A 115,343-nucleotide genomic window follows, 5' to 3' on the forward strand; every position below is an offset into this window, starting at 1 on the left:
CAACTTGTCTGGTGACTATAGCAAGGAGGTCACACCTGTTCCCATGCCGAACACAGAAGTTAAGCTCCTTAGCGCCGATGGTAGTCGGACTTACGTTCCGCAAGAGTAGGACGTTGCCAGGCAATTATTTAATGGAGGATTAGCTCAGCTGGGAGAGCATCTGCCTTACAAGCAGGGGGTCGGCGGTTCGAACCCGTCATCCTCCACCATTTCAAATAAGCCGGCCTAGCTCAACTGGTAGAGCAACTGACTTGTAATCAGTAGGTTGGGGGTTCAAGTCCTCTGGCCGGCACCATCTTTAGAGCCATTAGCTCAGTTGGTAGAGCATCTGACTTTTAATCAGAGGGTCAGTGGTTCGAGACCACTATGGCTCACCATTCAAGAATAACGCGGGTGTGGCGGAATTGGCAGACGCACTAGACTTAGGATCTAGCGCCTTACGGCGTGGGGGTTCGACTCCCTTCACCCGCATATGCAGAAGTAGTTCAGCGGTAGAATACGACCTTGCCAAGGTCGGGGTCGCGGGTTCGAATCCCGTCTTCTGCTCCATTATATTGCCGGGGTGGCGGAACTGGCAGACGCACAGGACTTAAAATCCTGCGATGAGAGATCATCGTACCGGTTCGATTCCGGTCCTCGGCACCATGTTTTAATTAAGCGCCCGTAGCTCAACTGGATAGAGTGCTTGACTACGGATCAAGAGGTTATGGGTTCGACTCCTATCGGGCGCGTAATTTGGAATACTTCATCCTATGAAAACGGGAAGTAGCTCAGCTTGGTAGAGCACTTGGTTTGGGACCAAGGGGTCGTAGGTTCGAATCCTGTCTTCCCGATACTTACTAAATTTAACATGGGGGCTTAGCTCAGATGGGAGAGCGCCTGCTTTGCACGCAGGAGGTCAGCGGTTCGATCCCGCTAGTCTCCACCATATATTAATACAAACTAAATTACAACGGCGGTGTAGCTCAGCTGGCTAGAGCGTACGGTTCATACCCGTGAGGTCGTGGGTTCGATTCCCTCCACCGCCACTATTATTAGTTGTAAATTATACTTAGGACCTTTAGCTCAGTTGGTCAGAGCTAACGGCTCATAACCGTTCGGTCGCAGGTTCGAATCCTGCAAGGTCCATATAATTTTGGAGGAATACCCAAGTCCGGCTGAAGGGATCGGTCTTGAAAACCGACAGGGGCTTAACGGCCCGCGGGGGTTCGAATCCCTCTTCCTCCGCCATTTTTATAACAATTTAATAAGTTTAATTTACGCATATTTTTGGAGGAATACCCAAGTCCGGCTGAAGGGATCGGTCTTGAAAACCGACAGGAGCTTAACGGCTCGCGGGGGTTCGAATCCCTCTTCCTCCGCTATTAATATCATTACCGCGGGATGGAGCAGTTCGGTAGCTCGTCGGGCTCATAACCCGAAGGTCGGTGGTTCGAATCCGCCTCCCGCAATTTACATTTAAAATGGTCTCGTAGTGTAGCGGTTAACACGCCTGCCTGTCACGCAGGAGATCGCGGGTTCGATTCCCGTCGAGACCGCCATTAATATTTATTATGGTTCAGTAGCTCAGTTGGTAGAGCAATGGATTGAAGCTCCATGTGTCGGCAGTTCGATTCTGTCCTGAACCATTTTATACAAGCCGGCCTAGCTCAACTGGTAGAGCAACTGACTTGTAATCAGTAGGTTGGGGGTTCAAGTCCTCTGGCCGGCACCATCTTTATGGAGGGGTAGCGAAGTGGCTAAACGCGGCGGACTGTAAATCCGCTCCTTCGGGTTCGGCAGTTCGAATCTGCCCCCCTCCACCATGTAATTTAATAGGGGTATAGTTCAACGGTAGAATAAAGGTCTCCAAAACCTTCGATGTGGGTTCGATTCCTACTACCCCTGCCATGGCGGTTGTGGCGAAGTGGTTAACGCATCGGATTGTGGTTCCGACACGCGTGGGTTCGATTCCCATCAACCGCCCTTATTATTAATGGGCTATAGCCAAGCGGTAAGGCAACGGACTTTGACTCCGTCATTCGTTGGTTCGAATCCAGCTAGCCCAGTTTCTATTGGCGGCATAGCCAAGTGGTAAGGCAGAGGTCTGCAAAACCTTTATCACCGGTTCAAATCCGGTTGCCGCCTCCATGAATATGCGGGAGTAGTTCAACTCTTAGAACACATTCCTTCCCGGAATGAGATATAGGTGCAAGTCCTATCTTCCGCTCCATTTAATTTAATATTCTTGCGGGAGTAGTTCAACTCTTAGAATACATTCCTTCCCGGAATGAGATATAGGTGCAAGTCCTATCTTCCGCTCCATTTAATTTAATTTTTTGCGGGAGTAGTTCAACTCTTAGAATACATTCCTTCCCGGAATGAGATATAGGTGCAAGTCCTATCTTCCGCTCCATTTTCACTTCCGTGTTTGGAAGTTTTTTGTCTATAATATTGAGCCAGCGTGGCGGAATTGGCAGACGCGCGGGACTCAAAATCCCGTTCCTTTTTTGGAGTGTCGGTTCGATCCCGACCGCTGGTATACTGATATTTAAATAAATATTTTGAACCCTAGTTATACTAGGGTTCTTTTTTACTTCAAATTGTTTAAATTTAACATGAACTGGTTTCTCTTAATAATTATGCTTTTGGTGAAGGTTAAAGTTTTTAACGTGGTTTTTATACTTCGTAATACTCATTTATTCCAACATTTTATTATACTTATAGCTAATTAAATATTTATATTGAAAGCTTATTAAACTATAATTTATTATTTTTTGTTATTTAACTACTCACCGTAAGTATATTATAAAAACGAGGTATTTCTTCGTATTATATATAGCTTCAAGATTGTGATGATGTAACATTTGCTATTGTTAGCTATATATTTTATAAAGTGGCATCCCGGTATTTCTTTTAGCTAATTTGATTCATGTTTAAGTTATTTTAATTTCTGATGTGGGTGTTAGTGGATATTATTTGTAGTTTATATTGTAGTTTTGTCTGAAATATAATATTATTAGTCTAATGTTATATATGGAGGATACATAAATGGTACAATCAAAGACAATTAAGCCTACAGGAAAAGCTTTTATTGGTAATATTTTGCAAGCTGTTGGTGCTGGGGTAGTCATAGCGTTAATACCTAATGCACTTTTAGGTGAATTATTAAAGTTTTTTAAGGAAGAAAATCAACTATTAGAAATGATATATCAATTGGTTGTTTTAATACAATCATTTATGGCATTTATTATAGGTGTTTTAGCAGCGCATCAATTTAAATTTAATGGCGCTGGTGCGACTATGATTGGTGTTTCTGCAATGTTGGGCAGTGGAGCAGTGAAAATGACAACGGAGGGGTTCACACTCAACGGGATAGGAGATATTATAAATACTATTTTAGTTGTTATTATTGCCTGCTCATTGTATTTATTGTTACAAAATAAATTGGGTTCTCTTGAAATGATTTTACTTCCTGTTATTATACCAGTTATAAGTGGCGTTATAGGGTTATTTACGTTAGACTATGTTTCCAATGTTACTAAGGGGATTGGTCATATTGTCAGTGCTTTTACAGAATTTAATCCATTAATAATGTCAATTTTAATATGTGTTACATATGCTTTATTGATGGTTACACCAATATCTGTCGTTGCCATAGCAACAGCAATAAGCTTATCAGGTTTAGGTAGCGGAGCAGCAAATATGGGTATCGTAGCAGCATGTGTGACATTCTTATTTGGTTCAATTAGAGTGAATGGCGCAGGTGTGAACTTAGTATTAATTATTGGAGCAGCTAAAATGATGATTCCTGTATATTTCAAACATCTAATTATTGCAATACCATTAGCCATTAATGGTGTCATCGGAGGATTCATTGCTTATTTTATTGGAATTAAAGGTACGCCAATGTCTGCTGGTTTTGGTTATACTGGTTTAGTTGGACCAATCAATGCTTTTAACCGTATGGATGGAGATCCAACGATGAATATTATATTATTAGTGTTTGGTTATTTTATAATTCCATTTGTTGCTGCATTTTTTGTACATGAAATATGCAAAAAAATGATTCGTAAATATACAGATGAAATATATAAGTTTGAAATACCTAAACAATAAGTTAAGAGTGAAAATCATAAAGCGTGAAAGTTAATATATGAGTGTTTTGATTAGTATTTATAAATAGTAGTGTGAGTCATCGAATTGATATATTCGGTGACTCACATTTTTAATATGCAATATTTATGCATATATTAGAGGTTAATCATTTGGATTATAACTTTATATGGAAGGAATGAAATAATGTATTGAATATTTTTACGTGATTATGTATAATAATTAATGTTAGGGAAAGGAGATCACTAGATGAAACAACTACTGAAAGTGCTTATTATATTTTCTTTACTTATAAGTACATTAATTATTTACATAAATCCTGAAATAAATGCTGAAGCAAACGACCAATGGGAAAAGATTAAAGAACGCGGTGAATTACGTGTCGGGTTATCAGCTGATTATGCACCGTATGAATTTGAGCATAATGTAAACGGCAAAACAAAATACGCTGGTATTGATATTGATATTGCCAAAAAAATTGCGAAAGATAATAACTTAAAATTGAAAATTGTAAATATGCAATTTGATAGTTTGTTAGGTGCTATTAAGACAGGAAAAATTGACATTATTATATCAGGTATGACACCTACACCAGAGCGGTTAAAAGAAGTTGATTTTTCTAATGCTTATATGACGGTAGATCAAAAAATGATTATTAAAAAATCAGAAGCTGATCGTTTTAAAACGATAAGTGATTTTGCTAATAAAAAAATTGGTGTCCAAAAACAAACACAACAAGAAAAAATAGCACAAAACGAAATTGAAAATGCACAAATTCAATCATTAACTAGAGTTCCTGAAGTTATCATGTCATTAAAAAGCGGTAAAGTAAATGGAATGGTTATTGAAGGACCTGTAGCAGAAGCTTATTTAAAACAAAATAAAGATTTAACATTTGCAGATGATGTTAAATTTGAAGAAGGGAGAAAAAATACAGCAATTGCGCTACCCAAAAATTCTCCAGTCTTAATGGATAAATTAAATAGTTCTATCAAAGATGTAAAAGATAAAAATTTATTAGACGATTATAAAGATTCAGCTGCTGAAGCTATGCAAAAAAATGAAGGTAACTTCTTTACGAAATATGGTAATTTTTTCTTGAAAGGTATTAAAAATACAATCCTAATTTCGATAGTAGGTGTAGTTCTAGGTGCTGTATTTGGAGCGTTTATCGCATTATTGAAATTAAGTAAAATTAAAATATTAAGATGGATTTCATCGGCGTACATTGAATTTTTAAGAGGTACACCATTATTAGTACAAGTCTTCCTAGTTTATTTTGGTACTACAGCAGTACTCGGGTTAGATATATCTGCTTTAATATGTGGTATGATAGCGCTCGTTATAAACTGTTCAGCTTATATTGCTGAAATAATAAGAGCAGGGATCAATGCAGTTGATAAAGGGCAAACTGAAGCAGCTAGAAGCTTAGGACTAACTTATGGTCAAACGATGAAATCAGTTATTTTACCACAAGCTGTGAAAAATATATTACCAGCTTTAGGTAATGAATTTGTGACTGTAATTAAAGAATCTTCAATTGTATCTGTAATAGGCGTTAGTGAAATTATGTTTAATGCACAAGTTGTGCAAGGTGCTTCATTTGATCCATTCACTCCACTTATTGTAGCTGCAGTATTATACTTTATACTTACATTTACTTTATCAAGAGTGATGAATTTCTTCGAAGGGAGATTGAAAGTTAGTGATTAATATTAAAAATTTATATAAAGCATTTGGGAAGAATGAAGTATTAAAAGGCATAGATTTGAAAGTGGAAAAGGGAGAAGTTGTTGCAATTATTGGCCCGTCTGGAAGTGGTAAAAGTACACTTTTGCGTTGTATGAATTTATTAGAAACACCTTCAAGTGGTGAAGTAATATTTAAAGATAATCATTTAACAAATGAAAAAACAAAATTAGAAACCTTAAGACAACAAATGGGAATGGTTTTTCAGAACTTTAATTTGTTTCCTCATAAAAAAGTAATTGATAACATTATGCTAGCACCTAGTTTATTGAAAAAAGGTAGTCAAAGTAAATTAAGAAAAGAAGCGAATATTTTATTAAAAAAAGTAGGCTTAGAAGATAAAGCTGATGCTTATCCGTCACAACTATCTGGAGGACAAAAGCAAAGAGTGGCAATTGCAAGGGCGCTTGCGATGAATCCAGAAGTTTTACTATTTGATGAACCTACGTCAGCACTTGACCCAGAAGTGGTCGGTGATGTATTAAAAGTAATGAAAGATTTAGCAAAAGAAGGCATGACTATGGCGGTAGTAACACATGAAATGAATTTTGCTAAAGATGTAAGTGATAAAGTCGTTTTCATGGCTGATGGTGTAATCGTAGAAGCTGGTAAGCCACAAGATATTTTTGAACAACCCAAGCACGATAGAACCAAAAATTTCTTAGCACGTGTCTTGTAAATATATTGTATTTAAGCAAGTTGATTATGAACGTAGTACACTACAATTCATTTAAATCAGCTTGTTTTTTTAATAAAAATTTGAAATTTGTTTCAGTGAATTCTCTTAATAACACTGAATGTGTTAAACTATAGAATGTATGTTTTTAAGGTGGGGTGTATTAAATGAATATAGATCAATTGAAACAAGATGTCATAGACTATGCCCATTCAATTGGAATTGATAGTATAGGCTTTACAACTGCTGATCCATTTGATGAATTAAAGCAAAAATTAGTGGATTATCATGCAAAGGGTTACGCATCAGGCTTTGAAGAATCAGATATTGGTTTACGAACTGAACCCAAATTATCGTTACCAACGGCAAGATCAATTATTGCTATTGCTGTTGGTTATCCTAATAAATTGAAAGGTGCACCTAGGAGTGTACGTGGAGATAGAAGAGGCATGTTTGCGAGGGCTTCATGGGGTCAAGATTATCATACAATCATGAGAAAACGTTTGGACCAATTGGCTGAATATTTAGAAGCTAGAGTACCTAATGTAGAAATAAAATCTATGGTTGATACAGGAGTATTGTCTGACCGCGCTGTTGCTGAACGCGCAGGATTAGGTTACGTAGGGAGAAACGGTTTTGTTATAAATCCAGATCTTGGTACATGGACATATTTAGGTGAAATGTTAGTAAGTGTTCCTTTCCCGCCAGATGACCCACTTATCGATAGTTGTGGTGATTGTACTATATGTGTGGACCGTTGTCCTACTGGAGCACTTGTTGGTGATGGACAGTTAAATAGTCAAAAGTGTATTAGTTTTTTAACTCAAACAAAAGGTTACTTAGCCGATGAATACCGATATAAAATTGGTAATCGTCTTTATGGGTGCGATACCTGTCAACAAGTTTGTCCAAGAAACCGTGGAATTAATACCCAACATGATGATATTGTTTTAGAACCTGAGGTTTTAAAACCAAGATTAGTGCCATTATTACAAATGAGTAATAAAGAATTTAAAAATACTTATGGCCATTTGGCTGGTGCTTGGAGAGGTAAAAAACCAATTCAAAGAAATGCAATATTGGCGTTAGCGCACTTTAAAGAAGAAACAGCTATACCTGAATTACAGGAAGTGGCTTTGAATGATCCTAGGCCGATGATTAGAGGAACAGCTTATTGGGCTATTGGACAAATTCAAGGAGAAGTTGCAAGACCTTTTATAGATGCACACTATGATAATGAATTAGAAGAAGTCCAACACGAGATGTTAAAAGGGCTAGATATGAGGAGAGAATAAAAGAATGACGAACCACATCGTATTATTTCAACCACAAATCCCTGGCAATACAGGAAGTATTGCCAGAACATGCGCTGGCACATATACACATTTACATCTAATAAAACCATTAGGATTTAGTACAGATGATAAAATGTTGAAGAGAGCAGGCCTAGATTATTGGAATTCTGTAAATATCAATTATTATGAAAATATAGAAGAATTTTTTGCAACAACAAATGGTAATTATTATCTATTGACGAAGTTTGGTAAAAAAACATATTCTGATTTTGACTTTACTGATGAAGCACAAGATCACTATTTTATCTTCGGTAGAGAAACAACGGGGTTACCAGATTGGGTGAAAGATAAATATCAAGACACAGCGCTAAGAATCCCGATGAACGATAATATTAGGTCATTAAATCTCTCTAATACAGCTTCTTTGCTTATATACGAAGCTTTGAGACAACAAAATTTTCCTAGCTTATATTAAATTACATATTAATCAATGAAAATCTAGCTAAACATTTGTATAATAATGGTAAGACTTATAGTCAAGCTTTGAAATTTTGGTTGGTTTTTTAAAAGTTATATAGTTTATGAGAATTGCTTCAGGGGTATTATTATAAATAATGCTAGAACGCGTGTTAAAAGAAAAAGAGGAGTGTAATTACTATGGCAATGAACTTTAAAGTTTTAGAAAATGAAAGAATCGTAGCAGAATATGCTGCTGATATTTTAAGAAAACAATTTAACAATAATCCAACAACTATTGCTGGTGTGCACCTTTCTAATGATAATGCACCAGTATTAGATGAACTAAAGAAAAATATAGATAATAATGCTGTAGATTTTAGTCAAATTAATATATTAGACTATGACAGTAATAAGTCATATTTTGAAGCATTAGGTGTACCAGAAGGCCAAATTTACGGTATTTCTTATGGCGAAGACACAGAATCATTTATAAGTGACAAGATTAAAACTAAAGAAAATAAAGGTAAATTGATTACGCAAATACTTTCTATTGATACAAATAGTCGACTTAATGTAAGTATTAATCATGGTCTGTTTTCTGCAAGAGAAGTTATATTGGTCATTACTGGTAGTGAGAAAAAAGATATTGTTCATAAATTATACGAAGAAAATGGTAAGACTTCATTTGAACCCGCTGATTTAAAAGCGCATCGCATGGTTAATGTTATTTTGGATGAAGCAGCTGCAGAAGGTCTGCCAGAAGATGTTCGTCACTATTTCACTGCACGTTTTGCATAAAATAAAAATGTGAGGTGTGTATAATGAGAAATGATAGTACTAAAAACCAATTAAATCATGATACTGAAGTAGAAAATGAAATGGTTGATGGTTTTGAAGATGTTGTAGAGTTAGGTAAAGAAATGGAACAAATTTCTGAAGAAAACGACGAAGATAAGCTAGATAAAGCACATGATGTAAGCGTGCGTTCAGATTTAGATGATTAATGATTAATCTGAAAATTGGGTTATTGAAGCGAGCATACAAAATCAAAGTTTAGTTTTTGATTTTTATCTCGTTTCTTTTTTATTATATACTCGTTTGAGTTCTATTTAAGCATAATTAAAAGAAAACTGTTAAAAACAATGCCACGTGAAAAATGATTATGTTATTATTAAGTCATTATTTGATTTAAGGAGCAATTATACATATGTTAAGTAACTATTGGAAATATCTTATGATTAGTGCAATCATTGTAAATTTAATTTCTATTAAAGGTTTTCCGATGGCTATAGGAGCCATTTATCTACCTATATTATTTAAGATTATTCAATTACAGATAAATTTATCGCGTGGTCTTGTGGATAAAGTGAATGCCTCAACTTTTGTAAAAAGCAACCAGACAGGAATCATTATTAGTGTATTATGTTGTGTTGTTGTAACGGTGTTACTATTCAAACCTTTAGGTGACTTTTATAATAGTTTAACTGGCTTTTTAGGTTTTCTTATAACTATAAGTCCAGTCACAATGGTTATTGGAACAATTCTGTTGATCCTGACTGCTATAGGTATTATACAAGCAGCAAAAATTAAATTTAAAAATATAAATATTACAAAAGAATAATAATATAATACGTGAAATGCGACCAGAAATTATTTTTGAATTTCTGGTTTTTTATATCGATTAAAATGATAATTCATTCTTTTTTAATTTTTAAATCAATAACTACACGCTTATTTTACAGTAATGAAAACGCTATATTAAAGAGATTGCCCAGTTAAATTGATTAATGCTATACTAAAGTCAAATACACATTGAAGGGGAGAATTTTAAATGTCAGTTAGAATTGAACATGATACATTTGGTGAAATTGAAGTACCTGCAGATAAATACTGGGGCGCCCAAACAGAAAGAAGTAAACGAAACTTCCCAGTTGGCAAAGAACGTATGCCAATTGAAGTTGTTTATGGTTTTGCGCAATTAAAAAGAGGTGCAGCTTTAGCCAATCACGAATTAGGAAAGCTAAGTGACGCAAAAAAAGATGCCATTACATATGCATGTGACCGTATTTTAAATAAAGAATTAGATGAGCATTTTCCATTAGTTGTTTGGCAAACAGGAAGCGGCACTCAAAGTAATATGAATGTTAATGAAGTTGTTAGCTATGTAGCTAACGAATATCTAAAAGAACAAGGAAGCGATGAATCAATCCATCCTAATGATGATGTGAATAAATCACAAAGTTCAAATGATACATTCCCGACTGCTATGCATGTTGCTTTATATAATGAAATTGAGAAGAAACTTGAACCTGCTTTAAAAATATTACGTAATACATTCAAAGAAAAAGAAGAAAAATTTAATGACGTTATTAAAATAGGCCGTACGCATTTACAAGATGCTACACCGATACGTTTAGGACAAGAAATAAGCGGTTGGCGCTATATGTTAGATAAATGTGAAACATTGTTGAATGAATCCAAAGCACATATTTTAAATTTAGCTATTGGTGGCACTGCGGTAGGTACAGGCATCAACGCTCATCCAGATTTTGGCGATAAAGTTGCTAAATTCATTTCAAAAAATACAGGATATCCATTTGTATCGTCTGAAAATAAATTTCACGCATTAACTGCTCATGATGAAGTAGTTCAATTACATGGTTCTCTTAAAGCGCTTGCAACTGACTTAATGAAAATTGCCAACGATGTTAGATGGTTAGCGTCAGGCCCACGTGCAGGACTTGCAGAAATTTCAATACCTGAAAATGAACCAGGCTCTTCTATCATGCCAGGTAAAGTAAACCCGACACAATGTGAAATGCTAACTATGGTAGCTGTACAAGTCATGGGCAATGACACTGCAGTAGGCATAGGTAGTTCGCAAGGGAACTTTGAGTTGAATGTGTATAAACCTGTCATCTTGCATAACACATTACAGTCTATTTATTTATTAGCTGATGGTATGCAAACATTTAATGATAATTGCGCAATAGGTATTGAACCAATTGAAGCCAATATCGATAACTATTTAAATCAATCATTAATGCTAGTAACAGCGTTAAACCCTCATATTGGATATGAAAAAGCTGCAAGTATTGCAAAAAAGGCACATCGTGAGGGCTTAACCTTAAAAGAATCTGCAATTCAATCAGGTTATCTAACAGAAGCACAATTTGATGAGTGGATTAAACCTGAAGATATGGTTGAACCTAAATAATATCGAGTAATAAAAGAGTGAATAAAAAATCAACTTTTAAAGGTCGCTGTTTTTAGAAGGGGCTGGAAGACTAGGAAAATGAATCTAGTTAAGTGCATGACATGGGCTAAAGTTTATATACACATATTACTAAATTGATCAATTGAAAAATAATACTTTTATAGCTTGTTATTATTTTATTTTATGTCTAATCATTTATTGTGAATATTATGTACGAGGCTGAAACGTATTTACGTTTCAGCCTCGCTTTAAATACTATTTAAATGTCGTCATCTAAGCTGACGGAAATCATTTTTTGTGTTAATGGATGAATAAATTCAATTTTATAACTGTTTAACTGAAGTTGTCTTAAAGTTGAATCACCATATAGTGGGTCACCGATAACAGGGTGGCCCATTTCTGCTAAATGGACACGAATTTGATGTGTTCTTCCAGTGTCTAATTTTAAATCTACTTCACAGACATTTTCTTTTATCATCTTCGACGATAAAATATGCGTAATAGCTGTTTGACCTGTAGAAGAGACCCGACGTTTATTTGAATGAAATTTATCTTTGCCTATAGGCATGTCGATGGTTTGAGACTTAATAGGTAATAAACTATGTACGTGTGCTTTATAAATTCGATCAATTTGATTTTCTTCTAGCATACGGTCTAGTATCTTTTTCATCAATGGGTTTTTTGCAACAATTAACAAGCCAACTGTCTCTTGGTCTAAGCGATGTATTGGTTCAACATAATCGCTTTTTATTGTATATATGACATGATTCATTAATGTATTGCTTTCTTTTAAATCGTTAGGATGTGTTTTGACACCCTTAGGCTTCATAACAATTGCTAAATCATTATCCTCATAATAAATTTGTGCGAATCGATAACTTGGTAAATAATTGCTTTTTTCATCAGGCGTAGGGATATAAATATCGTCACCTGTTTTTACTTGTGACGTGAGTTTGGCTTCTAAGCCATTAATTGTGATGTCTTTTGACATATTTAAATTGTGTAAGTCTTTTTTAGGTAATTGTAATTGCTGGAATATTTCTTTTAATGTTAATTGATTATATTTTTCTGGGATTTGAAATTTCATAATATCCTCCTCTATGATCAATTATTATCATACCATAAACATTACACTAAACATATGAGTCGTTGAGATTGATTTAATCATTTTTATTGTTAATTATCTAAAATGAAACACAATTGTTTACCTATTTTTAAATTTCTTAACAAGATTGTATAATGTATGTAAACAGGGTTGTTAAAGTTAAAGAATGGACTGGTTAAATGGAAAAACCGACTAGATTAGCATTATTGAAAGAAATTGCTGAGTTTTTAAATGAAGAAACAGAAACATATAGTATGTTACAAGGTGCTTTAAAATCATTAATTGATGGCAGTGAATTTACGACAGGATGGATTTTCTTCATTGATGAAGTAGGTCAACATGAGCTTGTATCATATATCAATTTGCCTGGTGCGTTAGAAAAAAATAATTGTCAGTATATGCGTGAAGGTACTTGTTGGTGCGTACAGGCTTATCAGAATAAAAAGTTAACAAAGGCTTCAAATATTATTAATTGCTCCCGTATTAATTTAGCAAATCGCGCTTATCATGAAGAAACAGATGGAGTTACACATCATGCTACAGTGCCATTGAGATCAGGTGAAGAACAATTTGGTTTACTCAATGTAGCAACACCACATACCAAAAGATATAGTGAAGAAAATTTGGAATTACTAGAGTCTGTTGCGTTACAAATTGGTTCTGCTATAAAAAGAATCCTTTTAACGAATCAAGAAAAGGAAGCTGCACGCATAAGCGAACGTAATAGGTTAGCTAGAGACTTACATGATTCAGTTAATCAGATGCTTTTTTCTGTGAAATTGACAGCCCATGCTGCTCTAGGAATGACGCAAGAAGAAGTGTCGCGTAAAGCTTTTCAAGTTATTGAAGATACGAGTCAACAAGCTGTCAACGAAATGCGAGCGTTAATTTGGCAATTAAAACCTGTTGGGTTAGAACAAGGTTTAGTTAATGCACTAAAACAATATAGTGAATTGTTACAATTAGAGCTATTGGTTAAAGTAGAGGGTTTAATTAAATTGCCTAATTTAATTGAAGAAAATGTTTACAGGATTGTCCAAGAAGCAATCAATAACACTAAAAAACATGGTGACACTACTCAAGTTAAATTAAACTTAATTCAAAAATTAGATTATCTGTACGTTACCATTGTTGATTTTGGGAAAGGTTTTGACGCTACTCATCCAAATTCATATCATTCTCATGGCATAAATAATATGAAGCAACGCTCAAAGCAGATAAATGGTAAATTAATGATTGAATCCCAACCCAGCAAAGGTACGCAAATTTATATAACAATACCATTATAAAGTTTCGAAAGGAAGGTCAAGATGCATCGAATCATTTTAGTAGACGATCACCATATAGTAAGACAAGGCTTAGAATTTCTACTATCTACAGTAGAAGATATAGAAGTTGTGAAAGGCTTCTCAGATGGTAAGTCTTTTTTAAGATATATTGAAGCGCATGATTTGCCTGATATTGTCTTGTTAGATTTAGTCATGCCAGTTATGAATGGTATTGAAATTACAGAAATAATGAAAGAAAAATATCCTGATGTGAAAATACTAGTATTAACGAGCTATGTAGATGACGAACACGTCATTTCTGCTATTGATAAGGGCGCTGATGGTTATGAAATGAAAGATGTTGAGCCAGAACAATTGATCAAAACAATTAAAAGCGTATTAGCAGGCGAAAAAATTATTCATCCCCAAGCACAAAGTGTCATTGAATCTATGAGCGATAAACCACATTACACCAATAAGCTATCAAAACGAGAGTCTGAAGTCCTTACTGAAATGGCAAAGGGAAAAACAAATAAAGAAATTGCTGAAACATTATTTGTGTCTGAAAAAACAGTTAAAACACATGTTAGTCATATTTTTGCTAAATTACAAGTGAGTGATCGGACGCAAGCTGCGATTTATGCAATGCAAAACAACCTTATATGAACTCATTGAGTAAGGAAGCCAGAACGCTATGCTTTTAAATGTTGTTATCCACTAGATAGAGGGGTTAGGCTTGAAAACGAATGATATAATCCTATTGTTATATCTTATTAAATCGCAATAGGATTATATTTAGGGCTAATACATAAGTTGGGCGTAAATTTCTAAAGTAGTAGTCTAATCAAAACACAAGGCGCTCTAATCTTTTTCAACATTCCTATTTACTTTTGTTTTAAAATGTATAATTTTACTATATAATATAGCTAATAAACAATAAGGGGATGTTGTTATGAAAACCAAAAACTTGTCGTTAAAAATCGTAATAGCGCTTATTTTAGGCATAACCATTGGCTCAATTTTTAATATGTTTGCGCAATCAGGATTTGTTGTCAATGTTGATAAGTATGTCTTTAATGTCATTGGTCAAATATTTTTAAATTTAATATTCATGCTAGTCGTACCTGTTGTATTTGTTTCGATCGTATTAGGTGTAGTCGGTGTAGGGGACCCAAAATTACTTGGTGGTATAGGGTTAAAGACAATTACTTTCTTTTTAACTACGACAGCTATCGCTATTATTATTGGTATTGTTTTAGCTTCAGTTTTACAACCCGGTGAAGGGAAATCAGATCTATTAAATAGTGATGATGTATCAAGTTATCAAAAAACATTAGATAAAGAAGATAATGCTCAAAGCTCTGCAGCTAATCAAACATTTGATCAAACATTGATTAACCTTTTTCCTAAAAATCCATTACAAGCCATGAGTGAAGAAAATATGTTGCAAATTATAACATTTGCAATATTTATAGGGATTGGTTTAATTATGGTCGGTTCCAAAGCTCAAGCGGTGCACCGGCTATTTGAACAAACTAATGAAGTTTTAATGTATATTGTGACTATGATTATGAGTGTATTTGCGCCAATCGGTACATTTGGGCTTGTTGCACATGCATTTACGGGAGCTGGGTTTGGTGCGATTCAACAACTTGGCATGTATTTCTTTATTGTGCTCCTGGCACTATTTATACATTTCTTCGTTGTATATGGATCAGCAGTTAAGTTTATCGCCAAAACTAGTCCACTGAGATTCTTTAAAGGGTTTTTACCAGCTATTACATTAGGTTTTAGTGCATCTAGCTCTACCGCCACTTTACCAGTATCACTAAAATGTACTAAAAACATGGGTGTTCGACCAGAAGTAGCTTCTTTTGTTCAACCGTTAGGAGCAACAATCAATATGGACGGTACGGCCATTATGCAAGGTGTAGCAACCATATTCATTGCACAAATTTCAGGTGTAGATTTGTCGTTGATGCAAATTATAACAGTTGTTGTTATTGCAGTGGTTGCGTCCATTGGTACTGCAGGTGTGCCAGGCGTTGGATTGATTATGTTAGCTATGGTATTAAATGCAGTGGGCTTAAATCCAGCAGCAATTGGTATTATCTTAGGTATTGATAGATTATTAGATATGACAAGAACTTCAGTCAATATTACGGGTGATGCAGCTTGCGCCCTTATCATTTCAAAATCAGAAGATAAGAAATTAGCTGCAAAACGTGACAATTAATATAGGACCTTTAATAGGGATAGAAAGAGCAATTACGTTTTATGTTATTTAAATTTAATATGTCAACAACCAATGATTCAATTTGTATTTTTACTATAATTATTTTGTTTGTGAATATCACATCATGTATATATAATTTTAAAGAGATTAATCGTAATGTCTGAAATACCCCTCTTATCGATTCCAATTAGTCGATGAGAGGGGTATTTATGGTTATTATAGTTATTCGATAGTAGTGTCGTTATAATTAATAGTAAGATGTCATTTGGCATGCGAACTAATTGGCTACCATCTATACATACGAATAATTGAAAATATAGAAAATCATAAATGATAATATGGAAATTTAAAAATTTTCATAAGAATTCTTTTACAAGAAAGATGTCATAAACAGATTTTTAGTTAATGAGAAGTAAGTACGTTATACAATTCTGCAAACTTTTTACCATCTTTTCTTGGGACTTGATCAAATATCCACGGCTCGCCATCTGACTCCACAATCGTTAGCCTAAACGGTGTTAAAGATAAACCAAATTTAACATTTTGGATTTCTTCAAAGGAAAACAAGCTTTTGATTTCATGATTTTCTAGAATACCGTTAGCTTTAAAAGTGATCTTATCATTATATAATGTCAAAATTCCTGGAATTATTTGAGCTTGAATAAATTTCATTGACGCATATGTAGAAATCAGTTTTGTTGAAGATGGATTGTTCAAAATGATGCCTCCTCAAATCCTTTTTAAACAATATATCATTATACATAACAAGAGACAATTCTATTTAGATTTGTATGTTTTAGACGTTATAAAAAGAGCAGAGAACGAAATCAAAGTAATTAAGATGATTTTGTTCTCTACTGTTCAAATAGTATGTTTTTATATCATTATCATTTTGAGTAACTTTATATAGGTGTGTTAGTTTTGCAGTTAAATTTATATGTTTAGCATTATCCATGTGTTTGATATCTAATAAAACTAAATCAGTATACGCTAATAAATACGTCAAGATGTTTATTAAAAGCCACTGTATCATTTGCTGTACCAGCTGATGTATCGATACATGTATGAATATCTTGTTCTTTTAATAACTAGAATAGGGTGGTTAAGAATTTTTATTTGCAATAATGGTTCGCCACCACTAACTGTAACGCCGCCTCCATATGCATCAAAGTATGGTTTGAATGGCGTTATTTCATTAACCATTTCATCTACGGTGACTTCTCTAGTGAAATTTTTTTATGTCCAAGTATCTGGATTATGACTGTATAAACATCTAAGTAAACACCCTTGCGTGAATAAAATATATCGCAGTCCCAGGCCATCAACCGTGCCTAGACTTTCAATTGAACGTAAATGTGCTTTAACCATACGAATGCAACCCTTTGGTGGCATTCGTATAGTTTCTCAGTTTGGACACCGACAATAGTCTCTAAACCTTTATTTAGATAGCCGGCATCATGAACGATAATTGTTGATGGTACTTTTGTATCTATACCCCACATTCCACCGCGTTCACGCACTTCTCTTGATAATTGCATGACTTGATCCCAGAGTTTCATTGTTGCTTCAGTAGGACCTTCTAAAAATTGGTCACCACCTGTATATAATGTCTAATTTAGTTAGATATATTCTGTAACATTCACTTGGCACTTGCAGCGACCTTGTTTATAATTATCTCATGCAGTTGATTTTGTGTAGTTTTTTTTAACATGCGACTATCTCCATATTATATGTTAAATACTTCACAATAATTATATCATTTAGTTTGTTGAAAAAATTACAATATTTTTGAATAATTTTAATCTGAAATTGAAAGCTTTAGGAATCTGTATTGAAAAATAACGCACATATGGTGTAATTTAACCCTGTTATATAACAGAGGCAAAGCAAATAATAAAAAGAGATACTGAATTTTGGGGATCCATCAATTCAGCATCTCTTTCTTGATTATGAAAGGCATTGATTTATATTGAAGCTAACAGCGTTAAATGATTAAGTGAAAACAACCGTCTTATGATTTGCTGTTACGATGACCTTGTGTAATACATGATATTCTACAGCTTGTGCTAATACGCTAGATTCAACATGACGGCCAATTTTTCTTAAATCTTGTACGTTATAGCGATGATTAATACGTATTACATCTTGGTCAATAATAGGGCCTTCATCTAAATCAGAAGTGACATAATGACTTGTTGCGCCTACAAGTTTAACACCGCGATGCCATGCTTGTTTATAAGGATTTGCGCCTATAAATGAAGGCAAGAAAGAATGGTGTATATTAATAATCTGATTTGGATAATGATTGACAAAATGATCGGATAGAATCTGCATATATTTTGCTAATACAATAAGTTCTACATGATTTTCAGAACAAATTTTTAATATCTTATTTTCTACAACCTCTTTGTCTTCAGTGTTTGGTACGTAATAAAAAGGTATATTTAATGTCTCTGCAAATTGTCTGTTATTTTCGTGATTACTAACCACACAAACAATTTCTGCTGGTAGCTCATTTCTATTGACCCTCAATAGTATTTCATTAAAGGCATGATCTTCCTTTGAAACGAAAAGGCCAATTTTTGTTTTATGTTGGTTATCAAATAAATTATAATTTATTTGATGTTTATTTAAAGTGTTTTCTAAATCATCTTTTAATGATTCTATTTTTTCAAATTCTAATCTCAAATATAATTGACCTTCAGCATTCTGTGAATCATCATATTCTGTAAAGTGGTCTAAATGCAAAATATTAGATTGGTGTTGAGCAATTACATCTGTAATTAATGCAGTAATGCCCACTTTATCTGAACAGGTTGCGAGTAGTATATATTTATCTGTCATCTTTAAGCACCTCGATTTTTTAAGTAACCCAGATTATAATGAAAATTCTGAATAATGTAAATGAATTTTGTTAAAGAAAATTTTTAAGACGAAGTATATGCTAAAAAGAGAAAAATAAGATATAATTGTAAATAGTGTTTTTATATCAAAAGGGTAATAAGTAAAAAATATAATCACATTTCCTACTTATTATGCGCTTACAACTAAAGTGATATAAGTGTTTAAATTTATTATAGGATATAAGATTGATTATTTTGATAATTGCGCAAATAACAAAAAACAATGAAAATATCATTTCACTCTTTTATTTTTTTGAGAATTGTATTAAGATGTAATTTGTGTTTCAAGAAGCGTGTATTATTGCAATTTCTTGTGTCCGGATAAAATATTCTTTTATGAAAGGTAGATTAAAGTAATGGATAGACAAAGTTTTACAGATTTAATTCAAACAAAATTTAAAATGGTGCGTATTGAAGCGGGTTACACGCAAGATACAATGGCACAGACAATCGGTCTTTCAAAAAAGACATTAGTACAAATTGAAAAAGAGAGAGTATTGCCAAACTGGACAACATGCGTGTCAATTTGTGCATTGTTTAGAGATTCAGATGTACTAAATAGTACTTTTGGATGCGATCCATTAGAAATGGTTCAAACAATTTCCCGTAATCATTGTGCATACCCTAACCATTCTACAACGAGTGATATTTACTGGAGTACAGTTGATACTCGTAACGGATATATTTTACAAAGTAATAAAGTAAGTGATATCTACCGCGTGCTAAACCAAGAAACTCAACCTATATTTGGAACTTCTAAATTAAGAGAAGCGGAGACATATTTCGGTAGAGTATCTAAAGAAGAATTAATGCACGTATAAGTGAATCTATTTTGTGATAGGAGAATCATTATTTATATAATTATGTAACATGGTTTAATTGTATATGAATGGTTTAGTCACTAAAATTGATAAAAACTGGTACATCAATTGATTTTAGAATTATTTATTATATTTACAGTAGGGAACTAGAGATATTACCCACTTATTTTAAGTTTTTATAAACGATGTCTTCGTTTATAAAGGCTGATATAGTGCTTATACAAGCGTTTTAACGTTTATATCCTTTTTATAGTCATTCATAATGAGATGAAATAAAAAATTTTCAAAGTGGTGCTTTGTCCCACTCGGGAAATCAACAACTGTTCACTAAATTGCTTCGTACCAAGTTTAAAAAATATACAGCAACGCCAGAGCGATAAATTGGGATCAATAAAATTTTTGATTTCTAAATCGCTCTTTTTTATTTTTAAATTTAATATAAACAAAATGGAACTATAACTTAGTGTTTTAATGAAATAAATGGTTATGGACAATAAAATTTCATTTGAGAAATTAACGCATATGCTACACATATGTACTATTTATGTTATACAATATAAAAATGACTGATATATAATTACCTTCAGTTTTTAAACTAATTGTATATGAAGGAGAATGAACTATGCACGCTTTTTTAATAATTATATTTATGATGATTATTGGCGCATTGATAGGTGGAGTTACCAATATGATTGCGGTAAGGATGCTATTCCATCCATTTAAAACGTATTATATATTTAATAAACGTGTACCTTTTACGCCTGGGTTAATACCCAAGAGAAGGGGAGAAATAGCTGATAAAATAGGTCAAGTTATTGAAGAACATTTATTAACTGAAACATTAATTAAGTCAAAATTAAACGCACCGAAATCAAGAGAAGCTATCGAAGAATTATTTTTAAAACAAATACACAAATTAAAATATGATGGCGTAACAATCCAATCATTAGCTAAGCATTTTGATATTGATGCAGCTCAATTAACGAATAGCCAGATGGACACAGTTATATCTAATCAATTAAATCAATACTATAATGACCATAAGGAAACACCAATTAAACAAATAATTCCCGATGATATCGAATTAAACATGGACCAAAAAATAGAACTTGTACCCGATTTACTATTTGAACGTGCACGCATTTACTTAAAATCTGAAAAAGGTGCTTCAGATATATCATCAATGCTAGATACTTTTTTTAATGAAAAGGGAAAAATTGTTGGATTATTACAAATGTTTATGACGAAAGAAAGCATCGCAGATCGTATACAACACGAGTTGATTAGGCTCACAAATCATCCTAAAGCAAAAGCAATTGCAAAGCAGATTATTGACAATGAATATGAAACTTTTAAAACAAAAAAGTTAACTGAAATAGTAAATGAAGAACAATTTAATTCATTTAAGTCAACAGTCGTTGACTTAGTGATTAGTTATGCAAACATAAATAATAAAGTGAACCAACCCCTTCATCATTTAATGCCTGATTTTATTGTATTTTTAGAGAAAAAAGTTTCACAAACGCTTACAGACCTTATTATTGAAAAAGGTTCTAAATATATTTCTCCAATTATGAAAAAAATTAATCTTAGACAAATGGTAGAAGAACAAATCAATTCATTTGATCTAGCTTACATCGAAAGGTTAATTATTGATATCGCTAACAAAGAATTAAAATTAATTATGCTATTAGGATTTTTATTAGGTGGTATTATCGGTTTACTTCAAGGGGTAATTGCAATTTTTGTATAACATATTAAATTATGTTATTGTAATATCGATGTGGTTATAACACATATACAAATAAAGGAGTGAAGCACAGTGGCAGTAAATTTATACGATCATGCAAACCAATTAGAGCAAGCATTAAGAGAAAGTGATGAATACCAAGCTATCCAAAATGCTTACGCAAAAGTTAAAGAAAATCAAGAATCAAAGGATTTATTTGATGAGTTCCGTGAAACACAATTAAATTTCCAACAAAAACAAATGCAAGGTGAAGAAATCGGTGAAGAAGAGCTGCAAAAAGCACAAGAACAGGCTCAAAAAATCGAAAACGATTCTAATATTTCAGAATTAATGGCCGCTGAGCAAAATATGAGCCAAGTATTCCAAGAAATCAACCAAATTATTGTTAAACCTTTAGATGAAATCTACGCTGATTAATATTTTTTAATCAGAAAATTAATTTGGGCGTGGGACAGAAATCCTCATATTTTATAGATTTTGTTGTTCTGCTTCTGGCATTAACGATAGATAAGCATTGAAACAAGCTTGATTAAGTGTGATTTCAATTCAACTAACTTTTGCCAATAATATATTCAAGGCTGAGGCATATATTTGTGCCTCAGCCTCTTTCGTTTTATCGACTGTGCAATAGACTCTGTGGTAAAATATAAAGATACAAGATATTGGCATGCATAGATTTTTAATCATGAGTTTGTTATCTCAAAATTAATACATAGTCTTACATGCATTTTATAATAAAACCTTTAAATAAAGGAGAACTTTAATTTATGGTTAAATTTATTCATTGTGCAGATTTACATTTAGATAGTCCATTTAAATCAAGAAGCTATTTAAGTCAATCAATATTTGAAGATATGCAAAAAAGTGCTTACGAAAGTTTTAAAAAAATAGTGGATTTAGCATTAAACGAAGAAGTAGATTTTATAGTTATTGCTGGTGATTTGTTTGATCACCATAACAGAACGCTACGTGCAGAAGTATTCCTGAAAGAACAATTTAACCGGTTAGCTAAAGAGCAAATCTTTGTTTATGTATGTCATGGTAATCATGATCCACTTTCCTCATCCATAGGTACTGAATGGCCGGAGAATGTTTCGATATTTTCCGAAAATGTGGAAACTTATCAAACGATTACTAAAAATGGCGAAGAAATTTATTTACATGGGTTTAGCTATCAAAATGAAGCTAGTTATGAAAATAAATTAGATGCTTACCCTTCAAGTCAAGGTCAAAAAGGTATTCATATTGGAATATTACATGGCACATATAGTAAAACGAATACAAATAATCGTTATACTGAATTTAGATTAGAAGATTTAAACAATAAACTCTATCACTATTGGGCACTCGGCCATATACATGAACGCCAGCAATTAAGTGATATGCCTCCAATCCATTATCCTGGTAATATACAAGGCCGTCATTTTAAAGAAACTGGAGAAAAAGGTTGTCTTTTAGTGGAGGGAGACGGTTTAAATCTCAATGCTCAATTTGTATCAACACAATTTATTCGTTTTGAAAAAGCTGAAATAGATACTGATATGACTACGAAGCAAGGTTTGTTTGATGCCATACAAGATTTTAAATCACAAGTTAGAACAAAAGGCAAAGCGATTTATCAATTAGTGGTAAATGTGAATTCAGATGAAATTATTTCAGATCAAGACAAATTACAAGTACAAGAAATGATTAGTGATTACGAAGAAAACGAACACCATTTTGTATTTATAGAAGATTTAAAGATAAAAAATAAAGATGATAATAAAACAACGCTTGTAAAGGAATTTTCACCTGATTTAATTGATGACCATGCTGTTTATGAAGCGGCTATGAATGATTTGTATCTCAATCCAAAAGCTTCAAAATACCTAGAAAATTATGATAACTTTGATCGCCGTGAATTAATAGCGCGCGCTGAACTGTTATTAAAGTCAGATATGAGGGGTGAATAATGTGAAGATTAAATCATTAGAGATTTATGGTTATGGTAGATTTATTCAAAGAACCATTGAATTTGATGAGTATTTTACTGAAATTTATGGAGAAAATGAATCAGGTAAATCTACTATTCAAGCATTTATACATTCCATCCTGTTTGGTTTTCCAACAAAAAAAGAAAATGAACCGAGATTAGAGCCGCGCTTAGGTAATCAATATGGTGGCAAGCTTACGTTAATTCAAGAGGATGGTTCATTAGTTGAGGTTGAACGTGTAAAAGGTACAGCGACTGGGGATGTAAAAGTTTATCTGCCAAATGGCGCTATCAAAGATGAACACTGGTTGAAAAAAGCATTGAATTTTATTTCTAAACGTACATACCAAGGTATATTTTCATTTGATGTATTAGGCCTTCAAGATATCCATAAAAATATGGATGAAAAACAATTACAAAATTACTTATTACAAGCTGGTGCTTTAGGGTCTACAGAATTTACCAGTATGCGTGAAATTTTGAGCGATAAAAAAGAATTGTTGTATAAGAAAAATGGTCGTAATCCGATTATTAATCAACAATTAGAAGAATTGAAATCTTTGGAGCGTCAAATTCGTGAAGAAGAAGAAAAATTATCAACATATAAACGTCTCGTAGATGATAAAGATAAAGCTGATAGACGCTTAGAAAATATAAAACAAAATTTAAACCAACTATCAAAGATGCATGACCGCAAACAAAAGGAATTAGCCTTACACGAGCAAACACAAGAGTGGAAGGCACTAGAGAAACAGTTGAATATTGAACCAATTGTGTTTCCTGAACAAGGTATTGATCGATATGAATCTGCTAAAATTCAAACACAAAATTTAAAAAGAGATATCGGTTTAAGAGAAGAAAGGTTAACACATTTAAAAGACGAAAATGAAAAAATTAATGTGCCTAAACAAAATGATTTGGATGCCTTTAATCATATATATCAGCAAGAAAATGAAATTAAGCAAAAAGAATATGAATTGAAATCTATTAAAAAAGAAATTCAAGATAAAGAACGCGAACAAACAGGTTTGAAATCTAATATTGGTTGGCAAGAGGTGCATCATGAAGTAGATAGTTCAGAAGCGATGAAAAGTCATGTTAGTAACCAAATTAAGCATAAACAAGAACAAACAGCATTCATTCAACAATTAGAGCGTAATATTGAAGAAAATAAAATCGATAAAGAAACAAACCAAGCAGAGATGGATGCTTTAGAAACAGATATAGTTTCTGATGAAAATTATGAAAAGAAAAAGCAATATAATAACCGTGTTTTCGAATTACAGGAGAAAAATAATCTTTATCAAAAAATGAAAGAAGCATTTGATAAAGAACAACAAAAAAATGAACAGAAACAAAATATGTTCCGTTTGGCATTAATTATGTTGACAGTTATTGGTATTGGATTAACCATATTTTCATTTATTTCAGCTAATCTCATTTTTGGTATTGTGTTTGCAGTATTATCCGTTGTGTTTATTATTGGTATATTCCTGGTTAAATCTAAAGAAATAGGGCACAGTGAAACGTTCTCAAATGAAATCGAAGATTTACAACATCAAATTAATGATTTAGAAGCAAAGTATGATTTGGATTTTGACCTAGATGATCAACATAGAATACGTGAACAATTTCATAGTTCAATTAAAACGAAAGAGGCTTTAGCCAAAAAATCGGACTATTTAACTGCTACTTTAGAACAAGCACAAAAACAATATTCAAACGCACAAAATGCAATCAATCGGGTTAAATCTGATTTATACCTCTCGGATAAAATCTCAGATGAACTTATCATTGATAGTATTGCAACGATGAATAAAATAAAAGATTACGCCAATCATATTGCGGAACTTATTGAACAAAAATACCAATTACAACAAGATTTAGATGCATTTTATGCGCATGCAAAAGAAGTGACTCAAAATCAATTTACTTATTTTAATGAATTATCTTTATTCCATGATATAAATCAATGGTTGAAAGAAGAAACTAATAATTTAGAGAAATGGAATAGAAATAAAGAGCAAATTGATTTACTAGAGAGCGAATTAACTCAGCTGAATCATCGCTTAAATGAAAATAATAAGGTTATCACACAATTATTTGATTTTGTAAATGCATATGATGAAGAATCTTATTATAATCATCATGCTCAATATCAAGCATATCATCAACGATTAAATCGTTTTAATGATTTGACGAAATATCTAGAAAACCAAAATTACAATTACGATGTAAGTTCTAGATTGAGCCAAAAAACATTTGCTCAATTATCTGATGAAGACGAAGTATTAGAAACTCAAGTCAATGATTATAATGACCAATATTTAGAAATGCAAGCGGAAGTTAGTGATTTAAATGCTAAAATTACGGAGATGGAAACAGATAAAACATTAGCGGATTTACGTCATAAGTTCTATATTCTTAAAAATAAAGTGAATGATGAAGCGAAAGATTGGGCAAGTCTTAGCTACTTACAATCTTTAGTGAATGGTCACATTAAACAAATTAAAGATAAACGTTTACCACAAGTAATAAATGAAGCGACAGAGATCTTTGCACATTTAACAAATAGAAATTATGTACAAGTCACATATGCGAATGAAAATTTAATGGTAAAACAGGTAAACGGTCAAATGTATGAACCAATCGAATTAAGTCAATCTACTAAAGAAATACTATATATCGCATTGCGTTTAAGTTTAATTAAAACCTTAAAACCTTATTATCCATTCCCAATAATTATAGATGATGCCTTTGTACATTTTGATAAATCTAGAAAAGAAACAATGATGAACTATTTAAGACAAATGCCAAAAAGTTATCAAATTTTATTCTTTACATGTGTGAAAGATACAAGTGTGCCTTCAAAACAAATTATTACATTGAATAAACTCGAGGAAGGCGGTAAATAATGAGAAATGTAGAAAAATTAAACCCTGGAGATTCAGTTGATCACTATTTCTTGATTCATAAGGCGACACAAGGCGTGACAGCCCAAGGAAAAGATTATATGACCATATATTTACAAGATAAAAGTGGGGATATTGAAGCAAAATTATGGACAGCAACTAAAGAAGATATGCGTGTTTTAGAACCAGAAAAAATTGTGCATGTTATTGGTGATGTCATAAATTATCGTGGACGCAAACAAATGAAAATAAATAAAATTAAGTTAGCTTCAGAAGAAGAGGACTTAAAAATACACGATTTTGTTGATGGTGCGCCATTAACGCCAGATGAGATTAAAGAAGAAATATCGCATTATATGTTAGAAATTGAAAATGCTAATTTACAACGTATAACGCGTCATTTGTTACGTAAATACCAAAGTGAATTCTTCACATTTCCAGCAGCAAGTTCACATCACCATAACTTTTCAAGTGGTTTAAGCTACCATGTATTAACTATGTTGCGTGTTGCAAAATCTATTTGTGACATATATCCTCTTCTAAATCGTAGCTTATTATATAGCTCAATTATTTTACATGATTTGGGTAAAGTTAAAGAATTGAGTGGGCCAGTAGCGACAACATATACAGTAGAAGGTAATTTACTTGGTCATATATCAATTGCTAGTGATGAAGTAGCAGACGCAGCTAGAGAGTTAGATATAAACGGCGAGGAAGTATTGTTACTGCGACATATGATATTAGCTCATCATGGTAAAATGGAATTTGGATCACCGAAGCTACCTCATATGAAAGAAGCTGAAATATTATTCTTTATTGATAACATTGATGCTAAAATGAATATGTTTGAAAAAGCTTATAAGAAAACACCTAAAGGGCAATTCACTGAGCGTATCTTTGGGCTAGAAGGTAGACAATTTTACAATCCAACTTCTTTGGATTAGAACACAAGAAACTTAATACAGTATATAAGTGTTTGTGAAATAAGTGTCTCAGATATTTTATAAAACGTATGGTTTTATGTAAACAAAGTAAAACCATACATTTTTCTATTAGAAAATAGCGATTGGGTAGAATCATATAAAATGGCTTCTAGTGTCAATTTGAATGACAAACTAACACCAGATATAAGCATTACTATCTCAATAAGTTGTGAAGTCATTTCTTAAAGAAATTGAACTTATGGCTTCAATATACAAATGTTTAAGAAGTTAGTATGAGAGGATCTATAAGACTAGACCATATACTTCTAGACAAGCATGCACGTTTAAAATTAAGAAGTTTAAATATAAAAATGCACTTTCATTTTTGAAATGAAAGTGCATTTTTATGTTGAGCGTAGACACTGATAGCATCAACGCCTTGTTTGTATATTTTATTGTCCAACGGACATGCCAGCGCCACCTTGTTGCATAGCTTGTTGTTGCTGCTGTTGTTGTTGCTGTTGCTTAATTTTTTCTGGATCTAGAATTGAATCTTCAATTGCTTTTTTAATATCTCTATCTTTATAGTCTACTTTATATTCATCTAATAATTCTTTATAAGCATCTGTTAAAAGTTTAGGGTCTTTTTGTACTTTTTGTTGAATTAATTGTGATTTGAGTTTACCTTTTTCTTCATCAAAATCGTCTTCTTTATCTGCTTTGATAACATGATAACCGTAATCTGTTTTCACTACTTTAGAAACGTCGCCTTCTTTAAGTTTAAAGAGCGCTTTTTCAAATTTTTCTTCCATTTGTCCTTTGATTACATATCCTAAACTACCATCTTTTTTAGCAGAAGATTTGTCCATAGATTCTTTTTTAGCGATTTCTCCAAATTTATCAGGATTTTCGGATACTTGTTTTTGAAGTTTTTCAGCTTTTGCTTTAGCATCTTTGTCTGATAACCCTTCTTTATCGTCTTTATTTTCTTTGACTTTAATTAAAATATGAGATCCTTTTTTAGTATCTTCTTTGATCTCTTTATCAGAAATATTCACTTTATCATTTAATAAAGCTTTTTGGTAAGCTTGTAATTTTTTTTGTTCTTTATAGTCACTTAGAGACATTTTTTGTTGTTTTAACATACTTTCAAATTGGTCTTTGCCACCATATTGTTTTTGTTCTTTTTCAACTTCTTTATCAATGTCTTTTGTATCGACTTTATCTTTATACTTATCTGCTAACAATTTATTAAGTAATATAGAAAAAGATGAATTAGCTATTTGTTCGTCACCCATCTTATTCATGACATCTTCAACTTTCACGTCACCAGCCTTTGATGAGATGATTGTATCTTCTTTTGAATCTGTAGCACTATTACCACAAGCACCTAATAATAACGCACTAGCTGTAACAGGAATTATAACTTTTTTGAATGTTTTCATTATTGGGAACTCCTTTTGTAAGAATAACAACGTAAATATAACATATAATATTGTTTTCACCAATTAGAAACCTAATATATGGGACTTTAGTTGTAACCAAATGAGGCTTTACATTATTTGTATAGAAGAAAAGGTTGAAAATACAAATATAAATGATTTAAATAGGACTATGCTTTATCTAAATTGAAATTGTTAAGAGTGAGTAATTGATACAAGTATCATATTTAATTTTAATATTTGGCGCTCATATCAAAACACGAGGTTGGGCGTTAGTGGTACGTACCTCAACCTCGTTTAAGACGATTATTATATTGCGGTGTAACTTTATTTAAGATGTTGATACCTGTTTGATGTTCTTCTACATAAGCCCCTTCATTTGAAAATAGTATGATTTTCAAATAAAGAAAATCCAAAACGGAATATCCTAAATTTAGGGCAATTAAAAACATCAAGTAGTGCCCATATTGTGGAATTAACATACTAAAATAAGCGCATAAAGTTGTAATAAATAAGGCAGGTGTGATGAGGCCAAAACAAAAATAATATTTGTTGACTGGTGTGTTTATATAAACATTATAAAAAGGTATAGATTTATGTTTCACTAATTTATATTTTTTAAAAGACTTGCGGTAGGGGTATAAAAATAATAAATGTATTATTTTGTGTAATGGGTATAAAAGTACAACTAACATTAAAAATATTAAAAAATGTTTATCAGTTAATTTTGTGTCTGAAAAGAAGTATAAAATCTCATACGCAATTAAAAACGTAATAATTGTAGTAACAAAACTAAGAAAAGCAATTCTAGGAATGCCAAAACGGGCATTGATATCTATTTGGCGTGTACATAAATACATTACGCAATCATACTCCTTTTTAAATAACTTGAATACACTTCAGTATTATCTAACGTAATAGTTTACGCGTCAAGGCTATTTTAAATCTATATTTAAAGGGCTAGTGACATTATAAAAATATCAATTTAGGTTATTAAATATAGAAAGACTTGTGCATATATATCGATTATTTTATATTTAGAAATATAAGTTCTACATTTTTATACATGGGTAGCAAAGTTAAAATTTAGAGTGCTAATTGGCGGTGCTAAGTTGTAAACGAGCCATGTCAACGATTAAATAAAAAAGCTACAAACCGATTGTTTAAATGGGTTGTAGCTCATATATTTAAGTTATGATTTATCTTTTTCAAAACCGTTTGTAATTTCTTCGCCACGGTTTTGTAAATTTTCAATATGAGATTGTAATTTTTCAATATTAGGATTAATATCAGACTTAAAGTCACCAATCATTGTTTTTACTTCATCGCCAATCGTGCTGCCAAACTCTGTACTTTCTGATTTGACTTGAGCGATATAATTTACGATATCATTAACGCTTTGTTTAATTGTATTGATTTCTCTATCGAATTCAGATTCGGCACCTGTAGGTTTTGGTCCTTGAGTTATAGAGTGGTTTGAATTTTTTTTCTCACGATTCATTAATGCAACACCGAGTCCTGTTGCAACACCAGCACCAAGTCCTAATAATAATTGAGCTGTTTTCATAAAAATTCTCCTTATTTCTAAAATTTCTTAGCCATTAATAATTTTATTATACCCTTTATGATTGCAGATAAGCATAATTAATTAAATTGTGCTGCTATTTCTTGAGCGATTTTGGCTTTTTGGTCATCGTCAATATTTTCTTCATGTGTTTCCCATTTATATCCAAAACCATCAATATCATTTTCATATCTTGGTAATAAATGGAAGTGTAAATGGAACACGGATTGATCAGCAAATTCACCATTATTTTGAATGATATTTAAACCGTCCGGATTAAATGCTTTTTTGATAGCATTTGCTACTTTTGGTAAAGCTGTACCGATATGTTGCATTGTTTCACTATCTGTTTCAAAGATATTAGCAGATATTTTTTTAGGAACGAGTAGCGTATGACCTTTTGTTACTTGAGAAAGGTCTAAAAATGCATATACAAACTCATCTTCGTATACTTTATAACTTGGGATTTCACCATCGATAATTTTGCTAAAAATTGTTTCAGACATAAATCTTCACTCCTTGTAAGATTGTTAATAACTATTATAGCATTACTATATTATTTCCGTCATTTTTCACAGTAACTTTATGAACAACGATTGATTTTTGATACAATAATATTTGTGGAGGTGCCTTATGACAGTAAAAGTAGAACATTTGACAGGCGGTTATGGGAAAAGGCCTGTGATTAAAGATATAAATTTTGAATTACGAAAAGGAGAAATTGTAGGACTCATAGGTTTAAATGGTGCTGGAAAAAGCACTACAATTAAACATATGCTAGGTCTGTTAACGCCGATGGAAGGGCAGTTGACCATTTCTGGTATTGATATAAAACAAGATGTAGAATCCTATCGAAGAAAACTTTCGTATATCCCTGAGTCGCCAGTGATTTACGATGAATTAACATTACAAGAACACATTAATATGACAGCAATGGCATACAATATTAATAAAGAAGAAGCTATGAAAAGAGCGCGCCCATTGTTAAAAATATTTAGATTAGAAAATGAATTAGATATATTTCCAAGTCATTTTTCTAAAGGGATGAAACAGAAAGTGATGATTATTTGCGCTTTTATTGTGGACCCAGATTTGTATATTATTGATGAACCATTTTTAGGTTTAGACCCTTTGGGGATCCAATCTATGCTTGATTTAATGGTGGAGAAAAAAGAAGAAGAAAGAACTGTGTTAATGAGTACACATATATTAGCAACTGCAGAAAAATATTGTGACAGATTTTTAATTATGGATAAAGGCCAAATCGTTGCATTTGGGGATATAGACGAATTAAGAGACCAAACTGGTTTAAGTGGGAAAACTTTAGATGAAATATATATACATGTTACTCAAGGCGGCCAGCATTCATGAAACAGGGAGCTAAACAATTATTTAACCTAAGAAAAAAAGAAATTGCAAAAGAAAAAAGCTATTATAATAAGTTTATATTTAACGGTCATTTTTCTGTTTTTCTTGTTATATTATTAGGTGCGTTTATTCTAGGTTATGGCGATTGGTTAAAGTCAATTCCCAAACGTATAAATTATGCTTTGATTGCAAGTATAATTGTAGCCATTACGTCTATATTTCCTATTAGAACCTTATTAAAAGATGCTGATAAACTATTCTTGTTACCATTTGAAAAGCATATGTCTGAATACATGAAAAGCAGTTTAATATATAGCTATTTTTCACGTTTGCCATTACAAGTATTGATAATTATTATATTTTTCCCTTTATTTTATGTACTTAATAATCAAACGTTTGGATTTTATATCACATTTGCAATCCTTGCAATCATTTTTCCATTTTTAGGTTTGTTATTAAAATGGCAGTGGTATAAATTCCGACTTGAACGTTGGTCCTTGTTTACTGTGCTGTTTATTATATTTACATCAGGGTTTTATATTACGCTAGATGCTAAAAATATATCGAGTATACTATCAATCATTATACTCATTGCACTTATATTATTCATAAAATATTTAAATAAAAGTAATTTATTCCCTTGGGAGCGTATGGTGGCCATTGAACAACAACACCATATGAACTATTATAAATTTGTTAATATGTTTACTGATGTGAAGCAAATCGAAGAAAGAGCAGTAAGAAGAAGTTATTTAGACCCATTTTTACGGACACCGAAAAATAATAAGTTTAATGACAATTCTATGTATTTGTATTTATTTACACGGAGCTTTGCGAGAGGAAAAGATGCATTTAACATCATCTTGCGCTTGGTTATTATTGCTTTAATACTAATGATCTGGTTGCACCAAGTGATTGTGGTATTAATCATTGGTAGTTTATTCATGTATATTATTCTATTACAAATGGCTCAATTTTATACACAACAAGCTTATGGTTTATGGCCACAAGTATGGCCAGTTTCAGATAAAATGGTAATTAAAGGGTACGAACAGTTTTTAATGAGATTAATGTGTTTCATTGGCTTCGTATTTATAATCATATTTGCTATTGCTTTTCCACAGTATGGTTATTTTGGAGCAATCTACTTTTTAGTAGGTTGGTTAACGATTAGAAACGTAATTAAAAAATTAAAATATCAAGAAACATTACTAAGAGATTAAAAAAAACGCTACTCAGTATTTTAGATTAATTCTAAAAGATGAGTAGCGTTTTTATTTTAATTAATAATCATCAATTGGGAATAAATATCTTTCAAAGTAGCTTGAATGCTGGCCACTTGAACCAAAGAATTGGCTCAATGCGAGCTTATCAAAGTTATTTTGAAACGTAGTGGATGCTTTGAAATCTTCGTAATCAGTACGACTTTCGAAACCAAAATAGATTTTGTAAGTTAAACCTTGGGTAGGTTTTAAAAAACGATAACTTCTATAACCAGCAAATTGATGGAAATCAGTTGTTACAGATTCCAGCTTTTTTTCTAATTGATAAGCATGATCTTCAGATGTAGGTATAAATATGACTGAATAGAAGTAATTTTCATCTAAGTTCCCTTCGGATTTAATGATGTCATATTCTAACGGATGTTTTAAAACAGTTTCACTTTCAGTTTCTTCTATAATAACTGAAGAATCAGAAGCAGAAAATTGTAATAAATTATGATCAGGATTATTAAGTCTAATCTGATTTAAATAACCGAACGTACCATAAGATGCGTAGATTTTCATAAGTTTTCCCCCTTGAATTGTTTAAGAAACTTTAAATAACTATTATAATTTACTATATATACTTCTAATATTTCAAATAAATATAAAATAGACTTTAACAGTATTATAATTGATTTCTGTTAGAAAACAATAGTCAAATAATTAAGTGGGCAAAACAACACAGTTTGTCTTTTTTATGACATTTCAATACATTGAAATACGAGAGATAAGTCGATATGGTAATATTAATAAGAATGATTATAATGTAGGAGGATTACAAGGTGCATAATAAAAATAATACTATCCTAGATATGATTAAGGGAAAGGAAGTTAATCACACGCCAGTGTGGTTTATGCGTCAAGCTGGTAGATCTCAGCCTGAATATAGAAAATTAAAAGAAAAGTATTCTTTATTTGAGATTACCCATCAACCAGAGTTATGTGCGTATGTTACACATTTACCCGTAGATAATTATAATACAGACGCAGCTGTTTTATATAAAGATATCATGACACCACTGCAACCAATAGGTGTAGATGTAGAAATCAAATCGGGGATAGGTCCAGTGATTCATAACACAATTAAAAATGTACAAGACGTTGAAAAATTAGGAACAATAGATCCTAAACGTGATGTGCCCTATGTGTTAGACACAATCAAGTTGTTAACTGAAGAAAAATTGAACGTCCCTTTAATTGGTTTTACAGGAGCACCTTTTACATTAGCGAGCTATATGATTGAAGGAGGACCATCTAAGAATTATAATTTTACAAAGGCGATGATGTATAGTGATGAAGCTACTTGGTTTGCACTAATGGATCATTTGGTTGAAATGTCTATTACTTATACGACTGCACAAATTGAAGCGGGCGCTGAAATTATACAAGTTTTTGATTCTTGGGTTGGCGCATTAAATGTACAAGATTATAGATATTATATAAAACCTGCAATGGAAAAATTAATTAAGGGTATTAAAGCAATATACGATGTACCAGTTATTTTGTTTGGTGTAGGTGCAAGTCACCTAGTTAACGAATGGAATGAGCTACCTATAGATGTACTAGGTTTAGATTGGAGATTATCTATTAAAGAGGCTGAAGATTTAAATATAACTAAAACTTTACAAGGTAATTTAGATCCTTCCTTGCTATTAGCACCTTGGGATGTTATAGAAAAACGATTAAAACCAATATTAGATCAAGGTATGGACCATGGCAAGCATATTTTCAATTTAGGTCATGGTGTTTTCCCACAAGTAAAACCAGAAACATTAAAAAGAATCACTACATTTGTTCATGACTATACACAAAGATAGTAAGACATAAAGAATAGCGAACAAGATTTACAATTAATTATGTCATCTACATCTAAAAATTATTATACAAAAGGATGATTTTAAATTGACAAAAACAGTAGGCCTATTAGTAATGGCTTATGGCACACCATATAAAGAAAGTGACATTGAAGCTTATTATACTGATATTAGACATGGTAAAAAGCCGACAGAAGCGGAATTACAAGATTTAAAAGATAGATATAAATTTATTGGTGGTTTATCACCACTTGCAGGTACTACCAATCGACAAGCTGAAGCTTTATGTGAGATGCTTAATCATAGTTATACTGATGTTGAATTTAAGTTATATATTGGTCTGAAACATATCCATCCATTTATCGAAGACGCTGTTAAAGCTATGAACGAAGATGGTATTGAAGAAGCGGTTACTGTAGTATTAGCCCCACACTATTCAAGTTTCTCAGTCGGATCTTATAACAAGCGTGCTAAAGAAGAAGCTGATCAATATGGCATCGCATTAACACATGTTGAACACTATTATCAACAGCCCAAATTTATCCAATATTGGACAGAAAAAATAAATGAAACATTAGCACAAATACCAGAAAATGAACATGATGAAACAGTATTAGTTGTTTCAGCACATAGTTTACCTAAAGGCCTGATTGAGCAAAATAATGACCCTTACCCTAATGAATTACACGATACTGCTGAATTATTAAAAGCTAAATCTAACATCATCCATGTTGCAGAAGGTTGGCAGTCAGAAGGTAACACCGGCACGCCTTGGTTAGGACCTGATGTTCAAGATTTAACACGAGCTTTATATGAAGATTATAATTATAAAAATTTCATTTATACGCCAGTAGGTTTTGTGTGTGAACATTTGGAAGTGCTTTATGATAACGATTATGAATGTAAAATCGTTTGTGATGAATTAGGTGTCAATTACTTCCGTCCAAAAATGCCTAATACAGATCCATTATTTATTGGCGCAATCGTTGATGAAATCAAAAATGTTTATTAAAGGAAGTGTGATTGATATTGACTAAGCGTATCGCAATCGTTGGAGCAGGGGTAACAGGATTATCTAGTGCCTATTTTATTAAAAAAGCACGTCCAGATATAGAGGTTACTATATATGAAGCATCTAATAGAGTTGGTGGAAAAATTCAAACATATAGAACAGAAGGCTATACAATTGAATTAGGTCCAGAATCTTATTTGGGTCGTAAACAAATTATGACTGATATTGCTAAAGATATTGGTCTAGAAGAACAACTTGTTACAAATAAAACAGGCCAATCTTATATATATGCTAAAAATAAACTCTATCCCATCCCTGGTGGTTCAATCCTAGGCGTACCAACTGACATTAAACCATTTTTTAAAACAAAATTAATCTCGCCTTTAGGTAAAGTTAGAGCAAGTTTTGATTTATTTAAAAAACCTCTGCAAATAGATGGGGACATTTCAGTCGGCTCATTTTTTAGAGCACGCTTAGGTGATGAAATTTTAGAAAATTTAATAGAACCATTAATGGGTGGCATTTATGGTACCAATATCGATGATTTAAGCTTGATGACTACATTCCCTGAATTTAAAGAAAGAGAAGAACAATTTGGCAGTCTGATAAAGGGAATGAGATATGAAAAAGAACAACGAAAAAAACAACGTCAGTTATATCCAGGCGCACCTAAAGGCCAATTCAAACAATTTCGACATGGTTTAAGTTCATTTATAGAACATTTAAGAGATTATATTATCGAGCAAGGTGTGACGATTAAATATAATACATCTGTTCAAGATATTACAATCGAACAAAAGAAATATGTAATAAAAACTGAAAATGAAGCACATAGTTATGATAGTGTTCTTGTTACAACACCACACCAAAAATTCTTGGAATGGTTTGGAAATGACCCTGCGTTTGATTATTTTAAAAAAATGGATTCTACTACGGTGGCTACAGTTGTGCTTGCGTTTGATGAATCGAACATTATTAATAATTATGATGGTACAGGTTTCGTAATCGCACGTACAAGCGATACCAAGATTACCGCATGTACTTGGACAAGTAAGAAATGGCCATTTACTACACCAAAAGGTAAAGTATTGCTTAGAGCATATGTAGGTAAGCCTGGTGATACAGTCGTTGATGATCATACAGATGAAGAAATTGTTAATATTGTCAAAAAAGATTTAAGTCAAATGATGACTTTTAAAGGCTCACCCGATTTTAGCATTGTTAATCGCTTGCCAAAAAGCATGCCCCAATTTCATATAGGGCATATTGAACAAATTAAATCAATACAATCACATATTAGAAATAATTATCCGAGACTACGTATTACCGGTGCGTCATTTGAAGCCGTTGGTTTACCAGATTGTATTCAACAAGGTAAAGATGCAGTCAAAGAAATATTAAATGAAATTTAATTAAGTATTAAAAGGGCCATTTCTACAGATAGGCGAATCTTCTAGTAGAAATGGCCTTTTTCTATAAATATGACAATGCAATCCTGTTTCAATTTATGAGATACTTAATTTTTAACGTTGACATAGTGTTATAGTTTTAATACTGATATGTCGTAATTTTAGAAAAATGGGGGAGTCATTTATGACAGATATAATTATTGTACATTCAAAATTTGGTGATTCAACTAATCATTGGTATAAATGGTTAGCAAACAATTTAATATTAGAAGGTTATGATGTGACGCTTTTTAATGTACCTCAAGAAAAAAATGGGGATATAAGTAAATGGGTAAGTGAAATGAAAAAACAGATATATATTGATAAAAAGGATACTTATTTTGTGACACATGGGTTTGGAACAATTGCGTCACTCGAATTTATAGAAAGTTTAGAAATTAAAAAAATAGAAGGTTTATTTAGTATTTCTGGGTTTAAAGAAGATGCCCAAGAAATCGATGTCCCATTACAAATGCAGCATGAGACAATTAATTACGATAAAATTAAGGAAAAAGTAAATGCATTCTATGGATTGTGTGCAAAAGACGATCAGCATGTTTCTTATAAAGAAACCAAACGTTTAATGGATGCATTAGACGGTAAATGTAAGATTACTGATTTTGGAGGTCATTTCCTAGAAGATGATGGTTTCACAACATTTACAATTTTACAAAGTAAAATGATGGGTATTATGAGTAAATAATCAAGCTTATCATATAAGCATTTATATGTTTAAGATAGGGGAGAGCGAGACATCAATAGTGTCTCGCTCTTAGGATTAAAGTTCCATATTAAGATAAAATCAATATATGTTTTTAACTTTTTTCTCAATACTTATGCAATTAAATAAAAGTTAAATGACTCAATTATTGAGCATAGAAACAGAAGGTAACGTCATTTAAAAAAGAAAAATGTATCATTAAGAAACTAAACTTAAAATATTATATTTATATGCCATTTTTACACAAAATACTTTATAGAAAGCATTGACGAAAATACTAAAACTTAATATACTATATAAGTATTCAGAAATGAGCAATGCACAAACGCCCATTATGGCATATAATTTTAAAAATATAATTAAAACAATGTAAATTAATTTTAAAAACGTGTTGACTTTGTTAATAGTATTATGTTATATTAAATAGGTAGGCGTCATTAATAATATTAACGCGGGATGGAGCAGTTCGGTAGCTCGTCGGGCTCATAACCCGAAGGTCGGTGGTTCGAATCCGCCTCCCGCAATTACATACTTTGGTCTCGTAGTGTAGCGGTTAACACGCCTGCCTGTCACGCAGGAGATCGCGGGTTCGATTCCCGTCGAGACCGCCATTATTTCGCATTAAGGTTCAGTAGCTCAGTTGGTAGAGCAATGGATTGAAGCTCCATGTGTCGGCAGTTCGACTCTGTCCTGAACCATTTTATTTCTTTGGCGGTTGTGGCGAAGTGGTTAACGCATCGGATTGTGGTTCCGACATTCGTGGGTTCGATTCCCATCAACCGCCCCATAATCGTTAATAAGCGGGTGTAGTTTAATGGCAAAACCTCAGCCTTCCAAGCTGATGTTGTGGGTTCGATTCCCATCACCCGCTCCATTTAAATTGATCCACAGTAGCTCAGTGGTAGAGCTATCGGCTGTTAACCGATCGGTCGTAGGTTCGAGTCCTACCTGTGGAGCCATGGCCCCGTGGTCAAGCGGTTAAGACACCGCCCTTTCACGGCGGTAACACGGGTTCGAGTCCCGTCGGGGTCATACAAACAGAAGTGAAATATCGCTTCTGTTTTTTTAATTTCATATTGGAGAGTTGTCCGAGTTGGCCGAAGGAGCACGCCTGGAAAGTGTGTAGGCGCCACAAGCGTCTCGAGGGTTCGAATCCCTCACTCTCCGTTAATGACATAATTTGAGCTTTCCTGAGACACCGAAATCCTTGATACAATAGGATTTCGGTGTCTTTATTTTGTATCACTTAATATAATAAATACTACGCTCATTTCAAGATCAAAATTTTGAAATGAAATCTCTATATCACATGCGGCGCAAGGCTTTTAGTGTTTTAATTTCTGCTTGTTTTTAACTGTCTTTTAATAAATGACGAGATGTCGATAGGGAAGTAGTTATATCTGCATGCCCTAAACGTTTTGAAATATAATATATTGATATACCTTCATAAATTTACATGAACAGTGTGTATGATGTATGAAGTGCAATGGGGTAATGACCTAGCTTATTATTCAAATAAAAGCACTGTATTACGTTAAAAACTGCATTGTTTGTAATTAAGAATACGGTAGTCCTGTATATATATCCATCTAAATTAAATGGTCTGGTTTAATTATGGATATGAGTGCTGACAAGTTGGCTTTACAATCAACAGAAACAATTGATGTTATCAATTTAAAAGTTAGAAAAGAACTTATTGGCCCTTTAAGAAAAAAAGAAGGAATTTATCCTGCTTACCATATGGATAAATCTAATTGGATAACAATTAACTTAAAAGAGACGAATACGATGAATCAAATTAAAGATTTAATAGCAGTAAGTTATGAATTAACGACATGATTTTTGTTTTTTAGAGAAGTATTTTTATTTAGTATTCTAAACTAATTGAACAAAGAGAGTGTTATGATTTGTTTTTATTTATTAGCGCATGAATCAAATATTATTTTTCGTCAATTTTATTTGCAATGTATTCTAATTTGTCTCTAACTTCTTTTAAGGTATGACTCTCTGAAAATGTGAAATGAAACGGCGTATCTTTATTTGTTTTTGCGAATACTGTTATTAAGTCGTAGTAAAGACCTTTTTCAATTTCATAATTTAAAAATTTCATTTGTACATACCCCTTTATTAATTTTTAGGTGTTGAATAAGGGTTAAGTAATCACTTATTCAACAAACATAGAGTGCAGGGTTTGGCCCACACACTATACTGTAATAGAATCAAATATAAACTCATTTCAAAAAGTGATATATTTAATATTCAATTTCTCGTAAAAAATGAAACATCTTAACTTTAAATAAGCATAACATCAAAAACTACGGCGTACAACTTAAATTAGCGCAAATGGTTTTTAAAAATAAATAATCGGGGTTACTATTTTGAAAATGATATAGAAAAAAACTGCTAATATCAAAAAATTAATGATGTTAGCAGTTTTTCCTACTTATTATACAATTTTCAATTTATAAATAGTTGAATTAATCATCTTGTTCATTATTTAACACTTTGCCTTTTTTAGCATCTACAGTGATTTCATGTTTCGTATTATCTTTTTGTAGATCCATATCATAGACTAATTTACCTTCATCTTTAGCCAATGACCATTCTTTGATATCGCCGTCAAATTCTTTTTGTCCATTTTTAATGGCTTTTTTATAGTCAATGGCGTCATCATATTTGAAAGATTCGTTTTGATTAATTGAATCTTCATTTTCAGTTTCTTTGTTAATTACTTTCTTATCTTGATCTGCGATGATAACTTCGGATTCTTTACCTTCAGTTTGCTGCTCAATTTTATATGACCAATCACCGTTACTCTTTTCATATGAAATACCTTTTAAGTCTTGTCCATCATAGACTTCTTGCGCTTTTTTAACAGCGTCTTCTGGACTTGTTTTAATTTTATCTAACGCAATGACTTGCTCTGTACTTTCTTTACTTTGCTTATCATTTGAACTTTCAGATTTTGAGCCGTTATCTTCTGAATTACTTGAGTCATTCCCGCATGAAGCGAGTAAAAGGCCAGATAAAGCCATAGTACCTATCACTTTTAATTTCATAAACCTCACTCCTAATATGTTTTACATTATAGAGTACCCATAGCTATATTAATTTAAACTATAAATAGGGAGTAATGTAAGTTGTTGCGAGTCTATATTTAACTTTTATAACTATTAACATTTTTAATGGGTTAAAACGAATTTTGAATCATATAAGGGTTTATGCTTGGTCACTGTTAAATCAGATTAAAAACGTTATAATAGTTAATGAGATGGAGGAATGACAAAGTGGAATTTTGGTTGAAAACACAAGCAAAACAAAATGGAGATAAAGTATTTATAGATGACGGAACAGTTCAAGTTACTTTTGCCTCCATGTATAAATATGCTTCACGATTGGCACAGCAGTTGAAAAAATTAGATAGAAGACGTATAGGTTTATACATTGAAAACAATATTGAATCAATTACATTGATAAATGCAATGTGGTTAGCAGGAATTGAAATTGCAATGTTAAACACACGTTTAACTAAAGATGAGATGCAAAACCAATTGTCGTCTATCGAAGTAGATACGGTCGTTGCTACCAGCCAAATCAATTTAAAAGCTATATCCGTAATTAAAATATCAACATTGCAACAAGGATGCAATGATATGACATATGAAAGCTTATTTGACATGAACCAAATCGCTTCGATTATGTTTACTTCTGGGACTACTGGTCCACAAAAAGCAGTCCCTCAAACATTTGATAACCATTACGCAAGTGCAATAGGCTGCAAAGAGAGTCTTGGTTTTGACCAAGAAACGAAATGGTTATCTGTTTTGCCGATTTATCATATTTCAGGATTAAGTGTTATTTTAAGAGCATTAATTGAAGGATTTACTGTTCGTATAGATACGAAATTTAACGCCCATACAATGTTAAATATTATACAAACAGAACTGCCAACGCATGTTTCATTAGTACCACAGACGCTTAAATGGTTGATGGATGAAGGGTTAAACCAACCTTACCATATTGAAAAAATATTGCTAGGCGGGGCAAAACTATCAAGTTCATTAATTGAAACAGCATTAGCTTCAAAACTACCTATTTATAATTCTTTTGGTATGACTGAAACATGTTCTCAATTTTTAACAGCATCACCTGAAATGTTATCCAAACGCTATGATACTGTAGGGAAGCCAAGTGCGAATGTAGCTGTCAAAATAAAAGACCCTAACGCTGAAGGACATGGAGAATTATTAATTAGAGGCGCTAATGTAATGGATGGTTATTTATACCCTGAAAATTTATTAGACACATTTGAGAATGGTTATTTTAAAACAGGAGACATTGCTGAAATTGATAAAGATGGCTATGTTATGATTTATGATAGACGTAAAGATTTAATCATTAGCGGTGGTGAGAATATATATCCGTATCAATTAGAATCTGTGGCCAAAGATCATGAAGCAATTTTAGATGCAATGTGTATTGGTGTTGAAGATAATACATGGGGAGAAGTCCCTTATTTATACTATGTTTCTAACACTTTATTATCGTATGAAACGTTAATGAATCATTTCAAAGCACATGTAGCTAAATATAAGATTCCTAAATACTTTGAACAAGTAACTGAATTACCATATACTTCTACAGGGAAACTTCAAAGAAAACATATAGAAAAATAGGTGTGAATAATATATGAAAATATGCGAAATGAACCTTTATATTTGTAATAATCATTTCAAGCATTTAATTGTTACACCAAAGGTAAAATTGGAAAAACGTAAAGCGCTTATTATTGAATTTATAACAGATAGACAGGTGCATTATTTTGGAGAATGCAATGCTTTTGAAACGGATTGGTATGATGATGAAACGATTGAAATTGCGCGTGAACAAGCAATTAAATGGTTTGAGTCTTTTAAAAATTATGAGTTCTATCATTTCGAAGAGATACAAAATGCATTACAAAATCTAGAAAAATTTCCAGCGACACGTAGTATGATTGTTATGGCATGTTACCAAGCATTTTATAAATTAGAAACTTTTCATGTTCCTTATGGCGCAACTGTGAGTGGTTTAACCGATGAAAATGTTAGGAATTTAATTAACACGAAACCACAGCGAGTTAAAGTAAAATGGTCTGAAGCTATTTTAAAAGATGTGAAACAATTGCAACAGTTACCCTTTAAAACTGAAATTGTGGTAGATGCAAATGAATCAATTCAAGAGGATGAAGCTAAGAAATTAAAACTGCTTTCGGAAAATGACATCCTTTATATTGAAGAACCATTTAAAAATATTGAAAAAATAAAAAATTTTAAGTATGACGAAATACCGCCAATCGCTATTGATGAAAAAGCAACCTCTTTAGAAAAGATTTTGAACTATGTTAAAAATGATGACGTGGACGTTGTGGTATTAAAGCCATTTAGACTTGGTGGTATTGATAAAGTAATTCAAATTATTGATATATTAAGCGATAGAAATGTGAAATTTGTTATTGGTGGTATGTATGAGTATGGACTGAGTCGTTATTTTACTGCGTTGTTAGCTCAATATGCAACGTACCCGAGCGATATTACACCTCAAGGTTTTTATTTTGAAAATGATATTGTAGCGTGTTCAGGCATATTAAAAAGAGGTTCGATTTATTTTGAACCTCCTCATGTTAATAAGCTTGAATTAGATCAAATTGATTAATGTTTATGGGTTTTATCTTTTTTTAAAGGTACTGGATCAAACCCACCTTTATGGAGTGGATGGCATTTGGAAATACGTTTTATACCAAGCCAAGTGCCTTTAATTGGTCCATATACTTGTATTGCTTCTCTAGTATACTCTGAACACGTAGGATAGAAGCGACATGTAGCCGGAGTCATAGGTGAAATCAAGTGTTGATATATATAGATGAGTCCTAGAAACAGTTTTTTCATAAAATCTTTGCCTCCAACAATTTACATAGCATGGATAGTTTAACATATTTAAAGGGAGTTTGATGTGCGTGAAGTTTAAAGATAGAGAAAATGACGACGTTTTTTTATCATTTAAAGATGATAATGCTGTCCCAAACGGTGATCACGTTCTGGTCATCCCGGTTTATCACAATCAATTGCTTTTTACCAAACATAAAATAAGAGGGGTTGAATTTCCTGGAGGCAAAAGAGAAAAAGGGGAATCTAGCGAAGCAGCTTGTGAAAGAGAACTGTTTGAAGAGACAGGAGCGCTTATAAAAACTAAAGAGAAACATTATATTGCTCAATATCGTGTTGCAAGACAAAATGGTAAACCATTTACTAAAGATGTATTCATGGTTGACGTAGACAAATTACCGATACAAGAAGATTATTTAGAAACTGAAGGTCCACGCCTTTTTGATAGACTTTCAGATATTCCTGAACTAGACAAAAGTTATTTATTGAAAGATGCTGCTATCTTACAATGTTTAGAGAGGGTGATTGAACTTGGATTTTATCAATAAAAAAAGAATGCCAGTAGAGGTTCCTGAACATGTATTTGAAGAAGTTACTTACAAAGTAGATGGGATAAATGTAAGGGGCTTATTGATGACACCTCAAAAAAGTGTTGAAAGAATCGTTATTTATTTGCGTGGTGGCAAAGGCCAAGTTGGGAAAGTGAGAGCAGCTCGTTTAATGCAGTTTTCAGACCTAAACACGCTTGTATTCGGACCTTATTACAGAGGTAATAATGGAAGTGAAGGTAAAGATGAATTTTATGGGAGAGACCTAAATGACGTGGCAGTTGCAATTCGTATATTAAATATGATGTATCCTAAGGCGTATATTCATATGGTCGGTTTTTCTAGAGGGGGATTACAAGGATTGCTCACATACCAAGATTTACCTGTGTCGAGTTATATTATTTGGGGCGGCGTTTCCGATATTAAGCTAATGTATGAAGAACGTGTCGATTTACGAGGGATGTTAAAAAGAATGATAGGTCACCCTAGAAAAAATGAAATGGCATACAAAGAAAGAGATGCGGTTGTAACTATTCATGCGGATAGTCCGCCTATACTGATTGTGCATGGTGGAAAAGATGTTCAAGTTGGTATCCATCAAGCTTATTATTTAGAAAAACAATTAAAGCGTATTGGTACTTTTTTTAAGACATTTTATCAAATGGATGAGGGACACGTACCTAGACCATACGCAATGAAAGAAGCATTATCCACGGTTAAGCAATGGATGACTGATATTGAACGGCAAAACTTAAAAGCAGAATATAATAAATAAAAAGAGGCCGGGACATAAAGTTCTTGGACAAGTGAGAAAAGGCAATTTCTATTGAAATAATATAGAAATTGCCTTTTTCATTATTGTTTTGATTATAGTTAGCTCGTTGAGCTACTACTTTTCTTATATTAAGTGCCATTAATACAAAGCCAAGTTCGCTTTTGACTTTATTTGTGCCTCTAACCGACATTCGAGTGAAACCCAAAATAGCCTTCATAAACCCAAAAACAGGTTCTACATTCCATTTTTCTTTGATTGTAGATTTCTTTTGTTTCTGGTTCCGAAAGCTTTTGATTAATCTGGGCTTTGAAATATTCCCAGTTATAATTTCTCATTATTTTTTATTCGATTTTGAATTTGATTTCATACAATGGTTCTTCAGTGGACATTCTGAACAATCATCGCATTCATATAATTTAAAATCTCTCCTAAACCCATATTTATCATGGCGATAGGCATATCTTTTAAAACCAAGCCTTTTATGATTCGGGCAAATAAATTCATCATTGATTTCATCATATTCCCAATTGTGAGTATTAAAAATGTCACTTTTATATTTGTTAGTTTTATCTTTAATAAACATGCCATAAGTTATGAGCGGTGTTCGATTAAATTCATTTATAATTGCCATATAATTAGGTTCACTACCATAACCAGCGTCAGCTACAATATATTCAGGTAAATGACCGTAGGTCCCTTTAATTAAAGTTAAAAAAGGAATCATTGTTCTTGTGTCTGTCGGATTTTGATACACATCATATGATAAAACAAATTGAGAATTTGTCGCTATTTGTAAATGATATCCTGGCTTAAGTTGTCCATTTTTCATATGGTTTTCTTTCATTCTCATGAAAGTCGCATCATGGTCTGTCTTAGAATAACTATTTCTATCTTGGAGTATGGCTTTTTGTGTTTTATATTTATACTTTCGTTCTGAATAAGCAGCGAATTTCTTTTTATATCTTTTGATTTCAGTTCGCTTTTGACGTGTTTGCTTTCTTAACCGAGTAGATTTTTCATGTTCAATGTAATGATTTAAATCTTCGATTTCCTTATCCAAATGAGTACCAATTAAATCTATTTCTTTTTGTGTTAATTCATGATCATTATCTTCTTTAATCTTAGGTATGATTTTGTCTTTCACTAATTCATGATATAGGGCTTTAGAATCTTCATTCATTTTTGATTCATAGTTTTGAATACTCTTTTTCCAAACAAATGTATATCTATTGGCATTAGCTTCCAGTTTTGTACCATCAATAAAAATAGTTTTATCATCTATAAGATTTTGTTTCAGACATTGGCTGTGAAATTGAATAAATAAAGATTCTAATAAGGCGTCTACTTTAGCGTTTACTCTAAAACGATTAATTGCTTTATAAGAAGGTGTTTGATTTTGTGACAGCCACGTCATTCGGATACGATCATTAAGCAGTTTTTCTATTTTACGACCAGAAAATACGGATTGTGTGTAGGCATATAGAATAATTTTCAACATCATTTTGTGATGTTATGATGTAGCACCACGATGATGTTTGAATTCATCGAATTCATTTTCAGGTATTGTTTCAACGATTTCATTAACATGTCGTGACATATCATTTGTGGGGATAAGAACTGAAGTTTCCATTGGTAGTGTGTTGAGTCATGTTATAATCTTTATACATAAGGCACCTCGTTAATTTAGTTTAGTTGTGTTTATTAAATTATACGTAAGGTCCTTATTTTTTTAAAGTATTTTAATGTAAAATTACATATAAATATGAGGTGTTTTGGCGAGACTCTTGAGGGAATAGGACAAGCTGAAGACTACAGGCTGAAGCTGTCCCCTAAGAAAGCGAGCTAACAATACGAAGTATTGAATCAAAAGAAGCACTCAGATGAATTGAATTAAATCATCTGAGTGCTATTTTTCTGGGATTTATGTCCCAGGGACTTTTAAATATGACACGATAGCGAGAAGCATACTGATATAACGTTTATTTAAATCCGCCATTTTCAGCTAAATCTGAAACTTCATCGCCAAATTTTTCAAAGTTATGTTTAAATCTATCAATTAAATCTTGTGCTTGTTCTCTATAAGCTTCTGGCTTACTCCATGCATTAATAGGATTAAGTAGCGTTTGTGGTACATCTTTAATTTCAACTGGTATATTTAAGCCAAACATATCATCTTTGATGTATTCCGAGTCTCTCAATTGGCCAGTGATAGCTTGTTCAACCATTTGTCTTGTGTAATTTAAACTAATACGACGTCCTGTCCCGTATTTACCACCAGTCCAACCAGTGTTGACCAAGTAAACGTCCACATCGTGTTTATCTATCAGATTACCAAGTAAATCAGCATATACTTTTGCGTGTAATGGTAAGAAAGGTGAACCAAAACAAGTTGAGAATGATGGTTCAGGTTCTGTTACACCGCGTTCAGTCCCTGCTAATTTAGCTGTAAAACCGCTTAAAAAATGATACATTGCTTGATCTTTATTTAATTTAGAAATAGGTGGTAAAACACCAAAAGCATCAGCAGTTAAGAAAATAATGGTATTAGGATGCGCTGCTTTAGAAGGTGTAACAATATTTTCTATGTGATTGATTGGATAAGCGGCTCTGGTATTTTCTGTGTAGTAGTTATCATCAAAGTCGATATCACCGTCTTCGTCTACAACCACATTTTCTAAAATAGTCCCGTATTTAATTGCGTCATAAATTTGTGGTTCTTTTTTATAAGAAAGATTAATAGCTTTGGCGTAACAACCACCTTCGATATTGAATATGCCATTTTCATTCCAACCATGTTCATCATCACCGATTAACTTTCGGTTGGCATCTGCAGAAAGTGTTGTTTTACCTGTACCTGATAAGCCGAAAAATAGCGCCACATCACCTTTTTCACCGACATTAGCTGAGCAGTGCATACTCATGATATCATCTTTTGGCAATAAGTAGTTCATAACTGAGAAAATACCCTTTTTCATTTCACCAGCATATTCAGTACCACCAATTAAAATAAGTTTGTGCTTAAAAGAAGTAATAATAAATGTTTCGGAATTTGTACCGTCTTGAGTTGGGTCTGCTTTGAAATGGGGCGCTGAAACAATAGTGAAATCTGATTTGATTTCTTCTGCTTCTTCTTTTGAATCTGGACGAATAAACATATTTTGTGCGAATAAGTTATGCCAAGCGAGTTCATTAACTACTGTTAGTTTGAGTTGTGAATCTTCATCACTACCTGCATAACCATTGAAAACGTACAATTCATCTCTTTCATTTAAGTAATTTAATACTTTTTCATATAAGTTTAAAAATGTCTCTTCGTCAATTGGTTGATTGATATTGCCCCAATCGATATCATCTCTGTAGGATGGTTCATTAACAATGAATTTATCTTTTGGTGAACGTCCAGTGTATTTGCCTGTTTTAGCGTTAATTGCACCTAGTTCAGTTAGTTCGCCTTCATTATTATCAAGAATTTTTTTATACAACTGTGTTGTAGATAGTTGAAATAATGAAGATTGCTTGTCCAAAATACTTTGGATTTTATTTGTGTAAGTGTATGTATCTACTGCCATACTAAATCCCTCCAACGCTATATTAAATGTAAGCCTTTACAATTAAAGAGTATAACACATATGATTTAATAGTCCACACCATTTTAAAAGGAATTTTAATTAATCCTAAATTGACAATGTTACTTAGTTTAGGTACTATAGTGATTAACGGATTCTCTTATCCTGAGTGGCGGAGGGACATGGACCCAATGAAGCCCAGCAACCTCTTCTTATAATGAAGAAAGGTGCCAAACCGTTTGCAGACAAATAGCGTCTGAACGATAAGAGCGAATGGACGTATAAAGGCCTTCTCTCTATTCATAATAGTGACGAAGGCTTTTTTTAATGAGCTCAATAAAAGAGAATTTTCGTAATTTAAAACTAAAGGAGCAAGTTAATTATGACTTATAATAGAAGGTTATTTACTTCAGAATCAGTTACAGAAGGGCACCCAGATAAGATTGCGGATCAAGTATCGGATGCAATTTTAGATGAAATTTTAAAAGATGATCCAAATGCAAGGGTCGCTTGTGAAACAACAGTAACAACAGGTATGGCATTAATTTCCGGGGAGATTTCAACGGCGACATATGTAGATATCCCTAAAGTGGTAAGAGAAACAATTAAAAATATTGGTTATACACGTGCGAAATTCGGTTATGATAGCCAAACAATGGCTATATTAACAGCTATTGACGAACAGTCACCTGATATTGCTCAAGGCGTGGATAATGCCTTAGAGTACCGAGATCATCTTACAGAAGAAGAGATCGAGGCCACAGGTGCAGGAGATCAAGGCTTAATGTTTGGTTACGCAACAAATGAAACTGATACTTATATGCCATTACCTATCTTTTTATCACATCAACTTGCTAAGCGATTATCAGATGTACGTAAAGATGAAATTTTAAAATATTTACGCCCTGATGGTAAAGTCCAAGTTACAGTTGAATATGACGAGCAAGACAAACCGCAACGTATAGATACGATCGTAGTTTCAGCACAACATGCTGAAAATATTACTTTGGAACAAATTCAGACTGATATCAAAGAACATGTTATTTATCCTACTGTCCCTGAAGGTTTAATTGATGAGCATACAAGATTTTATATCAATCCTACAGGGCGATTTGTAATTGGTGGACCACAGGGCGACGTAGGACTTACAGGCAGAAAAATTATCGTAGACACATATGGCGGTTACGCACGTCATGGTGGTGGTTGCTTTAGTGGGAAGGACCCTACAAAAGTAGATCGTTCAGCAACTTATGCTGCACGTTATGTAGCTAAAAATATAGTTGCAGCAGAACTTGCAGAAAAATGTGAAGTTCAACTTGCATATGCAATTGGTGTTGCAGAACCGGTTTCTATTGCGATTGATACTTTTGGAACAGGTAAAGTAAGTGAAGCAGAATTAGTGGAAGCGGTCAGAGCACACTTTGATTTAAGACCAGCGGGTATAATTAAAATGTTAGATTTAAAACATCCAATTTATAAACAAACTGCTGCCTATGGTCATTTTGGGCGTACAGATATACTTCTACCGTGGGAAAAACTAGATAAAGTTAATTTATTAAAAGATAGTGTGCAAGTATAGGTGAAAAGAACCTTGTTTTTTTAAGTTTACTATCGAATGATGAGCTCATATCTATTATAATTAAGTTACTGAACATATAAAGGAGCGTTGTTGTTATGAATTCATTTGGACCGATAGAAATTGGTTTAATCGTGGCAATTATCGTAGCAGTTATTTGTTTAATCCTATTTTTAGTAGCCTTGAAAAGTAAGAAAAAAGCACAGCAAACAATCGAGGAACAATATAAATCTAGAGAACAAAAACTTAGCGATGAACATGGCGAGGAGCTAGAAAAAGAAAGAATTGAGAATAAAAAGCAAGTAACTAAGCAAAAAGAAGAATATGAAGCCACAGTTAATTCTAAAAATCAAGAAATAGATGCTTTAAAATTATTCTCTAAAAATGAAAGTGAATATGTGACGGACATGCGATTAATTGGTATCCGTGAACGTTTAGTAAATGAAAAACGGATCCGTCCAGAAGACATGCATATAATGGCTAATATTTTCTTGCCAAAGAATAATTTTAGTGACGTTCGCCGTATTAGCCATTTAGTACTTACACGAACTGGTTTGTACATTATTGATTCACAATTATTAAAAGGTCATGTATTTAATGGAATTAATGCTACACAATTTAAAGAACAACCGATGATGGAACAAGTATTTGAAACGTTAGATCTTGACAAACAAACGCCGCAAACATTAGCGATGGATCAAAATGAGGATAAAGATACGTTATCATTTGTTAATTACACGAATTATTTAAATGAAGTTGAAAAACTTGCTGGTGATTTACAAACTGAATTGAATTTGAAATTCACTCCAACTTCAATCCTTTATTTTAATCCAAAGGAAGAAGGCGCAGTGACAATTTCAAATTACGCACAAAGTACAAATTCGAAAGTTCTAGTAGGACCAGAACAACTTGATGAGTACTTTAACAAGTTTGTTTTCCACGGCAGAATTCAATATAATGTTGAAGACTTGCAACGTGTTATGGAAGAAATAGAAATGTTTAATTAATAAAGTTATATAAATAAGCATCTGAATTTGAGTTTGAGTTATAAATAGCCATATTCAAAATAGAATGCATCTTCATTTTTGAATGGAGATGCATTTTTACATTTAACGCTACCTGATAACCTATGAGTATACCTCGAACTTTTTTGTTATTAATAAAAATTATAAATTACATTAATATATAGTTGCCGTTACAAATATTTATAAATTACATTTAAAAATATAGGCATTTTAATTTATTAGTTTGCCGATTTTGATTATTATAAAAGTTAGCTTAATAGAAGAGGGGTTTTTAAATTTGGAACATGTAACTTTTTATAATGGCAATGAAATGCCAATTATTGGTTTAGGTACATTTCGTGTAGAAAACAACGACGAGTGTAAAGCAGCAGTTAAACATGCTATTGAAAGTGGTTATAGACATATAGACACAGCTATGGTTTATGAGAACGAAGAAATGGTTGGCCAAGGTATAGCTGAGGGATTGGCTTCAACAGGATTGAATCGAAGTGACTTGTTTATCACATCTAAACTATGGCTTGCGGATTATGGTCGCGTTAACGTAGCAGATGCTTATGAGACTAGTTTAAATAAATTAGGGCTAGATTATTTAGATTTATATTTAATGCATTGGCCTGGTCTTGATGAAGCGTTAATGATTGATACATGGCAGGGTATGGAAGATTTATATAAAAACGATAAAGTTAAAAATATTGGTGTAAGTAATTTTAATACTGAACATCTTGAAGCGTTATTAGCACAAGTTTCGATTAAACCAGTCATCAATCAAATTGAATTCCATCCATACTTAACTCAGTCCCAATTGAGAAGATATTTGGAAGTGCAAAATATACAGGCTGAATCATGGTCTCCCTTAATGAACGCCCAAATTTTAGAAGACGCTACCGTTAAAGCAGTAGCTTCAGAAATTGGTAAAACGCCTGCGCAAGTCATTATAAGATGGAATGTTGAACACGGCGTAGTTGTAATTCCTAAATCTGTAACGCCATCAAGGATAGAAGAAAACTTAAACGTGTTTGATTTTGTATTAACAAAAGGACAAATTGAACGTTTAGACCAATTAAATGAAGATAAAAGAATTGGTCCAGACCCTTTAGAATTTAGCGGGAATTAAAAAATATATATTGGTATAATACTAAAGACCGTAAGCGAATGCTGACTAATAGCAAAGCTTACGGTCTTATTAATAAAAAATTATACTATTATATAACCTAATAAACATGCAATAAAAGCTACTACATATTGTATTAATGAATAGGTAATAAAATTAAGGATATTTTTTTCTGGTGTTAACATCTTAACTAATTCTGAAGAAAGCGTTGAAAAAGTAGTTAGCCCTCCAAGTATACCAACTACTAAAAATGAATCTACCCATGGAATATTGAGGGACATACCCATGATTAAACCAATAATAAAACTACCTAAGATATTTACAAAAGGTGTAGCTACAGGTAAAGTACTATTTATTTTGTTGGCAAACACGTTAGTAAGAAATCCTCGAATGACTGCACCAATACCGCCACCTAACATCACCAAAATAACTTGAGTCATGAGAAACGTGCCCCCAATCTTACGCCAATATAACAAACTAATACACCTAGTATATAGCTAACCAACGCATAGATAATTAGCATTGCGTAAGCTTGCTGGTGTAAAAATCCAATAAGTTCAAATTGGAAGGTAGAGAACGTTGTAAGGGCCCCTAGTAATCCAGTAGTAATACCCTTTTTAAGTTGAGGGTTGTTGTTAAAATATTGTATTGCCATGGTTCCTAGTAATCCCATTAAAAAAGCGCCCAAGATATTTGCGAGGAATGTCCCGGTCGGGAAACCATCAGTGTAGTTTAATATTGAAAAAGTATAGCGGATCAATGCACCAATAGCTCCTCCAACGAAAATATATACATATTGCACTATTATAACTTCCCTTCAAAAAATAAAACTACAAAAGTATTATAACTTTTGTAGTGAATATTAGAAAATAATACCAAAAGTGGAAAGTGAAGCAATAATATGAATCACTAACACAACTAATATGATATATGGTAAAGCTTTACTAGCTGGTCTAATCCAACCCGAATTTTCGTGTAAATGTTTTATGGATTTATCAGAAAATATAATTGAAATAATTAATATAATAGCATTGATAATACTACAAACAAAAATAAGTTTAACCATTGAATTAAAGTGCATATTTAGTAGAGGGTTTCTAGTATTAAAATAAAAACTAATAATAATTAAAATGCATGATAAATAAAAATAAAGTTTTGAGCGTGCCATAATAACCTCCTAGTGCAATTCATTTAGTAATAATATCATATATTAACTTAAATTTAACTAAATTTACAATAAGTAAAATAATTTAATATATAAATCAAGAGTTTGAAAGTTGTCACTATAGGGTTTACAACAACTGTAGCATTAATGTTTATTCTGAAAAATTTTTGATTATAAGCAGATAAATAGAATTTATTAAAAAAAGATGGTATAAATAAACTGTATGGTTATTGACCGTTATAAAAATAATTCTTTATAGAATTATTTATTTTAGTCAGGAGGAATTAGTAATGGCAAAATTAAATGTTGAAGTGTTTGCAGACGGTGCAGATATTGAAGAAATGAAAGCAGCTTATAAAAATAAACAAGTAGATGGTTTTACAACTAACCCAAGTTTAATGGCAAAAGCAGGTGTAACAGACTATAAAGCTTTCGCTGAAGAAGCTGTTCGTGAAATTCCTGATGCTTCTATCTCATTTGAAGTATTTGCTGATGATTTAGAAACTATGGCAAAAGAAGCTGAAATTTTAAAACAATATGGCAGTAACGTATTTGTTAAAATTCCAGTTGTGAACACAAAAGGTGAATCAACTATTTCTCTAATCAAAAAATTATCAGCAGAAAATGTTCGCTTAAACATCACTGCTGTTTACACTTTAGATCAAGTTAAAGAAATTACAGACGCTATAACAGAAGGTGTACCAACTTATGTATCAGTATTTGCTGGTCGTATTGCTGACACTGGCGTTGACCCAATCCCAATGATGAAAGAGGCTGCTGAAATAACGCACAGCAAAGCAGGCGTAAAATTATTATGGGCAAGTTGTCGTGAAGTCATCAATGTGATTCAAGCTGATGAAGTTGGCGCTGATATTATCACATGTCCTGCAGATGTTGTTAAAAAAGTAAACAATAATCTTGGCCGTGACATCAATGAACTATCAGTTGATACAGTTAAAGGATTTGCAAAAGACATCCAATCTTCAGGACTTTCAATTTTATAATAGACAGAACGAAACAGAAATTTATTTTCTAACAGGTTTCGTGATTTTATCTAGCAAGGGTGGCTAAGAAAAATGCCAGAACTGCAGCGCTTTTTAGCCCAGTCATCCATTGTTAACAATGAAGATGAGCCTAGGATATTAATTTATCCTAGGCTCTCATTTTCTATTAAATGGTATAATGCTTATTTTACTCAGCGATTAGCATCATTTACATTTAAAATTTGAATTTATATTAACGTATGGATTATATTAAAAATAATTTAAAATAAAAGGGTGAAACGAGGTCGTGCGTAACAGTGAAATTACAACAACCAAAGATAGCAATGAATTTAGATACAGGGTTATTAGATGATGTTTTTAAATATGATGGCGTCATTGAGAGGGCAGATATAACTGAATCTCAGTTAAGTAATGTTACATTAGATAAATTAATGGTTTACAGTTCAGTAATTAAAAATTGTGATTTATCTCATTCACATTTTAATCGGGTAGACTTTACAGATGTTATTTTTGAAAATTGTGATTTGTCTAATGTAAAAATCGATTTTGGTTCAATACATAGAGTGATTTTCAAGGGTTGTCGTCTTACTGGTGTTCAATTTAAAAAGGTAAGTATTGGGCACGTCTGGTTCGAAGAAGTAAAAGCTGATTTTATAGGTTTTATCGATGCTAAAATTGATAGTTTTTTAACAAGTGACAGTTTTTTAGGTAGTGCGGTTTTTTATAATACAAAACTAAACGATATACAATTAGAAGGTACTAATTTAGAAGATGCCTCATTTTACCAAACCCCACTTAAACACTGTGATATAAGCCAAGCATTTTTTAAATCCATACAAGTTAATAAAGAAGACTTGTTCGGATGTAAAGTTTCTAGAGAACAGGCACTACAATTTGCAATATTAATGGGCTTAGAAATTATCGACTAAAGTAGTTGAAAATACAAATTATTTTAGACGTATTTAGTTTTAAAAATATGAATAATATGATTGAAACCGTGAAATAAATAACTTATTCTTTATAAAGGTAGTATACGTTTAATATATTTAAGGAGAAACTTTTAATGAAGGCAAATATTTTTAAACAAAAAGTAAAAAAGCATTTATGGTTTTTAAATAAAAAAGAAAAACAACAACTAGACCAAGTATTATCAGAAGTTACGAAAATGGATCATGGTGAGGAACTTAATCGTCCAATCGCATTTTCAAATCAGTTTTTAAACAATTATATTTTTAAAGAAAAAGTAGCTTCATCATCTTATTTCTTTATGTTATTACTTGGCATTTTATTTACATATATCGTTTTATTAGGTGTATTCTTGTTTGCTTTACTATCAAGCTTATCATCAGTTCAATATTTTATTAAACCGGAAGTACAGTTATCTAGCACTGTAGTTATTTTAATGTTAGTTGGGTCAGTATTATTACTAATTATTAGTATCTACTTGATTCAAAAGGTGACTGGTTATTTTACGAAAAAATTATTAGAGTATAAACATAATAGGTCATTATAATTATATTTTATTGCATTAGGTGAGACAGTGTTATACTTTCTTGCCATTTTTTATATACAAATGTATATGGAACATCAACTATAATAAATGTTGCATTTTCAAAATAGATGATTGACTTATTATTGTGTGATTTAATCCCAACAATAGCATTTGCGTTGATATAGTATTGCAAAGGAGCGCGCTTAGCTTTAAGTGGGAATAAGGTTATATGTGAATTAATAAATATGGGGACCATTTTTCGGATTTTTAATATTTGCTTGGCTTCCTTAATTTGATGAGGGAGCGATAATCGATATGTGTCTAATAAATAGTGAACCGTTAGCATCATTGAAGTAGGATAGTTAAATTGATGTGTTGTATATTGGCCAATAGTCATAAGTTCATCACTAATAACTGTTTTAAGGTACAATAATTTTGATATTTGTGTCATTTTAGGCTCCTAATCTTATTTTGGTGAATAAAATTTATAATACTTTTTTTGAACTTTTTTTCGATAATTTTTTACTGTAGAAATGGAACAATTTAGCATACATGCTAACTCACTTTGCTTATAACCAGAAAGTTTTAATATCAGCCACTGTCTCTCTTTTTCCGTTAATTGCTGTAAAAAATGTTGATACATTAGATGGTTATTAGTAATATCAGTGTTGTTAGTTTGTTCATCTATTTGTTCTGTTAAATATAGGATGTTTGTTTTCTGATTTTGGGATCGGAAAAGGTCTATTAAATAGTAGTTTAAGCGGTTATAAAGGAATTGACCCAAAGAGTAAGTATGATGTGGTAAGTAATTTTGCGTTAACTCCCACATTTTGATAGTGAGTAATTGAGTATATTCTTCTCGATTATACTTAATACGGTATTTGTTTAGTAAAATAAAAATAATATGTTTGAATTGAAAATAGAGTTGTTCGAAAGGCATTATTGAGCTCCATTGTCATATATATATAACATTTATTTCCGGATAAGTTTATTTTATTGGAAAAGATAGTAATTTTCATTTGCTAAATATTGACAATAGGTGTTAAATAGAACTAATAAGATAGATAAAATTTAAGTTTTATAACATCCACGCGTATTCAACTTAAAGATATAACACTTTAGAGTTTTGTATTATCTTCGGACAATAAATCAGGAGGTTTATATGGATTACGCACATTTAAATTTAGAACATTTCTTTGCTAGACATAATGATTTAGATACGATTAAAGATAAATCGGATTTCGTTATGATTAATAATCTTACAAAAGAAATGATGTATCGTGACGGTGAGATAGAAGGTACAATTGATTTAAATCGCTATTATTATAAAAACAGATCGCAAGCAGTGAGTTTTATAATTATGGAATATAATAAAAGTCAAGAGTAATGAAATTAAAATTTCATTACTTTTTTTATGAATATGTAACAACAAACATATAAAATTGTACGTTCAACTATTTAGTGTTAGAATTTAATTTCAGATAGTCTTTTATAATCGTGTATATAATAAAGAGACTTAATATTTCTATTATTACCTATGAGGTGTGAACATGACGAAGCATAAGAAAGGCTCAATACTATCAGTTATTGGTTTATTGATAGTACTTGTAGTAGCTGCAGTCATTGTATTTTCAATGATTTCAGATCAAATCTTTTTTAAAGAAGTTAATCAACAAGAAAAAGTAGAGCAGCTCAATATTACTTTAGATAAAGCAGCAAAAAAACAAATAGATAACTACACAAGTCAACAAGTTTCAAGTAAAAACAATGATACTTGGAGAGATGCATCATCAACTGAAATTAAAGCAGCAATGAATAGTAGTAATTTTATTGAGAGTGATACTCAAAAGTATCAATTTTTGGAACTAGATAAGTATCAAGGTATTGATGAAAATAGAATAAAAAGAATGCTTATTGATAACCCTATACTTTTAGAGCATTCAGATGATTTTATAAAAGCAGCTAAAGAAAAACATGTTAATGAAGTATACTTAATTTCACATGCAATACTTGAAACTGGTTCAGCTAAGAGTGAATTATCTAGCGGCGTCGAGATTGACGGGAAGAAATATTATAATTTCTTTGGTGTAGGTGCTTTAGATGAGGATCCTGTGAAAACTGGTGCTGAATATGCGAAAAAACATGGTTGGGATACACCAGAAAAAGCAATTAGTGGAGGCGCTAATTTTATTCATGGCCATTTCTTATCTAACAAAGATCAAAACACTTTATATAGTATGCGCTGGAATCCAAAAAAACCTGGTGAACATCAATATGCTACAGATATTAAGTGGGCTGAAAGTAATGCAAGCTTAATGGCAGATTTCTATAAAGATATGAAAACAGAAGGTAAATACTATAAATATTTTGTCTACAAAGATGATAAAAAACATCAAGACACATAATCAATACATTGATAAATATAAAGAGATAGGATATAAATATCTCTAGCTAAAACAAAGAAAACGTCAATTTCTATTAAAATTATAGAAATTGACGTTTTCTTTGTTTTATGAAATGTTTTAACCTGTCGAGCCACGCTTTTTATATCTAATGCTAATGTATCTTGCGATTACAATTCAAGGCGTGGCCTCAGCGATGAAGTAAAGTTACATCGAAGTTTTAATATAAAATGAGCCCTCAAAAATTCAAACTAAAGAAATCTTTTTGAAGAAAAATTATAAGATTAATATCCAGTTTCTTATGATATCGAATATATGACTACTTACACATTGATAAATTTTGTTGTTACTTGAGTAGCGTTGGTTTATTCAGCTTTATTTTTATTGCCAAACAGTAAAAACAATAAGATTGTTGATATAATCACTTTTATAATCAATTTCATTTAATCACTTCCTAATCTTTGAAACCATAGTAACATTAAACTGCAGAATATACACAATATTTATCCATAATATTCAATCACTGTTTTAATTATCACTATCAAAATAATTGTTTTTTTCTAAGAATTCTTTGGCTATCATCGCTGGTGCCTTACCTTTGCCATCAGCTTCATAATTAAGCTTTTGCATTTGTTCTGTATTAATTTTATGGTCTAACTTATTGATTAATGCTTTAATCTGTAGACGTTTTTGTAATAATTCATTTGGTGCTACTGCACTTGCATCATATGGAGAAAAAATGTTTGTCATCCTTAAGCACTACTAAATCATATGCTGATATTTTGCCATCTGTTGTATAACCAAGTGCGACATCTAGTTTATTATTTTTTAAAGCGTCATATACAAGGCTGATTTGCATTGGCTTTAAATCGTTAAAACCAAATCCATAATGTGCTTTGAACGGAACATAACCATCGCCGCCTCGTTTAATCCACGTAGTATCTGTACCAACTTTGACTTGATCTTTTACTTTTTTAAACCTGAAATAGAACGTAAATTGTATTTCTTTGCGGTTTCTTTTGTGACTATAAATGCAAAGGTATTTTCAAAACCATAAGAATTAAAGAATCTTTGATTAAATTTTTGGTTGAACAGTTTTTGAGTAACAGATATTGCTCTATTTGTATCTGTAATGGGTTGCTGTTCCAGCACGCCAACCAAATCGGTTCCAGTATAGCGCGTACTTGAAATATTAGCATCCCCATGTATTAAGGCGTAATGCTAGATTGTGGCTGAGTCTACATTATTTATGATTGAAGCACTCATTGTGCTTTGCGTATCATGTTCAATTAAACCTTTGAGCATATAAGCCATGATTTGCGATTCACTCGTAGCTAAAGCGGAAATTTTAACAGAATTTTTAGATTTACCACCCGAGAGGCCGGGCAAATCACAACTTACTAATAATATTGTACTAGTTATTAATAGATAGATAATCCTTTTAAAATAGTTTGTTTTTAAACTCCTTATATCTTAAATAAGTTTTGATACAATATTTTAATGTTAACATAACTATTAATTTTGTATAATAATAACATAATTCATTAACATGTAATAAGCGTACAATCATTGATATACTAAATATAAATTAATAAAAGTAAGGGTGAATAAAATGCGTATAGCTATCATTGGCATGGGAACTGCAGGCGTTAGTTTATTAAAAGAATTAGTGAAATATGATGAGTTCGACCAAATGAAAGTAGATGTTTACGATAATCCTAAAAATATGGGGCAAGGTATACCATTTCAAAATGACAGCGATCAATTGCTTATCAATTTGCCGGCTAAACAAATGTCTCTCAACTTGAAAAATGAACGCGAATTCTATGAATGGTATCAACAACAATCTATATTTAAATTTTCCAATCCAGAATATTTACCTAGATTTATATTTGGCCATTATATGAAAGACTATTTAGAAACATATCATAAACAATATAAAAATATTCAAATGATTAAAAAAGAAGTTTTAGAAGTGTTTATAGATGCAGATATAGGCGAGACAAATATAAAATATGTCGTCTGTACATCTGAAAAACCAGATTGCCAACAACAATACGATATTGTATTTTTAACAGTTGGTACGTTATCGTATCATGATCCTTATCAATTAAAAGGAACGCCGGGATACATACAAACGCCATACCCGACTTATGACACATTGAACGAAGTTGATAGCACAGACAGAATAGCTATTATTGGTACGGGGCTAGCAAGTTTAGATGTTATTCGATTTGTAACTGCGCATCACCCAAATTTACCTATTTCCGTGACTAGCCGAAAAGGTCATTTACCTAGTGTAAGAGGCGATATGCCAGAAATTCAGTTTAAATACGTTACACCTGAAAACTTTAATAAAATCAAAAAAGAAAACTTGGGGAATGTGCCTTTAGAAGATGCTTTAACATTATTTAGAAAAGACTGTACGTATTATGATATTCCAGTAGAAAAATTAGTTCATAGAAGAAAAGGCGACCCTATTGCGGATTTAACATATGATTTAGAACACAAAGAAATATTGGGTAAATTTCAAAGCATTCTTGAATTAGCAAAAGAAAATCTCAATTGGATATGGAATAGTTTTAGTAGAGACGATCAAAAAACTTTTTTACGAAATTACCAATCTATATTAAAAGAGAATTCTAACCCAATGCCTCCACGTACAGCAAGATTAATTATAAACCATATTCAAAACGGACAAATTGAAATAAAAAAAGGGCTAGAAGATGTAAAACATGATGGCCAGCATTTCTGGTTTAAGTATGAAGATGATTTCAAAGCGATTGATAAATTTGATGTTGTAATCAATGCAACGGGTTCAAAATCACATTTGTCAGAGTTAGATAATGATGATCAATTGATTCTAAACTTAGAAAATAGACAAGTTGTTCAGGCACACCCATTAGGCGGCATACAGATTATTCCTGAAACAAATCAAATTATAAGCCCACGGTATGGTACTTTAAAAAACATGTTCGCTTTAGGTCAATTGACAAATGGGATTAATCAATCTCGTAACGGCGTAACAATGATTGTAAAACAAGCTGTTAGTGTGGTAGAAAATTTATTAAACCGCGATCAAAATAAGTGCTAGTCTAAATAATATATGAACTGAAACCTATCTTTACTATTTATATAAATATGTTTAGCGAACACTTGATCATATACATGTGACCTTACTAAATAGTTTGTATTGGTTATTTTAATTATAATACGTAAAAGTAATTTGGCTTTTTAACAGATTAATATTTAAGTAAACACATAAAAGTTTTAATTAGTTTATTAATGATGTTTAACGTTTAGTTGTTTTAATTTTTTATAAAAAAATTTCTTGAAAATCTTGTTGTCACAAGGAATTGAAGTGTTTTCAACAGATAAACAAAACCGACTTAAGTAATAAGAATTGTTTTTTACCATAAAATATAGTACGATAACGTTGTAGCTTTAAAAAGTTACTTGACTCAATCATCAATTACAATTTCATAAATGTTCTTTCGGGGCAGGGTGAAATTCCCAACCGGCAGTAAATAAAGCCTGCGACCTGCATTTGTTTTTACAAATGTGGCTGATCTAGTGAGAATCTAGAGCCGACAGTATAGTCTGGATGGGAGAAAGAATGGAGTATAACAAACAGCACTGCTTAGAGTGTTTATTTAGTGTACATTTTTCTATCATTTGGAAAAGTGTATTTAATGTTAAACAAATCATGTTATATCGAAATATATCCCACACCTGAAAACCATTTCAGGTGTTTTTTATTATTTAGAGGTGATTATTATGAGTCAATATTTAAATTATGCAATTCAATTGGCAAAAATGGTAGACGGTCAAACAGGAATAAATCCGCCTGTTGGTGCTGTTGTAGTTAATCAAGGTAGAATCGTTGGCATAGGTGCCCATTTACAAAAAGGTGATAAACATGCTGAAGTTCAAGCTTTGGACATGGCAAACGAAACAGCTGCAGGTGGCACAATCTATATATCTTTAGAGCCCTGCTCTCATTATGGTTCAACGCCACCATGCGTTAATAAAATTATAGATTTTGGTATTAAACAAGTAGTCTATGCTGTTAAAGATACAACTTTGACATCTAGAGGTGATGAAATCTTACAACATGCTGGAGTCAAAGTGGAATTTCGTCATAAACCTGAAGCAGAAGCCTTATATAAAGACTTTTTTATAACTAAAAGACAAGGTATTCCGGAAGTTACAGTGAAAGTATCTTGTAGTTTAGATGGTAAACAAGCTACTGATAAAGGTGAAAGTAAATGGATTACAAATAAATCAGTCAAAAATGATGTGTTTATGCTTAGACATAAACATGACGCTGTGATAACAGGAACTGGCACATTAAATGCTGATAACCCTCAATATACTACCAGAATAGAAGAAGGTAAGCATCCTATCCGTATTATACTTTCAAAATCAGGTCGAATTGACTTTGATTTAGATATGTTTAACCAATCTAATGTGCCTATTTGGATTTATACAGAACAAGAAAAATTAAAATCAGATATTGAACATGTAGAAGTCATTCATTGTTCAAACTGTTCTCTTGAAAACATTTTAAAAGATTTATATCAAAAAGGGATTGGGCGTGTCTTAGTTGAAGCCGGCCCTACGATTACTTCTGAATTTCTTCAATCTAATTATACGAATGAACTTATCTTATATTATGCCCCGAAAATGATAGGTGGTTCTGGTGATTATCAATTTTTTAAAACAGAAAATGTATTTAATTTATCAGAGGCACCACAATTTGAAATTGTAAATTCTCAAGTGCTTGAGCAAAACATTAAATTAGAATTGCGAAAGAAGTGAATTAATATGTTTACTGGCATTGTGGAAGAAATAGGTACGATTAAAAAAATGACAACCCAGCAATCAATTGTTAATTTAACCATTGATTGTCAGACAATTTTATCTGATATGCATATTGGCGATTCAATCAGTGTGAATGGTGTTTGTTTAACAGTAGTATGTTTTGATAACCAAACATTTTCAGTACAGGTGATTAAAGGCACTGAGAATAAAACATATTTAAACCGGTTGAATCAATCCGACGAAGTGAATTTAGAACGAGCGATGAGTGGTCAAGGAAGATTTGGTGGTCACTTTGTGCTTGGTCACACAGATGAAGTAGCTAAAATCACTAGAATACAGAACTCAGATAATTCTAAAATTGTAACAATTAAACCATCTAAATCCATTATAAATCAAATGGTACAACAAGGTTCTATCACTATAGATGGTGTGAGTTTGACTGTTTTCCAGTTGAAAGAGTCAGAATTTGATATTCACCTTATACCGGAAACAAGAAAATCCACTATATTAAATCAAAAACGTGTTGGTGATCCAGTTCACATAGAAACGGATATGTTATTTAAATATGTAGAAAAAATAGTTGGAAATAATGATTCAGGTTTGAGTTCTGAAAAACTAAAATCTTTTGGGTTCTAGGAGGGGTAATATGCAATTAGATAGTATAGAAAAAGCATTAAAAGCGCTTAAAAATGGCGAAAGTATCATAGTGGTCGATGATGAAAATAGAGAGAATGAAGGAGATTTAGTAGCCATAACAGAATGGATGTATGAGAACACGGTAAATTTTATGGCTAAATATGGCAGAGGACTTATTTGCGCGCCCATAAGTAAAAAAATAGCGCAAGACTTAGAGCTTAATCCAATGGTTAACCATAACTCAGATATTTATGGTACTCAATTTACAGTCAGTATTGATCACATCGATACAACAACTGGTATTAGTGCCGATGAAAGAATGCTTACAGCTAAAGCTTTAATTGATGAGCAAACTAAAGCTAATGATTTTAACAGACCAGGGCATTTATTTCCGCTCATTGCTCAAGATAATGGTGTGTTAGCTAGACGTGGTCATACAGAAGCATCTGTTGATTTAGCTCTTTTAACGGGAGCGAAACCGGCAGCACTCATTTGTGAAATAATGAATGAGGACGGTTCAATGGCTAAAGGAGACGATTTAGAAGCATTTAAAAACAAGCATCAGCTTGTAATGATATCTATTGAAGACTTAGAAAATTACAGAAAAAATACTGATGCGCCGCTTGAAGCTAAAGCTAAAGTACAACTACCTACAGATTACGGTAACTTTGATATGTATGGATTTTCAACTCAAAACAATGAAGAAGAAATAGTAGCCATTGTTAGTGGTGAAATCAAAGAAACCGAAAATGTACGTATCCATTCTGCTTGTTTGACTGGAGATATCTTTCACAGTCAAAGATGTGATTGTGGAGAGCAACTTGCTGCCTCAATGGGATATATTAGTGAAAATGGTGGTATCATTTTATATTTACCCCAAGAAGGCAGAGGCATTGGTTTAATTAATAAATTAAAAGCTTATGAATTGATAGAGCAGGGATATGATACAGTTTCTGCGAATATTGCTTTAGGTTTTGAAGAGGATTTAAGAGATTACCAAAATGCTGCAAAAATCTTAAAGTATTTAGGTGTAAAACGCGTTAATTTATTAAGTAATAACCCTAAAAAATTCGGTAGTTTAGAAAATTATGGCATCGATATTGCCAAAAGAATTGATTTGATAGTTCCTACAAATAAATATAACCAAGATTATATGAAAACAAAAAAAGAAAAAATGGGTCATTTAATATAGGAGGCAAAAAAATGAATTTTGAAGGTAAATTAATAGGATCAAATTTAAAAGTAGCAATTGTAGTAAGTAGATTTAATGATTTCATCACGAATCGTTTGTTAGATGGTGCAAAAGATACCTTAATAAGACACGAAGTTTCGGCTGGAAATATTGATGTGGCATATGTACCAGGTGCTTTTGAAATTCCATTAGTGGCTAAAAAGTTAGCTCAAAAAGGTGAATATGATGTAGTAATCACTTTAGGATGTGTAATCAGAGGATCAACTTCTCACTATGATTACGTGTGTAATGAAGTAGCAAAAGGCGTGTCAAAAGCAAATGATGTAACAGATACACCAGTAATATTTGGAATATTAACGACTGAGAATATTGAACAAGCTGTAGAACGTGCTGGTACTAAAGCTGGAAACAAAGGTTCTGAAGCGGCAGTAAGTGCAATCGAAATGGCTAATTTATTAAGCGAAATATAATCAGCATTAGCATACTTCTATAGTAATAGCGTTTACTAAGACTTCTTATTATGGAACGATATCCCATAAGTTAAGATGAATTTAATTTATAATATAAAAAATGGTGAAAAACTTTTTGAATTTTAAATCCTTTTGTTGTTTTTCATAGGCAAATGTAATTATAACAATATTTAGAACCGAGAGATTTGCTGTTAATACTAAATGAGAGCCTGAGACATAAATGTTTCTGGCTCTCATGCTTGTTAAGCGGCATAAATCATTTTTTTAATACTTTATATATTAATGCACTAGATACGCCAATAGCTGTTAACAAACTGGCTACAAAGCCTGTTTTTTTCAATATTTCAGGTTTCATTAATTCTAAAAACATTAGATTTAAGTTTTGTGGACGTTCTGCTAATCTTCTCATAAAGTAGCTGAACCAATCATCACCATACGGAACATATATACAAAAATGATTTCCTTCACGTGCAAGTAATCCTGCTAAATCTGATCGGAAACCGTACAACATTTGAAATTCGTATTTATCTTTTTCAATATTATTATCTTTAATAAACTGTTTAATATGTGTGATTATTTTATCATCGTGTGTAGCAATAGAAGTGACATTATTAGCGTTTAATAATCTTTTTTTAATTAAACGTATGTAATTTTCGTCAATGTCTTCTTTAGTTTGGTAAGCAATATTTTCATTTTCTTTATATGCACCTTTTACCATACGTAAACGCAGTTCTGGGTATTTATCGATAAGTGCATCTGCTTTATATAAATAAGCTTGAATAACTGTACCTACGTTTTTAAATTCACCTTTTAGTCGATCTAACACTTGAGTAATATCAAATAAGCTATCGTATTTCTCAGTGTCTATATTAATATGCATATTACCAAATTCATTTGCTTTTAGTAATATTTCGCGTAAATTACGATAAGCAAGGTCAATATCAAACTCCGAACCGAGTTGGCTTAGTTTAATAGACATGTGACCATCTAAGCTGTGGTTGTATATTGCATACATCACTTCTAATATTTGGTCTTTGGCCTGTATCGCTTCGCCTTCATTTAAAACAAATTCTCCAAGACAATCCACAGTAACAGTGATTCCTTTGTTATTTAAACGTTCAATTGTGTCTACTAAGTCAGTAATCGTATTTCCAGCAACGACTTTTTTAGCCCCAAACATAGGACCTATTTCCTTAGCTGTTTTATTTAAAAAGGGATTATTAGATAACCCTATAAAAAAATTTTTCACAATTGGCATATTAATTCCTCCCATCCTGCTAATAGCTATGCTTTCAATAATAGTGTAGCATGAATCTAATAGTAATGAAATCGTTTACAATAAAATTTATTATGCTTAATATCACAGACTACACTATCGGATGACTGATTGATATAGTTATAATATTTATTTTTAAAAAAACAATGAACTTAAGACAACATAATTTATGCGTTTAAAATGGCAAACGTGCATCATATTTTGATACAATATATTTAATGAAATTATTGGAGAAGGGGAAGTATGGAATATGTGGAAATGGGAAACTGAAAATGAAGCTAAGGGTGTCATTGTAATTGCCCATAACATGCTCGAACATACAGGAAGATATGCGTATGTAATAACAATGCTACGTAGAAATGGCTATCACGTTATCATGGGTGATTTACCTGGGCAAGGTCAAACTACGCGTTCTAATAAAGGACAAATAGAAAATTTCGAAGTATATCACGAACATGTACTAGAATGGATTAGAATAGCAAATGAATATAAACTTCCAACTTATTTTTTAGGTGTAGGACTTGGCGGACTTATTATTTTAAACTTACTAGAAAAAGTGGAAGTACCTATTGAAGGATTGATGCTTATTTCACCATTGCTGGAATTCAAAAAAAATAATAAAACTAGAAAAGATAAGATATTATCTAATGTAGGTAAATTAACTAAAGACACAAGATTCAAAGTAGGCATAACCGTTGAAGATTTAACACGTAACGATGAGGTAATCGAAGAAGCAAAAGAAGATCAACTCATGTTACAAAAAGTGACATATCATTGGTATAAACAAATCATCGAAATCATGAAAGAAACAGTAACACACTTAAAAGATATTAAGCCACTTCCTGTATTATTAATGTATGGGCTCGAAGACAAAGTGTCTGATATTCCAACTATGCATTTAGTGAAAGATAATATTGAAACTGAAGAATTATATTTTAAAGCTTGGAAGGGTTTATATCATGAAATACATAATGAACCTGAAAGAGACGAAGTAATGCGATATATTTTAGCATTTCTTAATAACAGTACAAGTAATATTGGCTTTATCGTCCATGATGAACACGAGCTTTCATAGAGTGGGAAATTAAAGTGTAAGCAATACAAAGCATGGACGCCATCGTTTTGAAAGACGCTTCTTATAAGAAAACAATAGATGTCAGTAAAAACTTGCAGTATTAATTATAATTAGATATACGATGTAGCATCTTTAACTAGGAGCGAGTCTACGAAACCAAATTTTGGTTTTGTCTCGCTCTTTCTCATTTATAAAACGAGGAAGAAGAAACGGAAATTTTGTGAAATAAATCACAATAAACGATTGCTCTTTAGCGAAGGAAGTGTTATATTTATATTGTGAAATAAATCACAATAAGCGATGATTTACTTTAAATATAAGGAGAGTCATAATATGAAATACAGTAAAGGAAATAAAGTGGTATTAATAGGTGATGGTGCAGTTGGTTCTAGTTATGCGTTTGCATTAGTTTCCCAAGGAATAGCAGATGAATTAGTCATCATTGATTTAGATGAAACAAAAGTACACGGTGATGTTGCAGATTTAAATCACAGTGCACCTTATGGGGGCTCACCTATAAAGATAAAAGCAGGATCTTACAAAGATTGTAGCAACGCAGATTTAATTGTTATTACCGCGGGTGCTGCTCAAAAACCAGGAGAAACACGATTAGATTTAGTGGAAAAAAATACAAGAATATTTAAAGAAATTGTTTCGACTATTATGCAAACAGGATTTAATGGTATTTTTCTAATAGCTACAAATCCAGTAGATGTATTATCATATGTAACGCAAAAAGTATCAGGCTTGCCAAAAGCGCAAGTTATTGGTTCAGGTACAATATTGGATACTGCGCGTTTTAAATATGAACTCGCAAGAGAATTTAATGTATCTCCTTGGAGCGTTGATGCACAAATTATCGGGGAACATGGTGATTCAGAATTAGCTGTGTGGTCACAGGCTAATATTGCAGGCCAATCATTATATGACATTTTAAAAGATAACCCAGACAAACAACATAGAATAGATGAAATATTTATAAATACACGTGATGCAGCATATGACATTATTAAAGCGAAAGGCGCTACTTATTATGGTATCGCTATGGGGTTAATTCGTATTACACAAGCCATTTTAAAAAATCAAAATGTGGTTCTCCCCGTTTCCAGTTATCTAAATGGTGAATATGGTCAAACTGATGTATACATTGGTGTACCAACATTAATCAATAGAAATGGTGCGGTAAAAGTTTATGAAACACAATTAAATAGTAGCGAAAGTAAATTGTTTGAAAATTCTGCCATAATTTTGAAAGAAATGCAAAATAAAATCAACCAACTAATTGCATAATTCATAATTTAATTTTAAACTGTATATAAGATTAATTTTATTGAAAATATCAAAATTTTTTCTGACAGTAATAAATTTTGTAACGAATGATTTTTTTGATGAATTAATTTTACATGTTTAACTTAATATTATGATTGGGGGATATTTCTATGGGGAAGACAATTACTGACATGGTAGATAGTGTCCTTAGATTGGAACATGTACTAAATGATATTGATGATATCTTTGAAAAAGTACAGAAACAATATAAAATGTCGAAAGAAGAAATATTAATTCTTTTAACATTATGGCAAGAAGGATCAATGACTTTAAAGGAAATGGATGATTTTGTACAAATTAAATCTTATAAACGTACAAGAACGTATAACGATTTAGTGGAAAAAGAATGGATCATTAAAGAAAGACCAGTTAATGATGAACGTACAGTAATTATTCATTTCAATGAAGATTTAGAAGCTCAAAGGGAAGCGCTTTTAGATTACTTTAAAGAAGAAATTGATGAAAAATCGTCATCTATTCAATCAAGTCTTAAATCTATCTTAAATTTATAGGGAATAATTAAAGTCTGGAAAACTGTTATTAACCTCAAAAAGTATGGGTATCAACGACTCATACTTAACATAAAAGTACACCTCTATTTCAAAAAGAGGTGTACTTTTATTATGTGTATTATTTTAAATTTCCTAGATAGTTATATGAGGAAAATAGATGGTGTTCTTGTTTTTCTCGTAGAAGTAAGTGAAGATGAAATACGTTTGATATCAAATTAAAATAGCGATGAAGTCATTTAGAGATAAACATGCTTCGTTACATAGATGCTCTGGTAAGCTATTCTAAAATTGTTTTGCGATGGTATCACTTAGACAAATACGTTTCCTGTTCTATATGTTTTTATTTAAATAGTACGTTATCTTTTTTCAATAGCACAAATAAATGGTGGATGATTTTGTTGATTAATAAACTGATACTGCAATATATGTGCTTTATTTTGGTCAAAATGTTGAAGGTAGTTTAATAATGCATCACGTTCTGTTTTACCTTCCTCATGTCCATGGTAAATAACTAAAACGATAATGCCTTCGGGCGCTAATATATCAAATATCGAATTGATAGCAGCTAAGGTACTGTTAGGATTTGTAACGATGGATTTATCTCCTTTAGGTAAATATCCTAAGTTGAAAATAGCTGCGTCAATATGTCCACGTTCCTCTCTTGGAATATATTGTTTTATATTGGCATGGCTATCATGAATTAAATGGACATGTCTAAATGTTTTAGTTTTAGTTTTAGTGTTTTGTATTGCAATGTCCTGAATGTCAAAACCATACACTTTACCATCTGGTACTTGTTGTGCCAAAAATTCAGTATCATTACCATTACCACAAGTAGCATCAATAACAATGCTGTCCGCAGATACATGTTGTTGGATGAGTGTTTTAGAAAATGGTAAAATACGCTCTATTTTCATGATTTGATAATACTTTCATAGTTTTTTCCTTGATAGGAATTTCTTCTAGCTAATTCATCATCGATTTCGTTAAGTACTTCCCATTTGTTAACACTCCACATAGGGCCAACCATTAAATCTATTGGGCCGTCACCAGTGATTCGGTGTACAATCATTTCTTTTGGTAAAATTTCTAGTTGATCGCAAACTAAATTTGTATAGTCGTCTTGTGACATAAATTCAAGCATACCTTTTTCATATTGTTTTACCATTGGAGTACCTTTAAGTAGGTGTAACAAATGTATTTTAATACCTTGAACATCCATTTGTGCAACTTCTTTAGCAGTTTCCATCATCATGTCATAATCTTCTTCAGGCAGCCCATTAATAATATGTGTACACACATTGATGTTATGCTTACGTAGTTTTGCAACACCTTCGTAGTAAGTTTCCATATCATGCGCACGATTAATTAAGTCAGAAGTTTTTTGGTGAACTGTTTGTAGACCTAATTCTACCCACAAATATGTACGTTCATTTAATTCGGCTAAATATTCTACTACATCATCTGGTAAACAGTCTGGGCGTGTTCCTATAGATAAACCTACAACACCAGGTTCTTTTAATGCCGTTTCGTATTTTTCTCGCAAAACTTCTACTGGCGCATGTGTATTTGTAAAAGCTTGAAAATAAGCAATATATTGTCCTTCGTGCCATTTTTCATGCATTCTATCTTTGATTTGTTGAAATTGAACATCTATAGGGTCGACACGGTTACCAGCAAAATCGCCGCTTCCTGCTGCTGAGCAAAATGTACAACCGCCATGAGCAACTGTGCCATCTCTATTCGGACAATCAAATCCTCCATCAATTGCAACTTTGAAGATTTTTTGGCCAAATTTATTTTTTAAATGATAATTCCAAGTATGATATCGTTTGTTTTCGAATGCGTAAGGGAAAAATTGTCCCATATAACATTTTCCTTTCTAAATTCGTTCTAGTTAAAGATTTTAACATATTTTAATGATATAGTGTTTAGAGTAAAAATAGAAATTTAAAATAAGAAAGGAGCTTACGGTTATGAACATGCCAAAATCAGTGTGGTGGTTGGTAATTGGAATGGCATTAAATATCACGGGCTCAAGTTTTTTATGGCCATTAAATACAATTTATATGAATGAGGTATTAGATAAAAGTTTAACAATGGCTGGTTTAGTCTTAATGATTAATTCATTTGGAATGGTGATTGGCAACCTACTCGGAGGTAACCTTTTTGATAAATTAGGCGGCTACCCCACAATTATGATAGGTACTGTTATTTGTTTAAGTAGTACAACGTTATTAAATTTTTTCCATGGATGGCCATGGTATGCTGTTTGGTTAGTTTGTCTTGGGTTTGGCGGCGGAATGATTATTCCTGCTATTTATGCATTAGCAGGTGCGATATGGCCAAAAGGCGGAAGGCAAACTTTTAATGCCATTTATTTAGCACAAAATTTAGGCGTAGCCATTGGTGCAGCTTCCGGTGGCTTTGTTGCTGAATTAAGTTTTAATTATATTTTTATAGCTAATTTATTAATGTATATTGCATTTGCTATAGTCGCTGTAAGTCAGTTTAATATCAAATTAGACGTTAAAGTAAAATCAAATGATGCAATGAGTTTATTATCTAAAGCGTATAGACCTCAGTTTATTGCATTATCTTTAATATGTGTCATGTTTAGTATTTGTTGGATTGCTTACATCCAATGGGAAAGTACAATAGCTTCCTTTACCCAAGTGCTTAATATCTCAATGAGTCAATACAGTCTCTTGTGGACAGTCAATGGTATCATGATATTAGTTGCACAACCGTTAATTATTCCCATTATCAGATTATTGAAAGGTAATTTAAAACATCAAATGTATGTGGGTATAGGTATTTTTATTATCTCTTTCTTTGTGACTAGTTTTGCTGAACAATTTTCTGTATTTATGGTAGGTATGATTATATTAACGTTGGGCGAAATGTTTGTATGGCCAGCAGTACCTACGATTGCTAACCAATTAGCGCCTAAAGGTAAAGAGGGTTCATTCCAAGGCTACGTGAATTCTGCAGCGACTGTAGGTAAGGCATTTGGGCCACTGATTGGTGGTGTAGTTGTTGACATGTTTAATATGCAAGTTATGTTTTTAAGTATGATTTCGCTATTGGCCATTGCTTTAATATTTTTAACTTTCTATGATCGACAACTACCCAAAGATATTTAATTTGATGTTAAGCTTAATATATAGTCCAATTTATGGTTTATGATTAAGTTTGAAAATCTAACACATATGATTTGAAAGCATTTGTGTATAAACAATGGAGAGTATATTAATTATATTTTTATACTTGAAATAAAAGGCTGTATCAAATATCATTAGAAGAGTATAGGAGTAGTAACTTTAAAGCTTTCCCACAGAGAGCTAGGGTGTGGTGAAACCTAGTGTAAAGCCTTAAGTGAACTTACCGTGACTTGAAATGAATTAATGACATCTCTTACTATTAATTAAAATGAGCGCACATTTTGTGAAACAGGGTGGTACCGCGGTGAAAATCGTCCCTATTAAATAATAGTTTGAGGTGTCTTTTATTATTGAATAGGAGGAAATGTTGTGAATTACAATCATAATGAAATTGAAAAAAAATGGCAGGATTATTGGGAAGAATATAAAACATTTAAAACAGAAGATAATTTAGGCCAAAAAAAGTTTTATGCACTTGATATGTTCCCTTACCCGTCTGGGGCCGGGCTTCATGTAGGTCACCCGGAAGGTTACACAGCCACAGATATTATTTCTAGGTATAAGCGTATGCAAGGATATAATGTATTACACCCTATGGGGTGGGATGCTTTTGGTTTGCCTGCTGAACAATATGCGTTAGACACTGGAAATGACCCTCGTGAGTTCACTAAACAAAACATTGAAACATTTAAACGCCAAATTAAAGAATTAGGTTTCAGTTATGATTGGGATAGAGAAGTCAATACGACAGACCCAGAATACTATAAATGGACACAATGGATATTTATTCAATTATATAACAAAGGACTTGCTTATGTAGATGAAGTTGCGGTGAACTGGTGTCCTGCGTTAGGCACTGTACTTTCAAATGAAGAAGTAATTGATGGTGTTTCTGAGCGAGGTGGGCACCCTGTATACAGGAGACCAATGAAGCAATGGGTATTAAGAATTACTGAATATGCAGATCGGTTACTTGAAGATTTAGAGGACTTAGATTGGCCAGAATCTTTAAAAGACATGCAACGTAATTGGATTGGGCGTTCAGAAGGGGCATCAGTATCATTCAATGTAGAAGATAGTAATGATCAAATTGAAGTATTTACCACACGTCCTGATACAATCTATGGTGCTACATTCTTAGTATTAAGTCCAGAACATCAGCTTGTAAATCAAATTACAACTTCAGAAAATCAAGAAAGTGTTGAAAAATATCAACAAGAAGCGGCAATGAAATCAGATTTAGAACGTACGGGTCTTGCTAAAGAAAAATCTGGTGTATTTACTGGAGCTTATGCAATCAACCCATTATCTGGTGAAAAAACACCAATTTGGATAGCAGATTATGTATTATCTTCGTACGGTACTGGCGCAGTGATGGCAGTGCCAAGTGGCGACCAAAGAGACTATGAGTTTGCAAAAGCCTTTGATTTACCAATTACAGAAGTCATTGAGGGTGGAGACTTATCTGAAGCAGCTTATGTTGGTGATGGGCCTCATGTTAATTCAGGTGAATTAAATGGATTATATAATAAAGAAGCAATCGAAAAAGCAATTGAATTGTTAGAACGAAATAATGCGGGTACAAGAAAAATAAACTATAAACTTAGAGATTGGTTGTTTAGCCGTCAACGTTATTGGGGCGAACCAATTCCAGTCATTCATTGGGAAGATGGTACGATGTCAACTGTACCTGAAGATGAATTACCTTTACTTTTACCGGAAACAGATGAAATTAAACCATCAGGAACTGGTGAATCACCGTTAGCTAATATTGATGACTTTGTTAATGTAATAGATGAGGAAACTGGCATGAGAGGTCGACGTGAAACCAATACAATGCCACAATGGGCAGGTAGTTGTTGGTACTATTTAAGATTTATTGATCCGGATAACGAACAAATGTTAGCTGACCCAGAAAAATTAAAACACTGGTTGCCAGTCGATTTATATATTGGCGGCGTAGAACATGCAGTGTTACACTTACTCTATGCAAGATTCTGGCATAAAGTACTGTATGATTTAGGCGTAGTGCCAACGAAAGAACCATTCCAAAAATTATTTAACCAAGGTATGATTCTTGGCGAAGGTAATGAAAAAATGAGTAAATCTAAAGGTAATGTTATTAATCCAGATGATATTATTAAATCTCACGGTGCAGATACATTACGACTATATGAAATGTTTATGGGGCCACTTGATGCTGCCATTGCATGGAGCGAAAAAGGTTTAGACGGCTCAAGACGTTTCTTAGATAGAGTTTGGAGACTTTTAGTTACAGAAGATGGTTTGATTTCTAATAAAGTAGTAAATACAAATAATAAAACTTTAGATAAAAGTTACCATCAAACTGTGAAAAAAGTTTCTGAAGACTTTGATACATTGAATTTTAATACAGCAATTAGTCAGTTGATGGTCTTTATCAACGATTGCTATAAAGTAGACGAAATATATAAACCTTACATTGAAGGATTTATCAAAATGTTAGCACCAATCGCACCACATATTGGTGAAGAATTATGGTCACGTTTAGGACATGAAGAAACAATTACTTACCAACCATGGCCTACATTTGATGAATCATTATTAGTTGACGATGAAGTTGAAATCGTCGTTCAAGTAAATGGTAAAGTTCGTGCTAAAATAGATGTACCTAAAGATGTATCAAAAGAAGAAATGGAAGAAATTGCGTTAGATAACGAAAATATCAAAGATGAAATTGAAGGCAAAGATATTAAAAAAGTAATTGCTGTACCTCAAAAACTTGTTAATATTGTTGCCAAATAACTTAAAAGGGGCATTTATATTATGGAGACAATATCTGTAGATGAATTAAAATCAAAGATTTTAAATTCTAATCCTATTCAAATTATTGATGTGAGAACAGATGAAGAAACTGCGATGGGGGTTATTCCTGAAGCAGAAACAATTCCTATGGATCAAATTCCCGACAATTTAAATCACTTCAATTCAAATGATACGTATTATATTATTTGTAAAGCTGGTGGCAGAAGTGCACAAGTTGTTCAATATTTAGAGCGTAATGGCGTTCATGCGGTAAATGTTGAAGGTGGTATGGATGCTTGGGGAGATGAAGCTTTAGACATTAGAAGCATCTAGCTTTCCAGTCTTTTAATATTCGGATATACCCAATTTGTATTGCGTTTAATACATTGTTCGGTAAGCATAGGTGGATACGTTTTAACTCAATGTGGGTTCATTTAGGATCGTTAATTTTATATTTTAGTATTGTAATGTTGAAATGATGATTAATAAAAATCTCAATATAAATATACCAAGCCCCTCACTATTGCAATAGTGAGGGGCTTTTTTTAGATGTTGGGTTAGTCGCTTATCTATTTATTATAATGAGAATGCGATAAATACGTAAATAGCATCATGAGACCATTATTTATGATTGTCATTGCGGTATGAACAAAGAGGCTAACTACAAAATATACTGCTTCTCTATGTCGACTGATAACTAAAAAACAGGTAAATTTATAATAGCACTTAGATAAAAAAGTTAATCAATTTCAAAAAATATGCTTATATAAAATTTTATAATTTTAATGATCTTTGTTGATGAACAAACTAGGTTATTGTTCTATCTTTTTAATCATGTAGTTAAAGGTTTAAAGTTGAAACTTACTCGCATTAGTGCCTGATATATGACCAGTGACTAAGGCACTAGTAATATTGTAACCTCCAGTATAACCATGAATATCGAGTAGTTCGCCGCACATAAATAAACCTGGTACGTGTTTTGACATCATTGTTTTAGGCTCAATTTCTTTTAGTGAAACGCCACCGCCAGTTACAAAAGCTTTTTCAATTGATAGCGTACCGTTAACTGTAAAGGTAAACGCTTTAAATAAATTTACTAATTTGTTGAATTGTTCGTTTGAAATATGGTGTGCAGTTAATTCCTCTGAAATATTTGCTAATTCTAACATATACAGTAAATAGCGTTCTTCGATAAGACCATGTAAACTATTTTTTACATATTTATCGGGTGTATCTTTTAACAATTTACGTATTTTAGCTTCAACTTGTGCTTGGCTCAAATCAGGAAAAACATCTATTTGCATTTTAATATTTTGCTGTTTTTGATTTTTTTGCTCTTTATATACAAACTGGCTGCATCTTAATGCAGCAGGGCCACTTACCCCAAAATGAGTGAAGATCATATCCATTTGATGCGTAATACGTTTTTTTTCATTTTTTTTCAATACAGATAGTGCTACATTTTTTAAACTTAAGCCTTTTAATCTTCTGTCTTTGATAAATGGTTCAGGAGAAGTGATGGGCACTTCAGTTGGAAATAATTCTGTAATTGTATGGCCTAACTGTTTAGCGAATTTGTAACCATCTCCTGTTGACCCAGTCTTTGGAACGCTTGTGCCACCCGTAGCAATCACTAGGCTATGACTTTCAATTGTTTCTTGGTTATCAGTTGTTATTTTAAAAGTTTGTTTTTGTGTATGTTCGATACCATGTACAACCGTTTCTTGTTTTACAGTTACATTATTTTTTTCTATTGTATGGATCAAAGCATCTACAACATCTTGCGCTTTGTTAGATACTGGAAACATACGACCATGATCTTCTTCTTTTAAAGATACACCCCGGGATTCGAAAAAGTGAATAATAGATTCGTTATCAAATACGGAGAAAGGACTATATAAAAATTTTCCGTTTCCTGGTATATTCTTAATGATTTCTTCATATGGTAAGCGGTTGGTTACATTACACCGGCCGCCACCAGATATTTTTAATTTACGGCCGAGCCCTTTTTTCTTTTCAATGAGCAAGACTTTATCACTGTTTTGACTTGCTGCAGCAGCAGCCATTAAACCGCTAGGGCCGCCACCGATTATGATTGTTTGATACATTTTATTGCCTCGCTTTACTAAATAGTGTTATTTTATAGTTTATAGTAATATAGTTTTGAAAAAAAGTGGTTATAACGTTATTATTGAAGTTATGAGTGTAAAAATTTAATTTGAGATAGGAAGATCTGAATGAGTGAAAGTAAAGAATTAGTTAGGGGTACCTTTTTAATCACCCTTAGTATATTGATTACTAAAGTCTTGGGTGTATTATATATTATTCCATTCTATGCTATTATTGGTGGAGAAGAAAAATTGGCACCTTTTAACTATGCATATACGCCGTATAATATTGCTATTGCAGTTGCGACTGCTGGCGTACCATTAGCGGCATCTAAATATGTATCTAAGTATAATGCTTTAGGTGCATATAAAGTAAGTGAAAAGTTATATAAATCCAGTTTTATCGTTATGACCATTACAGGATTTATAGGATTTTTCATTTTATATTTATTAGCACCGACTATAGCAACAATCACGTTAGCAAATAAATCAGGCGCTAAAGGTGGTTGGTCAGTTGAAGACATTACTTGGATTATTAGAATTATCAGTATGGTTGTTATATTTATACCATTACTTGCGACATGGCGTGGCGTGTTCCAAGGTTATAAATCAATGGGCCCAACGGCAGTGTCGGAAGTTATTGAACAAATTGCACGTATTTTATTTATTTTAATTGGAAGTTATCTAGTGCTCAATGTCTTTAATGGCAGTGTTTTACAAGCCAATGGTATTGCGACATTTGCTGCAGCAATAGGTGCCGTAGCGGGTATTTTCACATTATGGTATTATTGGAAAAAAAGAAAACCTAATATTGAAAAGATGGTTGCAACGGATGTTTCAGGTATCAATGTATCATATGGAAAGATGTATAAAGAAATTATTTCATATAGTATTCCATTTGTTATTGTTAGCTTGAACTTTCCATTATTTAATTTAGTCGATCAATTTACACATAATGGCGCGTTAGATTTAGCAGGCGTACCTAGCCGTCTACATGACTATTTCTTTACAATTTTAAATATGACAACTAATAAAATAGTGATGATTCCAACGTCACTATCAGCTGGCTTTGCAGTAAGCTTAATTCCATTCATTACCAAAACATATGAATCAGGCGAGTTAAGTGAAATGCATAGACAAATTAGAACATCTTTAGGTGTTTTGATGTACATTACGGTGCCAGCAAGTTTAGGAATTATGGCTTTAGCATTACCATTATACACCGTGTTTTATAGTTATAATATAGATGGTAGTCAGTTATTATTCTACTATGCACCTGTGGCTATTTTGATTGGATTGTTAAGCGTAACCGCATCTATGCTACAAGGTATAGATAAACAGAAATTAACTGTATTTGTTATTTTAGTAGCAGTTGTCTTAAAGGTTGTTTTAAATACGCCGCTTATTATGGCATTCCACACGGCTGGCGCAATTTTAAGCACGGCGATTGCGTTACTATTTGCTGTTTTATGTAACTTTTATATACTTAAAAAATATGCAAATTTTGATTTTTCAGAGACATGGTTACACTTCTGTAAAATATTCTTATATGGTTTAATTATGATGGTTGCAGTCGAATTGTCATCATTTTTATTACAAATGTTTATTTCACCAGAAACTAAATTTGGTGCATTAAGTATTTTAATTATCAGTGTTATAATTGGTATGTTAGTTTACGGAGGTATCACGATGAAGACGAAATTAGCTGATCAATTTTTAGGTGAGATTCCTAATAAAGTTAGACGCAAATTAGGTATTATAAAATGAGAATAGATAAATTTTTAGCGAATATGGGCGTGGGTACGCGTACAGAAGTTAAACAATTATTAAAAAGCGGTAGCGTTTTTATTAATGAACAAAAAGAAAAATCACCCAAAAAACAAATTGACCCTAACAATGATATAATCAAAATAAATAATGAGATTATACAATATATAGATAAAGTTTATCTCATGCTGAATAAACCCAAAGGATATATTTCTGCGACAGCAGATAATCAACATCAAACAGTGATAGAATTAGTGAAATCTTATCAGTTTTTAGAAATTTTCCCAGTAGGTCGTCTCGATAAAGATACAGAAGGATTATTATTAATCACTAATGATGGTGCATTTAATCATGAACTTATGAGCCCTACAAAGCATGTTTCTAAAACGTACGAAGTTATTTCTGAAAAAAATATTACAAATAATGATATAAATTCATTCAAAATGGGTATTGAATTGAATGAGGGATTGGCGATGCCTGCAACTTTAGTGAAAAGTGATGAACCATACAAATCATTTGTCACAATTTATGAAGGAAGGTATCATCAAGTTAAGCGCATGTTTCATGCTATAGATAACGAAGTGCTTGCATTGAAACGTGTGAGCATTGGTGAGTTAAAACTTGATGAATCATTGGGTCCAGGTGAATATCGTCATCTAACGCAACAAGATTTTAAACAATTAGGATTAAATTTATAAAGAGGTGTTATTATGTCAAAATTACTAAAAGCAATTATAGGTGTCGGAGGAGCAGCTGCTGCAGTTGTGCTTTCTAAAAAAGAAAATAGAGATAAATTGAAAGATGAGTATAGCAAATACAAGTCAAATCCTGAATCATATAAACAAAACGCTAAAGATATCGCTAGCCAAATAAGTTCAAAAGCCGGGGAAACTTATAACGAAGTGAAACAAGACCCGAAAGGTTATGCGTCAAGAGTGAAACAAGATCCGAAAGGGTTTATAAATGAACAAAAAGACCGTTTTAAAGGTGTTAATGAAAAAGAAGAAGAACACGTAGAAGAAGCTAGATTTACGGATGAAGGTGCAGCAGATCCTTCAAACAATTTGCGTGTAGTTACAGAAGAAGAACTTAAAAATAATAAAAATAAATAATTGTTTATAAAATGTGTAGATTAAGCTACGGATAGACCCACATATTTCTAAAATGGTGGCGTTACCCCGCAAAGGTTAGAAATACTATCTTCATAAATGATTATATAAGCCTGGGACATTTTTATGTCTCAGGTTTTTTAATCTTAATACAGAGTATAAAACCATTCATATAGTGGTATTTAACTGTTTTTCAATAATGATTACAGTTAAAAATTTTAAATATAAGTTACATCTCACTGTAGTTTCTATACTACTTCATGTAAAATATTAAATATATAAGTAATGAGAAGGAAGTTGATTCTAAATGTGGAAAGATAAAGTTAAAGCATACGAAGAACATATTATAGAAGATTTGAAAGGTTTATTATCTATTGAGAGTGTAAGAGATGATAACAAAGCTTCGTCTGATAATCCAGTCGGACCAGGACCGCGGAAAGCATTAGATTATATGTACCAAATTGCTGAGCGTGATGGATTTAATACACATGACGTAGACCATATTGCGGGTCGTATAGAATCCGGAAAAGGCGAAGATGTTATGGGTATTTTATGTCACGTAGACGTGGTGCCAGCTGGCGATGGTTGGGATTCTAATCCATTCGAACCGGTTGTAACTGAGGATAAAGTTATCGCGAGAGGTACGCTTGATGATAAGGGGCCTACCATTGCTGCTTATTATGCAGTCAAAATATTAAATGATATGAAAGTAAACTGGAAAAAGCGTATACATATCATCATAGGTACGGATGAAGAATCAGATTGGCAATGTACAGATCGCTATTTCAAAACGGAAGAAATGCCTACATTAGGTTTTGCCCCTGATGCGGAATTCCCAGCTATCCACGGGGAAAAAGGTATTAGCACTTTCGATGTAGTACAAAATGAAAAAGCAGAAGATAAAGATGAGCCTGAATATGAATTAATTTCATTTACTTCTGGGCAACGTTACAACATGGTTCCTGATGAAGCAAATGCTAAATTAGCGGTTAAAGAAAATATGACAGACGTTATTCAAAATTTCGAACAATATTTATCTGAAAATCAAGTAGATGGTGAAAGCGTCGTTGATAGTGGTGTGTTAGTCCTTAAAACCTATGGTAAAGCAGTGCATGGTATGGATCCGTCTATTGGTGTGAACGCAGGATTGCACTTATTGAACTTCTTATCTAAGCTTGGTTTAGATAAAACAGCTGCCAACTTTACTCAATTTAGCGAACAATATCTATTTAATTCTCACTTTGGCGAAAAAATGGGGATGAAATTCCATACTGATGTGATGGGTGATGTTACAACTAATATTGGTATTATTTCTTACGATAACCAAAATGGAGGCAGATTTGGTATTAATTTAAGATACCCTCATGGTTTTGAATTTGAAGAAGCAATGACTCGATTTAAAGGTGAAATCGAAAAAAACGGTTTTTCTATTGAATTAGGTAAGAATCAAACACCTCACTATGTAGATAAAAATGATCCATTTGTACAAACATTAGTGAAAGCATACCGTAACCAAACAGGTGATCCAACAGAACCATACACTATTGGTGGCGGAACTTACGCACGTAATCTTGATAAAGGTGTTGCATTTGGTGCAATGTTTAACGATTCAGAAGATTTAATGCACCAAAAAAATGAATATATTACGAAAAAACAATTGTTTGATGCAACGAGTATTTATTTAGAAGCTTTATATACATTGTGCGTGGAGGAATAATTATGACTAAAGTATTGATTAACGAACATTTAGTAGATGAACAAGACGCAAGAGTCCCTTACAACGACAGAGGCTATGTTTTCGGCGACGGTATATATGAATATATCAGAACTTATAATAATAATATTTTTACTGCAAAACCACATTTTGAAAGACTGTTAAGAAGTGCTAAAGAGATTGGTTTAGATTTGAAATACAACGTAGATGAACTTACAGAATTAGTACAAGAATTATTAGCAGCTAACGGCGTAGTTAACGGTGGTGTGTACATTCAAGTTACGCGTGGTGCTGCCCCAAGAGATCATGCGTTTCCGACGCCATCAGTAGAAGCCAATGTAATGGCATTTACAAAAACATATGAACGTCCATATAAACTATTAGAAGAAGGCATTAATGCTATAACAATAGAAGATATTCGTTGGTTGAGATGTGATATTAAAAGCTTGAATTTATTGGGTAATGTGCTAGCTAAAGAAAGCGCCGTTAAATATAATGCTCAAGAAGCTATCCAGCATCGTGGCGATATCGTTACTGAAGGGTCATCGAGTAATGTATATGCAATTAAAGGTGGGGAAATATACACGCATCCTGTAAATAACTATATATTAAATGGCATTACGCGAATGGTAATTAAAGATATTGCAGAAGCCAAAGGCATTCCATTTAATGAAGGCACTTTCACTGTGGATTTTTTAAGAAATGCGGATGAAATTATCGTATCAAGTACTTCAATTGAAGTAATGCCTGTAATTAAATTAGATGGTGAATTCGTAGGTGAGGGAAAAGTCGGCCCAATAACTAAATCATTACAAGAAGGATTTAACAGATACATTGATGCAGATAGTTAATATTTTCCAAAAAAGGAAATAAAATGTAACATCTATTGAAACTAAATTATGTTATAATGCTTACTGAGCCGATTAATAAAATTCCTGAAAATGTTCGTAGTAAAATGTGACTTTTTGTTTCTCATTATTGGTTGAAATAAACGTCTAAACATTATAAAATCTTTTATGAGACTTGAAATTGGTGTATAAAATTTCATGAAAAAAAGCAAAGGAATTTTAAAAATTTCATGCTGTTTCGGGTAGATTTATGATATGATGATAAAGTTATAAAAATCTCAATACAGTATTTAATATTTAAATATACAAACTTAAATCTATGGGACAAAATGATGGTCATAACACGTGAGGCTATCATATATGATTTAAGTTTATAATTGTGTTAGAAAATGACTATATTTGGCTCTCGAAATTTGTTTTCTGGAGCCATTTTCTAATTGAAAGTGAGGTGAACGTGTTGGAGCAGTTTTATCAATTAGGATGGACACTTGATTCAGCAGGTGGCGCATCTGGCGAAGCTTATATGGCAGAGCAAGATGGACAGAAATTGTTTTTAAAACGAAATTCTAATCCATTTATTGCTGCTTTGTCTGCTGAAGGTATTGTACCAAAGCTCGTGTGGACGAAACGTATAGAAACAGGGGAAGTTGTAACAGCACAACATTGGAAAAACGGCAGAGAGCTAACTTTCGATGAAATGTATGAACAACGTGTCGCTAATTTGCTAAAAAAAATACATAGTTCAAAAACACTTTTGAATATGTTGAAACGTATGGAAATGAATCCTATTACACCTGATATTTTATTAAATAAAATTAACGCCTCATTATCTAGAGAAGTGTTAACGCATCATGTTATTCGTAAAGCATTGACATATTTAGAAGATCATATGCCTTGTCTTGATCCTAGGTTCTTTACGGTTGTTCACGGAGATGTTAACCATAACAACTGGTTGTTATCTGATCATGATGAATTATTTTTAGTTGATTGGGAAGGTGCAATGATTGCGGATCCAGCTATTGATTTAGGTATGCTGCTATACAATTACGTTCCTGAAAATAAATGGCCTCAATGGTTGAGAGATTATGGTACGAAAGATTCTATAGACTTACAAAAGAGAATGAAATGGTATACTGTTGTTCAGTCAATTGGAATGGTACAGTGGTACGAAGAACAAAAACGCTATAAAGATATGAATATGTGGTTGAAGTTCTTAAACGAAGTAATGAATAACAATGTATTTATATAAGGAGTTATCAAGATGAGAGTGCGTTACAAGCCGTGGGCTGAAGATTATTTAAAGTCGCATCCTAATATTGTAGATACGGATGGTAGCCATGCAGGACATATAAGTGAATGGTTTGATAAAGATCAACCGATATATATAGAAATTGGTTCTGGCATGGGTCAATTTATTACAACGCTTGCTGCGCAAAGACCAGAAATTAATTTTATTTCTATGGAACGGGAAAAGAACGTTATGGTCAAAGTGTTAGATAAAGTGAGAGAGCAAAATCTAACCAATATTAAATTGATTTGTAATGATGCGATTGAATTAAATGAATACTTTAAAGATGAAGAAATCTCTCGTATTTATTTAAATTTCTCAGACCCTTGGCCAAAAAGAAGGCATACGAAGCGTAGATTGACTTACCATACATTTTTAGCGTTATATCAACAAGTGCTAAAAAAAGATGGAGAAATCCATTTTAAAACGGATAATAGAGGTTTATTTGCTTATAGTTTAGAAAGTATGTCCCAATTCGGAATGTATTTCACTAAAATAAATTTAAATTTACACCAAGAAGAAAAAGAAAATAATATTGAAACAGAATATGAGCGTAAATTTTCAGATAAAGGCTCAAGGATTTATAGAATGGAAGCTAAATTTCACAATAATTAAATTGTTTTTGTAAATCACTTTATGTAGTTAATCGCCAGTGTATAATATAATACTAAGATGAAATAAAGATGGAAATTTTTTATAAGATTTCATTATTTTATTTTTTTAAGGCTACTATTTTCATAAATGGGAAAGTAGCGCTTTATAGACAACCAGAAACCCAATTTGGGTTTCTTTTTTTTATAAGATAAACTAAAGCAAGGGATGTAAGCGTCAGGCTTCCTTACATAAGTGTTATTGAGGTTTAAATGGAATACAAGCACTAAAACATTTGCATAAGCACTAATACTGTTAAGAGGATTATATACGTTATGACTCAAGTCTAATTTAATAAATTAAAAAGTAACGCTTTAGCAGTAGTGCTTTAAGAACTGACTTTTAAAAAATAGTTTTCTAAAAAGTAGCGATTTTGAAGCAATAGTTCATTAGCGTACGTTTTAAAACGTATTGATAGCATAGTCATGTGACAACGATCTACGTCAAGTCCAAGAATTAACTTAGAGTATTTGTATCTGAGTTCATTTGTAGGTATGTACGATATTCATCTGTATGTGTGGATTTACAATTTTCATTATTTTACGAGGGAGTTGTATTATATTACTATATTAATAAACAGTATTTAAACAAAGAAACGAGGGATAATCTTGAAATTAGGCAATTTTAAAATGCATTACCTTAATGGTGGGATTACAAATATTGATGGGGGCGCAATGTTCGGCGTTGTACCTAAAGTTTTATGGACAAAAAAATATGAAATCAGCGAGGATAACCGTATTCCTTTACCAACACACCCAATTTTAATTCAAACGGAAGAATTTAATATTATTATTGATACAGGGATTGGTAAGGAAAAGCTTACTGACAAAGAACGCAAGATATTTGGTGTAAATTATGAAAGCCAAATTGAAGAAGATTTAAAATCATTTAATTTAGAAACACAAGATATTGATTATGTACTGATGACACATTTACATTTTGACCATGCTTCAGGTTTAACTGATAATGAAGGGCATGCTGTTTTTGAAAACGCCATTCATGTCATACAACAAGATGAGTGGCACGAGTTTAATAGCCCTAATATACGTAGTAAATCCACTTATTGGAAGAAAAATAATGGAGATTTCACGAAGAAATTAATTTTATTTGAAAATCAATTAGAAGTAGTAAGTGGCATTCATATTTATCATACTGGAGGCCATAGTTATGGTCATTCTATTATTACTATTGAAAGCAAAGGAGAAAAGGCAGTGCATATGGGAGATATTTTCCCAACTATTGCACACAAAAATCCATTATGGGTAACTGCTTATGATGATTATCCAATGCAGTCTATTAGAGAAAAGGAACGGATAATACCTAGATTCATCTTAGAGGATTATTGGTTCTTATATTATCATGATGTAAATTATTTCGCTGTGAAATTTAATCAAACTGAATCTAATGAAATAGCACAATATATTACTAGAAATTAAAATAAGGTTAAAGTTTAGAACATTTGAAATGAAACTATATCTGTTTTAAAGCATTGGTTTTGCTTTATGAATGACTTGAGCAGCGATATATTTTGTTTCATATCATTATTGTACTGCGATAGTTAATAGTTGTTTGCTATCGGGTACGTAAGATGTTCATAACTTTAACCTTCAATCATTTACACTCTATGATGTCGAGGACTTCTCCTGTTTTAGCATTTGCGTAAAAATCGTAATAAATGCGTTTGCCATTGTGAAGTGTAGTGACACCACCTTGAAAAGCTTCTAATTGGTCGTTAGCGTTTTTATACATAATCGTTTCGTTTAATATGTAAGAACCGACAACATTCATAAAATATGTTTTTACTTCAGAAACAATTTTCTCTGGATTTTGATGTTGTATTTGCTTTTGACGTTTATAAAAATAAATTGATCCAACAATAACTGCTAATGAAATAATTGTGATGAAGAACCAACTTTTTTTATTTAACATATTACAATCTACCCCCAATAAAGTCATATTTATAGTTTACCACAATGAAGATGATATAATAAATATTAAGGAGTGAGAGACATTGAGTATAGACAAAAATCAAACATTATCAAGAATGAAAAATTTAACAGAATTACATGGCGCACCTGGCTTTGAAGATGATGTGAAAACGTATTTAAAAAATGAAATGGCACCGTACGTAGATGAATTTGTTTATAATCGTATGGGCGGTTTTTATGGAGTGAAGCGATCCAAAGCTAAAGAACCTAAAAAAGTAATGGTTGCTGCTCATATGGATGAAGTTGGTTTTATGATAACTCATATTACAGATAACGGACTATTGCAATTCACAAACTTAGGTGGCGTTGCTACTGACATATGGCAAGGACAAAGATTAAAAGTGAAATCACGTACCAATGAAGAAATCGTTGGCATCGTTGCAAATATTCCAAAGCACTTTAGAACGGGTAATGAAGGTGCGCCGACGATAGAAGACTTATTATTAGATATCGGTTGTGAAAGTGAAACAGATGTAATAAATCGAGGTATTCAAATAGGGGATACCATTGTTCCTGAAACACCATTTACGCAATTATCTGAACATAGATTTGTAAGCAAGGCCTGGGATAATCGTTATGGTTGTTTAATTGGTTTAGAGTTATTAGAATTATTGAAAGATGTAGAATTAGATTTTGATTTATTTGTTGGAGCGAATGTACAGGAAGAAGTTGGATTAAGAGGAGCAAAAGCTTCCGCCGAATTAATAGATCCAGATATTGCATTTGTAGTTGATTGTTCTCCAGCAAATGATATGAAAGGAAAACAGCATCTTTCAGGAGAACTAGGTAAAGGTACTTTAATCCGTATCAAAGACGGCACGATGATACTCAAACCGACATTTAGAGATTACCTTATAGATTTAACAAAAAAATTTGATATTCCAAACCAATATTATATGTCTCCTGGCGGTACTGATGGCGGAGAAATACACAAAGCAAATATTGGTATTCCAACTGCAGTTATCGGTGTTTGTGCACGCTATATTCACAGTACGAACGCAGTGTTTGATTACCGTGATTATGATGCAGCGCGGAGACTGTTATTCCAATCAATTAAAAACTTAAATGATAAAATAATCGATACGCTACAATATAATTAATATTTAGGAGTGATTTAATGGAACAATTAGAAAATGAACAACAATTTGAAGAATTAAAAAAAGAACAAACTGTGTTTTTATTTACTGCAGACTGGTGTCCCGACTGTAAAGTGATTGAACCAGATCTCCCACAACTGGAAGCAAAATATACGAATTACAAATTTGTATCTGTAGATAGAGATAAATTTATAGATATTTGTATTAATCATGATATTATGGGCATTCCAAGTTTTCTAGTATATAAAGATAATAAACAAATTGGTAGCTATATTGGAAAAGAACGTAAATCAATTGAACAGATAGATGATTTTTTAGCTTCTTTATAAAAGATAAATCAAATCATATTGATTAAAGTGTACTCTAAAAAATATACCCTTAGAACTTACATTTTTTCTGTTCCTAAGGGTATATTTATTGTAAACTGTATTAAGACACGTAAATAGGAGTGTTAACGATGAATGTCTTTCAAATGAGAGATAAATTAAAAGATAGATTGAAACATCTAGACGTTAAGTTTAGTTTTAATCGTGATGAAGAGACGCTACGAGTTTCTAGAAATGATAATGGTAAAGGTGTAACTGTTAAAATTTCAACTATCGTAGCTAAATATAAAGAGCAAAAAGAAAATATAGTAGACGAAATCGTTTATTACGTTGAAGAAGCTATCGAACAAATGAAAGGGGAGGCTTTATCCGATTCAGATCATATTGAGATAATGCCTGTGCTCAGATCACCGAGTTTTGATAAAAAAGACAAATCTGGAAATGCATTTGTTATTGATAAACATACTGCAGAAACTAATATTTACTATGCAGTGGACTTAGGTAAATCTTACCGACTATTAGATGAAACTATGTTAGATAAATTGAATCTCACTAAACAACAAGTGAAAGAAATGGCGTTATTTAACGTTAGAAAGCTTGAAAATAATTATAAAACGGATGAAGTTAAAGGAAATATTTTCTATTTTATTAATTCAAATGATGGTTATGATGCAAGTAGAATTCTAAATACTACTTTTTTAAATGAAATTCAAACTCAATGTGAAGGTGAAATGCTAGTAGCAGTACCACACCAGGATGTGTTAATCATAGCTGATATTCGTAATAAAACAGGTTATGATGTTATGGCTCATTTAACCATGGAATTTTTCACGAAAGGTTTAGTGCCAATTACTTCACTTTCTCTAGCTTATGACAAAGGACATTTTGAACCTATATTTATATTAGGTAAAAACAATAAACAAAAAAGAAATCCTAACGTAATACAAAGGTTAGAGGCGACTAGAAAAAAATATGAGAATAAAGATAAGAAATAAGGAGTCAGTATAAATGAATTTATTTTATAATAAAGAATCTGTGGGAGATGTAGCTTTTTTACAAATTGAACCCACAACTGGTGAATTTACGTATGAAACAAAAGGAAACGTAGTAGAAATTCATCAAGGTAATCAAGTTGTTGGATATAATATATTTGACGCTTCAAATGTATCTAGTATATCTGGAAATGGCCATGTTCAATTAAATGAAACATTAATTAATGAACTACAGCAAGCTATTAAAAATGCAGGGTTTTCATTTGAATTAGAGACAGATTTATCACCAAAATTGGTTGTAGGTTATGTGGCAAACAAAGAAAAGCATCCTAATGCTGATAAGTTAAGTGTATTAAATGTAGACGTAGCTACAGAAAAATTACAAATTGTGTGTGGCGCGCCTAACGTTGAAGCGGGACAAAAGGTTGTAGTCGCAAAAGTTGGTGCAGTAATGCCAAATGGCATGGTAATCAAAGATGCAGAACTTCGTGGCGTTGCTTCAAGTGGTATGATTTGCTCTATGAAAGAATTGAATTTGCCAAACGCACCACAAGAAAAAGGTATTATGGTCTTGTCTGATGATTATAAAGTAGGACAAGCATTTTTTGAAGAATAAAAGGAGGTAATGTCCGAATGAGCTGGTTCGACAAATTATTTGGAGACGAAAATGATCCTAATAAAGATTATCTAAATAAAAGAAACCAACGACGTCAAAAGAATATGCAACAAGAACATAAAGACACATTACTTCCTCAAAACAACGATGTTTATGAGAGACCGAAAGGGAAATTCAGATTTCCGATGCATGTTATAGAAGAAGAAAATAGATCTGATAGTGCTCATGAAGTATCGTCTGAAAAAGAAGCTAAAGATACTGAAAATATGTCTAACCATACATCATCATCTAACCAAAAACAACGAAGACGTAGACATATGTATAATGAAACAACTTCAGATGAGATGAAGCAGCCAGAAGCTTCTGAGCAATCAACGACACATGATGAAACGTACGATGAAACAAACAGTGAAACAAGAAGAGATAAGAGACAACATAATGGCAAGAGAACAAGAATCCAAACGGACGTTTTAGGCGTGAATGGAAAATCTTCAAAAAAACATGAACACTCTACGCCGCATTATCATAAAAGTGATTTTAAAGCGAGTGAAGTTCCTTCTGCTATTTTTGGTACTCAAAAGCCCCACCCTCTAGATAACGGGGTAATCAAACCCAAAAACAGCGAAGAAGACAATGAAATATTTAACAATGACAAAGATGTTCAAGAAGATAAAACATCAAGCCTTGAATCACAATATAATGAAGCCCAACAACAAAATGATGACGACCAGCTATATCAAGTTGATGATGAGCAACTATCTTCAATAGAAAACGAACCGTTACTACAGAACACGTCAGACCAGTATGAAGACACTACAGAATCAACGACGCAACCTCAAAAAAATAATACAATCAATATAGAAAACATTTATGCGTCTCAAATTGTAGAAGAAATTCGTAGAGAGCGTGAAAGAAAAGTACTTCAAAAACGTCAATTCAAGAAAGCTTTACAACAAAAACGTCAAGAAAATCAACAAAATGATGAAGATACAATTCAAAAAGCAATTGATGAAATGTATGCACAACAAGCCAAACATTATATTGGCGAAAGTTCGTTAGACGAAGAACAATCAAATGATATCTCGGATGTGGATGATTCTGAGGATATCTCTAGTGCTAATTTGACTGAAAATAGTAGCCATAATGATCAAAATAACGCTTCAGAATTTAACTACCAAGAAATTGATTTAGATAACGTGAGTTCTGTACATAATATAGACAATAACCAAGTGTATGAGTCTTTAGATGAAACGGCCAATCCTACAGTTAATTTATCAGATGAACCAGAAATAACTGCAATGGATGTAAGCCAAGATGAAGCTGGTTCAGAAAATGAACAACAAAACACATCTTCTGAAGCAGAAAGCCATGTGCAACAAAACGCTTCAAATTTAACTGAAGTTGATGAAAATGTAGCAATTTCAGATGCAAGATACAGAGAATTATCTGAAGCTCAAAAAGATATGTCACAAAGTACAACTGATGTGGATAGTAAGCAAAATGAAGACGTTGAAAAAATGCCACAGACGCAAAATGAATTTTCAGATGATCCCTTTTCAACAAGTACAGCGCGTGACACTGACGATAATCAAAATAGTACATCTCTAACTGATGGATCATATTCAGAAAGCACACAAGATTCAAGTCAATTTAATTCAGAGGAGTATAATCTGTCAGATCAGGATATCAAAGCACCGTCTACAAAAGATAATGATATACAAACGACGAACAGTAGCCAAAATGAAGCGGATGATGCTCAAGTAACTGAATCTGTGCATGCCTTAAGTTCTAGTGAAAAATCAAGTCAACAAAGGAAAAAATCAGCCATAACAAAAGGCAGCAAACCGTTTAATGTTGTTATGACACCATCAGATAAAAAGCGTATGCTCGACGCTAAGAAAAAGCGCCATACAAATTACTCAAGTATGAGCCTTAGTGAAGACAACAAATACCAATCAGAAGACAATACGAATATAAAGGTACCGTCTAATACAGATAAATCATTGTCTTCACCTAAACAACAAGAAGATAATATATACTCAGATCAAAATGCCGAAGCACATTTTTATGATAACAATGAATCAACAATTTCAGATGCACAAGCGATATCATCTGATGGTCAAATACATCAAATCAAAGATGATGCTCAACAAAAAAGAGACACAGCATACTCAAACTCAAGCCAAAGTGCTACGCAATCTCAAAATTCAGATAACCAAGAAGCGTTATCACAAAATAAATCAACGACAGATGATACACAGTCTGTAAATCAAGTTGACGATGACGTAGATACCTACCAGGGGACTAAGACAGCGATAAGAAAAGGTCCAAATATCAACCTTCCAAGTATTGACTTACTTGAAGAACCTAAGGCGCATGAAAAAGATAACCAATGGATTGAAGAAAAGAAACATGAATTAAATGAAGCTTTTTATTACTTTAACGTGCCAGCTGAAGTTCAAACAGTTACAGAAGGACCAAGTGTAACGCGTTTTGAATTATCTGTAGAAAAAGGAGTAAAAGTTTCTAGAATTACCAATTTACAGGATGATATCAAAATGGCGTTAGCAGCCAAAGATATACGTATTGAAGCGCCTATCCCAGGTACAAGTTTAGTAGGCATTGAAGTGCCAAACCAATCATCTACACCTGTTAATTTACGTTCCATTATAGAAGACACTACATTTAAAAATGCAGAATCTAAATTAACAGTTGCTATGGGGCTTCGAATTAATAATGAACCACTCGTTATGGATATAGCTAAAACACCTCATGCATTAATTGCAGGCGCAACGGGTTCTGGTAAGTCAGTATCTATTAACAGTATTTTAATGTCATTGTTGTATAAAAATCATCCTGAAGAGTTAAGATTATTACTCATTGATCCTAAGATGGTAGAATTGGCGCCATATAATGGGTTGCCTCATTTAGTGTCGCCTGTGATTACTGATGTTAAAGCTGCTACTCAAAGTTTAAAATGGGCAGTAGAAGAAATGGAACGTCGTTACAAAGTATTTGCTAAATACCATGTGAGAAATATTACTGCTTTTAATAAAAAAGCGAATTATGAAGATAGAATGCCCAAAATAGTAATCGTTATTGATGAACTAGCAGATTTAATGATGATGGCACCACAAGAAGTAGAACAATCCATTGCGCGTATTGCTCAAAAAGCACGTGCATGTGGTATTCATATGCTTGTGGCTACGCAAAGACCTTCTGTAAATGTAATTACTGGCTTAATCAAAGCGAATATACCAACACGTATTGCTTTTATGGTTTCTTCAAGCGTAGATTCTCGTACCATTCTAGATAGTGGGGGAGCAGAACGTTTGCTAGGTTATGGCGATATGCTTTATTTAGGCAGCGGTATGAACAAACCTATACGTGTGCAGGGAACGTTTGTATCTGATGAAGAAATTGATGAGGTCGTTGATTTTATTAAACAACAGCGAGACCCTGATTATCTTTTTGAAGAAAAAGAATTATTGAAAAAAGTAGAAAGCCAACCGCAAGACGATTTATTCGAGGATGTTTGTCGATTTATGTTACAAGAAGGTCATATTTCTACTTCATTAATACAAAGACATTTCCAAATAGGATACAATCGAGCCGCTAGAATTGTGGATCAACTAGAACAATTAGGTTATGTTTCAGGAGCAAATGGTTCAAAACCTAGAGATGTATACATCACAGAGTCTGATTTGAATGAGAATTAATATAGAGATAAAGGAGTGTTACAATGACACATTTTCATTTTGTCGGCATTAAAGGCGCCGGTATGAGTTCATTAGCACAAATTATGCATGATCTTGGTCATAAAGTACAAGGATCAGATATAAAAAATTATGTTTTTACAGAAATAGCATTAAAAAACAAAGGTATAGAAATTTTACCATTTGATGCAGATAATATAAAAGAAGATATGGTCATTGTTCAAGGTAACGCCTTTCCTGATACACACGAAGAGGTAATAAGAGCGCATGATTTAAATTTAAAAGTTATTCGTTACCATGATTTTTTAGGACATGTTATCAATCAATACACTTCAGTTGCAGTTACAGGTGCGCATGGCAAAACTTCTACTACTGGGCTGTTATCACATGTTATGAATGGAGACAAAAAAACCTCATTCTTAATTGGTGATGGTACAGGCTTAGGTATACCGGCGAGTGATTACTTTGCTTTTGAAGCATGTGAATACCGTAGACACTTTTTAAGTTATCATCCAGACTATGCAATAATGACTAATATTGATTTTGATCATCCGGATTATTTTAAAGATGTTGATGACGTATTCAATGCTTTTCAAGAAATGGCACGCAATGTAAAAAAAGCGATTATTGCTTGGGGTGATGATACGCATCTGCGCAAATTAAAAGCAGATGTACCTATTTATTATTACGGTTTTTCTGAAAATGACGATATTTATGCAGATAATATACAATTCAGTGAAAAAGGCACACAATTTGATGTCTATATCGATAAAGTGTATTATGATTCTTTTTTATCACCGCAATTTGGTGATCACAATATTTTAAATGCGTTAGCTGTAATAGCGATCAGTTATTTGGAAGGCTTAAATGTTGCTAACATTAAAGAAGCACTAGAAACCTTCGGCGGTGTTAAACGCAGATTTAACGAAACCAAAGTTGGCCAACAAGTATTAGTTGATGATTATGCACACCATCCGAGAGAAATTAGTGCTACAATTGAAACAGCACGAAAAAAATATCCTACCAAGGAAGTTATAGCTGTTTTCCAACCGCATACTTTTAGTCGAACGCAAGCCTTTTTAGAGGAATTTGCAGCGTGTTTAAGTCTTGCTGATAAAACATTTTTATGTGAAATTTTTGGTTCAATAAGAGAAAATAATGGGGAGTTAACGATTCAAGACTTAGTTAAAAGGATTGAAGGCGCCACGCTTATTGATGAAAGCACTGTAAATGTTTTAGAAGATTATAGTAATGCAGTTATTTTATTTATGGGTGCGGGCGATATTCAAAAAATCCAGCGTGCATACATGGAAAATATTGGTGTAACTACCTCATTTTAATATGTTTATGTTAAAATGATGGGGGTATTTATATTAAATAACAACATATGTTTTTTAGGAGGCGTTTTTAATGGAATGGATTTTACCTATAGCTGGAATCGTTGCAGCGATTGCATTTTTAATTTTATGTATTGGTATCGTTGTCGTATTAGTTTCAGTTAAGAAAAATTTAGATCACGTTGCAAAAACACTTGATGGCGTGGAAGGACAAATTCAAGGGATTACACGTGAATCTACAGACTTACTTCATAAAGCAAATCGCTTAACTGAAGATATTCAAGATAAATCAGATCGTTTAAACTCTGTCGTTGATGCAGTTAAAGGCATCGGGGATTCAGTTCAAACATTAAATGGTTCTGTTGATCGAGTTACAAATTCAATTACGCACAACATTTCTCAAAACGAAGATAAAATTTCTCAAGTGGTACAATGGTCAAATGTGGCAATGGAAGTTGCTGACAAATGGCAAAATAGAAAAAATCGTAGAGAAAGTGCAAAATACAAAACAAGTAGTGTCGCAAATGACGCAGATCACAGCTACACTACACGTGTTGACCATTAATCATTTATATACTTAAAAAACAAATGCACTTAAATGAGGTATAAACTTATTTAAGTGCATTTGTTATAGGAGGCATTCAATTATGAAGTACTATAACCGAGATGATTATGAAAGAAATTTAGAAAGTTATGAAGTAGAAGACTATTTTACTTCTGGGGCTAGAAACGTATTTGTCTATGGATTTATTGTAGGTGCAGTTATAGGTTCAACTGTTGGATTAATTTCTATTAGTAAATCACGTCAAAGTGATACATCTGTTCCGAAAGCTAATCAAAAATTTAAGTCAAACTTAGTTGAACAAACTGAAAATGAAAAAGCAGCAGCAGAACGTCAAGTTGCACAAATAAAGGATACAACAACTACACACAATGAATTAGATGCACAAAAAGTTGCAATTCAACAAGAAACTTCTGATCATAATTTAGCAGACACATCACCTCAAGCACAGGAGGAAATGAGTAAGCAGCAACCCATGAATGCAGCAGAGCAATTAAGCCACATCAATGAGCAAGCAGAACCAACTGAACGTGAAATAGAAGCTCAAAAAGATGCGGTAAAAGAAGAAGCAGAAGATCATAATTTATCAGACGCTTCTACGATTTCATCATCTAAGGAAACATCGCGTAATAGTATCATATCACCTAACAATTTAGCAACTGTTGCTAAAGAGAAAAAGAAAATATTAAATAACAACACTCAAGTTTCAAAAAACACATCTGAATTAATAGCTGAAGAAGGCGTAAAATCTAATCCAAATCGTATAGTGCCTAATTTAGTTACTAAAAAAGAGACAAAAAAAGATGAAGATAACCATATCAAAGCAGCTGTTGCCGGCACTGTGACTGCATCCGGTTTAGCTATAGCAGCAAGTCAAAAACGTGATGCAATAGCTAAAAATCCAAAAGTAGCTAAAAATACAGCTGACCTTTTAAAACCTGAAACTTTAACATCGAAAGTAAATAATAATGTACCTAATTTAGTTACTAAAAAAATAGATAACGCAGTAGAATCTAGCAATAAAGTAGAAAATTCTGCAGACAAAGCTAAACAAACTACCAAAAATGCTAAGCCTCAAGCTGCAGAACAACGCGTTAAACAAACACACAATAGCGTATCTTTTAAAGATGGAATTATTGTTCACGATGAAGCTGAAAAAGGTATAAGTAATGAAGCTAAAATCGCTGATAACACTTCTGATTCTCAAACAGAAAATGAAACACCAACGTATTCTAAAAATAGATTACAAAGTAAGAAAACTGAAAAAGCTAAAAGTAAAATTGACAAACGAAAGTTTAATGATTAAATCATAAGTGATTAAATGCTTTTATCATTATGGAAAATATATAGAGCGGGATAACAAAACCTTTTAATAAATTGGTTTTTGTCCCGCTTTTTTCTATAATGGGCTGCTGATTATTAGCAAAATTAGAGGCTTTTAATATAAGTTATCATATTATTTTTTAGATAAACCATTAAGCTATATATCTAATATGGAGAGATTTGATGCTCCTATCGCATACCAAAGTAATAGGTGATAGTATTGTTATACTAAACAATGAGTCATGCAAGCCATGAAACCAAAGTTGTAAGATTTTGATTAGCTACTTTTTAAATTTATAAAATAATTACAATACAATTTAAATATATGTTATCTTCAAATCGCAATAAACCGGCAGTGCATGACTTTTTGATAAACTGCTGCGCATATTGAGATAAACTGGAAAATACTTATGCTATTGTTATATTTTAACTTTTGTAAATTGATAAGAATAAGAAAAGTGTCGTCAAAGTGGTATTTTGGTGTTACTGTTATTGATTTATTATAACAAATAGTGAAATATATCGCTATTTAAGCTTGGAATTATTAATTTTAAGATAAATTTTTGTAATAGTGTAAAATACAACTAGTAAATAACAGAAAATTCAGTTATTATAAGACTTATTCACTTTTAAAGTGACTTTTTTGATAATCATACTTGAACTTATAAACAGTTATTGTTAGAATTACGTTTAATAAATATTTTATCGCTTTAAAGCAGAATAAAATATCGATTTAAAATTTTCATAGAGGTGACTAAAATGACAGACAAATTACAAGAATACAGAGACGAAATTGTTGGAATTAATGAACAGATATTAGACCTTTTATCTAAAAGAGGTAAGATTGCTCAAAAAATTGGTGAAGAAAAACGTAAGCAAGGTACAATGGTTTACGACCCTCAACGCGAAAAAGAAATGATTAATCAACTTTTAGATAAAAATGAAGGTCCATTTAATGATAATGTGATCAAACAATTATTCAAAGAAATTTTTAAAGCCTCTACTGACTTACAAAAATCAGAGAATGAAAAACATTTATATGTATCTAGAAAATTAAAACCTGAAGATACAATTGTTCAATTTGATAATGGCGGCATTATTGGAGATGGCAATAAATCATTTGTATTTGGTCCATGTTCAGTAGAATCTCAAGAACAAGTAGATACGGTTGCTGGCAATTTACAAGCCAAAGGTGAGAAATTCATTAGAGGCGGTGCATTTAAACCACGCACATCACCTTATGATTTCCAAGGACTAGGTGAAGAAGGACTTAAAATACTTAAAAATACAAAAGATAAATATAATCTAAATGTAATAAGTGAAATTGTTAATCCTGCAGATTTTGAAGTTGCAGATCAATACTTAGATGTGTTCCAAATCGGAGCCCGTAACATGCAAAACTTTGAATTATTAAAAGAAGCTGGACGCTCTAAAAAACCAGTTCTTTTAAAACGTGGTTTAGCTGCTACGATTGAAGAATTTATTTTCGCAGCTGAATATATTGCTTCTCAAGGTAATGAAAATATCATTTTATGTGAGCGTGGTATCCGTACATATGAAAAAGCTACTAGAAATACATTAGATATTTCTGCTGTACCTGTTTTAAAACAAGGCACACACTTACCAGTATTAGTAGATGTAACGCATAGTACAGGGCGCAAAGATATTATGCTACCAACAGCAAAAGCAGGTTTAGCAGTAGGTGCAGATGGTATTATGGCAGAAGTTCATCCAGATCCTTCGGTAGCACTTAGTGATAGTGGTCAACAAATGGATTTAAATGAATTTGAAAACTTCTATAACGAAATTAAGCCGTTAGCTGATATGTATAATAATAAACAATTAAAATAAAATCGCTGAATAGCTCCTATTTGTTCTCTATTTCTGTAGCGGACAGGTAGGAGTTTTTAATGTTGAATATAAACAGTATAAAAGAGCACGTTAATAATAGGAATTAATCAGGAAATTTATGGAGTTTTAAAATATTAACAAAAAATAGCTTTTTTCTATTAATATAAAATAAATTATCATGAAAATGACATAATTATGACATTCAAAACAAAATGATTTTACATTTACGAAAAATATGGTAAACTTTGAAAATGTTATGAAAACAGATTATAATAATAAAGAAATCGCTTTCAAGGAGGATGTTTATGACTGTTACAATATATGATGTAGCTAGAGAAGCTAGAGTATCTATGGCTACTGTTTCACGTGTCGTAAATGGTAACCAAAATGTAAAACCAGAAACACGAGATAAAGTAAATGAAGTTATTAAAAAATTAAATTACCGACCAAACGCAGTAGCAAGAGGTTTGGCAAGTAAACGTACAACAACGGTTGGCGTAATTATTCCAGATATTTCAAATGTATACTATTCCCAACTCGCACGTGGTTTAGAAGACATTGCTACAATGTATAAGTACCACTCTATTATTTCAAATTCGGATAATGACCCAAATAAAGAGAAAGAAATATTCAATAATCTATTAAGTAAACAAGTAGATGGTATTATTTTCTTAGGTGGTACAATTTCTGAAGAAATTAAGGAATTGATTAATAAATCATCTGTGCCAGTAGTTGTATCAGGAACTAATGGGAAAGATGAAGGTATTTCATCTGTTAATATTGATTTTCAAACTGCAGCAAAAGAAATTACAGAGCACTTAATTGAAAAAGGTGCAAAACGTTTTGCGTTCGTGGGTGGAGATTATTCTAAAAAAGCACAAGAAGATGTATTAGAAGGTCTAAAAGATGTATTATCAGCTAATCAACTTACATTAGATGATCAATTGATTTTTAATGGAAATGAAACTTATAAAGATGGATTGCGTGCATTTGAGGCATTAAAATCTGGGAAACCGGATGCGATATTGTCAATTAGTGATGAACAAGCTATTGGTTTAGTGCATGCAGCACAAGATGAGGGCGTAATAGTTCCTGAAGACTTACAAATTGTTAGTTTTAATAATACACGCTTAGTAGAAATGGTTAGACCACAATTATCAAGTGTGATTCAACCATTATATGATATAGGCGCAGTTGGTATGAGATTATTAACTAAATATATGAACGAAGAAGAGATTGAAGAACCTAATGTAATTTTACCTCATAGAATTGAATATAGAGGGACAACTAAATAATTTAAATAAACGAGGCTATGACGTGTTAATGTCATAGTCTCGTTTAGCTTATATGTGGTAGATGAATGGCATAATGATACAGGTATAGCAAATTTCTGTTTCCTTTTTATGTAGCATCTAATAAACTGTTAGAATTTATTTGAACCAGCTTAATACTTGTGTTGCGTGTTTCATATTTATAGCGCTTATTTCTTGTCGGCGAGGGATAATTTGGTAATCTAACTTTTCATCCTCCCAAGTATTTGGTAAATCACAAGTCGCGTATGGCGACCATTTTGACAACCATTTTTCTGGTAATTGACCATTTTGTTGATCTTCACCAATTAAAGCAAGAAAGACATGTGTCCAAGCACGAGGCACGACTTTCCATATATTATAACCTCCGCCACCAAACATGATGACCTTACCATCAGTGTATTTATCGGCCAATTGCTTAATTTTATAAGGTATCTCATAAAGTGCATCTAACGTACAGTTCATATGTGTGAGCGGATCTAAATAATGAATATCGACACCATGCACACTGACAATGATATCTGGTTTAAATGATGCAACCACAGGTTCCAGTGTTTGATTCAATACTTCAAGATATGAATCATCCTCAGTATAAGGTTCAAGCGGAATATTAACTGTATAGCCAAAGCCTTGCTCATTACCACGCTCTGTATAATGACCTGATCCAGGAAATAAAAATTTACCAGTTTCATGGATAGAATAAATGAGCGCTTGATCGTTCGTATAAAAACTCCATTGTGTTCCATCGCCATGATGCGCATCTGTATCCACACAAAGGACTCGTAAACAGTATTTCTTAATAAGATAGGCGATTGTAATTGCAACATCATTATAAATACAAAAACCATTTGCGCGACCAGGTAAACTATGATGTAAGCCTCCGCCTAGATGACAACCATTGGTTATAGAACCATCCATGATTTTATCCACTAAATTTAATGCGCCGCCTACAATGCGTGCACTGTGTTTATGCATCATTCTAAACTGCAAAGTGTCCCTGCCATCTAAACCATATTTTTTAGCTTCAGAGTCATTTAAAATGCCATGAGAAGCACGTCTAATAGCTTGTATATAATCAAAACTATGAATTAAGCTGAGTTCATTATCTGTAGCTATGCGTGGTTGAATGATATGCTCTGGCTTTAAGTAACCTAAATCTTTTAATAATTCTGTTGTTAATTTTAATCTCATTTGATTAAATGGATGTTGATTACTAAATCGGTATTGTAATATTTCATTTGAATAAACATAACCAGTTTGTTGGGTATTGTTCATTTATTTTTTACTCCCCTTTAAAAGAAAAAGCGATTCATATATCGTATATCATCGAACGCTTGTAACTGCTCAATAGTAATGCGTGAGCCTATTCTTGCCATTAAACAATTGGCAGGATGGCTTGTGATTTCAGGATCATCTGTCGCAAAGATTTCTAGGCCCCCATAACCCATTAATTTTTGCATTAATTTTTTATATTCAAAAACATCAAGACCAGAATTTTTAAAATCCCAGTGCCAATAATATTCAGTAGTTAAAACAATGTAATCTTCATATTCATCTGCTGCTAAACTAATTTTAATTAGTTCGCTACCTAGATGTAAATGTCTATAGGGTAAACTGATTTCAATCGCACCTAATTCAATTAAATATGCAAGATTCCCACTAGACCATCGCTCTAATGGGTCTGGGTAATGATAAGTGACATAACCGACGATATGTTGATTATTTCGAAGTATAAAAATTCGTCCTTCTGCTAGCTCACTAATTTCTTTAACCGCTTCAAATTGATCTTCAGGTTGACGAAATGCAGTAAGTCCGTCATCAAATGTCATTGAGTCGAGGTGAATCCTTGACACTGGACCTTCAATAATAAATGTGCCTTTATCTAAATGAAAAGTCTGAGATTGATACGTTTTTTTATGTTCCATTTTTTCACTCCAAACTACCGCAAATGAATATAGTATGCAATCTTTAATAATTATATTATAAGGGATATGAGCGTAAATTAACACGATATTGTACCCGTTTACACCGATTATTTTGAAAATTGCGATTTTATTAGTTATAATATTTTTAAGCAAGCGATTTCATTAAGAGGGGGATTTACAATGAAAGTAGAAGTATATAAAGGGGAAGAAGGAAATTTCAACCTTCATAACTATGAAAAGCAATACAACAATTTCGATTGGAAAGAAGTTGAAAAAGCATTTTCATGGTATGACACAGGCAAAATAAATATGGCACATGAATGTATTGATCGCCATGTGGATGAAGGTAAAGGAGAAAAAGTAGCTTTACATTATAAAGATGATAAGCGACAAGAAAGTTTTACTTTCAATGAAATGAAATCAAAATCAAATAAAGCAGCAAATGTTTTAAAAGATAAAGGCAATGTTGAAAAAGGTGATCGTGTATTTATTTTTATGCCCAGAACACCTGAACTATATTTTGCATTATTTGGTATTTTGAAAATAGGTGCTATTGTCGGACCATTATTTGAAGCGTTTATGGAAAAAGCGGTTGGTGATCGTTTAGAAAATAGTGAGGCAAGCGTAATCGTCACTACAAATAATTTATTGCCAAGAATACCCAAAGACAAATTACCAAATTTAGAAAAAATTGTTGTTGTTGACGATGTTGTTGAGAGTGAATACGTAGACTTTAATAAAGAACTTGAAAAAGCGAGTGACCAATTTGATACAGAATGGCTAAATTTAGATGATGGACTCATCCTACATTATACTTCAGGATCAACTGGACAACCAAAAGGTGTATTACATGCACAAAGAGCTATGTTAGTTCATTATATTTCTGGTAAATATGTCCTTGATTTTAAAGATGATGATGTTTATTGGTGTACTGCAGATCCAGGTTGGGTAACTGGTACATCTTATGGCATATTCAGTCCTTGGTTGAATGGTATTACGAATTGCATCGCTGGAGGCAGATTCTCTCCAGAAGCTTGGTATGGTATGATAGAAGAATTTAAAGTGACAATATGGTATACAGCTCCAACAGCGTTAAGAATGTTAATGAGCGCCGGGGATGATATTGTTGAAAAATTTGATTTATCATCTTTAAAAAGTATTTTATCGGTTGGAGAACCGTTAAACCCAGAGGTGATTAAATGGGCAAAAGGCGTATTCGGTCTACGTGTTCTCGATACGTGGTGGATGACTGAAACAGGCGGGCATATGATTGTGAATTATCCGTCCATGGATGTGAAATTGGGCTCAATGGGCAAACCATTGCCTGGTGTTGAAGCGTCAATTATTGATGATCAGGGAAATGAATTACCAGCTAACCGTATGGGAAATCTTGCCATCAAGAAAGGTTGGCCATCTATGATGATTTCAATTTGGAATAACCCTGAAAAATACGACTCTTACTTTATAGGCGATTGGTATGTATCAGGGGATTCTGCTTATAAAGATGAAGATGGGTATTACTGGTTTCAAGGACGCGTTGACGATGTAATTATGACAGCGGGAGAACGTGTCGGCCCATTTGAAGTCGAATCTAAGTTAGTCGAACATGATGCAGTGGCTGAAGCAGGCGTGATAGGTAAACCTGATCCAGTTCGAGGAGAAATTATCAAAGCGTTTGTAGCTTTACGACCTGAATTTGAAGCAAGTGATGAATTGAAAGAGGAAATTCGTAAGTTCGTTAAGGAAGGTTTAGCAGCACATGCTGCGCCTCGTGAAATCGAGTTTAAAGACAAATTACCAAAAACACGTTCCGGTAAAATCATGCGTCGCGTGTTAAAAGCGTGGGAACTTGATTTACCAGAAGGCGACTTAAGTACAATGGAAGATTAATTATAGAAAAAACATAAAATAATTGTTTCAAATTTACTATTAACTTTAAAATGTGCTTTATTGATGAATTTTAAAATCTGCTTTTAAAATTTAGAAATGAAGCACGTTTTTATTGTAATAATACATTTAAAATGTTTTATTATCCATTATTGTAACAAAAGTAGCTTATAATTTTGAAAGCGCTATCTCTATTAATCGACAATACAACTTTATTTAGTTAATATGAATATGTAAGGAATTTTGAATCACAGCATGAAATTTTACTTTTTTCATATGTGGTTAAAATTTATAAAAGAAGGGGCGAATACATTTGGCACATTTATCAGACTTAGATATTGCTAATCAATCAACACTACAACCAATTGGGGATATTGCTGAAAAAGTAGGTATTCCTACCAATGCTTTAGAACCATACGGACATTACAAAGCTAAGATTGATATCAACCAAGTTAAACAAAAAGATGATAAAGGGAAAGTAGTGTTAGTAACTGCTATGAGTCCAACACCTGCAGGTGAAGGTAAATCAACAGTTACAGTTGGTTTATCTGACGCTTTTAATCAATTAAAGAAAAATGTAATGGTTGCTTTGCGTGAACCTGCGTTAGGGCCTACATTTGGTATTAAAGGCGGCGCAACTGGTGGCGGTTATGCTCAAGTGCTGCCAATGGAAGATATTAATTTACACTTTAACGGTGACTTCCATGCTATTACAACAGCAAACAACGCGTTATCAGCATTTATTGACAACCATATTCATCAAGGAAATGAATTAGGTATTGATCAAAGACGTATTGAATGGAAACGCGTCTTAGACATGAATGATCGCGCTTTAAGAAATGTCATCGTAGGATTAGGTGGGCCAACACAAGGTGTGCCCCGTGAAGATGGGTTCAACATTACAGTAGCTTCTGAAATTATGGCTATTTTATGCTTAGCTAACGATATTAATGACTTAAAAGCTAAAATCAGTAATATTACAATTGGTTATACAAGAGATCGTAATCCAGTTACAGTAGCAGATTTAAAAGTTGAAGGCGCTTTAGCAATGATACTAAAAGATGCAATTAAACCTAATTTAGTCCAAACAATCGAAGGTACACCAGCATTAGTACATGGTGGGCCGTTTGCAAATATTGCGCATGGCTGTAACTCAATTCTTGCAACACAAACAGCAAGAGAATTAGCTGATATCGTCGTAACAGAAGCTGGTTTTGGATCAGACTTAGGTGCTGAAAAATTCATCAATATTAAAGCACGTGAAGCAGGATTCGAACCCTCGGCAGTTGTGGTTGTTGCTACTATCCGTGCGCTTAAAATGCATGGCGGCGTTGCAAAAGACAATCTTAAAGAAGAAAACGTGGATGCATTGAAAAAAGGTATCGTAAACTTAGAACGCCACGTAAACAATGTAAAAAAATACGGTTTAGAACCGGTTGTTGCATTGAACGCATTTGTTCACGACACAGATGAAGAAACGAAGTTTGTACAAGAATGGGCGAAAGAAAATGGCGTCCGTCTTGCTTTAACTGAGGTTTGGGAAAAAGGTGGCCAAGGCGGTCTCGATTTAGCTAATGAAGTATTAGAAGTGATTAACCAACCACAAAATTTCAAACATTTATATGAACTAGACCAACCACTTGAAGATAAAATTGAAACGATTGTAAAAGAAATTTATGGTGGCAGCAAAGTAACGTTTAGCAGTAAAGCACAAAAACAATTAAAACAATTTAAAGAAAATGGTTGGGATAATTATCCTGTATGTATGGCTAAAACACAATATTCATTCTCTGACGATGCATCATTATTAGGTGCACCAGAAGGATTTGAAATTACAATTCGCGAGCTAGAAGCTAAAACAGGTGCAGGATTTATCGTAGCACTAACTGGTGCGATTATGACAATGCCTGGATTGCCTAAGAAACCAGCTGCATTAAATATGGACGTTACTGATGATGGTCACGCAGTAGGTCTATTCTAATTTAGTGATTATAACATAAAACAACCGAGGCACAGTGGCGCCTCGGTTGTTTTATGTTGTAGATATTTATAGTCTTATTTCTAGTTATCGAAATCTTGTCAAGCTAACAAAATCATATTGAAAATATGATTGCTTTGTTGTTTTTTTTACTTTGTCATTAATCGAGATTTAATATCGTAACGTTCCGCACGAACATAATCATATTGTGTAATTTTGTTTTCTACTAGCATGCGTTTTAATACGTAATGTTGTCTATTTAAGCCGATTTGAATTTGATGATTAGGTTTAAGTGATCCATCTTCATTATAAGGCGTGTAGTAGTAAGGACTTTGCAGTAGACCAATGATATACGCAGATTCAGCAATATTTAGATCTTCTGCTGGTTTGCCGAATAAACTGAAAGAAGCTGATCCTATACCTGAAATGTTTAACCCATTATAATCACGACCAAATGGAACAATATTCAAATATGTGTACAATATCTCATCTTTAGTTAAAATTTTTTCAGCACGCATGGAAAGTACAAGCTCATTTGCTTTACGATTATAAGTTTTTTGATTTGTAAGTATTTGATTTTTAACAAGTTGCTGTGTGATTGTACTGCCACCTGTAGCATCGCTAGAATTGAATATATCTTGTCCTATAGCTCGTAAAACAGCTTTTGGTAAAATGCCATTATGTCGAAAAAATAAACTGTCTTCTGAGGCTGTTAAAGCTTTGATCACATTGTTGTTAACATGTTTTGGGCCAACGATGAGCGAATTCATAGAATTATTATACTCTACGAGTAGGTTATCGCTGTTATAATTGATTGCTTCATTTCCGGAAATAACTAATAGCTTGGACTTTAATTCAGCATCTGACATATGGGTAGCTTCTTTGGTTAAACTTTGAAAGTAAAATACAGATATGGCAAGTAAAATAAGCAAAGTGCAACCAAATATGGAAAATAAACCTACGAAAAAATGTTTGAGTTTTTTATAAATAAATTCAAATTGATTTAGTTTTATATGTTGTTTATTTTCTTCAATGTGGCTCTCATATGTATGATTTTTCATCGTGGACCTCCTTATTTAAACAATATTATATCATAATATATAGAGTTGACTTTTAAATTAGAGTTAATTATAATAAATACAATTCGATATCGTTTTTGGATAGAGGAGAAGTAATATAATGTATCATCTACAGAGAGTTAGTGGTTGCTGTGAACTAGCGTTGGTCCTTATATGAATACACCTTTTGATAAGTAATTATCCAAACGTTTTAGTTAATGAACGTATCATTAATAGAGTTGTTTGACTTAAAGTATGGTGGTACCGTGCGTTTGCGCCCTTACAAAAAATGTAAGGGCGCTTTTTTGTGTTCTCTAAAATTACGCGGTTAAAATTTTAAGTGATGCAAATGAATTCTATTCAAAACTTTATCATAATTAAATTAGGAGGCGAATGCAATGACAAATACGTTAATTGAAGATTTAAAATGGAGAGGTTTGATTTATCAACAAACGGATGAAACGGGTATTGAAAACTTACTAAATAAAGAGCAGGTCACACTGTATTGTGGGGCTGATCCAACAGCAGACAGTTTACACATTGGCCATTTATTGCCGTTCTTGACTTTACGTCGTTTTCAAGAGCATGGTCATCGTCCGCTCGTATTAATTGGTGGCGGAACAGGAATGATTGGTGATCCTTCAGGTAAATCAGAAGAAAGAAAATTACAAACAGAAGATCAAGTTGAATTAAATGTGCAAGGCATAAGTGAACAAATGCATAAAATTTTTGAATTTGGTACAGATAAAGGTGCAAAATTAGTTAATAACAAAGATTGGCTTGGCCAAATATCATTAATAGATTTTTTAAGAGATTACGGTAAACACGTGGGTGTCAACTATATGTTAGGTAAAGATTCTATCCAAACGCGTCTAGAACATGGTATTTCATTTACTGAATTTACTTACACTATCTTACAAGCGATTGATTTCGGGCATCTTAATAAAACGTATAATTGTAAGGTTCAAGTAGGTGGTTCAGACCAATGGGGTAACATCACAAGTGGTATAGAATTGATGCGTCGTATGTATGGAGAAACTGAAGCGTTTGGACTTACAATTCCATTAGTAGTTAAATCTGATGGTAAGAAATTTGGTAAAACTGAAGGTGGCGCAATATGGTTAGATGCCGATAAGACAAGCCCTTACGAATTTTATCAATTTTGGATTAATACTACAGATGCAGATGTTATTAAATTCTTAAAATACTTTACGTTTTTAAGTAAAGAAGCAATAGATACACTAGAAACTTCATTGAATGAGGCGCCTCATTTACGTGAAGCTCAAAAAGCATTAGCTGAAAATGTTACTAGATTCATTCATGGCCAAGCAGCATTAGATGATGCCATCAGGATTTCTCAAGCTTTATTCTCAGGTGATTTGAAATCACTTTCAGCTAGAGAATTAAAAGAAGGCTTTAAAGATGTGCCTCAAGTCGAATTAGATCATCAAACGACGAACATCGTGGAAGCAATTGTGGAAACAGGCATTGCTTCTTCTAAAAGACAAGCACGTGAAGATGTAAATAATGGTGCTATTTATATTAACGGAGAAAGACAACAAGATTTAAATTTTGAATTGTCAAATGAAGATAAAATCGAGAATGAATTTACTATTGTACGTAGAGGCAAGAAAAAATACTTTATGGTTAGTTATAAATAATTGTGAAAGTTGAACATACCATCGTTTATAAAAAGTAACACGTTCAGCAATACAAAAATACGTTGTGCTGTTTCTAATAATAGTTACTAAGCGTAGAAGTCGTCTATATCAGTATATATTGGTTTCAGAAGTTTGATATATAGGTGTAATAAAAATATTGAAATATGGCTTTATGCTTAGGGCGTATTTTATTATCTGAACACAGTTATAAAATACAATAAAGGCACCAAATCATATTTATGATTTGGTGCCTTTAAGTATTTATAACACTCATTTAATTAAAAGGAACGGCTTGTTCTTTTGATGAATCAGAAGTTTTTGATTTTTGTTCTTTTAATGTTACATCAACAGTTTGTGTTTCACCTTTTCTTTCTACAGTTAATTTAACTGTATCTCCAGGTTTTTTATGTTCATATAGATAAGAGCGTAAATCTGTATCCTCTTTTACTTCTTCATCATCAATTTTAGTGATAATATCTCCTTCTTTTAGATCATTATCAGCGTATACTTTTGCTACATAAATACCATCTTTTCTATCAGTATTTAATTGCTTTTTATACTCATCAGGAATTTCGCTTAAATTAAGTAAACCGATACCGATTGAAGGGCGATCAATTTTGCCATTCTTAACTAATTCTTTAATAGTCACTTTGACTTCATTACTTGGAATAGCAAACCCAATGCCTTCGACTTGTTCGTTCGCTATTTTCATTGAATTAATACCAACTAAATTACCATTTAAATCAACCAATGCCCCGCCTGAGTTACCAGGGTTAATTGCTGCATCTGTTTGTAGTACGTTTACCTTATTAGCACCAGCTGAAGTTTGTGTGTCGATTGTTCGTTCGCTAGCTGAAATAATACCAGACGTCACAGAGTTTGCAAATTCTAAGCCAAGCGGGTTGCCCATAGCGAATACGCTGTCACCAGTTTTTACCTTGGAAGAATTAGCAAATTCTACCGCTTTTGTACCTTTCGTTTCATTTATTTTCAATACTGCAATATCCGTAAGTGCATCTTTGCCAATTAGTTTAGCATCGACTTGCTTAGAATTATGTAATTGAACTTTAATTTCACTTGCACCATCAATGACATGGTTATTTGTAACGATATAAGCTGAGCCGTTATTTTTTTGATAAATTACACCAGATCCAACGCCAGCTTCTTCTGATTTACCTGTTTTACCTTTAAGCAAATCGTCTAAATTTTGAGCTTTTTGCATATTAATTACACCTACAATGGCGGGGGATACATCAGTAATCATTTGATTTACCGAATCGTATTTCTCGCTTTTTCCATCTAAGGAATTACCAGCGCTACTACTATCACTTGTTTCCTTTACTGATGACCCATTATCGTCTAATACTGTACTTTCCATAAATTTCCCCACACCTAAGACAATCAGTGCACCAAGAATACCTGCTACAAGTGCGACGAGTACAGTTTTAAACCATGGGAATTTGGGTTTTGATCGTTTACTATAGTTGGGTTGTGTGTATTTTGATATTTCTTCATCAGGTTGTTTTTTATTTGAGTTCTGATCATTATTAAATTCTGACATATTATACCTCCGATTCATTCTTTATAACCTATTATGAAAGGTTTACTCAACTTTTTCTAGTATATCATTATACTACTTTAGACTGAAATATAAATTACCTTGTCCATTGATGTTCTAAATGATAGAATCAATAGGGTAATATAAGGCTAAATAAGTAGGTGAAAAAATGTATAGATTTGTTAGCGGTTTATTAAATTTTATTTTACGCAAAATATGTAAATCATTAGAAGTGCAAGGAAAAGAGCATATCCCACAATTACATCGTTATGTCGTAACTTGTACACATGAAAGTTATAATGAAGTTATTATGCTTGGCATGGCTATTTATCCAAATCAAATCCATTATATGGCTAAAAAAGAACTTTTCTATAATAAATGGTTTGGTAGATTTTTGAGTTCGCTTAATGCATTTCCAGTAGATAGAGATAATCCTGGACCAAGTACATTAAAAAAACCAATTAAATTATTAAAAGAAAATAAAACAGTTGGAATTTTTCCGACAGGGCATCGTATGAAATACGATGAAGGCGCGCCAATGAAACGCGGTGCAGTAACGATAGCGTTAATGGCACAAGCACCTATTTTACCAGCAGCATATGTAGGGCCTAAAGAAATCAAAGGATTAGTTACTGGTAAATCAATTATAAGATTTGGTGAACCAATTGAAACAAAAAATTTACCAAAAGACATGAAACGTAATGAAAAATTAGAATATTTAACTAAAGAATTAGAAAAAAGAACAATACAATTACAAGATGATTTAAATGAGTATGCAACACATAATAAGTAAATTTTACTCATTTTTTTAACTATTGAATCATAATATATATACGAAATTAATATAACTTGTGTTATTATGAAAATGTACAATAACAACAAGTATAACGCTTTCATTTCACCACGTGGACAAATTGTACATGTGGTGATTTTTTGGGTGAATTTATTGTGAAATGGGGAATAATTATGTATAGTTTCTTTCAACGTTTGGGAAGATCTCTTATGCTGCCTGTTGCCGTATTACCAGCAGCCGCAATTATTGTAGGTATAGGGAATGCCTTAACTGCAATTGGTATATGGCCGACTGTAGCTGCTTTTTTCTCGACGGCAGGGTCTACGATTCTTGAACAATTAGGTATTTTATTTGCAATCGGTGTAGCATTAGGGATGGCTAAGAAAAATGATGGGGCTGTGGCACTTGCAGCGGCGGTTGGTTTCTTCTTGACCACAGTCGTACTTAGTCCTGAAAAATTAGCACCATTATTAGGTGTGAAACAGTCATCTTTGAATGACGCATTTGAACAAATGAACAATCAAAACGTGTTAATTGGTCTAGTTATTGGTTTAGTCGCAGCTTATACTTATAATAAATTTAGTAAGACAGAGTTGCCGGCAGCATTGTCATTCTTTAGTGGTAAACGGTTAGTACCAATCATGACCGCATTTTTTAGTATTTTTATAGCGGTTATTATGTTATTTGTTTGGCCCGTTGTATACTCAGCAATCGTTACGTTTGGGACATGGATACTGGATTTAGGTCCAGGTGGCGCATTTTTATATGGTTTTTTCAACCGTTTATTAATTCCAACAGGATTACACCACGCATTAAATGCAGTATTCTGGTTTGATTTAGCAGGCATTAATGATATTGCAAAATTCCAAACGGGTGATGGCGCAATAAAAGGTATAACAGGTCGCTATATGGCTGGTTTCTTCCCAGTAATGATGTTTGGGGTTCCAGCAGCAGCGCTAGCAATGTATCATACTGCAGAAACGAAACAGAAGAAACGTGTATATGGTTTAATGTTTGCTGGTGCACTTTCAGCATTTATCGTGGGTGTTACTGAACCAATTGAATTTTCATTTATGTTTGTAGCACCTATACTATTTGTTATTCATGCATTATTAACAGGATTGTCATTATTTATTGCCGCTTTGTTCCATTGGACAGCAGGATTTTCATTTAGTGCGGGATTAATTGATTTCATATTGTCTCTAATTAATCCAGTTGCAAACCATCCGATGATGTTAATAGTACAAGGTATCGTATTCTTTATCATTTACTATGTTGTATTTAGGTTAGCAATAAAATGGTTGAAACTGAGTACACCTGGCCGTGGAGATAACTTGTTACCTGATCCTACATCTGATGAAGCAACAACTGGTGATACAGCTCAAGATGGAGATGGTACAGAAAGTACACCATCAACAAGCAAATATGCGCAAACAGCCAGCCAAATCTTAGAAGGCTTAGGCGGTAAAGAAAATATTACTTCTTTAACAAACTGTGCTACACGTTTACGTATGGAACTTAATGACAACAGCGTGATTGATGAAACTAAGATTAAGGGTGCAGGCGCAGTAGGCGTTACAAAAAGTGGTAAACATAATACGCAAGTTATTATTGGCACACACGTACAACAGGTTGCTGATGAAATAGAAACTCAAATGGAAAATAACAACTCGTAAGTATATTTTAATGTAGTATAAAATAATGTTTTAAGAACGTAATATCACGCATAAAAATAAACGAATTTTTATAATTTCGTTTCATTTCTATGCGTGATTTTTTGTTGTAAGTATAAAGTTTGTTTGCCGTATATTATTATCAAAAATACATTGCTCTTTTAACATGTAAATAGTACGATGTAGTAGTATCAGAATTTTCTGATTAAAGGAGAGGAATGCATATGAAGTCGGTACTATTTGATGTTGATGGTGTATTTTTAAGTGAAGAAAGATGTTTTGATGTTTCTGCGTTAACAGTATATGAAATGTTGATGAGTAAAGACTATATTGGTATAGACCCTAGTATCAATTTTCAAACATTAAATGATAAACAAATATCTGAAATTAGAGATATCGTATTTTACCATGATGAAATTTTAACCAAGTTAAAATCACTTGGTTTAAACTCGAACTGGGATATGCTATTTATCGTGATTGCTCTTCATTTTATTGAATTATGTAAATCTTTATCACCAGATAAATTATCCATTGTATTAGATACAGACAATTTCAATGAACAAACACTGCAATTTCTTGGTGAACATATTTCAGACATAGCGCTTAATTTTGAACTACCGCTATCATTTTTAGACGGTTTAAGTTCGGGTAAAGATCATATTTATCAAGCGCTTGTTACACATGCGAATGATCAATTAAATACAGATAATGATGGATTATTTGAATTAAAAAGCCCGTTTTGGTTGTTAGCACAGGAAATTTATCAGGAATGGTACTTAGGTTACCAATTATATAATGAAGTTGAACAAAAACCGCAGCGTTCTAATTTTAAACAAGGTTATATTTATCAAGAGGTTGCGCTTAGACCAGTTAATGAAATGAAACAGTTGTTAGAAGATTTGAAAGACGCTGGTTACCAAATTGCAATTGCTACAGGACGACCTCGAACAGAAACGCTAGTACCATTTGAAAGTTTAGGTATTAAATCACTGTTTGATGATATACATATTGTTACGGCAAGCGATGTTTTGACAGCAGAAGCACATTTCCCTGAGTTAAAGCCATTAGGGAAGCCTAATCCGTTTAGTTATTTAGCTACATTAGAAGGTAATTATCTTGAAAATTATAAAAAATATGCAACAAATCAGCAAAATCGCGTAAATAAAGATGAAGTGTTTATCGTAGGGGATTCTTTAGCTGATTTGTTGAGTGCTAAAAAGATTGGAGCTACTTTCATTGGCCCATTAACTGGATTGAAAGGGCAAAAAGCACGTAAAGAATTAGAAGATTACGACGCAGAGTATATCGTTAATCATGTGAGCGAAATTAGAGAAATTCTTTTATAAATACAATGAACATGTTGAAAAAGCTGAGACAAAATAAAATGTCTCAGCTTTAAATATATGATCCGCTAACTACCCTTATAATAGTATCGCGAAAAATAGTATGAGTGAGAGCGTTAAAGTATCGAGTTATTTCTTTAGGTGGGTATGAAAGTTTAAAATCAGGGTAATTTAAATACAAAAAGACACCTCCACTCAAATTTATAAATGAAGGTGCCTTTTACTTTAAGAAGCATAGGCGTCTATCTTCTAAAGTTTAAAACTGTTAAATATGATACGTCTCGCTCGCTTTTTCATCTAACTCTATGCTGGATTCCACATCTAATTCTACACTTCTGATAAGGTTAAAGCCTTCAATTTCATATAAAGCTTCAATAACATCTTGAGTGACAGGATGGTCAATGGACAGCACCATTAGTGCATTACCACCTTGGTTGGTACGGCCTAAATGCATTGAGGCGATATTGATATTATATTCGCCTAATATTTGTCCAGTACGTCCAACAATACCTGGTCTATCGTTATGGTTAATTACAAGTTGGTGTTTTTCCGGTTTGAAATCAACAGGATAGTCGTTGATGCGCACAATTCTAGGACCATAACCATTTAATACTGTCGCGCCAATTTTAATTTGTGTGTCTTTATTAATTAATGTTAGTTCAATATAGTTACTAAAACCACGGTGTTTTGTATCTTTCTCTATATTATATGATACACCTTGTTCATTGAGTAATACTAAAGCATTAATTAAATTAACACGTTCCGCTAAATCTTGACGTAAAACGCCAGATACAAGTGTTCTAGTGAGCAAGCTTGTATCATCGATTGCAATATCACCTTTGTACTTAATTTGAAGTTCACGTGGCGCTTTCTCTAATAATTGAATGCCTACTTCACCAGTTAATTTACTTAATTCAATATATGGTTTTAGTTCATCATTGATTTCGTTGAAAGACATTTTTGGAGCGTTAATCGCATTAACGACATTACCCTGTTCAA

The 115,343-nt window shown here is 32.6% G+C and carries 100 protein-coding genes, 34 tRNA genes, 1 rRNA gene, 4 pseudogenes, 2 riboswitches and 1 other annotated feature (1 of these 142 running past the window's edge); of the genes and pseudogenes, 108 read left to right on the top strand and 31 right to left on the bottom strand.

Features of this window, described 5'->3' with window-relative positions; all coding sequences use genetic code 11:
- Window positions 1-7 precede the first annotated feature (7 nt).
- The 36 genes from rrf to fumC all read left to right on the top strand — a co-directional run bounded on the left by rrf (window position 8) and on the right by fumC (window position 11,491).
- Window positions 8-122, top strand: a 5S ribosomal RNA gene (rrf, locus tag IEU88_RS02955).
- A gap of 11 nt (window positions 123-133) precedes the next feature.
- Window positions 134-209: transfer RNA gene (locus IEU88_RS02960), tRNA-Val, on the top strand.
- A gap of 10 nt (window positions 210-219) precedes the next feature.
- A tRNA-Thr gene (locus IEU88_RS02965) sits at window positions 220-295 on the top strand.
- A 6-nt stretch (window positions 296-301) separates the two neighbouring features.
- Window positions 302-377 (top strand) — tRNA-Lys (locus IEU88_RS02970).
- 12 nt (window positions 378-389) lie between these two features.
- Window positions 390-471 (top strand) — tRNA-Leu (locus tag IEU88_RS02975).
- A 3-nt stretch (window positions 472-474) separates the two neighbouring features.
- Window positions 475-549 (top strand) — tRNA-Gly (locus tag IEU88_RS02980).
- Window positions 550-556: 7 nt separating this feature from the next.
- Window positions 557-645: transfer RNA gene (locus IEU88_RS02985), tRNA-Leu, on the top strand.
- Between the two features lie 12 nt (window positions 646-657).
- A tRNA-Arg gene (locus IEU88_RS02990) sits at window positions 658-731 on the top strand.
- 28 nt (window positions 732-759) lie between these two features.
- Window positions 760-833, top strand: a tRNA-Pro gene (locus tag IEU88_RS02995).
- A 19-nt stretch (window positions 834-852) separates the two neighbouring features.
- Window positions 853-928 (top strand) — tRNA-Ala (locus IEU88_RS03000).
- Window positions 929-954: 26 nt separating this feature from the next.
- Window positions 955-1,028 (top strand) — tRNA-Met (locus IEU88_RS03005).
- 26 nt (window positions 1,029-1,054) lie between these two features.
- Window positions 1,055-1,128, top strand: a tRNA-Ile gene (locus IEU88_RS03010).
- Between the two features lie 9 nt (window positions 1,129-1,137).
- Window positions 1,138-1,230 (top strand) — tRNA-Ser (locus IEU88_RS03015).
- A gap of 41 nt (window positions 1,231-1,271) precedes the next feature.
- Window positions 1,272-1,361, top strand: a tRNA-Ser gene (locus IEU88_RS03020).
- Window positions 1,362-1,377: 16 nt separating this feature from the next.
- Window positions 1,378-1,451: transfer RNA gene (locus IEU88_RS03025), tRNA-Met, on the top strand.
- Between the two features lie 14 nt (window positions 1,452-1,465).
- Window positions 1,466-1,541, top strand: a tRNA-Asp gene (locus tag IEU88_RS03030).
- Between the two features lie 14 nt (window positions 1,542-1,555).
- Window positions 1,556-1,628: transfer RNA gene (locus IEU88_RS03035), tRNA-Phe, on the top strand.
- A 10-nt stretch (window positions 1,629-1,638) separates the two neighbouring features.
- Window positions 1,639-1,714, top strand: a tRNA-Thr gene (locus IEU88_RS03040).
- A gap of 7 nt (window positions 1,715-1,721) precedes the next feature.
- Window positions 1,722-1,805: transfer RNA gene (locus IEU88_RS03045), tRNA-Tyr, on the top strand.
- Between the two features lie 11 nt (window positions 1,806-1,816).
- Window positions 1,817-1,890: transfer RNA gene (locus IEU88_RS03050), tRNA-Trp, on the top strand.
- A 2-nt stretch (window positions 1,891-1,892) separates the two neighbouring features.
- A tRNA-His gene (locus IEU88_RS03055) sits at window positions 1,893-1,965 on the top strand.
- 11 nt (window positions 1,966-1,976) lie between these two features.
- Window positions 1,977-2,048: transfer RNA gene (locus tag IEU88_RS03060), tRNA-Gln, on the top strand.
- An 8-nt stretch (window positions 2,049-2,056) separates the two neighbouring features.
- Window positions 2,057-2,130, top strand: a tRNA-Cys gene (locus IEU88_RS03065).
- A 7-nt stretch (window positions 2,131-2,137) separates the two neighbouring features.
- Window positions 2,138-2,212: transfer RNA gene (locus IEU88_RS03070), tRNA-Gly, on the top strand.
- A 17-nt stretch (window positions 2,213-2,229) separates the two neighbouring features.
- A tRNA-Gly gene (locus IEU88_RS03075) sits at window positions 2,230-2,304 on the top strand.
- 16 nt (window positions 2,305-2,320) lie between these two features.
- Window positions 2,321-2,395: transfer RNA gene (locus IEU88_RS03080), tRNA-Gly, on the top strand.
- A 42-nt stretch (window positions 2,396-2,437) separates the two neighbouring features.
- Window positions 2,438-2,521, top strand: a tRNA-Leu gene (locus tag IEU88_RS03085).
- A 509-nt stretch (window positions 2,522-3,030) separates the two neighbouring features.
- Window positions 3,031-4,098 carry a PTS sugar transporter subunit IIC gene (locus tag IEU88_RS03090; protein WP_103373214.1) on the top strand — a complete coding sequence of 356 codons (1,068 nt, stop codon included), beginning with the start codon at window positions 3,031-3,033 and terminating at the stop codon, window positions 4,096-4,098.
- Window positions 4,099-4,344: 246 nt separating this feature from the next.
- Window positions 4,345-5,808, top strand: a complete 1,464-nt coding sequence (locus IEU88_RS03095; RefSeq protein ID WP_103373213.1) for an ABC transporter substrate-binding protein/permease — start codon at window positions 4,345-4,347, stop codon at window positions 5,806-5,808.
- On the top strand, window positions 5,801-6,523 hold the full coding sequence (locus IEU88_RS03100; RefSeq protein WP_096808984.1) for an amino acid ABC transporter ATP-binding protein: 723 nt from the start codon (window positions 5,801-5,803) through the stop codon (window positions 6,521-6,523). Before IEU88_RS03095 ends, IEU88_RS03100 begins: the two co-directional genes overlap by 8 nt.
- A gap of 164 nt (window positions 6,524-6,687) precedes the next feature.
- The gene (gene queG / locus IEU88_RS03105) at window positions 6,688-7,815 is read left to right on the top strand and encodes a tRNA epoxyqueuosine(34) reductase QueG (RefSeq protein WP_096808986.1); all 1,128 of its coding nucleotides are present in this window, start codon (window positions 6,688-6,690) and stop codon (window positions 7,813-7,815) included.
- A gap of 4 nt (window positions 7,816-7,819) precedes the next feature.
- The gene (trmL, locus tag IEU88_RS03110; RefSeq protein ID WP_103373212.1) at window positions 7,820-8,290 is read left to right on the top strand and encodes a tRNA (uridine(34)/cytosine(34)/5-carboxymethylaminomethyluridine(34)-2'-O)-methyltransferase TrmL; all 471 of its coding nucleotides are present in this window, start codon (window positions 7,820-7,822) and stop codon (window positions 8,288-8,290) included.
- 182 nt (window positions 8,291-8,472) lie between these two features.
- Window positions 8,473-9,072: a sugar phosphate isomerase family gene (locus tag IEU88_RS03115; protein WP_103373211.1), complete on the top strand. Its 600-nt coding sequence runs from the start codon at window positions 8,473-8,475 to the stop codon at window positions 9,070-9,072.
- 23 nt (window positions 9,073-9,095) lie between these two features.
- A complete protein-coding gene (locus IEU88_RS03120; protein WP_103373210.1) occupies window positions 9,096-9,278 on the top strand; it encodes an SAS053 family DNA gyrase inhibitor in 183 nt (60 codons plus the stop codon).
- Between the two features lie 203 nt (window positions 9,279-9,481).
- Window positions 9,482-9,895 (top strand): hypothetical protein, encoded by a 414-nt coding sequence (locus IEU88_RS03125; RefSeq protein ID WP_096808994.1) that lies wholly within the window; start codon window positions 9,482-9,484, stop codon window positions 9,893-9,895.
- A 210-nt stretch (window positions 9,896-10,105) separates the two neighbouring features.
- Entirely contained in the window at window positions 10,106-11,491 is a 1,386-nt protein-coding gene (gene fumC, locus IEU88_RS03130) for a class II fumarate hydratase (protein WP_096808996.1), read from the top strand.
- Window positions 11,492-11,750: 259 nt separating this feature from the next.
- On the opposite strand, the gene IEU88_RS03135 is transcribed toward fumC, so the two are convergent.
- Complete coding sequence (locus IEU88_RS03135) at window positions 11,751-12,578, bottom strand: RluA family pseudouridine synthase (protein ID WP_103373122.1); 828 nt, start codon at window positions 12,576-12,578, stop codon at window positions 11,751-11,753.
- 197 nt (window positions 12,579-12,775) lie between these two features.
- Between IEU88_RS03135 and IEU88_RS03140 the strand changes: the two genes are divergently transcribed.
- The 3 genes from IEU88_RS03140 to IEU88_RS03150 all read left to right on the top strand — a co-directional run bounded on the left by IEU88_RS03140 (window position 12,776) and on the right by IEU88_RS03150 (window position 16,100).
- On the top strand, window positions 12,776-13,885 hold the full coding sequence (locus tag IEU88_RS03140; RefSeq protein WP_103373121.1) for a GAF domain-containing sensor histidine kinase: 1,110 nt from the start codon (window positions 12,776-12,778) through the stop codon (window positions 13,883-13,885).
- A 21-nt stretch (window positions 13,886-13,906) separates the two neighbouring features.
- Entirely contained in the window at window positions 13,907-14,530 is a 624-nt protein-coding gene (locus IEU88_RS03145; RefSeq protein WP_103373120.1) for a response regulator, read from the top strand.
- Between the two features lie 286 nt (window positions 14,531-14,816).
- Complete coding sequence (locus IEU88_RS03150) at window positions 14,817-16,100, top strand: dicarboxylate/amino acid:cation symporter (protein WP_103373119.1); 1,284 nt, start codon at window positions 14,817-14,819, stop codon at window positions 16,098-16,100.
- Between the two features lie 402 nt (window positions 16,101-16,502).
- Here the strand turns inward: IEU88_RS03150 and IEU88_RS03155 are convergent, their stop codons facing one another.
- The 4 genes and pseudogenes from IEU88_RS03155 to purU all read right to left on the bottom strand — a co-directional run bounded on the left by IEU88_RS03155 (window position 16,503) and on the right by purU (window position 18,944).
- Window positions 16,503-16,817 (bottom strand): hypothetical protein, encoded by a 315-nt coding sequence (locus tag IEU88_RS03155; RefSeq protein ID WP_229719001.1) that lies wholly within the window; start codon window positions 16,815-16,817, stop codon window positions 16,503-16,505.
- A 202-nt stretch (window positions 16,818-17,019) separates the two neighbouring features.
- Window positions 17,020-17,468, bottom strand: a pseudogene (locus IEU88_RS03160) (4Fe-4S cluster-binding domain-containing protein); the annotation flags it as partial.
- A gap of 23 nt (window positions 17,469-17,491) precedes the next feature.
- Window positions 17,492-17,710, bottom strand: a pseudogene (locus IEU88_RS03165) (hypothetical protein); the annotation flags it as partial.
- Window positions 17,711-18,092: 382 nt separating this feature from the next.
- Window positions 18,093-18,944 (bottom strand): formyltetrahydrofolate deformylase, encoded by an 852-nt coding sequence (gene purU, locus IEU88_RS03170; RefSeq protein WP_103373118.1) that lies wholly within the window; start codon window positions 18,942-18,944, stop codon window positions 18,093-18,095.
- A gap of 415 nt (window positions 18,945-19,359) precedes the next feature.
- Here purU and xdrA point away from each other — a divergent pair, with 415 nt between their 5' ends.
- The 6 genes from xdrA (at window position 19,360) to yhaM (ending at window position 27,402) form a co-directional block, all read left to right on the top strand.
- Window positions 19,360-19,824 (top strand): XRE family transcriptional regulator XdrA, encoded by a 465-nt coding sequence (gene xdrA / locus IEU88_RS03175; protein WP_096809009.1) that lies wholly within the window; start codon window positions 19,360-19,362, stop codon window positions 19,822-19,824.
- A gap of 622 nt (window positions 19,825-20,446) precedes the next feature.
- Complete coding sequence (locus tag IEU88_RS03180; RefSeq protein ID WP_096809011.1) at window positions 20,447-21,577, top strand: DUF445 domain-containing protein; 1,131 nt, start codon at window positions 20,447-20,449, stop codon at window positions 21,575-21,577.
- Between the two features lie 69 nt (window positions 21,578-21,646).
- Window positions 21,647-21,991: a YlbF/YmcA family competence regulator gene (locus tag IEU88_RS03185; protein ID WP_017723169.1), complete on the top strand. Its 345-nt coding sequence runs from the start codon at window positions 21,647-21,649 to the stop codon at window positions 21,989-21,991.
- Between the two features lie 350 nt (window positions 21,992-22,341).
- Window positions 22,342-23,526 carry a metallophosphoesterase family protein gene (locus IEU88_RS03190; protein ID WP_103373574.1) on the top strand — a complete coding sequence of 395 codons (1,185 nt, stop codon included), beginning with the start codon at window positions 22,342-22,344 and terminating at the stop codon, window positions 23,524-23,526.
- A gap of 1 nt (window position 23,527) precedes the next feature.
- A complete protein-coding gene (locus IEU88_RS03195) occupies window positions 23,528-26,461 on the top strand; it encodes an ATP-binding protein (RefSeq protein WP_103373573.1) in 2,934 nt (977 codons plus the stop codon).
- A complete protein-coding gene (gene yhaM, locus IEU88_RS03200) occupies window positions 26,461-27,402 on the top strand; it encodes a 3'-5' exoribonuclease YhaM (protein ID WP_096809016.1) in 942 nt (313 codons plus the stop codon). Before IEU88_RS03195 ends, yhaM begins: the two co-directional genes overlap by 1 nt.
- A 431-nt stretch (window positions 27,403-27,833) precedes the next feature.
- Here yhaM and prsA read toward each other — a convergent pair whose 3' ends face one another.
- The 4 genes from prsA to IEU88_RS03220 all read right to left on the bottom strand — a co-directional run bounded on the left by prsA (window position 27,834) and on the right by IEU88_RS03220 (window position 30,893).
- Window positions 27,834-28,826, bottom strand: coding sequence for a peptidylprolyl isomerase PrsA (gene prsA / locus IEU88_RS03205; protein WP_096809018.1), 993 nt, complete (start codon window positions 28,824-28,826; stop codon window positions 27,834-27,836).
- A 284-nt stretch (window positions 28,827-29,110) separates the two neighbouring features.
- Window positions 29,111-29,683 (bottom strand): DUF3267 domain-containing protein, encoded by a 573-nt coding sequence (locus IEU88_RS03210; RefSeq protein WP_096823778.1) that lies wholly within the window; start codon window positions 29,681-29,683, stop codon window positions 29,111-29,113.
- 332 nt (window positions 29,684-30,015) lie between these two features.
- Entirely contained in the window at window positions 30,016-30,390 is a 375-nt protein-coding gene (locus IEU88_RS03215; protein WP_096809022.1) for a YtxH domain-containing protein, read from the bottom strand.
- 77 nt (window positions 30,391-30,467) lie between these two features.
- On the bottom strand, window positions 30,468-30,893 hold the full coding sequence (locus tag IEU88_RS03220) for an HIT family protein (protein ID WP_096809024.1): 426 nt from the start codon (window positions 30,891-30,893) through the stop codon (window positions 30,468-30,470).
- Window positions 30,894-31,020: 127 nt separating this feature from the next.
- Between IEU88_RS03220 and ecsA the strand changes: the two genes are divergently transcribed.
- Window positions 31,021-31,758, top strand: a complete 738-nt coding sequence (gene ecsA, locus IEU88_RS03225; protein ID WP_096809026.1) for an ABC transporter ATP-binding protein EcsA — start codon at window positions 31,021-31,023, stop codon at window positions 31,756-31,758.
- The gene (gene ecsB / locus IEU88_RS03230) at window positions 31,755-32,978 is read left to right on the top strand and encodes an ABC transporter permease EcsB (protein ID WP_096809028.1); all 1,224 of its coding nucleotides are present in this window, start codon (window positions 31,755-31,757) and stop codon (window positions 32,976-32,978) included. Before ecsA ends, ecsB begins: the two co-directional genes overlap by 4 nt.
- 60 nt (window positions 32,979-33,038) lie before the next feature.
- Here ecsB and IEU88_RS03235 read toward each other — a convergent pair whose 3' ends face one another.
- Window positions 33,039-33,542: a signal transduction protein TRAP gene (locus IEU88_RS03235; RefSeq protein WP_096809030.1), complete on the bottom strand. Its 504-nt coding sequence runs from the start codon at window positions 33,540-33,542 to the stop codon at window positions 33,039-33,041.
- Between the two features lie 260 nt (window positions 33,543-33,802).
- Here IEU88_RS03235 and hemE point away from each other — a divergent pair, with 260 nt between their 5' ends.
- The 13 genes from hemE to IEU88_RS03300 all read left to right on the top strand — a co-directional run bounded on the left by hemE (window position 33,803) and on the right by IEU88_RS03300 (window position 39,854).
- Window positions 33,803-34,837 (top strand): uroporphyrinogen decarboxylase, encoded by a 1,035-nt coding sequence (gene hemE, locus IEU88_RS03240; RefSeq protein WP_096809032.1) that lies wholly within the window; start codon window positions 33,803-33,805, stop codon window positions 34,835-34,837.
- Between the two features lie 85 nt (window positions 34,838-34,922).
- A complete protein-coding gene (hemH, locus tag IEU88_RS03245; RefSeq protein WP_103373479.1) occupies window positions 34,923-35,846 on the top strand; it encodes a ferrochelatase in 924 nt (307 codons plus the stop codon).
- Between the two features lie 17 nt (window positions 35,847-35,863).
- Window positions 35,864-37,258 carry a protoporphyrinogen oxidase gene (hemY, locus tag IEU88_RS03250; RefSeq protein ID WP_103373478.1) on the top strand — a complete coding sequence of 465 codons (1,395 nt, stop codon included), beginning with the start codon at window positions 35,864-35,866 and terminating at the stop codon, window positions 37,256-37,258.
- Between the two features lie 181 nt (window positions 37,259-37,439).
- Window positions 37,440-37,997, top strand: a complete 558-nt coding sequence (locus tag IEU88_RS03255) for an alpha/beta hydrolase (RefSeq protein ID WP_103373477.1) — start codon at window positions 37,440-37,442, stop codon at window positions 37,995-37,997.
- 468 nt (window positions 37,998-38,465) lie between these two features.
- Window positions 38,466-38,539 (top strand) — tRNA-Met (locus IEU88_RS03260).
- A gap of 11 nt (window positions 38,540-38,550) precedes the next feature.
- A tRNA-Asp gene (locus IEU88_RS03265) sits at window positions 38,551-38,626 on the top strand.
- Window positions 38,627-38,640: 14 nt separating this feature from the next.
- Window positions 38,641-38,713 (top strand) — tRNA-Phe (locus IEU88_RS03270).
- A gap of 13 nt (window positions 38,714-38,726) precedes the next feature.
- Window positions 38,727-38,802 (top strand) — tRNA-His (locus tag IEU88_RS03275).
- 13 nt (window positions 38,803-38,815) lie between these two features.
- Window positions 38,816-38,889: transfer RNA gene (locus tag IEU88_RS03280), tRNA-Gly, on the top strand.
- 10 nt (window positions 38,890-38,899) lie between these two features.
- A tRNA-Asn gene (locus IEU88_RS03285) sits at window positions 38,900-38,974 on the top strand.
- A gap of 1 nt (window position 38,975) precedes the next feature.
- A tRNA-Glu gene (locus tag IEU88_RS03290) sits at window positions 38,976-39,047 on the top strand.
- Window positions 39,048-39,093: 46 nt separating this feature from the next.
- Window positions 39,094-39,182 (top strand) — tRNA-Ser (locus IEU88_RS03295).
- A 468-nt stretch (window positions 39,183-39,650) separates the two neighbouring features.
- Complete coding sequence (locus tag IEU88_RS03300) at window positions 39,651-39,854, top strand: MmcQ/YjbR family DNA-binding protein (RefSeq protein WP_229719003.1); 204 nt, start codon at window positions 39,651-39,653, stop codon at window positions 39,852-39,854.
- A 100-nt stretch (window positions 39,855-39,954) separates the two neighbouring features.
- Here the strand turns inward: IEU88_RS03300 and IEU88_RS03305 are convergent, their stop codons facing one another.
- Both IEU88_RS03305 and IEU88_RS03310 read right to left on the bottom strand, forming a co-directional pair.
- A complete protein-coding gene (locus IEU88_RS03305; protein ID WP_170006926.1) occupies window positions 39,955-40,125 on the bottom strand; it encodes a hypothetical protein in 171 nt (56 codons plus the stop codon).
- Between the two features lie 367 nt (window positions 40,126-40,492).
- The gene (locus tag IEU88_RS03310) at window positions 40,493-41,074 is read right to left on the bottom strand and encodes a PepSY domain-containing protein (protein WP_103373751.1); all 582 of its coding nucleotides are present in this window, start codon (window positions 41,072-41,074) and stop codon (window positions 40,493-40,495) included.
- A 228-nt stretch (window positions 41,075-41,302) separates the two neighbouring features.
- Here IEU88_RS03310 and menE point away from each other — a divergent pair, with 228 nt between their 5' ends.
- Together menE and menC are read left to right on the top strand one after the other, a co-directional pair.
- Window positions 41,303-42,691: an o-succinylbenzoate--CoA ligase gene (menE, locus tag IEU88_RS03315; protein ID WP_103373750.1), complete on the top strand. Its 1,389-nt coding sequence runs from the start codon at window positions 41,303-41,305 to the stop codon at window positions 42,689-42,691.
- A gap of 13 nt (window positions 42,692-42,704) precedes the next feature.
- Complete coding sequence (menC, locus tag IEU88_RS03320; RefSeq protein WP_103373749.1) at window positions 42,705-43,709, top strand: o-succinylbenzoate synthase; 1,005 nt, start codon at window positions 42,705-42,707, stop codon at window positions 43,707-43,709.
- Here menC and yidD read toward each other — a convergent pair.
- Complete coding sequence (yidD, locus tag IEU88_RS03325) at window positions 43,706-43,942, bottom strand: membrane protein insertion efficiency factor YidD (protein WP_103373748.1); 237 nt, start codon at window positions 43,940-43,942, stop codon at window positions 43,706-43,708. The genes menC and yidD overlap by 4 nt on opposite strands.
- A gap of 62 nt (window positions 43,943-44,004) precedes the next feature.
- Here yidD and ytkD point away from each other — a divergent pair, with 62 nt between their 5' ends.
- Together ytkD and IEU88_RS03335 are read left to right on the top strand one after the other, a co-directional pair.
- Entirely contained in the window at window positions 44,005-44,487 is a 483-nt protein-coding gene (gene ytkD, locus IEU88_RS03330) for an RNA deprotection pyrophosphohydrolase (RefSeq protein WP_096809051.1), read from the top strand.
- Window positions 44,471-45,262: an alpha/beta hydrolase family protein gene (locus tag IEU88_RS03335; RefSeq protein ID WP_174221767.1), complete on the top strand. Its 792-nt coding sequence runs from the start codon at window positions 44,471-44,473 to the stop codon at window positions 45,260-45,262. The genes ytkD and IEU88_RS03335 overlap by 17 nt, the downstream gene beginning before the upstream one ends.
- On the opposite strand, the pseudogene IEU88_RS03340 reads toward IEU88_RS03335, so the two are convergent.
- Together IEU88_RS03340 and pckA are read right to left on the bottom strand one after the other, a co-directional pair.
- Window positions 45,204-46,763, bottom strand: a pseudogene (locus IEU88_RS03340) (IS1182 family transposase). The gene IEU88_RS03335 and the pseudogene IEU88_RS03340 sit on opposite strands and share 59 nt — an antisense overlap.
- 478 nt (window positions 46,764-47,241) lie before the next feature.
- Window positions 47,242-48,831 (bottom strand): phosphoenolpyruvate carboxykinase (ATP), encoded by a 1,590-nt coding sequence (gene pckA, locus IEU88_RS03345; RefSeq protein ID WP_096809053.1) that lies wholly within the window; start codon window positions 48,829-48,831, stop codon window positions 47,242-47,244.
- 154 nt (window positions 48,832-48,985) lie between these two features.
- Window positions 48,986-49,098: riboswitch (SAM riboswitch) on the top strand.
- A 112-nt stretch (window positions 49,099-49,210) separates the two neighbouring features.
- On the opposite strand from pckA, the gene metK reads away from it, so the two are divergent.
- The 3 genes from metK (at window position 49,211) to IEU88_RS03360 (ending at window position 52,543) form a co-directional block, all read left to right on the top strand.
- Window positions 49,211-50,407: a methionine adenosyltransferase gene (gene metK, locus IEU88_RS03350; protein ID WP_096809055.1), complete on the top strand. Its 1,197-nt coding sequence runs from the start codon at window positions 49,211-49,213 to the stop codon at window positions 50,405-50,407.
- A 95-nt stretch (window positions 50,408-50,502) separates the two neighbouring features.
- Window positions 50,503-51,411, top strand: coding sequence for a nuclease-related domain-containing protein (locus IEU88_RS03355; protein ID WP_096809057.1), 909 nt, complete (start codon window positions 50,503-50,505; stop codon window positions 51,409-51,411).
- 295 nt (window positions 51,412-51,706) lie between these two features.
- Window positions 51,707-52,543 (top strand): aldo/keto reductase, encoded by an 837-nt coding sequence (locus IEU88_RS03360; RefSeq protein WP_096809059.1) that lies wholly within the window; start codon window positions 51,707-51,709, stop codon window positions 52,541-52,543.
- 80 nt (window positions 52,544-52,623) lie between these two features.
- Here IEU88_RS03360 and IEU88_RS03365 read toward each other — a convergent pair whose 3' ends face one another.
- Genes IEU88_RS03365 through IEU88_RS03375 form a run of 3 tightly spaced genes read right to left on the bottom strand, consistent with a single transcriptional unit; the run spans window position 52,624 to window position 53,708 of the window.
- Window positions 52,624-52,980, bottom strand: a complete 357-nt coding sequence (locus IEU88_RS03365) for a fluoride efflux transporter FluC (RefSeq protein ID WP_096809060.1) — start codon at window positions 52,978-52,980, stop codon at window positions 52,624-52,626.
- Window positions 52,977-53,342: a fluoride efflux transporter CrcB gene (gene crcB, locus IEU88_RS03370; protein ID WP_096809062.1), complete on the bottom strand. Its 366-nt coding sequence runs from the start codon at window positions 53,340-53,342 to the stop codon at window positions 52,977-52,979. The genes IEU88_RS03365 and crcB overlap by 4 nt, the downstream gene beginning before the upstream one ends.
- A gap of 60 nt (window positions 53,343-53,402) precedes the next feature.
- Complete coding sequence (locus IEU88_RS03375) at window positions 53,403-53,708, bottom strand: hypothetical protein (protein WP_096809063.1); 306 nt, start codon at window positions 53,706-53,708, stop codon at window positions 53,403-53,405.
- A 287-nt stretch (window positions 53,709-53,995) separates the two neighbouring features.
- Between IEU88_RS03375 and IEU88_RS03380 the strand changes: the two genes are divergently transcribed.
- From IEU88_RS03380 to IEU88_RS03395, 4 genes are all read left to right on the top strand, one after another.
- Entirely contained in the window at window positions 53,996-54,709 is a 714-nt protein-coding gene (locus IEU88_RS03380) for a transaldolase (protein WP_096809065.1), read from the top strand.
- 72 nt (window positions 54,710-54,781) lie between these two features.
- On the top strand, window positions 54,782-54,934 hold the full coding sequence (locus IEU88_RS03385; RefSeq protein ID WP_159085238.1) for a hypothetical protein: 153 nt from the start codon (window positions 54,782-54,784) through the stop codon (window positions 54,932-54,934).
- Window positions 54,935-55,005: 71 nt separating this feature from the next.
- Window positions 55,006-55,638 (top strand): pentapeptide repeat-containing protein, encoded by a 633-nt coding sequence (locus IEU88_RS03390; protein WP_103373708.1) that lies wholly within the window; start codon window positions 55,006-55,008, stop codon window positions 55,636-55,638.
- A 134-nt stretch (window positions 55,639-55,772) separates the two neighbouring features.
- Entirely contained in the window at window positions 55,773-56,222 is a 450-nt protein-coding gene (locus IEU88_RS03395) for a hypothetical protein (RefSeq protein WP_115359563.1), read from the top strand.
- 7 nt (window positions 56,223-56,229) lie between these two features.
- Here the strand turns inward: IEU88_RS03395 and IEU88_RS03400 are convergent, their stop codons facing one another.
- Together IEU88_RS03400 and IEU88_RS03405 are read right to left on the bottom strand one after the other, a co-directional pair.
- The gene (locus IEU88_RS03400; protein WP_103373563.1) at window positions 56,230-56,652 is read right to left on the bottom strand and encodes a competence protein ComK; all 423 of its coding nucleotides are present in this window, start codon (window positions 56,650-56,652) and stop codon (window positions 56,230-56,232) included.
- Between the two features lie 15 nt (window positions 56,653-56,667).
- Window positions 56,668-57,141, bottom strand: coding sequence for a sigma-70 family RNA polymerase sigma factor (locus tag IEU88_RS03405; protein WP_103373562.1), 474 nt, complete (start codon window positions 57,139-57,141; stop codon window positions 56,668-56,670).
- A 222-nt stretch (window positions 57,142-57,363) separates the two neighbouring features.
- Here IEU88_RS03405 and IEU88_RS03410 point away from each other — a divergent pair, with 222 nt between their 5' ends.
- Together IEU88_RS03410 and sagB are read left to right on the top strand one after the other, a co-directional pair.
- Window positions 57,364-57,588, top strand: a complete 225-nt coding sequence (locus IEU88_RS03410) for a hypothetical protein (protein WP_096809074.1) — start codon at window positions 57,364-57,366, stop codon at window positions 57,586-57,588.
- A 163-nt stretch (window positions 57,589-57,751) separates the two neighbouring features.
- Window positions 57,752-58,606 (top strand): peptidoglycan release complex glucosaminidase SagB, encoded by an 855-nt coding sequence (gene sagB, locus IEU88_RS03415; RefSeq protein ID WP_096809076.1) that lies wholly within the window; start codon window positions 57,752-57,754, stop codon window positions 58,604-58,606.
- Between the two features lie 525 nt (window positions 58,607-59,131).
- Here sagB and IEU88_RS03420 read toward each other — a convergent pair.
- Window positions 59,132-60,073, bottom strand: a pseudogene (locus tag IEU88_RS03420) (osmoprotectant ABC transporter substrate-binding protein).
- Between the two features lie 142 nt (window positions 60,074-60,215).
- Here IEU88_RS03420 and IEU88_RS03425 point away from each other — a divergent pair.
- The 5 genes from IEU88_RS03425 to ribH all read left to right on the top strand — a co-directional run bounded on the left by IEU88_RS03425 (window position 60,216) and on the right by ribH (window position 65,725).
- Window positions 60,216-61,697, top strand: a complete 1,482-nt coding sequence (locus tag IEU88_RS03425) for an FAD/NAD(P)-binding protein (protein ID WP_096809078.1) — start codon at window positions 60,216-60,218, stop codon at window positions 61,695-61,697.
- 392 nt (window positions 61,698-62,089) lie between these two features.
- A riboswitch (FMN riboswitch) is annotated at window positions 62,090-62,223 on the top strand.
- 157 nt (window positions 62,224-62,380) lie between these two features.
- Entirely contained in the window at window positions 62,381-63,424 is a 1,044-nt protein-coding gene (gene ribD, locus IEU88_RS03430) for a bifunctional diaminohydroxyphosphoribosylaminopyrimidine deaminase/5-amino-6-(5-phosphoribosylamino)uracil reductase RibD (protein WP_096809080.1), read from the top strand.
- A gap of 6 nt (window positions 63,425-63,430) precedes the next feature.
- Window positions 63,431-64,063 carry a riboflavin synthase gene (locus IEU88_RS03435; protein ID WP_096809082.1) on the top strand — a complete coding sequence of 211 codons (633 nt, stop codon included), beginning with the start codon at window positions 63,431-63,433 and terminating at the stop codon, window positions 64,061-64,063.
- A gap of 10 nt (window positions 64,064-64,073) precedes the next feature.
- On the top strand, window positions 64,074-65,255 hold the full coding sequence (gene ribB / locus IEU88_RS03440) for a 3,4-dihydroxy-2-butanone-4-phosphate synthase (RefSeq protein ID WP_103373561.1): 1,182 nt from the start codon (window positions 64,074-64,076) through the stop codon (window positions 65,253-65,255).
- 11 nt (window positions 65,256-65,266) lie between these two features.
- Window positions 65,267-65,725: a 6,7-dimethyl-8-ribityllumazine synthase gene (gene ribH, locus IEU88_RS03445; RefSeq protein ID WP_103373560.1), complete on the top strand. Its 459-nt coding sequence runs from the start codon at window positions 65,267-65,269 to the stop codon at window positions 65,723-65,725.
- A gap of 256 nt (window positions 65,726-65,981) precedes the next feature.
- Here the strand turns inward: ribH and IEU88_RS03450 are convergent, their stop codons facing one another.
- Window positions 65,982-66,983, bottom strand: a complete 1,002-nt coding sequence (locus IEU88_RS03450; RefSeq protein WP_096809088.1) for a proline dehydrogenase family protein — start codon at window positions 66,981-66,983, stop codon at window positions 65,982-65,984.
- Window positions 66,984-67,251: 268 nt separating this feature from the next.
- On the opposite strand from IEU88_RS03450, the gene IEU88_RS03455 reads away from it, so the two are divergent.
- The 3 genes from IEU88_RS03455 to IEU88_RS03465 all read left to right on the top strand — a co-directional run bounded on the left by IEU88_RS03455 (window position 67,252) and on the right by IEU88_RS03465 (window position 69,917).
- Complete coding sequence (locus IEU88_RS03455; protein WP_096823781.1) at window positions 67,252-68,076, top strand: alpha/beta fold hydrolase; 825 nt, start codon at window positions 67,252-67,254, stop codon at window positions 68,074-68,076.
- Window positions 68,077-68,409: 333 nt separating this feature from the next.
- A complete protein-coding gene (locus IEU88_RS03460; protein WP_103373559.1) occupies window positions 68,410-69,366 on the top strand; it encodes an L-lactate dehydrogenase in 957 nt (318 codons plus the stop codon).
- A gap of 149 nt (window positions 69,367-69,515) precedes the next feature.
- A complete protein-coding gene (locus IEU88_RS03465) occupies window positions 69,516-69,917 on the top strand; it encodes a transcriptional regulator, SarA/Rot family (RefSeq protein WP_103373558.1) in 402 nt (133 codons plus the stop codon).
- A gap of 356 nt (window positions 69,918-70,273) precedes the next feature.
- Here IEU88_RS03465 and mnmM read toward each other — a convergent pair whose 3' ends face one another.
- Both mnmM and mnmL read right to left on the bottom strand, forming a co-directional pair.
- Window positions 70,274-70,834 (bottom strand): tRNA 5-(aminomethyl)-2-thiouridylate-methyltransferase MnmM, encoded by a 561-nt coding sequence (mnmM, locus tag IEU88_RS03470; RefSeq protein WP_096809097.1) that lies wholly within the window; start codon window positions 70,832-70,834, stop codon window positions 70,274-70,276.
- Window positions 70,831-71,784: a tRNA modification radical SAM protein MnmL/YtqA gene (gene mnmL / locus IEU88_RS03475; protein WP_096809098.1), complete on the bottom strand. Its 954-nt coding sequence runs from the start codon at window positions 71,782-71,784 to the stop codon at window positions 70,831-70,833. Before mnmL ends, mnmM begins: the two co-directional genes overlap by 4 nt.
- Window positions 71,785-71,893: 109 nt before the next feature.
- On the opposite strand from mnmL, the gene IEU88_RS03480 reads away from it, so the two are divergent.
- The 3 genes from IEU88_RS03480 (at window position 71,894) to IEU88_RS03490 (ending at window position 76,198) form a co-directional block, all read left to right on the top strand.
- Entirely contained in the window at window positions 71,894-73,063 is a 1,170-nt protein-coding gene (locus IEU88_RS03480) for an MDR family MFS transporter (RefSeq protein ID WP_096809100.1), read from the top strand.
- 154 nt (window positions 73,064-73,217) lie between these two features.
- Window positions 73,218-73,403: a binding site (T-box leader), on the top strand.
- Between the two features lie 47 nt (window positions 73,404-73,450).
- Window positions 73,451-75,865: a leucine--tRNA ligase gene (leuS, locus tag IEU88_RS03485; protein ID WP_103373557.1), complete on the top strand. Its 2,415-nt coding sequence runs from the start codon at window positions 73,451-73,453 to the stop codon at window positions 75,863-75,865.
- 21 nt (window positions 75,866-75,886) lie between these two features.
- A complete protein-coding gene (locus IEU88_RS03490; RefSeq protein ID WP_096809103.1) occupies window positions 75,887-76,198 on the top strand; it encodes a rhodanese-like domain-containing protein in 312 nt (103 codons plus the stop codon).
- Window positions 76,199-76,713: 515 nt separating this feature from the next.
- On the opposite strand, the gene IEU88_RS03495 is transcribed toward IEU88_RS03490, so the two are convergent.
- Window positions 76,714-77,973, bottom strand: coding sequence for a BaiN/RdsA family NAD(P)/FAD-dependent oxidoreductase (locus tag IEU88_RS03495; RefSeq protein ID WP_103373556.1), 1,260 nt, complete (start codon window positions 77,971-77,973; stop codon window positions 76,714-76,716).
- Window positions 77,974-78,102: 129 nt separating this feature from the next.
- On the opposite strand from IEU88_RS03495, the gene IEU88_RS03500 reads away from it, so the two are divergent.
- The 8 genes from IEU88_RS03500 (at window position 78,103) to IEU88_RS03535 (ending at window position 86,786) form a co-directional block, all read left to right on the top strand.
- Window positions 78,103-79,740, top strand: a complete 1,638-nt coding sequence (locus IEU88_RS03500) for a putative polysaccharide biosynthesis protein (protein WP_096809107.1) — start codon at window positions 78,103-78,105, stop codon at window positions 79,738-79,740.
- Complete coding sequence (locus tag IEU88_RS03505) at window positions 79,737-80,438, top strand: pseudouridine synthase (RefSeq protein WP_096809110.1); 702 nt, start codon at window positions 79,737-79,739, stop codon at window positions 80,436-80,438. Before IEU88_RS03500 ends, IEU88_RS03505 begins: the two co-directional genes overlap by 4 nt.
- Window positions 80,439-80,450: 12 nt before the next feature.
- The gene (locus tag IEU88_RS03510; RefSeq protein WP_096809112.1) at window positions 80,451-80,852 is read left to right on the top strand and encodes a YtxH domain-containing protein; all 402 of its coding nucleotides are present in this window, start codon (window positions 80,451-80,453) and stop codon (window positions 80,850-80,852) included.
- A 304-nt stretch (window positions 80,853-81,156) separates the two neighbouring features.
- Entirely contained in the window at window positions 81,157-82,566 is a 1,410-nt protein-coding gene (gene pepV, locus IEU88_RS03515; protein ID WP_103373267.1) for a dipeptidase PepV, read from the top strand.
- Between the two features lie 2 nt (window positions 82,567-82,568).
- Window positions 82,569-83,414, top strand: coding sequence for a D-amino-acid transaminase (gene dat / locus IEU88_RS03520; RefSeq protein ID WP_103373268.1), 846 nt, complete (start codon window positions 82,569-82,571; stop codon window positions 83,412-83,414).
- 454 nt (window positions 83,415-83,868) lie between these two features.
- Complete coding sequence (locus tag IEU88_RS03525) at window positions 83,869-84,660, top strand: phosphotransferase family protein (RefSeq protein WP_096809118.1); 792 nt, start codon at window positions 83,869-83,871, stop codon at window positions 84,658-84,660.
- Between the two features lie 12 nt (window positions 84,661-84,672).
- Window positions 84,673-85,314 carry a tRNA (guanosine(46)-N7)-methyltransferase TrmB gene (trmB, locus tag IEU88_RS03530; protein ID WP_103373269.1) on the top strand — a complete coding sequence of 214 codons (642 nt, stop codon included), beginning with the start codon at window positions 84,673-84,675 and terminating at the stop codon, window positions 85,312-85,314.
- Between the two features lie 644 nt (window positions 85,315-85,958).
- On the top strand, window positions 85,959-86,786 hold the full coding sequence (locus IEU88_RS03535; protein ID WP_174221768.1) for a YtnP family quorum-quenching lactonase: 828 nt from the start codon (window positions 85,959-85,961) through the stop codon (window positions 86,784-86,786).
- Between the two features lie 175 nt (window positions 86,787-86,961).
- Here the strand turns inward: IEU88_RS03535 and IEU88_RS03540 are convergent, their stop codons facing one another.
- A complete protein-coding gene (locus IEU88_RS03540) occupies window positions 86,962-87,279 on the bottom strand; it encodes a hypothetical protein (protein WP_096809123.1) in 318 nt (105 codons plus the stop codon).
- Between the two features lie 82 nt (window positions 87,280-87,361).
- Between IEU88_RS03540 and IEU88_RS03545 the strand changes: the two genes are divergently transcribed.
- From IEU88_RS03545 to ccpA, 10 genes are all read left to right on the top strand, one after another.
- Window positions 87,362-88,438: a M42 family metallopeptidase gene (locus tag IEU88_RS03545; protein WP_096809125.1), complete on the top strand. Its 1,077-nt coding sequence runs from the start codon at window positions 87,362-87,364 to the stop codon at window positions 88,436-88,438.
- 17 nt (window positions 88,439-88,455) lie between these two features.
- Complete coding sequence (locus tag IEU88_RS03550; RefSeq protein WP_103373270.1) at window positions 88,456-88,764, top strand: thioredoxin family protein; 309 nt, start codon at window positions 88,456-88,458, stop codon at window positions 88,762-88,764.
- 128 nt (window positions 88,765-88,892) lie between these two features.
- Window positions 88,893-89,756, top strand: coding sequence for a DUF1444 domain-containing protein (locus tag IEU88_RS03555; protein ID WP_096809129.1), 864 nt, complete (start codon window positions 88,893-88,895; stop codon window positions 89,754-89,756).
- 13 nt (window positions 89,757-89,769) lie between these two features.
- Window positions 89,770-90,369, top strand: a complete 600-nt coding sequence (gene ytpR / locus IEU88_RS03560) for a YtpR family tRNA-binding protein (RefSeq protein ID WP_096809132.1) — start codon at window positions 89,770-89,772, stop codon at window positions 90,367-90,369.
- Between the two features lie 17 nt (window positions 90,370-90,386).
- Complete coding sequence (locus IEU88_RS03565) at window positions 90,387-94,088, top strand: DNA translocase FtsK (protein WP_103373271.1); 3,702 nt, start codon at window positions 90,387-90,389, stop codon at window positions 94,086-94,088.
- A 23-nt stretch (window positions 94,089-94,111) separates the two neighbouring features.
- Window positions 94,112-95,425, top strand: a complete 1,314-nt coding sequence (murC, locus tag IEU88_RS03570; RefSeq protein WP_103373272.1) for a UDP-N-acetylmuramate--L-alanine ligase — start codon at window positions 94,112-94,114, stop codon at window positions 95,423-95,425.
- Window positions 95,426-95,495: 70 nt separating this feature from the next.
- On the top strand, window positions 95,496-95,987 hold the full coding sequence (locus tag IEU88_RS03575) for a DUF948 domain-containing protein (RefSeq protein WP_096809138.1): 492 nt from the start codon (window positions 95,496-95,498) through the stop codon (window positions 95,985-95,987).
- Window positions 95,988-96,069: 82 nt separating this feature from the next.
- Entirely contained in the window at window positions 96,070-97,290 is a 1,221-nt protein-coding gene (locus IEU88_RS03580) for a hypothetical protein (RefSeq protein ID WP_103373273.1), read from the top strand.
- A 776-nt stretch (window positions 97,291-98,066) separates the two neighbouring features.
- Window positions 98,067-99,158 carry a bifunctional 3-deoxy-7-phosphoheptulonate synthase/chorismate mutase gene (locus tag IEU88_RS03585; RefSeq protein WP_107644234.1) on the top strand — a complete coding sequence of 364 codons (1,092 nt, stop codon included), beginning with the start codon at window positions 98,067-98,069 and terminating at the stop codon, window positions 99,156-99,158.
- A gap of 305 nt (window positions 99,159-99,463) precedes the next feature.
- A complete protein-coding gene (ccpA, locus tag IEU88_RS03590) occupies window positions 99,464-100,453 on the top strand; it encodes a catabolite control protein A (protein ID WP_103373533.1) in 990 nt (329 codons plus the stop codon).
- Between the two features lie 135 nt (window positions 100,454-100,588).
- Here the strand turns inward: ccpA and IEU88_RS03595 are convergent, their stop codons facing one another.
- Both IEU88_RS03595 and IEU88_RS03600 read right to left on the bottom strand, forming a co-directional pair.
- Window positions 100,589-101,743, bottom strand: a complete 1,155-nt coding sequence (locus IEU88_RS03595) for an acetoin utilization protein AcuC (RefSeq protein WP_096809145.1) — start codon at window positions 101,741-101,743, stop codon at window positions 100,589-100,591.
- Window positions 101,744-101,760: 17 nt separating this feature from the next.
- Complete coding sequence (locus tag IEU88_RS03600) at window positions 101,761-102,393, bottom strand: N-acetyltransferase (RefSeq protein WP_103373532.1); 633 nt, start codon at window positions 102,391-102,393, stop codon at window positions 101,761-101,763.
- A gap of 180 nt (window positions 102,394-102,573) precedes the next feature.
- Here IEU88_RS03600 and acsA point away from each other — a divergent pair, with 180 nt between their 5' ends.
- Both acsA and IEU88_RS03610 read left to right on the top strand, forming a co-directional pair.
- Window positions 102,574-104,283: an acetate--CoA ligase gene (gene acsA, locus IEU88_RS03605; protein WP_096809149.1), complete on the top strand. Its 1,710-nt coding sequence runs from the start codon at window positions 102,574-102,576 to the stop codon at window positions 104,281-104,283.
- Between the two features lie 310 nt (window positions 104,284-104,593).
- Window positions 104,594-106,261: a formate--tetrahydrofolate ligase gene (locus IEU88_RS03610; protein WP_103372576.1), complete on the top strand. Its 1,668-nt coding sequence runs from the start codon at window positions 104,594-104,596 to the stop codon at window positions 106,259-106,261.
- Between the two features lie 146 nt (window positions 106,262-106,407).
- Here IEU88_RS03610 and IEU88_RS03615 read toward each other — a convergent pair whose 3' ends face one another.
- Window positions 106,408-107,319 (bottom strand): biosynthetic peptidoglycan transglycosylase, encoded by a 912-nt coding sequence (locus IEU88_RS03615; protein ID WP_103372575.1) that lies wholly within the window; start codon window positions 107,317-107,319, stop codon window positions 106,408-106,410.
- A gap of 395 nt (window positions 107,320-107,714) precedes the next feature.
- On the opposite strand from IEU88_RS03615, the gene tyrS reads away from it, so the two are divergent.
- Window positions 107,715-108,977 carry a tyrosine--tRNA ligase gene (gene tyrS, locus IEU88_RS03620; RefSeq protein ID WP_103373215.1) on the top strand — a complete coding sequence of 421 codons (1,263 nt, stop codon included), beginning with the start codon at window positions 107,715-107,717 and terminating at the stop codon, window positions 108,975-108,977.
- 274 nt (window positions 108,978-109,251) lie between these two features.
- Here the strand turns inward: tyrS and IEU88_RS03625 are convergent, their stop codons facing one another.
- A complete protein-coding gene (locus tag IEU88_RS03625; protein ID WP_103373216.1) occupies window positions 109,252-110,538 on the bottom strand; it encodes a S1C family serine protease in 1,287 nt (428 codons plus the stop codon).
- A 166-nt stretch (window positions 110,539-110,704) separates the two neighbouring features.
- Between IEU88_RS03625 and IEU88_RS03630 the strand changes: the two genes are divergently transcribed.
- The 3 genes from IEU88_RS03630 to IEU88_RS03640 all read left to right on the top strand — a co-directional run bounded on the left by IEU88_RS03630 (window position 110,705) and on the right by IEU88_RS03640 (window position 114,347).
- Window positions 110,705-111,328 carry a lysophospholipid acyltransferase family protein gene (locus IEU88_RS03630; RefSeq protein WP_103373217.1) on the top strand — a complete coding sequence of 208 codons (624 nt, stop codon included), beginning with the start codon at window positions 110,705-110,707 and terminating at the stop codon, window positions 111,326-111,328.
- A 173-nt stretch (window positions 111,329-111,501) separates the two neighbouring features.
- A complete protein-coding gene (gene nagE / locus IEU88_RS03635) occupies window positions 111,502-113,004 on the top strand; it encodes an N-acetylglucosamine-specific PTS transporter subunit IIBC (protein ID WP_096811206.1) in 1,503 nt (500 codons plus the stop codon).
- 221 nt (window positions 113,005-113,225) lie between these two features.
- Complete coding sequence (locus IEU88_RS03640; protein ID WP_096809160.1) at window positions 113,226-114,347, top strand: HAD family hydrolase; 1,122 nt, start codon at window positions 113,226-113,228, stop codon at window positions 114,345-114,347.
- A gap of 262 nt (window positions 114,348-114,609) precedes the next feature.
- Here IEU88_RS03640 and serA read toward each other — a convergent pair whose 3' ends face one another.
- Window positions 114,610-115,343, bottom strand: partial view of a phosphoglycerate dehydrogenase gene (gene serA, locus IEU88_RS03645; protein ID WP_103373218.1) — the final stretch only. 907 nt of this gene lie beyond the right edge of the window; the window shows 734 of its 1,641 coding nt (coding positions 908-1,641); its start codon lies beyond the right edge, outside the window; it ends in the stop codon at window positions 114,610-114,612.

Origin of the sequence: Staphylococcus nepalensis, assembly GCF_014635045.1 — a bacterium.
GTDB classification, from domain to species: domain Bacteria; phylum Bacillota; class Bacilli; order Staphylococcales; family Staphylococcaceae; genus Staphylococcus; species Staphylococcus nepalensis.

Bases quoted from the DNA above. Each gene is read 5' to 3' on its own strand.
- IEU88_RS03400 (WP_103373563.1), bottom strand. From the start codon at position 56,652: ATGACACAAATATCAAAATTATTGTACCTTAAAACAGTTATTAGTGAT.
- IEU88_RS03425 (WP_096809078.1), top strand. From the start codon at position 60,216: ATGCGTATAGCTATCATTGGCATGGGAACTGCAGGCGTTAGTTTATTA.
- trmL (WP_103373212.1), top strand. From the start codon at position 7,820: ATGACGAACCACATCGTATTATTTCAACCACAAATCCCTGGCAATACA.
- IEU88_RS03565 (WP_103373271.1), top strand. From the start codon at position 90,387: ATGAGCTGGTTCGACAAATTATTTGGAGACGAAAATGATCCTAATAAA.
- ytpR (WP_096809132.1), top strand. From the start codon at position 89,770: ATGAATTTATTTTATAATAAAGAATCTGTGGGAGATGTAGCTTTTTTA.
- IEU88_RS03600 (WP_103373532.1), bottom strand. From the start codon at position 102,393: ATGGAACATAAAAAAACGTATCAATCTCAGACTTTTCATTTAGATAAA.
- IEU88_RS03145 (WP_103373120.1), top strand. From the start codon at position 13,907: ATGCATCGAATCATTTTAGTAGACGATCACCATATAGTAAGACAAGGC.
- IEU88_RS03150 (WP_103373119.1), top strand. From the start codon at position 14,817: ATGAAAACCAAAAACTTGTCGTTAAAAATCGTAATAGCGCTTATTTTA.
- IEU88_RS03510 (WP_096809112.1), top strand. From the start codon at position 80,451: ATGTCAAAATTACTAAAAGCAATTATAGGTGTCGGAGGAGCAGCTGCT.
- IEU88_RS03500 (WP_096809107.1), top strand. From the start codon at position 78,103: ATGAGTGAAAGTAAAGAATTAGTTAGGGGTACCTTTTTAATCACCCTT.
- mnmL (WP_096809098.1), bottom strand. From the start codon at position 71,784: ATGGGACAATTTTTCCCTTACGCATTCGAAAACAAACGATATCATACT.
- IEU88_RS03490 (WP_096809103.1), top strand. From the start codon at position 75,887: ATGGAGACAATATCTGTAGATGAATTAAAATCAAAGATTTTAAATTCT.
- IEU88_RS03405 (WP_103373562.1), bottom strand. From the start codon at position 57,141: ATGCCTTTCGAACAACTCTATTTTCAATTCAAACATATTATTTTTATT.
- ecsB (WP_096809028.1), top strand. From the start codon at position 31,755: ATGAAACAGGGAGCTAAACAATTATTTAACCTAAGAAAAAAAGAAATT.
- mnmM (WP_096809097.1), bottom strand. From the start codon at position 70,834: ATGAAAATAGAGCGTATTTTACCATTTTCTAAAACACTCATCCAACAA.
- ribB (WP_103373561.1), top strand. From the start codon at position 64,074: ATGCAATTAGATAGTATAGAAAAAGCATTAAAAGCGCTTAAAAATGGC.
- IEU88_RS03460 (WP_103373559.1), top strand. From the start codon at position 68,410: ATGAAATACAGTAAAGGAAATAAAGTGGTATTAATAGGTGATGGTGCA.
- IEU88_RS03235 (WP_096809030.1), bottom strand. From the start codon at position 33,542: ATGAAAATCTACGCATCTTATGGTACGTTCGGTTATTTAAATCAGATT.
- IEU88_RS03255 (WP_103373477.1), top strand. From the start codon at position 37,440: ATGACAGATATAATTATTGTACATTCAAAATTTGGTGATTCAACTAAT.
- dat (WP_103373268.1), top strand. From the start codon at position 82,569: ATGACTAAAGTATTGATTAACGAACATTTAGTAGATGAACAAGACGCA.
- ytkD (WP_096809051.1), top strand. From the start codon at position 44,005: ATGTGCGTGAAGTTTAAAGATAGAGAAAATGACGACGTTTTTTTATCA.
- IEU88_RS03410 (WP_096809074.1), top strand. From the start codon at position 57,364: ATGGATTACGCACATTTAAATTTAGAACATTTCTTTGCTAGACATAAT.
- yidD (WP_103373748.1), bottom strand. From the start codon at position 43,942: ATGAAAAAACTGTTTCTAGGACTCATCTATATATATCAACACTTGATT.
- IEU88_RS03220 (WP_096809024.1), bottom strand. From the start codon at position 30,893: ATGTCTGAAACAATTTTTAGCAAAATTATCGATGGTGAAATCCCAAGT.
- IEU88_RS03585 (WP_107644234.1), top strand. From the start codon at position 98,067: ATGACAGACAAATTACAAGAATACAGAGACGAAATTGTTGGAATTAAT.
- IEU88_RS03385 (WP_159085238.1), top strand. From the start codon at position 54,782: ATGCCAGAACTGCAGCGCTTTTTAGCCCAGTCATCCATTGTTAACAAT.
- IEU88_RS03640 (WP_096809160.1), top strand. From the start codon at position 113,226: ATGAAGTCGGTACTATTTGATGTTGATGGTGTATTTTTAAGTGAAGAA.
- pckA (WP_096809053.1), bottom strand. From the start codon at position 48,831: ATGGCAGTAGATACATACACTTACACAAATAAAATCCAAAGTATTTTG.
- trmB (WP_103373269.1), top strand. From the start codon at position 84,673: ATGAGAGTGCGTTACAAGCCGTGGGCTGAAGATTATTTAAAGTCGCAT.
- menC (WP_103373749.1), top strand. From the start codon at position 42,705: ATGAAAATATGCGAAATGAACCTTTATATTTGTAATAATCATTTCAAG.
- IEU88_RS03115 (WP_103373211.1), top strand. From the start codon at position 8,473: ATGGCAATGAACTTTAAAGTTTTAGAAAATGAAAGAATCGTAGCAGAA.
- IEU88_RS03595 (WP_096809145.1), bottom strand. From the start codon at position 101,743: ATGAACAATACCCAACAAACTGGTTATGTTTATTCAAATGAAATATTA.
- metK (WP_096809055.1), top strand. From the start codon at position 49,211: ATGACTTATAATAGAAGGTTATTTACTTCAGAATCAGTTACAGAAGGG.
- IEU88_RS03190 (WP_103373574.1), top strand. From the start codon at position 22,342: ATGGTTAAATTTATTCATTGTGCAGATTTACATTTAGATAGTCCATTT.
- IEU88_RS03625 (WP_103373216.1), bottom strand. From the start codon at position 110,538: ATGTCAGAATTTAATAATGATCAGAACTCAAATAAAAAACAACCTGAT.
- IEU88_RS03310 (WP_103373751.1), bottom strand. From the start codon at position 41,074: ATGAAATTAAAAGTGATAGGTACTATGGCTTTATCTGGCCTTTTACTC.
- ribH (WP_103373560.1), top strand. From the start codon at position 65,267: ATGAATTTTGAAGGTAAATTAATAGGATCAAATTTAAAAGTAGCAATT.
- IEU88_RS03215 (WP_096809022.1), bottom strand. From the start codon at position 30,390: ATGAAAACAGCTCAATTATTATTAGGACTTGGTGCTGGTGTTGCAACA.
- IEU88_RS03135 (WP_103373122.1), bottom strand. From the start codon at position 12,578: ATGAAATTTCAAATCCCAGAAAAATATAATCAATTAACATTAAAAGAA.
- IEU88_RS03495 (WP_103373556.1), bottom strand. From the start codon at position 77,973: ATGTATCAAACAATCATAATCGGTGGCGGCCCTAGCGGTTTAATGGCT.
- IEU88_RS03395 (WP_115359563.1), top strand. From the start codon at position 55,773: ATGAAGGCAAATATTTTTAAACAAAAAGTAAAAAAGCATTTATGGTTT.
- fumC (WP_096808996.1), top strand. From the start codon at position 10,106: ATGTCAGTTAGAATTGAACATGATACATTTGGTGAAATTGAAGTACCT.
- IEU88_RS03125 (WP_096808994.1), top strand. From the start codon at position 9,482: ATGTTAAGTAACTATTGGAAATATCTTATGATTAGTGCAATCATTGTA.
- IEU88_RS03210 (WP_096823778.1), bottom strand. From the start codon at position 29,683: ATGTATTTATGTACACGCCAAATAGATATCAATGCCCGTTTTGGCATT.
- acsA (WP_096809149.1), top strand. From the start codon at position 102,574: ATGAAAGTAGAAGTATATAAAGGGGAAGAAGGAAATTTCAACCTTCAT.
- IEU88_RS03095 (WP_103373213.1), top strand. From the start codon at position 4,345: ATGAAACAACTACTGAAAGTGCTTATTATATTTTCTTTACTTATAAGT.
- pepV (WP_103373267.1), top strand. From the start codon at position 81,157: ATGTGGAAAGATAAAGTTAAAGCATACGAAGAACATATTATAGAAGAT.
- IEU88_RS03505 (WP_096809110.1), top strand. From the start codon at position 79,737: ATGAGAATAGATAAATTTTTAGCGAATATGGGCGTGGGTACGCGTACA.
- IEU88_RS03555 (WP_096809129.1), top strand. From the start codon at position 88,893: ATGAATGTCTTTCAAATGAGAGATAAATTAAAAGATAGATTGAAACAT.
- IEU88_RS03365 (WP_096809060.1), bottom strand. From the start codon at position 52,980: ATGACTCAAGTTATTTTGGTGATGTTAGGTGGCGGTATTGGTGCAGTC.
- IEU88_RS03465 (WP_103373558.1), top strand. From the start codon at position 69,516: ATGGGGAAGACAATTACTGACATGGTAGATAGTGTCCTTAGATTGGAA.
- IEU88_RS03435 (WP_096809082.1), top strand. From the start codon at position 63,431: ATGTTTACTGGCATTGTGGAAGAAATAGGTACGATTAAAAAAATGACA.
- yhaM (WP_096809016.1), top strand. From the start codon at position 26,461: ATGAGAAATGTAGAAAAATTAAACCCTGGAGATTCAGTTGATCACTAT.
- ccpA (WP_103373533.1), top strand. From the start codon at position 99,464: ATGACTGTTACAATATATGATGTAGCTAGAGAAGCTAGAGTATCTATG.
- IEU88_RS03180 (WP_096809011.1), top strand. From the start codon at position 20,447: ATGCACGCTTTTTTAATAATTATATTTATGATGATTATTGGCGCATTG.
- IEU88_RS03540 (WP_096809123.1), bottom strand. From the start codon at position 87,279: ATGTTAAATAAAAAAAGTTGGTTCTTCATCACAATTATTTCATTAGCA.
- IEU88_RS03630 (WP_103373217.1), top strand. From the start codon at position 110,705: ATGTATAGATTTGTTAGCGGTTTATTAAATTTTATTTTACGCAAAATA.
- IEU88_RS03450 (WP_096809088.1), bottom strand. From the start codon at position 66,983: ATGCCAATTGTGAAAAATTTTTTTATAGGGTTATCTAATAATCCCTTT.
- ecsA (WP_096809026.1), top strand. From the start codon at position 31,021: ATGACAGTAAAAGTAGAACATTTGACAGGCGGTTATGGGAAAAGGCCT.
- nagE (WP_096811206.1), top strand. From the start codon at position 111,502: ATGTATAGTTTCTTTCAACGTTTGGGAAGATCTCTTATGCTGCCTGTT.
- prsA (WP_096809018.1), bottom strand. From the start codon at position 28,826: ATGAAAACATTCAAAAAAGTTATAATTCCTGTTACAGCTAGTGCGTTA.
- IEU88_RS03090 (WP_103373214.1), top strand. From the start codon at position 3,031: ATGGTACAATCAAAGACAATTAAGCCTACAGGAAAAGCTTTTATTGGT.
- IEU88_RS03375 (WP_096809063.1), bottom strand. From the start codon at position 53,708: ATGGCACGCTCAAAACTTTATTTTTATTTATCATGCATTTTAATTATT.
- IEU88_RS03305 (WP_170006926.1), bottom strand. From the start codon at position 40,125: ATGAAATTTTTAAATTATGAAATTGAAAAAGGTCTTTACTACGACTTA.
- IEU88_RS03480 (WP_096809100.1), top strand. From the start codon at position 71,894: ATGAACATGCCAAAATCAGTGTGGTGGTTGGTAATTGGAATGGCATTA.
- xdrA (WP_096809009.1), top strand. From the start codon at position 19,360: ATGGATAGACAAAGTTTTACAGATTTAATTCAAACAAAATTTAAAATG.
- IEU88_RS03120 (WP_103373210.1), top strand. From the start codon at position 9,096: ATGAGAAATGATAGTACTAAAAACCAATTAAATCATGATACTGAAGTA.
- IEU88_RS03380 (WP_096809065.1), top strand. From the start codon at position 53,996: ATGGCAAAATTAAATGTTGAAGTGTTTGCAGACGGTGCAGATATTGAA.
- murC (WP_103373272.1), top strand. From the start codon at position 94,112: ATGACACATTTTCATTTTGTCGGCATTAAAGGCGCCGGTATGAGTTCA.
- IEU88_RS03455 (WP_096823781.1), top strand. From the start codon at position 67,252: ATGTGGAAATGGGAAACTGAAAATGAAGCTAAGGGTGTCATTGTAATT.
- ribD (WP_096809080.1), top strand. From the start codon at position 62,381: ATGAGTCAATATTTAAATTATGCAATTCAATTGGCAAAAATGGTAGAC.
- IEU88_RS03355 (WP_096809057.1), top strand. From the start codon at position 50,503: ATGAATTCATTTGGACCGATAGAAATTGGTTTAATCGTGGCAATTATC.
- tyrS (WP_103373215.1), top strand. From the start codon at position 107,715: ATGACAAATACGTTAATTGAAGATTTAAAATGGAGAGGTTTGATTTAT.
- IEU88_RS03140 (WP_103373121.1), top strand. From the start codon at position 12,776: ATGGAAAAACCGACTAGATTAGCATTATTGAAAGAAATTGCTGAGTTT.
- IEU88_RS03550 (WP_103373270.1), top strand. From the start codon at position 88,456: ATGGAACAATTAGAAAATGAACAACAATTTGAAGAATTAAAAAAAGAA.
- purU (WP_103373118.1), bottom strand. From the start codon at position 18,944: ATGACAGATAAATATATACTACTCGCAACCTGTTCAGATAAAGTGGGC.
- sagB (WP_096809076.1), top strand. From the start codon at position 57,752: ATGACGAAGCATAAGAAAGGCTCAATACTATCAGTTATTGGTTTATTG.
- IEU88_RS03615 (WP_103372575.1), bottom strand. From the start codon at position 107,319: ATGAAAAATCATACATATGAGAGCCACATTGAAGAAAATAAACAACAT.
- IEU88_RS03575 (WP_096809138.1), top strand. From the start codon at position 95,496: ATGGAATGGATTTTACCTATAGCTGGAATCGTTGCAGCGATTGCATTT.
- queG (WP_096808986.1), top strand. From the start codon at position 6,688: ATGAATATAGATCAATTGAAACAAGATGTCATAGACTATGCCCATTCA.
- IEU88_RS03580 (WP_103373273.1), top strand. From the start codon at position 96,070: ATGAAGTACTATAACCGAGATGATTATGAAAGAAATTTAGAAAGTTAT.